At 69.5% G+C, this 115343-nt stretch carries 76 protein-coding genes (2 of these 76 cut by a window edge); 35 read left to right on the top strand and 41 right to left on the bottom strand.

Features of this window, described 5'->3' with window-relative positions:
• The 7 genes in view from LXT21_RS33550 to LXT21_RS33520 are tightly spaced (at most 43 nt apart) and all read left to right on the top strand, a layout consistent with a single transcriptional unit that may run on beyond the window.
• Positions 1 to 2618, top strand: partial view of a type I polyketide synthase gene (locus LXT21_RS33550; RefSeq protein ID WP_254042297.1) — the end only. 9535 nt of this gene lie to the left of the window's left edge; the window shows 2618 of its 12153 coding nt (coding positions 9536-12153); its start codon lies beyond the left edge, outside the window; it ends in the stop codon at positions 2616 to 2618.
• A complete protein-coding gene (locus tag LXT21_RS33545; RefSeq protein ID WP_254042296.1) occupies positions 2615 to 6670 on the top strand; it encodes a non-ribosomal peptide synthetase in 4056 nt (1351 codons plus the stop codon). Before LXT21_RS33550 ends, LXT21_RS33545 begins: the two co-directional genes overlap by 4 nt.
• The gene (locus LXT21_RS33540; RefSeq protein WP_254042295.1) at positions 6667 to 16383 is read left to right on the top strand and encodes a non-ribosomal peptide synthetase/type I polyketide synthase; all 9717 of its coding nucleotides are present in this window, start codon (positions 6667 to 6669) and stop codon (positions 16381 to 16383) included. The genes LXT21_RS33545 and LXT21_RS33540 overlap by 4 nt, the downstream gene beginning before the upstream one ends.
• A 43-nt stretch (positions 16384 to 16426) precedes the next feature.
• Positions 16427 to 22315 carry a type I polyketide synthase gene (locus LXT21_RS33535; RefSeq protein ID WP_254042294.1) on the top strand — a complete coding sequence of 1963 codons (5889 nt, stop codon included), beginning with the start codon at positions 16427 to 16429 and terminating at the stop codon, positions 22313 to 22315.
• Positions 22308 to 26375: a type I polyketide synthase gene (locus LXT21_RS33530; RefSeq protein WP_254042293.1), complete on the top strand. Its 4068-nt coding sequence runs from the start codon at positions 22308 to 22310 to the stop codon at positions 26373 to 26375. Before LXT21_RS33535 ends, LXT21_RS33530 begins: the two co-directional genes overlap by 8 nt.
• Positions 26375 to 31609 carry a MupA/Atu3671 family FMN-dependent luciferase-like monooxygenase gene (locus LXT21_RS33525; protein ID WP_254042292.1) on the top strand — a complete coding sequence of 1745 codons (5235 nt, stop codon included), beginning with the start codon at positions 26375 to 26377 and terminating at the stop codon, positions 31607 to 31609. The genes LXT21_RS33530 and LXT21_RS33525 overlap by 1 nt, the downstream gene beginning before the upstream one ends.
• 14 nt (positions 31610 to 31623) lie before the next feature.
• Entirely contained in the window at positions 31624 to 32646 is a 1023-nt protein-coding gene (locus tag LXT21_RS33520; RefSeq protein ID WP_254042291.1) for a fumarylacetoacetate hydrolase family protein, read from the top strand.
• A gap of 82 nt (positions 32647 to 32728) precedes the next feature.
• On the opposite strand, the gene LXT21_RS33515 is transcribed toward LXT21_RS33520, so the two are convergent.
• The 3 genes from LXT21_RS33515 to LXT21_RS33505 all read right to left on the bottom strand — a co-directional run bounded on the left by LXT21_RS33515 (position 32729) and on the right by LXT21_RS33505 (position 36966).
• Positions 32729 to 34345, bottom strand: coding sequence for a matrixin family metalloprotease (locus tag LXT21_RS33515; RefSeq protein WP_254042290.1), 1617 nt, complete (start codon positions 34343 to 34345; stop codon positions 32729 to 32731).
• Positions 34346 to 34514: 169 nt separating this feature from the next.
• On the bottom strand, positions 34515 to 35117 hold the full coding sequence (locus tag LXT21_RS33510; protein WP_254042289.1) for a response regulator transcription factor: 603 nt from the start codon (positions 35115 to 35117) through the stop codon (positions 34515 to 34517).
• A gap of 508 nt (positions 35118 to 35625) precedes the next feature.
• The gene (locus LXT21_RS33505) at positions 35626 to 36966 is read right to left on the bottom strand and encodes an AlbA family DNA-binding domain-containing protein (protein ID WP_254042288.1); all 1341 of its coding nucleotides are present in this window, start codon (positions 36964 to 36966) and stop codon (positions 35626 to 35628) included.
• 187 nt (positions 36967 to 37153) lie between these two features.
• Here LXT21_RS33505 and LXT21_RS33500 point away from each other — a divergent pair, with 187 nt between their 5' ends.
• Both LXT21_RS33500 and LXT21_RS33495 read left to right on the top strand, forming a co-directional pair.
• Positions 37154 to 37669, top strand: coding sequence for a hypothetical protein (locus LXT21_RS33500; protein ID WP_254042287.1), 516 nt, complete (start codon positions 37154 to 37156; stop codon positions 37667 to 37669).
• Positions 37670 to 37719: 50 nt separating this feature from the next.
• Entirely contained in the window at positions 37720 to 38364 is a 645-nt protein-coding gene (locus LXT21_RS33495) for a glutathione S-transferase family protein (protein WP_254042286.1), read from the top strand.
• A gap of 53 nt (positions 38365 to 38417) precedes the next feature.
• Here the strand turns inward: LXT21_RS33495 and LXT21_RS33490 are convergent, their stop codons facing one another.
• Positions 38418 to 40391 (bottom strand): fibronectin type III domain-containing protein, encoded by a 1974-nt coding sequence (locus LXT21_RS33490; RefSeq protein ID WP_254042285.1) that lies wholly within the window; start codon positions 40389 to 40391, stop codon positions 38418 to 38420.
• A 216-nt stretch (positions 40392 to 40607) separates the two neighbouring features.
• Between LXT21_RS33490 and LXT21_RS33485 the strand changes: the two genes are divergently transcribed.
• On the top strand, positions 40608 to 42254 hold the full coding sequence (locus tag LXT21_RS33485; protein ID WP_254042284.1) for a DUF4082 domain-containing protein: 1647 nt from the start codon (positions 40608 to 40610) through the stop codon (positions 42252 to 42254).
• Between the two features lie 18 nt (positions 42255 to 42272).
• Here LXT21_RS33485 and LXT21_RS33480 read toward each other — a convergent pair whose 3' ends face one another.
• The 4 genes from LXT21_RS33480 to LXT21_RS33465 are packed head-to-tail and all read right to left on the bottom strand — an operon-like array spanning position 42273 to position 46274.
• Positions 42273 to 43553 (bottom strand): right-handed parallel beta-helix repeat-containing protein, encoded by a 1281-nt coding sequence (locus tag LXT21_RS33480; protein ID WP_254042283.1) that lies wholly within the window; start codon positions 43551 to 43553, stop codon positions 42273 to 42275.
• Positions 43553 to 45097 carry a caspase family protein gene (locus tag LXT21_RS33475; protein ID WP_254042282.1) on the bottom strand — a complete coding sequence of 515 codons (1545 nt, stop codon included), beginning with the start codon at positions 45095 to 45097 and terminating at the stop codon, positions 43553 to 43555. The genes LXT21_RS33480 and LXT21_RS33475 overlap by 1 nt, the downstream gene beginning before the upstream one ends.
• Positions 45094 to 45792, bottom strand: coding sequence for a DUF4384 domain-containing protein (locus LXT21_RS33470; protein WP_254042281.1), 699 nt, complete (start codon positions 45790 to 45792; stop codon positions 45094 to 45096). The genes LXT21_RS33475 and LXT21_RS33470 overlap by 4 nt, the downstream gene beginning before the upstream one ends.
• Complete coding sequence (locus LXT21_RS33465; protein WP_254042280.1) at positions 45789 to 46274, bottom strand: RNA polymerase sigma factor; 486 nt, start codon at positions 46272 to 46274, stop codon at positions 45789 to 45791. The genes LXT21_RS33470 and LXT21_RS33465 overlap by 4 nt, the downstream gene beginning before the upstream one ends.
• Positions 46275 to 46581: 307 nt before the next feature.
• Between LXT21_RS33465 and LXT21_RS33460 the strand changes: the two genes are divergently transcribed.
• The 3 genes from LXT21_RS33460 to LXT21_RS33450 all read left to right on the top strand — a co-directional run bounded on the left by LXT21_RS33460 (position 46582) and on the right by LXT21_RS33450 (position 49475).
• A complete protein-coding gene (locus LXT21_RS33460) occupies positions 46582 to 48033 on the top strand; it encodes an Ig-like domain-containing protein (RefSeq protein ID WP_254042279.1) in 1452 nt (483 codons plus the stop codon).
• Positions 48034 to 48171: 138 nt separating this feature from the next.
• On the top strand, positions 48172 to 48657 hold the full coding sequence (locus LXT21_RS33455) for a hypothetical protein (RefSeq protein ID WP_254042278.1): 486 nt from the start codon (positions 48172 to 48174) through the stop codon (positions 48655 to 48657).
• Entirely contained in the window at positions 48654 to 49475 is an 822-nt protein-coding gene (locus tag LXT21_RS33450; RefSeq protein ID WP_254042277.1) for a HEAT repeat domain-containing protein, read from the top strand. Before LXT21_RS33455 ends, LXT21_RS33450 begins: the two co-directional genes overlap by 4 nt.
• Positions 49476 to 49544: 69 nt before the next feature.
• Here the strand turns inward: LXT21_RS33450 and LXT21_RS45010 are convergent, their stop codons facing one another.
• Complete coding sequence (locus LXT21_RS45010; protein ID WP_256572208.1) at positions 49545 to 52643, bottom strand: hypothetical protein; 3099 nt, start codon at positions 52641 to 52643, stop codon at positions 49545 to 49547.
• A 289-nt stretch (positions 52644 to 52932) separates the two neighbouring features.
• Positions 52933 to 54366 (bottom strand): FAD-binding protein, encoded by a 1434-nt coding sequence (locus LXT21_RS33440; protein ID WP_254042276.1) that lies wholly within the window; start codon positions 54364 to 54366, stop codon positions 52933 to 52935.
• A gap of 228 nt (positions 54367 to 54594) precedes the next feature.
• Here LXT21_RS33440 and LXT21_RS33435 point away from each other — a divergent pair, with 228 nt between their 5' ends.
• Complete coding sequence (locus LXT21_RS33435; RefSeq protein WP_254042275.1) at positions 54595 to 55179, top strand: alpha-ketoglutarate-dependent dioxygenase AlkB; 585 nt, start codon at positions 54595 to 54597, stop codon at positions 55177 to 55179.
• Between the two features lie 16 nt (positions 55180 to 55195).
• On the opposite strand, the gene LXT21_RS33430 is transcribed toward LXT21_RS33435, so the two are convergent.
• Entirely contained in the window at positions 55196 to 56290 is a 1095-nt protein-coding gene (locus tag LXT21_RS33430) for a helix-turn-helix domain-containing protein (RefSeq protein ID WP_254042274.1), read from the bottom strand.
• A gap of 185 nt (positions 56291 to 56475) precedes the next feature.
• Here LXT21_RS33430 and LXT21_RS33425 point away from each other — a divergent pair, with 185 nt between their 5' ends.
• Entirely contained in the window at positions 56476 to 57501 is a 1026-nt protein-coding gene (locus LXT21_RS33425; protein ID WP_254042273.1) for a hypothetical protein, read from the top strand.
• A gap of 62 nt (positions 57502 to 57563) precedes the next feature.
• Here LXT21_RS33425 and LXT21_RS33420 read toward each other — a convergent pair whose 3' ends face one another.
• Positions 57564 to 58109 carry a dihydrofolate reductase family protein gene (locus LXT21_RS33420; protein WP_254042272.1) on the bottom strand — a complete coding sequence of 182 codons (546 nt, stop codon included), beginning with the start codon at positions 58107 to 58109 and terminating at the stop codon, positions 57564 to 57566.
• A gap of 96 nt (positions 58110 to 58205) precedes the next feature.
• On the opposite strand from LXT21_RS33420, the gene LXT21_RS33415 reads away from it, so the two are divergent.
• Complete coding sequence (locus tag LXT21_RS33415) at positions 58206 to 58745, top strand: DUF1697 domain-containing protein (RefSeq protein ID WP_254042271.1); 540 nt, start codon at positions 58206 to 58208, stop codon at positions 58743 to 58745.
• A gap of 61 nt (positions 58746 to 58806) precedes the next feature.
• Here LXT21_RS33415 and LXT21_RS33410 read toward each other — a convergent pair whose 3' ends face one another.
• Positions 58807 to 59736 (bottom strand): hypothetical protein, encoded by a 930-nt coding sequence (locus tag LXT21_RS33410; RefSeq protein WP_254042270.1) that lies wholly within the window; start codon positions 59734 to 59736, stop codon positions 58807 to 58809.
• A 267-nt stretch (positions 59737 to 60003) separates the two neighbouring features.
• On the opposite strand from LXT21_RS33410, the gene LXT21_RS33405 reads away from it, so the two are divergent.
• Positions 60004 to 60594: a hypothetical protein gene (locus LXT21_RS33405; RefSeq protein ID WP_254042269.1), complete on the top strand. Its 591-nt coding sequence runs from the start codon at positions 60004 to 60006 to the stop codon at positions 60592 to 60594.
• Here the strand turns inward: LXT21_RS33405 and LXT21_RS33400 are convergent.
• On the bottom strand, positions 60556 to 61512 hold the full coding sequence (locus tag LXT21_RS33400) for a LysR family transcriptional regulator (protein WP_254042268.1): 957 nt from the start codon (positions 61510 to 61512) through the stop codon (positions 60556 to 60558). The two genes, LXT21_RS33405 and LXT21_RS33400, sit on opposite strands and share 39 nt — an antisense overlap.
• A 61-nt stretch (positions 61513 to 61573) precedes the next feature.
• Between LXT21_RS33400 and LXT21_RS33395 the strand changes: the two genes are divergently transcribed.
• Positions 61574 to 62290: an SDR family oxidoreductase gene (locus LXT21_RS33395; protein ID WP_254042267.1), complete on the top strand. Its 717-nt coding sequence runs from the start codon at positions 61574 to 61576 to the stop codon at positions 62288 to 62290.
• Positions 62291 to 62293: 3 nt separating this feature from the next.
• Here LXT21_RS33395 and LXT21_RS33390 read toward each other — a convergent pair whose 3' ends face one another.
• Positions 62294 to 62569: a hypothetical protein gene (locus LXT21_RS33390; RefSeq protein ID WP_254042266.1), complete on the bottom strand. Its 276-nt coding sequence runs from the start codon at positions 62567 to 62569 to the stop codon at positions 62294 to 62296.
• 144 nt (positions 62570 to 62713) lie between these two features.
• Positions 62714 to 63718, bottom strand: a complete 1005-nt coding sequence (locus tag LXT21_RS33385; RefSeq protein ID WP_254042265.1) for a DJ-1/PfpI family protein — start codon at positions 63716 to 63718, stop codon at positions 62714 to 62716.
• Between the two features lie 170 nt (positions 63719 to 63888).
• On the opposite strand from LXT21_RS33385, the gene LXT21_RS33380 reads away from it, so the two are divergent.
• Positions 63889 to 64317, top strand: coding sequence for a DUF3592 domain-containing protein (locus tag LXT21_RS33380; protein WP_254042264.1), 429 nt, complete (start codon positions 63889 to 63891; stop codon positions 64315 to 64317).
• Positions 64318 to 64337: 20 nt separating this feature from the next.
• Here LXT21_RS33380 and LXT21_RS33375 read toward each other — a convergent pair whose 3' ends face one another.
• Positions 64338 to 64802, bottom strand: coding sequence for a hypothetical protein (locus tag LXT21_RS33375; RefSeq protein WP_254042263.1), 465 nt, complete (start codon positions 64800 to 64802; stop codon positions 64338 to 64340).
• Between the two features lie 189 nt (positions 64803 to 64991).
• Between LXT21_RS33375 and LXT21_RS33370 the strand changes: the two genes are divergently transcribed.
• The 4 genes from LXT21_RS33370 to LXT21_RS33355 all read left to right on the top strand — a co-directional run bounded on the left by LXT21_RS33370 (position 64992) and on the right by LXT21_RS33355 (position 70140).
• A complete protein-coding gene (locus LXT21_RS33370) occupies positions 64992 to 65318 on the top strand; it encodes a hypothetical protein (RefSeq protein ID WP_254042262.1) in 327 nt (108 codons plus the stop codon).
• A 532-nt stretch (positions 65319 to 65850) separates the two neighbouring features.
• Positions 65851 to 66060: a hypothetical protein gene (locus LXT21_RS33365; protein WP_254042261.1), complete on the top strand. Its 210-nt coding sequence runs from the start codon at positions 65851 to 65853 to the stop codon at positions 66058 to 66060.
• 11 nt (positions 66061 to 66071) lie between these two features.
• A complete protein-coding gene (locus LXT21_RS33360) occupies positions 66072 to 67139 on the top strand; it encodes a cytochrome-c peroxidase (protein WP_254042260.1) in 1068 nt (355 codons plus the stop codon).
• A gap of 214 nt (positions 67140 to 67353) precedes the next feature.
• The gene (locus LXT21_RS33355; protein ID WP_254042259.1) at positions 67354 to 70140 is read left to right on the top strand and encodes an Ig-like domain-containing protein; all 2787 of its coding nucleotides are present in this window, start codon (positions 67354 to 67356) and stop codon (positions 70138 to 70140) included.
• Between the two features lie 57 nt (positions 70141 to 70197).
• Here LXT21_RS33355 and LXT21_RS33350 read toward each other — a convergent pair whose 3' ends face one another.
• Positions 70198 to 71067: an SDR family oxidoreductase gene (locus tag LXT21_RS33350; protein WP_254042258.1), complete on the bottom strand. Its 870-nt coding sequence runs from the start codon at positions 71065 to 71067 to the stop codon at positions 70198 to 70200.
• A 100-nt stretch (positions 71068 to 71167) separates the two neighbouring features.
• Between LXT21_RS33350 and LXT21_RS33345 the strand changes: the two genes are divergently transcribed.
• The 3 genes from LXT21_RS33345 to LXT21_RS33335 all read left to right on the top strand — a co-directional run bounded on the left by LXT21_RS33345 (position 71168) and on the right by LXT21_RS33335 (position 78407).
• A complete protein-coding gene (locus tag LXT21_RS33345; RefSeq protein WP_254042257.1) occupies positions 71168 to 71992 on the top strand; it encodes a helix-turn-helix transcriptional regulator in 825 nt (274 codons plus the stop codon).
• A 538-nt stretch (positions 71993 to 72530) separates the two neighbouring features.
• Positions 72531 to 76571, top strand: a complete 4041-nt coding sequence (locus LXT21_RS33340; RefSeq protein ID WP_254042256.1) for a M4 family metallopeptidase — start codon at positions 72531 to 72533, stop codon at positions 76569 to 76571.
• An 18-nt stretch (positions 76572 to 76589) separates the two neighbouring features.
• A complete protein-coding gene (locus LXT21_RS33335; RefSeq protein ID WP_254042255.1) occupies positions 76590 to 78407 on the top strand; it encodes a hypothetical protein in 1818 nt (605 codons plus the stop codon).
• Positions 78408 to 78593: 186 nt separating this feature from the next.
• On the opposite strand, the gene LXT21_RS33330 is transcribed toward LXT21_RS33335, so the two are convergent.
• From LXT21_RS33330 to LXT21_RS33320, 3 genes are all read right to left on the bottom strand, one after another.
• Positions 78594 to 79343: a class I SAM-dependent methyltransferase gene (locus LXT21_RS33330; protein ID WP_254042254.1), complete on the bottom strand. Its 750-nt coding sequence runs from the start codon at positions 79341 to 79343 to the stop codon at positions 78594 to 78596.
• Positions 79333 to 79839 (bottom strand): MarR family winged helix-turn-helix transcriptional regulator, encoded by a 507-nt coding sequence (locus tag LXT21_RS33325; RefSeq protein WP_254042253.1) that lies wholly within the window; start codon positions 79837 to 79839, stop codon positions 79333 to 79335. The genes LXT21_RS33330 and LXT21_RS33325 overlap by 11 nt, the downstream gene beginning before the upstream one ends.
• Before the next feature lie 122 nt (positions 79840 to 79961).
• Positions 79962 to 80627 carry an O-methyltransferase gene (locus LXT21_RS33320; RefSeq protein ID WP_254042252.1) on the bottom strand — a complete coding sequence of 222 codons (666 nt, stop codon included), beginning with the start codon at positions 80625 to 80627 and terminating at the stop codon, positions 79962 to 79964.
• A gap of 91 nt (positions 80628 to 80718) precedes the next feature.
• Here LXT21_RS33320 and LXT21_RS33315 point away from each other — a divergent pair, with 91 nt between their 5' ends.
• Positions 80719 to 81405, top strand: coding sequence for a TetR family transcriptional regulator (locus LXT21_RS33315; RefSeq protein WP_254042251.1), 687 nt, complete (start codon positions 80719 to 80721; stop codon positions 81403 to 81405).
• Positions 81406 to 81413: 8 nt separating this feature from the next.
• On the opposite strand, the gene LXT21_RS33310 is transcribed toward LXT21_RS33315, so the two are convergent.
• The 3 genes from LXT21_RS33310 to LXT21_RS45005 form a co-directional block, all read right to left on the bottom strand.
• Complete coding sequence (locus LXT21_RS33310) at positions 81414 to 81878, bottom strand: hypothetical protein (RefSeq protein ID WP_254042250.1); 465 nt, start codon at positions 81876 to 81878, stop codon at positions 81414 to 81416.
• A gap of 104 nt (positions 81879 to 81982) precedes the next feature.
• Positions 81983 to 83056, bottom strand: coding sequence for an outer membrane protein assembly factor BamB family protein (locus tag LXT21_RS33305; protein WP_254042423.1), 1074 nt, complete (start codon positions 83054 to 83056; stop codon positions 81983 to 81985).
• Positions 83057 to 83095: 39 nt separating this feature from the next.
• Positions 83096 to 83218: a hypothetical protein gene (locus LXT21_RS45005; protein WP_256572205.1), complete on the bottom strand. Its 123-nt coding sequence runs from the start codon at positions 83216 to 83218 to the stop codon at positions 83096 to 83098.
• Here LXT21_RS45005 and LXT21_RS33300 point away from each other — a divergent pair.
• The gene (locus tag LXT21_RS33300) at positions 83208 to 83345 is read left to right on the top strand and encodes a hypothetical protein (RefSeq protein ID WP_254042249.1); all 138 of its coding nucleotides are present in this window, start codon (positions 83208 to 83210) and stop codon (positions 83343 to 83345) included. The genes LXT21_RS45005 and LXT21_RS33300 overlap by 11 nt on opposite strands.
• A gap of 20 nt (positions 83346 to 83365) precedes the next feature.
• On the opposite strand, the gene LXT21_RS33295 is transcribed toward LXT21_RS33300, so the two are convergent.
• The 11 genes from LXT21_RS33295 to LXT21_RS33245 all read right to left on the bottom strand — a co-directional run bounded on the left by LXT21_RS33295 (position 83366) and on the right by LXT21_RS33245 (position 95613).
• Positions 83366 to 84139 (bottom strand): PIG-L deacetylase family protein, encoded by a 774-nt coding sequence (locus LXT21_RS33295; protein ID WP_254042248.1) that lies wholly within the window; start codon positions 84137 to 84139, stop codon positions 83366 to 83368.
• Positions 84136 to 85422: a glycosyltransferase family 4 protein gene (locus tag LXT21_RS33290; RefSeq protein ID WP_254042247.1), complete on the bottom strand. Its 1287-nt coding sequence runs from the start codon at positions 85420 to 85422 to the stop codon at positions 84136 to 84138. The genes LXT21_RS33295 and LXT21_RS33290 overlap by 4 nt, the downstream gene beginning before the upstream one ends.
• Positions 85419 to 86285: a sugar phosphate isomerase/epimerase family protein gene (locus LXT21_RS33285; protein ID WP_254042246.1), complete on the bottom strand. Its 867-nt coding sequence runs from the start codon at positions 86283 to 86285 to the stop codon at positions 85419 to 85421. The genes LXT21_RS33290 and LXT21_RS33285 overlap by 4 nt, the downstream gene beginning before the upstream one ends.
• Before the next feature lie 3 nt (positions 86286 to 86288).
• Entirely contained in the window at positions 86289 to 87764 is a 1476-nt protein-coding gene (locus LXT21_RS33280; protein WP_254042245.1) for a YcaO-like family protein, read from the bottom strand.
• The gene (locus LXT21_RS33275; RefSeq protein ID WP_254042244.1) at positions 87761 to 88594 is read right to left on the bottom strand and encodes an MBL fold metallo-hydrolase; all 834 of its coding nucleotides are present in this window, start codon (positions 88592 to 88594) and stop codon (positions 87761 to 87763) included. Before LXT21_RS33275 ends, LXT21_RS33280 begins: the two co-directional genes overlap by 4 nt.
• Positions 88585 to 89619: a Gfo/Idh/MocA family protein gene (locus tag LXT21_RS33270; protein ID WP_254042243.1), complete on the bottom strand. Its 1035-nt coding sequence runs from the start codon at positions 89617 to 89619 to the stop codon at positions 88585 to 88587. Before LXT21_RS33270 ends, LXT21_RS33275 begins: the two co-directional genes overlap by 10 nt.
• 1 nt (position 89620) lies before the next feature.
• A complete protein-coding gene (locus LXT21_RS33265; RefSeq protein ID WP_254042242.1) occupies positions 89621 to 90817 on the bottom strand; it encodes a class I SAM-dependent methyltransferase in 1197 nt (398 codons plus the stop codon).
• Positions 90814 to 91746, bottom strand: coding sequence for an HD domain-containing protein (locus LXT21_RS33260; protein WP_254042241.1), 933 nt, complete (start codon positions 91744 to 91746; stop codon positions 90814 to 90816). Before LXT21_RS33260 ends, LXT21_RS33265 begins: the two co-directional genes overlap by 4 nt.
• Positions 91747 to 91753: 7 nt before the next feature.
• The gene (locus LXT21_RS33255; protein WP_254042240.1) at positions 91754 to 92980 is read right to left on the bottom strand and encodes an inositol-3-phosphate synthase; all 1227 of its coding nucleotides are present in this window, start codon (positions 92978 to 92980) and stop codon (positions 91754 to 91756) included.
• Positions 92981 to 93180: 200 nt separating this feature from the next.
• Positions 93181 to 94623: an MATE family efflux transporter gene (locus LXT21_RS33250; RefSeq protein ID WP_254042239.1), complete on the bottom strand. Its 1443-nt coding sequence runs from the start codon at positions 94621 to 94623 to the stop codon at positions 93181 to 93183.
• 207 nt (positions 94624 to 94830) lie between these two features.
• Positions 94831 to 95613, bottom strand: coding sequence for a helix-turn-helix domain-containing protein (locus LXT21_RS33245; protein WP_254042238.1), 783 nt, complete (start codon positions 95611 to 95613; stop codon positions 94831 to 94833).
• 98 nt (positions 95614 to 95711) lie between these two features.
• On the opposite strand from LXT21_RS33245, the gene LXT21_RS33240 reads away from it, so the two are divergent.
• A complete protein-coding gene (locus tag LXT21_RS33240; protein ID WP_254042237.1) occupies positions 95712 to 96539 on the top strand; it encodes an NAD-dependent epimerase/dehydratase family protein in 828 nt (275 codons plus the stop codon).
• 164 nt (positions 96540 to 96703) lie between these two features.
• On the opposite strand, the gene LXT21_RS33235 is transcribed toward LXT21_RS33240, so the two are convergent.
• From LXT21_RS33235 to LXT21_RS33225, 3 genes are all read right to left on the bottom strand, one after another.
• Positions 96704 to 96979 (bottom strand): hypothetical protein, encoded by a 276-nt coding sequence (locus LXT21_RS33235; RefSeq protein ID WP_254042236.1) that lies wholly within the window; start codon positions 96977 to 96979, stop codon positions 96704 to 96706.
• 181 nt (positions 96980 to 97160) lie between these two features.
• Positions 97161 to 98621 carry a TIGR02996 domain-containing protein gene (locus LXT21_RS33230; RefSeq protein WP_254042235.1) on the bottom strand — a complete coding sequence of 487 codons (1461 nt, stop codon included), beginning with the start codon at positions 98619 to 98621 and terminating at the stop codon, positions 97161 to 97163.
• Positions 98622 to 98688: 67 nt separating this feature from the next.
• Entirely contained in the window at positions 98689 to 99312 is a 624-nt protein-coding gene (locus tag LXT21_RS33225) for a hypothetical protein (RefSeq protein ID WP_254042234.1), read from the bottom strand.
• A 546-nt stretch (positions 99313 to 99858) separates the two neighbouring features.
• On the opposite strand from LXT21_RS33225, the gene LXT21_RS33220 reads away from it, so the two are divergent.
• From LXT21_RS33220 to LXT21_RS33205, 4 genes are all read left to right on the top strand, one after another.
• Positions 99859 to 100404: a DUF1993 family protein gene (locus LXT21_RS33220; RefSeq protein WP_254042233.1), complete on the top strand. Its 546-nt coding sequence runs from the start codon at positions 99859 to 99861 to the stop codon at positions 100402 to 100404.
• Positions 100405 to 100621: 217 nt separating this feature from the next.
• Positions 100622 to 103132, top strand: a complete 2511-nt coding sequence (locus tag LXT21_RS33215) for an eCIS core domain-containing protein (protein WP_254042232.1) — start codon at positions 100622 to 100624, stop codon at positions 103130 to 103132.
• A gap of 10 nt (positions 103133 to 103142) precedes the next feature.
• Complete coding sequence (locus LXT21_RS33210; protein WP_254042231.1) at positions 103143 to 103382, top strand: hypothetical protein; 240 nt, start codon at positions 103143 to 103145, stop codon at positions 103380 to 103382.
• 155 nt (positions 103383 to 103537) lie between these two features.
• Entirely contained in the window at positions 103538 to 104644 is a 1107-nt protein-coding gene (locus tag LXT21_RS33205) for an alpha/beta hydrolase (RefSeq protein ID WP_254042230.1), read from the top strand.
• 13 nt (positions 104645 to 104657) lie between these two features.
• Here LXT21_RS33205 and LXT21_RS45535 read toward each other — a convergent pair whose 3' ends face one another.
• Positions 104658 to 106295, bottom strand: coding sequence for a M57 family metalloprotease (locus LXT21_RS45535; protein WP_323395268.1), 1638 nt, complete (start codon positions 106293 to 106295; stop codon positions 104658 to 104660).
• A gap of 1167 nt (positions 106296 to 107462) precedes the next feature.
• Between LXT21_RS45535 and LXT21_RS33195 the strand changes: the two genes are divergently transcribed.
• Entirely contained in the window at positions 107463 to 108599 is a 1137-nt protein-coding gene (locus LXT21_RS33195; protein WP_254042229.1) for a serine hydrolase domain-containing protein, read from the top strand.
• A 442-nt stretch (positions 108600 to 109041) separates the two neighbouring features.
• Here LXT21_RS33195 and LXT21_RS33190 read toward each other — a convergent pair whose 3' ends face one another.
• Together LXT21_RS33190 and LXT21_RS33185 are read right to left on the bottom strand one after the other, a co-directional pair.
• Complete coding sequence (locus LXT21_RS33190; RefSeq protein ID WP_254042228.1) at positions 109042 to 109566, bottom strand: hypothetical protein; 525 nt, start codon at positions 109564 to 109566, stop codon at positions 109042 to 109044.
• Between the two features lie 155 nt (positions 109567 to 109721).
• Positions 109722 to 110942, bottom strand: coding sequence for a CapA family protein (locus tag LXT21_RS33185; RefSeq protein ID WP_254042227.1), 1221 nt, complete (start codon positions 110940 to 110942; stop codon positions 109722 to 109724).
• Between the two features lie 161 nt (positions 110943 to 111103).
• On the opposite strand from LXT21_RS33185, the gene LXT21_RS33180 reads away from it, so the two are divergent.
• Positions 111104 to 115343, top strand: the 5' portion of a protein-coding gene (locus LXT21_RS33180; protein WP_254042226.1) for a non-ribosomal peptide synthetase. The gene runs 899 nt beyond the window's last position; only the first 4240 of its 5139 coding nucleotides appear in the window; the start codon lies at positions 111104 to 111106; its stop codon lies off the right edge, out of view.

The raw sequence follows: 115343 nt of genomic DNA, 5'->3' as shown, positions 1-115343 counted from the left end.
TGGAGCTGTCGGTGGAGCGGATGCCGCTGCTGCGCGAGCACCTGCTCCACGGCGCGGTGGTGGTGGCGGGCGCCGGCCATGTCTCGATGGTGCTCTCGGCGCTCCAGTCGCTCCATGGCGCCGCGCCGATTCGCCTGGCCGACATCGTCTTCCCTCGCGCGCTCGTCGTGGAGGAGGGGCGCTCGCGTCCCGTCTCGGTGGTGGTGGGGGCGGAGCAGTCGGGGCGAGCGTCCTTCCGCATCCAGAGCCAGGAAGCGGGCGGCGAGGGTGACTGGGTGCTCCACGCGGAGGGCAAGGTGCTGCGCGCCGGCGCGCCGCGAGTCGACGCGGCCGCGTCGCTGGAGCAACTGCGCGCGCGATGTCCGAAGCCCCTCGAGGTGCCGCGGGTCTACGAGACGATGGATGCCGAGGGCATCTCGCTCGGGCGGCGCTTCCGCTGGGTCGAGCAGCTCTGGCAGGGGGAGCGCGAGGCGTTGGGGTGCATGCGCGCGCCGGAGCCTGAGGACCGGCAACCGGCGACGCCGCTGCACCCCGGGTTGATCGACTCCCTCTTCCATGTCCTGCGCGGTGTCCCGGGCATCGTGCGCGATGACGGCGTGCCCCTGATTCCCGTGGGCATCGAAGGCGTGGTCTTCCTGTCGCCACCTCGCGGCACGCTCTGGGCCCACGCGGCGCTGCGGCCCGACGGCGGTCATGGCGGCGAGACGCTGAGCGCCGACTTCCGCCTCTTCGGTGAGGATGGCGCGACAGTCGCGTGGATCGATGGGCTCGTCGTCAAGCGTGCTCCTCGCGAGGCCTTCGCGAGAGACCGCGTGCGTGCGCTCGGCCAGGAGTTGTTCCAGGTCCGCTGGCGGCCATCGCCTCCCGTCGCGACTCCGACGCGGGAGACGGGACCCTGGCTGCTGCTGACGGACCGTGGAGGCGTCGGCGCCGCGGTGGCGGACCGGCTCGCGACCGAAGGCTCGTCGTGCCAGGTGATGGCGTCCCCTGAGCCCACGGAGTCGGAGGCTTCACTGGAGCGCCGATTGGAACAGGCGCTCGGCGCGGGCACCTGTCGCGGGGTGATGTACCTGGCGGCCCTCGATGTCGAAGCCCTGGAGCCCGGGAGCGAGGCGCGGGTCATCACCGAGGTCCTGGTCGGCGCGGTGCGGGTCCTCCAGGCCTTGACGCAGCTGAAGCGCGCCGTGCCTCCCAGGCTGTGGCTCGTCACGCGGGGCGCGCAGGCGACGGACGCGGGGCACGCGCTCCGGCTGGCGCAGGCGCCGCTCTGGGGGCTCGGGGCCACGTTGCGCCACGAGCACCCCGAGCTCCGCTGCACGCTCGTGGACCTGGACCCCGCGCCCGCCGCGGACACGGTGCATTCGCTGTGCACGGAGCTGCGGCTCCTGGATGGCGAGGACCGCATCGCCTGGCGGGACGGCGTGCGGCTCGCGCAGCGGCTCCAATCCCTGGACGTCATCCCCGAGCCCGGCCCCGTGCCCGTCGTCGCGGACGCCACGTACCTCATCACTGGAGGCCTGGGCGGGCTGGGGCTGCGGTGCGCGCGGTGGCTCGCGAAGGAGGGCGCGCGGCACCTGGCGCTCCTGGGGCGCAACGCGCCTTCCGAGGAGGCCCGCGTCGTGCTCCAGGCCCTCGCGGCGGAGGGCGTCACGGTGCGCGTGCTCGCGGCGGACGTGGGCGAGCGGGAGTCCCTCGCGCGTGCGCTGTCGGAGCTGCGCGCGGACCTGCCTCCGCTTCGCGGCGTCATCCACGCGGCGGGGTTGCTCGATGATGCGTTGCTCGTCCGACAGGAGCGCGAGCGCATCGAGCGGGTCCTGCGGCCGAAGGTCGCGGGGGCGCTCCACCTGGACCAGCAGACGCGAGAGGACCCGCTCGACTTCTTCGTGATGTTCTCCTCCATCGCCGCGCTGCTCGGCGGGGTGGGGCAGGCCAACTACAGCGCCGCGAACGCCTTCCTGGATGCGCTGGCCGCCGAGCGGCGGGCGCGTGGACTGCCCGCGTGCTCGCTGGCGTGGGGGCCCTGGGCGGAGGTCGGACTCGCGGCGGCGCGGGCCGACCGGGGCGCCCGGCTCGAGGCCCTCGGCGTGGAGAGCCTCGCGCCGGACGAAGGCGTGGCCATCCTGGGCAGGCTCCTGCGGGGAACGACCGAGACGCACGTGGGCATCGCCCGCATCGACTGGGCGAAGTGGGGACAGGTCTATCCCTCCGCGGACCACGCCTCGCTCCTCACCGACTTCATCCGCGCGCAGCCCCGGGTCTCCCGGACGGCCGCGCCCGAGGGGCTGCCTCCACTCCAGGAGCTGGTCCGGATGACGCCCGAGGCGCGGAGGGCGCGCGTCGAAGGCTCGCTGCGGCGCGAGGTGGTCTCGATGCTGGCCCTCCCAGGAGACCTGGCCGACGGCCGCCTGCCCCTGGTCCGCTTCGGCTTCGACTCGCTGATGGGCATGAAGCTCAAGGCGCGGCTGGAGCTGGCGCTGGGGCTCTCCGTTCCGGCCGTGAAGCTGCTGAGCGGTCTGAGCTTCGACGACCTCGTGACGCTCGTCCTGGAAAGCCTCGATGCCGTGCCGCCTCCGCCGGAGGCGGCCCTTGATGACCCGATGGAGGAGTTCCAATTTTGAATGCCACCGAACTCATTGCCGAGCTGACGCGCCTGGGTGTGGAGCTCAAGGTCGAGGGCGAGCACCTCCGGGTCCGCGCCGCGCGCAACGTCATCACGCCCGAGCTGCAGCAGCACATCGCCGCCCGGAAGGCGGAGGTGCTCGAGCTGCTCCGGCGGCAGGGCGAGGCCCTCCGCTCCGAGCAGGAGCACGCGCCCTTCCCGCTGACCGAAATCCAGGAGGCCTATCTGGTCGGACGCGGCACCGACTTCGGCGTCGGGGGCATCTCCTGTCACCTGTACCATGAGCTCGACGGGCGCGAGCTGGACGTGGAGCGGCTGTCTCGCGCGTGGCGGCGCCTCATCGAACGGCACGCGATGCTGCGCGCCGTGGTGCTCCCGTCGGGAGAGCAGCGCGTGCTGGAGCAGGTGCCCACCTTCTCCATGCCCGTGCTGGACCTGCGTGGCCAGGCCTCGGACGTCGTCGAGTCGAAGCTCGCCGGGATTCGACAGGAGCTCTCCAACCGCTCCGTGCCCCTGGGGCAATGGCCCACCTTCGAGCTGCGCGCGACGCTGCTCGATGGGCACCGCACGCGCATCCACCTGGACATCGACGCCATCACGATGGATGCCGCCGCCGTGCTCGCGCTCCTCGAGGAGTGGCGCGAGCTGTACGTGACGCCGGAGAAGGTGCTGGAGCCGGTGCCGGTGTCCTTCCGGGAGCACGTGCTCGCGGAGGTCTCCGCCCGCGACACGAATGCCTACCGGAGCGCCGAGGCCTACTGGCGCGCGCGCCTGGATGACCTGCCGGAAGCCCCGGTGCTGCCCCTGGCCACGCCTCCCGAGCAGCTGGTGCGCCCCGCGTTCCGGCGGCTGAGCGGGAGCCTGGACGCGCGGCGGTGGGAGCGGCTGAAGGAGCGGTCCGCGCAAGCCGGGCTGACCCGCTCCGGCGTGGTCTGCGCCGCGTTCGCGGAGGTGCTCGCGGCGTGGAGCGAGAGCGCCCGCTTCTGTCTCAACCTCACGCTCTTCAGGCGCCTGCCCATCCACCCGGCCATCGACAAGGTGGTTGGTGACTTCACGACGAACGTGCTGCTCGAGGTCGACGGGAGCGGCACGTCGTTCACCCAGCGCGCGGTCCAACTCCGGGAGCAGCTGGCCCGCGACCTCGAGCACCTGCTCTTCAGCGGCATGCGGGTGATGCGCGAGCGCGCGCGGCGGCGCGAGGGCGCCGCGGGGGCGCTCATGCCCATCGTCTTCACGAGCTTGCTGGGACACCGCCCCGGCAGCGCGGGCGCGGGCTCTCCCTTCGGGTGGCTGGGCGAGACGGTCCACGGCATCACCCAGACGCCGCAGGTGTGGCTCGACCACCAGGTCCGGGAGGAGGACGGGGCGCTGCGCTACTCCTGGGACAGTCCGGAGGGGCTCTTCCCGTCGGGCATGCTCGAGGACGCCTTCGCGGCCTACGAGGCCCTGCTCGGTCGGCTCGCGGAGGATGACGCCGCCTGGGAGGCTCGCTCTCCCGTACGTCTGCCGGCCGCGCAGGCCGCGCGCCGTGAGGCGTTCAACGCCACCACGTCTCCCATCCCCGAGGCGCGCCTGGAGGCGCTCTTCCTGGCCCAGGCGCAGCGAGCACCCGCTCACGCCGCGGTGGTGAGCGCGGGGCGGACGTTGAGCTACGCGGAGCTTCGTGGACACGCGGGCGCGCTGGCGACCCGACTGGCCGAGCTGGACGCGCGGCCCGACGGGTTGGTCGCCGTCATCCTGGAGAAGGGCTGGAGGCAGGTGGTCGCGGTGACGGCCATCCATCTGGCCGGGGCGGCGTATCTCCCCATCGACCCCACGCTGCCGGATGAGCGCCGTCGGCTCCTGCTCCAGGAGGGGAAGGTCCGCATCGTGGTGACGGAGCCGGGGCAGGTGGAGCGGTTCGCGTGGCCGGAGGGCGTCCAGGTGGTGAGCATCCCGGACAGCGCGAACGGCGCGCTTCCGCCCGCGCCCGCGCGTTCGCCGGCGGACCTGGCGTACTGCATCTACACCTCGGGTTCGACGGGGCGCCCCAAGGGGGTGATGGTCGAGCACCGCGCCGCGGCGAACACGCTCCAGGACATCAACGCCCGCTTCGGGGTCGGCCCGGAGGACCGGGTCTTCGGCCTGTCGTCGCTCGGCTTCGACCTGTCGGTCTACGACATCTTCGGGAGCCTGGCGGCGGGCGCGACGCTCGTGCTGCCCGAGCCCGACGCGACGTGGGAGCCCGCGAGCTGGCTGCGGTGGCTGCGCGAGGAGCGCGTGACGGTGTGGAACTCCGTCCCGACGCTGATGGAGATGCTGGTGGACCTGGTGGAGACGCGCGGTGAGCGCCTCCCGGAGTCCCTGCGCCTGGTGTTGATGAGCGGTGACTGGATTCCCGTCACGCTGCCGGACCGCATCCGGAGGCTGTCCCACGACATCCAGGTCATCAGCCTGGGCGGGGCCACCGAGGGCGCGGTCTGGTCGATTCTGCACCCCATCACCCACGTCGAGCCCGGGGCGCGCAGCATCCCCTACGGCCGGCCGATGCTGAACCAGCGCTTCCATGTGCTCGACGAGGCGCTGGCGCCGCGGCCGGAGCATGTGCCGGGGGACCTCTTCATCGGAGGGGTCGGTCTGGCCCGGGGCTACTTCGGTGACGAGGAGATGTCGCGCGCGCGCTTCTTCACGCATCCGGGCACGGGCGAGCGCCTCTACCGCACGGGCGACCTGGGCCGCTTCCTGCCCGGTGGGGTCATCGAGTTCCTGGGCCGCAAGGACTTCCAGGTCAAGGTCGCCGGACACCGCATCGAGCTGGGTGAAATCGAGGCCGCGCTCGCGCGTCATCCCGCCATCCGCGAGGCCGTCGTCGCCGCTCCCGGGGAGCGCACGCAGCGCAAGCTGGTGGGCTACGTCACTCCCGTGGAGGGGCAGCCCGCGCCCACCGACGACGCGCTGCGGGAGTTCCTGGGCAGGACGCTGCCGCACTACATGGTGCCGGGCGTCTTCATGCGGCTGCGGGCGCTGCCGCAATCGTCGAACGGCAAGGTGGACCGCAAGGCCCTGCCCACGCCGGTGGAGGAGCCCGCCCACGGCGCGGTGCCGCTGGATGCGCGCGGCGGAGAGGTCTACACGCGAATCACCCGTCTCGTCGCCGAGGTCCTCAAGCGCCCCAGCGTCGAGCCGGAGGCCTCGCTGCTCCAGCTCGGCGCCACGTCGGTGGAGCTCATCAAGCTGGCGACGTTGTTGGAGCAGGCCTTCGGGAGCCGGCCCCGGATGTCCGAGTTCCTCACGCTGCGCAACACCGCGGACATCGTCGCCTACTACACCCGGCGCCAGTCGACGGAGGTCCCTCCCGCGAGCGCGAAGGTCGAGGAGGGGTTGCTGCTGGACCCCGAGCAGCGCGAGGCCTGGAAGCGCGCGCGTCACGGAGTCCGCACCTTCGACATGGGGGCGCCCGTGGTCCCGATGGCCGGGCTCGCGGAGGGCGAGGCGCGGCGCCGTCAGCTGGAGCGCTCCAGCCACCGGACCTTCTCGTCCGAGCCCGTGGAGGCCCAGGCGCTGGGCCGCCTGCTGTCGTGTCTGCGCTCGCTCGATGTCGCGGGGCGCTTCAAATACCAGTACGGCTCGGCGGGGAGCGCGTACGGCGTCCAGCTGTACCTCCACGTGGCCGCGGGACGGGTCCGGGGGCTGGAGGCGGGCGCGTACTACCACGAGCCGGTGCGCCACGCGCTGGTGCGGCTCGCGGCGGTGGACGCGCTCGACGCGAGCCTCCACGCGCCCACCAACCGGCCCATGTTCGCCAGCTCCGCGTTCTCGCTCTTCCTGGTGTGTGACAGGCGCGCCATCGCGCCGCTCTACGGTGAGAAGTGGCGGGACTTCGCGCTGCTCGAGGCGGGGCTCATCTCGCAGCTGTTGGAGCTGCGCGCCGCGGAGCAGCAGCTCGGGCTCTGCCAGGTGGGGGAGCTGCGCTTCGACGACGTCCGGGACGCGTTCCGGTTGGAGGAACCCCACGTGTACCTGCACGGCCTCGTGGGCGGCTCCATCGCCTGGGAAGAGGGGGCGTTGTGAAGACGGCCGAGTTCATCGTCGAGCTCCAGAAGCAGGGCATCGAGCTGTGGGTGGAGGGCGAGGCGCTGCGGTTCCGCGCGCCCCCGGGCCACGTCACGGACGAGGTGCGCGCGGCGCTGCGGGAGCGCAAGCACCAGCTCGTGGAGCACCTGAGCGCCACCTCCCACGGGGCGGAGGTCCAGGCCGCGGTCGTCGCACCGCCGGAGGACGCGCGCTTCTCGCCGTTCCCGCTCACCGACATCCAGAATGCCTACTGGGTGGGGCGGCAGGACGCGTTCGACGCGGGAGGCGTCGCGGCGCACAGCTACCTGGAGCTCGCGTTCGACGCGCTGGACCCCACCCGGCTCGAGCGGGTGCTCCAGCGGCTCATCGAGCATCACGACATGCTGCGCATGGTGGTGCTGCCCACGGGCGAGCAGGTCGTCCTGGCCTCCGTGCCGCCCTTCCGCGTCACGGCGTATGACCTCCGCGAGGCCTCGGCCGGGCAGGTCGACGCGCACCTGTCCGCGATTCGAGCGGAGCTGTCCCATCAGGTGCTGCCGGCCGACCGCTTCCCGCTCTTCGAGGTCCGCGCCTCCCAGCTCCCGGGGGGACAGGTCCATGTGCACATCAGCCTGGACCTGCTCGTGGCGGATGCCTTCAGCGTGCAGCTCCTCATCGAGCAGTGCGTGGTGCTGTACCAGGACCTGGAGGCGCCGCTCGCGCCGCTGAAGCACACCTTCCGCGAGTACTTCGCCGCCGCCGCGCGACGTCGCGACCAGGGAGCCCAGGCCTACCAGCGCGCGCTGGAGTACTGGCGCGGCCGGCTGGCGACGCTGCCCGGTCCGCCCGAGCTACCGCTCGCCGCCGACCTCGGGAGCAGGGGGCCTCGTCGCTTCTCCCGTCGCAAGGGCGGACTGGAGCCCGCCGCGTGGAAGACCTTCCGCGAGCGCGCCGCCGCGGCCGGTGTGACGGCGTCCATGGCGCTGGCCGCGGCCTATGGCGAGGTGCTGCGCGCGCACGGCCGGAGCCAGCGACTGACGCTCAACCTGACGCTCTTCAACCGGCTGCCGTTGATTCAGGACGTGGAGCGAATCGTCGGCGACTTCACCTCGGGCATCCTGCTGGAGGTGGACGGCTCCCAGCCCGAGTCCTTCGCCCAGCGCGCCCGGCGACTGCAGGGGCAGCTCTTCGACGACCTGGAGCACTCCATCGTGTCGAGCGTGCAGGTCCTGCGCGAGGCGGCCCGGCTCGGTCGTCTGGACACGGGGATGGGCATGCCCTACGTGTTCACGAGCCTGCTGTCGGAGACGGGGCGCTCGCTGCGGATGGGCGAGGGTGTGCGAATCGTGGAGGTCGTCAGCCAGACGCCGCAGGTGTGGCTGGACCACCAGGTCTTCGAGCTCAACGACGCGCTGTATTTCAGCTGGGACTCCGTCGACGCGCAGTTCCCCCAGGGGCTGATGGACGCGCTCTTCGGGGCCTATGTCCGGCTCCTGCGCCGGCTGGTCGAGGACCCGTCCGCCTGGGAGGCCCCCGCGAGGCAGCCGCTCCCGGCCGAGCAGCTCGCGCGCCGCGAGGCCTACAACGCCACGCGGCGGCCCGTCCCGTCGGAGCGGATGGAGACGCTCTTCCTGCGGCAGGCGGCCACGCGGCCCCAGGCGCCCGCCATCATCGCGGGGGAGCGCGTGCTCACCTACGAAGCGCTGGAGCGGCGCTCGGCGCGGCTCGCCTCGTGGCTCGTCGCCCGGGGCGCGCAGCCGGATCGCCTGGTGGCCATCGTCGCGGAGAAGGGGCCGGAGCAGGTGCTCGCCGCGCTCGCCATCCTGCGCGCGGGCGCGGCCTATCTGCCGTTGGACCCGGGCCTGCCCACCGAGCGGCTCCACGAGCTGCTGCGGGACGCGCGCGTCGAGCTCGTGCTCACGCAGGCGCACCTCGATGCGTCACTGACCTGGCCCGACGGGCCCCGACGGCTCGCGGTGGACCTGGACGGCGCGCTCGACGTCGGGGACGCGGAGCCTCCTGTCGTTCGGGGCAATGGCCTCGCGTATGTCATCTACACCTCGGGTTCGACGGGGCGGCCCAAGGGCGTGATGATCGACCACCAGGGCGCGGTGAACACCCTGGTCGACATCAACGAGCGCTTCGGCGTGGGGCCCGAGGACCGGGTGTTCGCCCTCTCGTCGCTCAGCTTCGACCTCTCGGTCTACGACATCTTCGGGACGCTCGCCGCGGGGGCCGCCATCGTGATGCCGGCGCCCGGCACCCCGCGCGACCCGAGCCACTGGCTGTCGGTCCTCGCCCAGGGACGCGTGACGGTGTGGAACTCGGTCCCCGCGCTGATGGAGATGCTCATCGAGTTCGTCGAGGGCGCGGGACAGCGCCTCCCGGACTCGCTGCGTCTGGTGATGATGAGCGGCGACTGGATTCCCGTCACGTTGCCCGAGCGCATCCGGAGCCAGCGCGCGGGCATCGACCTGGTGAGCCTGGGCGGAGCGACCGAGGCGTCCATCTGGTCCATCCTGTATCGGATTGGCGAGGTCGACCGCGCGTGGCGGAGCATTCCCTACGGCCACCCGATGATGAACCAGCGCTTCCACGTGCTGGACGACACACTGGAGCCGTGTCCGGAGTGGGTGGCGGGGCAGCTCTACATCGGCGGCGTGGGGCTCGCGCTGGGCTACTACGGCGACGCGGAGCGCACCGCCGCCCGGTTCATCGTCCACCCTCGAACCGGTGAGCGCCTCTACGCCACCGGTGATTTGGGGCGCTTCCTGCCGGACGGGAACATCGAGTTCCTCGGCCGCGAGGACTTCCAGGTCAAGATTCAGGGGCACCGCATCGAGCTGGGAGAAATCGAGGCCGCGCTCGATACGCACCCGGCCGTGCGAGGGGCCGTGGTCAAGGCGCTCGGGAAGCCGGGCGGGCCGCGTCGGCTGGTGGCCTATGTCGTCCCGGACGCCGCGATTCCGACGAACGTCCTCGCGAAGGAGCCCTCGGACGAGAAGCTGGACGAGGCGCATGAGCCGGAGCCTCAGCTGGGCGTCATCTCCGACCCCATCGCGCGCCTCGAGTTCAAGCTGAAGGGACCTGGGCTGAGAACGGACGTCGACGAGCGTGAGTCCATCGCGCTCGCGAAGCCGGTCCTCGACGCCGCGCGGCTCCAGGCGGTCGTCGACCGGCGCAGTCACAAGTCCTTCCGCTCGGGCCCTGTCCCCCTCGAGCAGCTCACCGAGCTGTTGAGCTGCCTGATGCAGGTCCAGCTCGAGGACTCGCTCCTCCCCAAGTACCGCTATGCGTCGGCGGGAGGGCTCTATCCGGTGCAGGTCTATCTGCACGTCAAGGCCGGGCGGGTCCAGGGGCTCGCGGGAGGGATGTACTACTACCATCCGAAGCAACACGAGCTGGTGCTGCTCTCGCCGGATGTCGTCATGAGCCGTGCCCAGCACGCGCCGGGCAACCGGGCCACCTTCGACGACGCGGCGTTCTCCATGTTCCTCGTCGGGCAGCTGGACGCCATCCAGCCGCTGTACGGAGCGCTCGCGAGGGACTTCTGTCTGCTCGAGGCGGGATACATCGCCCAGCTCCTGATGAGCTCGGCGGTGGGAGGAGCGCTGGGCCTGTGTCCGATTGGTGGCCTGGACTTCGAGCCGTTGCGCCAGCAGCTCGCGCTGGGCGCGGGGCATGTCCTCCTGCACAGCTTCCTGGTGGGTGGGGTCGGCGCCTCGGCGAAGGTGGCCGCGCCCGCGACGCGCTCGGCTCCGACCCTCTCGCTTCCCGAGGAGCTGCGGCGGCACCTGGTCGCGCGGCTCCCCGACTACATGGTCCCCACGTCCTTCGTGCTGATGGACGCGCTGCCGCTGACGTCCAACGGCAAGGTGGACCGCGACGCTCTGCGCGAGCCGAGCGACAGCGCGCAGGTGTCTTCGCCCACGTCGCGTGCGCCGCGCACGGAGGTGGAGCGCTCCCTGGCCACCATCCTCCAGGAGGTGCTCCACCTGGACGAGGTGGACATCCACCGCAACTTCTTCGACCTGGGGGGCACGTCGGTGCAGATCGTCCAGGTCCACCGGAGGATGCGAGAGCGGCTCCAGGTGGACCTGCCCATCGCGCAGATGTTCCGGTTCACCACCGTCAGCGCGTTGGCGGAGTACGTGTCGACGCGGAGCACCGAGTCCCGTCCCGCGGCGCCCCCGTCACCTCGGCGTGAGCCTGTCCGTGAGGAGCCCCGTCCGAAGGCCGCGCCGAGCGCGCGTCCGGACCCCGCGCTGGAGTCGGCCATTGCCATCGTCGGGATGTCGGGCCGGTTCCCCGGCGCGAGGAACCTGGCGGAGTTCTGGCGGAACCTGTGTGACGGGGTCGAGTCGGTCTCGTTCTTCACGGAGGAGGAGCTGCGCGGCTCGGTGTTGGAGCCCTCGCACCTGGATGACCCTCGCTACGTCCGGGCCGGCGCGATGCTGGATGACGTGGAGCACTTCGACGCCGAGCACTTCGGGCTCATGCCGAAGCAGGCCCGGCTCACGGACCCTCAGCACCGCATCTTCATGGAGTGCGTGTGGGAGGCCATCGAGGACGCGGGCTATGATCCGAAGCGCCTCGAGTCACTGGTGGGGGTCTATGCCGGCTCCATCATCAGCAACTACCTCCTGTTCCACCTCGGCTCGTCGGTGGGGCGCGAGGGCGCCGTTCGAGATCTGCAGACGCTGATTGGGAACGACAAGGACTACCTGGCGACGCATGTGTCGTACCGGCTCGGCCTGAAGGGGCCGAGCATCAGTGTCCAGACGGCGTGCTCCTCGTCGCTGGTGGCCGTCCACCTGGCGAGTCAGGCGCTGCGCAGCCGCGAGTGCGACATGGCGCTCGCGGGGGGCGTGGCCGTGCGGTTGCCGCAGAAGTCCGGCTACCTCTACGAGCAGGGCGGCATCCTCTCGCCGGATGGTCACTGCCGTGCGTTCGACGCGGACGCCCAGGGAACGCTCTTCGGGAGCGGCGCGGGCGTGGTGGTGCTCAAGCGCCTCTCCGATGCGCTGGCGGACGGCGATTGCATCCGTGCCGTCATCAGAGGCTCGGCGGTCAACAACGACGGCTCGATGAAGATTGGCTACACGGCGCCGAGCCAGGATGGTCAGGCCGCGGTCATCTCCTCCGCGCTGACGGCCGCGGGCGTGAGCCCTCGCAGCATCGGCTACATCGAGACGCACGGGACGGGCACGCCGCTGGGCGACCAGATTGAGTTCGCCGCGCTCCAGCAGGCCTTCGGCGCCGGCGCCGACGCGGTGGGCGTCTGTCCCATCGGCTCGGTGAAGACCAACGTGGGGCACCTGGAGGTCGCGGCGGGCATCGCGGGCCTCATCAAGACGGTGTTGTCGCTGCAGCACCGACGCCTGCCTCCCAGCCTGAACTTCAAGGCGCCGCATCCGCAGCTCGACTTCGCGCACAGCCCCTTCTTCGTGAACACGCGGCTCGCGGAGTGGCGCGCCGCCTCGACGCCGCGTCGCGCCGGGGTGAGCTCGTTCGGCATCGGCGGGACGAACGCGCACGTGGTGCTGGAAGAGGCGCCGGAGGTGGAGAGGAAGGGAGTGGAGGAGAGGCCGAGGCACGTGCTGGCGCTGTCAGCGAGGAGTGAGAAGGCGCTGAGGGAGCTCGCGGGCCGGTACGCGAAGGGGCTGGGAGAAGAGGTGGGGGACGCGTGCTTCACGGCGAACACGGGCCGAGCGCGCTTCGGGCACCGGGTGGCGGTGGTGGGGAGGACGGGGGAGGAGCTGAAGGAAGAGCTGGCGAGGTACGCGAGCGGCGGGGCGGTGGAGAAGGGCGCGGAAGGCCAGGCGAAGAAGGCGGAGGAAGTGGTGCTGCTCTTCACGGGGCAGGGGGTGCAGCACGAGGGGATGGGGAGGGAGCTGTACGAGACGAGCGAGACGTTCCGGGGAGTGCTGAAGCAGTGCGACGAGGTGGTGAAGGGGGAGTTGGGGGAGTCGCTGGTGGAGGTGCTGTACGGAGGGAAGGGAGTGCTGCTGGAGAAGAGCAGCGTGTCGCAAGCGGCGCTGTTCAGCGTGGAGTACGCGCTGGCGGAGGTGTGGAGGGAGTGGGGAGTGAAGCCGGCGGCGGTGATGGGGCACAGCCTGGGTGAGTACGTGGCGGCGTGCGTGGCGGGGGTGTTCAGCCTGGAGGAGGGGCTGAAGCTGGTGATGGAGCGGGGGAGGTTGATGGAGGGGCTGGAGGGTGAAGGGAAGATGGTGGCGGTGCTGGCGAGTGAGGAGGAGGTGAAGGGGGAAGGTGGAGAGAGGTTGATTGCGGCGGTGAACGGGCCTGGAGAGGTGGTGCTGGCGGGGAGGGTGAAGGAAGTGGAGGAGGTGGAAGGGAGGCTGAAGGCGAGGGGTAAGGAGTGCCGGGCGTTGAAGACGACGCACGCGTTCCACTCGGAGCTGATGGAGCCGATGAAGGAGGGATTCGAGAGGGCGGCGGGGAAGGTGAGGATGGAGAGGGCGAAGTTGGAGTTGGTGTCGAACGTGAGCGGGAGGGAGGTGAAGGGGGAGGAGAGGGAGGCGGGGTACTGGGCGAGGCACTTGAGGGAGCCGGTGAGGTACTGGGAGGGAGTGAAGGGGCTGTACGAGAGGGGGTACCGGGTCTTCGTGGAGGTGGGGCCGAAGCCGACGCTGACGGGGGTGGGGAAGAGGTACCTGGGAGAGGGGGAGGCGCAGTGGGTGGGGAGCCTGAGGCCCGGGAGCAGCGATTGGGAGATGCTGCTGGGGAGCGCGGCGAAGCTGTACGTGAAGGGCGTGGAGGTGGACTGGGAGGGAGTGGACAAGGGGTACGCGCGTCGACGCGTGGCGCTGCCGACGTATCCCTTCCAGCGTGAGCGCTACTGGGTCGAACGTCCTCGTGAGAGCGCTCGCACCGCGATGCCTGTCGCGGGTGACGCGAGGCTGCTGGGACGTCGCCTCCGCTCCCCCGCGCTCACGCAGACGGTCTTCGAGTCGTCCGTGGGAACCGGCGCGATGCCATTCCTCGCCGAGCACCAGGTGCACGGCGTGACGGTGCTGCCAGCCACGGTTTACATGGAGCTGGCGCGAGCCGCGGCCGCCGAGCTCCTGGGCACGGGTGCACACGCGGTGGAAGGACTGCACCTCCACGACGCACTCGTCCTGCGCGACGCCGCGGAGCGCGTCCTCCAGTTCGTCGTCTCGCCGAGCGGTGAGGACACGTACACCTTCCAGCTCTTCAGCGCGGAGGGGGAGGGCACCCGAGGCACGAAGGAGCCGAGCTGGACCCTTCACGCGTCGGGGAGTCTCGCCAGGGTGCGAGCCGAGGTCGTCGCCCCCGAGTCGCGCACGCTCTCGGCGTTGCTGGCGCGGTGTCCCACGGAGGTCCCCGCGGCGACGCTCTACGCGCACTTCGACGGACGCGGCATCCACTACGGCCCGACCTTCAAGGGCATCGAGCACATTCGCCTGGGGCAAGGCGAAGCGCTGGGCCAGGTGGGTCGGCCCGAGACGCTGTCCGCGGAGACGTGGGGCGCGCCACTTCATCCCGCGGTGCTGGATGCGTGTCTCCAGGTCTGTGGCGCTCTCTTCCTGGGCGAAGGCAACGACACTCCCGAGGACGTGCTCGCCCTGCCCGTCGGGTTGGAGCGGCTCGTGGTCTGGCGTGAGCCGGGGACCACGTGTTGGAGCCACGTCTCGATGCGGCCTGACGGCACGTCGACCGGGGATGTCCGCATCCTCGATGAGACGGGGAGCGTGTGCGTCGAGTTGGTGGGGTTGCGCTTCCAGCAGGTGAGCCGCTCCGCGCTGCGGCGGATTCTCGGCACGGGGCGGGACTGGAGCTACGAGCTCACCTGGGAGCCGCGTCCCCTGAATGCGCTCCCCGACGGTTCTCCCTCAGGTGGCACCTGGGTGCTGCTCGTGGATGGGGGCGGTCTGGCGGATGAGCTCGCGAAGTCGTTGGCGGCGCGGGGCTCTCGCTGCGTGCGGGTGCGGGCGGGAAGCACCTACGAGGCTCGCGATGGCGGGGTGTTCACGGTCGACCCTGCCCGGTCCGACGACTTCTCGCGCCTGTTCCAGGACGTCGCCGCGACGGGAGGCGAGCCGTGCCGGGGCATCGTGCACCTGTGGGGACTCGGGGCCGGGCTGGCCGCGCCGTCGACCCAGGACCTGGCCTGCATGGGGGCACTCCACCTGGCACAGGCGTTGAGTCGAAGCGGAGGCACGGTCCCTCCTCGCCTGTGGCTGGTGACGCGCGGCACGCAGCGCACGGGGCACGAGGCGGCGCCTCCGTCGCTGGCCCACGCGGCGCTCTGGGGTTTGGGCCGCACGCTCGCGGTGGAGCATCCGGAGTCCTGGGGTGCGCTCATCGACCTGGATGGGGACTCGCGGGACGACGACCTCCGCGCCCTGCGGGACGAGCTGCTGTGGACTCCCGAGGATGAGCAGGTCGCCTTCAGGAGCGGACGCAGGTACGTGGCCCGGCTCGCGCGCGGCGGGGTGTCCTCGCGTACCGCGTCGTCCGTGTCTCGGCTCCGACAGGATGCGACCTACCTCATCACGGGCGGGCTGGGAGCCCTGGGGCTCCATGTGGCCCGGTGGATGGTGGAGCGTGGCGCACGCCATCTGGTGTTGATGGGGCGCAACGACGCGGGACTCGCGGCGGAGGCGGCGCTGCGGTCGCTTCGAGAGGCCGGGGCACGCATCGAGTGCGCGCGAGGGGATGTCTCGCGGCCCGAGGATGTCGCGCGGGTGCTCGCCACCCTCTCGGGTACTGCCCCACCGCTGCGCGGCGTGATGCACGTCGCCGGCGTGGTGGAGGACGGCACGATTCTCCACCAGGACTGGGCCCGCTTCGAGCGCGTGCTCGCACCGAAGCAGCGCGGAAGCTGGAACCTCCATCAGCAGACGTTGGCGCTGCCGCTCGACTTCTTCGTGATGTTCTCTTCCTCCGCTTCGCTGCTGGGCGCGGCGGGGCAGGGCAACTACGCCGCCGCCAATGCGTTCATGGATGCGCTCGCGCACCACCGTCGCGCGCTCGGGCTGAACGCGGTGAGCATCAACTGGGGCCCCTGGAGTGGCGGCGGAATGGCGGCGGCCCTCGAGGTGCCGGAGGCGCGGCGCTGGTTCGCGTGGATTGAACCGGAGCAGGGGCTGGAGTTGCTGGGACAGGCGATGGACTCGGGACGCGCGCAGGTCGCGGTGCTGCCCATCGAGTGGCCCCGGTACTTGCAACGCTTCGGGGAGGCCGGCGCGCCGAAGGTCCTGACGAACCTGCTCGCCGAGGCTCGGGCGGGGATGCCCCGCGCGACGGCGACGCCGATGCGGGCGCGGCTGAAGGGGCTGTCACGTGGCCGTCAGCAGGAAGTGCTGCTCGAGCACGTGCATCAGCAGGTCGCGCAGGTGCTGGGGTGGGACGCGTCCGCGCCGAGGTCCGGCGCGCTGCGGCTGTTCGACTCGGGCATGGACTCGCTGATGGCGGTCGAGCTGAAGAACCGTCTCCAGGCGAGCCTCGGACTCGAGCGTCCCCTGGCGGCCACGCTGGTGTTCGAGCACCCCAGCATCGAGTCCCTGGCCGAGCACCTGGCCCTCGAGGTCTTCGAGCTGGGCCCCCTCGTCCCCGTCGCGCCGACGGCGCCGGTGGAGGACACGGGCCCGAGGTTGGCGGAGCTGGAGCAGCGTCCCCCGGAGGAGCTGGGGTCGTTGCTCGACGAGAAGCTCGCGGCCCTCGAGAAGCTGATGGGTGAGAGCTAGTCCCCTGGTTGCCTGCCCCGACGTTCATGAGAGAGGCACGACGATGAGCAGCCCCTTGGACCCGCACGAGAACAGTGCACGCCTGGCTCGCGCCCTGGTCGCACTGGAGAAGATGCAAGCGCGGCTGGAGGCGAGCGAACGCGAGAAGCGCGAGCCCATCGCCATCATCGGCATGGCGTGTCGCTTCCCCGGCGGCGCGAACCACCCGGAGGCACTCTGGGCGCTGCTGCGTGAGGGCGGCGACGCCATCGTCGAGGTGCCGGCGGACCGGTGGGCCATCGACGACTACTACGACCCGGACCCCGCGGCGGAAGGGAAGATGTACACGCGCTGGGGCGGCTTCCTGAAGGGGGTGCGGCTCGACGAGCTGGATGCCCGGTTCTACGGCATCGCCCCTCGCGAGGCGGCGAGCATGGACCCCCAGCAGCGGTTGATGCTGGAGGTGACGTGGGAAGCGCTCGCCAACGCGGGGCAGGTGCAGGAGCGCATCGCGAACAGCCTCACCGGGGTGTTCGTCGGGGTGATGCTCAACGACTACGCCCAGCTCCAGGCGCAGCAGGCCGCCCCGGCGCTGATGGATGCGTATCTGGCGTTCGGCAACGACTCCAGCTTCATGGCCGGGCGCATCTCGTACATCCTCGGCGCCCAGGGGCCGAGCATGGCGGTGAACACCGCCTGTTCCTCCTCGCTGGTGACGGTGCAGCTGGCGTGTCAGAGCCTGCGCGCTCGCGAGAGCAACATGGCCATCGCGGGCGGCGTGAGCGTCATCCTGGCGCCGGACGGGCACATCGTCTCGTCGCGGCTCCGCTCCCAGTCGCCGACAGGACGGTGCAGGACCTTCGACGCCGCGGCCGACGGCTACGTGCGCGGCGAGGGCTGCGGTGTCGTGGTGCTCAAGCGGCTCTCCGACGCGCTCGCTGACAAGGACCCGGTGCTGGCCGTCATCCGGGGCGGCGCGGTCAATCACGACGGTCCCAGTGGTGGCCTCACGGTGCCCAGCGGTCCCGCGCAGGAGGCGGTGATTCGCAGGGCGCTGGCCAACGCGGGCGTGGAGCCCTCGCAGGTGGACTACGTCGAGGCGCACGGGACGGGGACTCCGCTCGGCGACCCGATAGAGGTGCGCGCGCTGCAGAAGGTGTTCGCTGCAGGGCGGGAGTCCTCGCGGCCCCTCGGCCTGGGCTCCATCAAGACGAACGTCGGGCACCTGGAGGCGGCGGCCGGAATCGCTGGACTGATGAAGGTGGTGCTGATGCTCCAGCACCGCGAGATTCCGCCGCACCTCCACCTGGAGCGGCCCACCACCGCCATCCCCTGGAGTGAGCTGCCCATCGCCATCCCCACCCGCCTCCGCCCCTGGGACAAGGCGTCCGGCAGGCGCGTGGCGGGTGTCAGCTCCTTCGGCCTGAGCGGCATCAACGCGCACCTGCTCCTCGAAGAGGCGCCGGAGTCGACGAGCGCGCGTCCGCCCCTGTCGCCCGAGCGCTCCGCCCACCTGCTGACGCTGTCCGCTCGCGACGAGAAGGCGCTGCTTCAGCTCGCTCGCGAGTACCAGACCTGGTTGGGCGGCGCGCCGGGACGGCTGGAGGATGTCTGTTACACGGCGAGCGCGCGGCGCAGCCACCATGAGCACCGGCTCGCGGTGGTGGGGCGCACGCGCGAGCAGCTGGTGGAGCACCTGGGCGCCTTCCTTCGGGGCGAGCCGCTCCCCGCGGTCTCCCAGCGAGTGGCCTCGCCCCGGAGGCCGAAGGTGGTGTTCGTGTTCTCCGGGCAGGGCTCCCAGTGGCCCACGATGGCGCGGGAGCTGCTCCGGGTGTCGCCGGTGTTCCGCGCCACGCTGGAGGACTGCGAGCGGGCCATGCGGGCGCATGGGGAATTCGCCCTGTTGTCGCTGCTCGAGAAGACGGATGACACCTCCTGGATGGAGGACATCGGCGTCATCCAGCCGATGCTGTTCGCCATCGCGGTGGCGCTCGCCGCGCAGTGGCGTGCCTGGGCCATCCATCCGGACGCGGTGGTGGGCCACAGCATGGGTGAGGTGGCCGCGGCCCATGTCGCGGGCGTGCTCTCCCTGGAGGACGCCGCGCGGGTCATCTGCCGTCGCAGCGCGCTGCTCCGCCGTGTCCGGGGGCAGGGCGGGATGGCGCTCGTGGGGCTCTCGCTGGAAGAGGCGCGGGCCGTGCTCGCGGGCTTCGAGGACCGGCTGTCCATCGCGGCGAGCAACGGCCCGACGACGACGGTGCTGGCGGGAGACGCCGTGGCCTTGCAGGCGGTCATGGAGCGGCTGAAGACCCGCAACGTCTTCTGCCGGGCCATCAAGGTGGATGTCGCCTCCCACTCTCCGCAGGTGGACCCGCTGCTCCCGGAGCTGCGCGAGGTGCTCGGGAATCTCCAGCCCCGGGCGGCGAGCCTGCCCGTGTACTCGACCGTCACCGGTGGGCTGACGGATGGGACGGACTGGGATGCGCGCTACTGGCAGCGCAACCTGCGCGAGCCGGTGTTGTTCTCCCAGGTCATCGAGCAGCTGCTCGCGAGCCCGCACCACGTCTTCGTGGAGCTGAGCCCTCATCCCATCCTGACGCAGTCCATCGAGCGCATCGTCGGGGCCTCGCGCACGGAGGGGCTCGTGCTGCCCTCGCTGCGCAGGGACGAGGCGGAGCTGGAGGTCCTGTTGCAGTCGCTCGGGGCCCTCCACACGGCGGGGCATCCCATCGACTGGCGCGCGGTGTATCCGGAGGCGGGTGAGTGCACGTCCTTGCCGGGTTACCCCTGGCAGCGCTCGCGTTACTGGCTGGAGCCGCGTCCTGCCGCGCTCCGAAGCGTGGCACGCCCCGTCGACGCCCGTCTGGAGGCGCGGGAGGAGCCCGGGAACACGGTGACGTCCGCGCACGCGGAAGGCACTCCGTCCCGCTTCTACGACGACTCCGTGGAGCGGGAGCGGGTGCTCGCGCCCGACGAGGTCTACCTGACCTTCGGCATCCAGCGTCGACCGGTGCCGGGCTTCTCGTGGCTCCTGAGCGTCTATGGTCTCCCGGAGCGGCCCGAGCACACGGAGTTGTTGTTGGAGGGGCAGCGAGGGCTTCGCTCCGTGCTGTTCCGGGGCGTCCGCTGGTCCTCGGTGCGCAAGGTGCTCGACTTCGGCTGCGGGTACGCCTCCGACCTCATCTCGCTGGCGAGGAAGTTCCCGCACCTGCGCCTGGATGGCTACACCATCTCCGCGGAGCAGGCAGCCATCGACGGGGAGCGGGTGAGGGCGCGTGGGCTCCAGGAGCGCGTCCGGGTCTTCGCGCGCGACAGCGCGAAGGACGCCTTCCCGGACCGCTACGACGTGGCCTTCGGGTTCGAGGTCGCCACTCACGTCGCGGACAAGAGGGCGTTGTTCGCGAATCTCTCCCGGAGCCTCCACAACGGAGGCTTCCTGTTGCTCGCCGACTTCGTCGCCAATGGTGTCTCGGCCATCAACGTGGAGGAGACGGCGTCGTACAACGTCAATGCGGAGGAGTGGGCGGAGTTGCTGGCGCGCCACCGGTTCCGGTTGGTGGAGGGGGTCGACATCAGCCGGGAGGCCGCGTGCTTCCTCGAGGACCCCGGGTTCGACCGTCACCTGGAGGTCGTGGCCACGCGGTTCAAGCTCAGTGATTTGGTGAAGCGGAACTTCGATGCCATGCGCAACTTCGGCAAGGCGCTCGACAAGGGACTGATGAGCTATGCGTTGCTCGTCGCCCAGAAGGACGAGCACGCGGGGGCGCCGTATCTGGCGCGGGTGAATCGCGCGAAGCTCGCGGCGCTGACCCCGTTCACCGCGTTCGAGGACGCGGGGGCCTGGGCGGCGCCCGCGGAGGACTCCGAACTGGAGGGTTTGGCGCCGCTCGCCTCGCGTGAGTGGGTGTACGAGGTGACGTGGCCCCAGAAGCCGCGCGCACCGAAGTCCGAGGCGCAGCGGAAGGGCGAAGCCTCCGGCCGGTGGTTGATTCTCTGCGACCGTACGGGCACGGGGGAGGCGCTGGCCGCGCGGCTGCGAGCCCGGGGCGAGCGCTGCGCGCTGCTGTTCGCGGAGCCCGGTGCGCAGAGACTCGGAGCCGATGAGGCTCACGTCGAATCGACGGACCCGGCCACGAGGCAGCGGACGCTCGGAGCCGACGAGATGCGGGTCGAACCGACGGACTCCTCGGATTGGCAGCGGGTGCTGGAGAAGCTGGCTGCGGAGGGCAGCCCCCTCCGAGGTGTGGTGCATCTGTGGAACCTGGACCTCGGCGGCGTGTCACCGGATGCGACAACGCTGGGGCGCGGCTGCGGAAGCCTGTTGACGCTGGTGCAGCGGCTGGGCGGAGGCATGGGCGCGAACACGCGGCTGTGGCTGGTCACCCGGGGCGCGCAGTCCGTCAGCGAGGGCAGTCCCGTCTCCGTCACGCAGGCGCCCCTGTGGGGCGCGGGGCGAGTGCTCGCGCTGGAGCACCCCGAGCTGTGGGGCGGGCTCGTGGACCTCTCCGCATCGCCGGACGCACAGGAGGTCGACGCGCTCTGCGAGGAGCTGTGGGCACCGGATGGTGAGGACCAGCTCGCCCTCCGTGGGAAGACGCGACATGTGGCGCGGCTCGTGCGCGCCGAGGTGCCTGTCGCGGGCAAGGCTCCTTGGCGAAGCGATGGGGCATACCTCATCACCGGAGGCCTGGGAGGACTGGGGCTCCAGGTCGCGAAGTCGCTGGTGGCCCATGGCGCCCGGCACCTGCTCCTGTCAGGTCGCACCGAGCTTCCCGCCGAGCGCGACTGGGCAGCACTCCCCTCGGACAGTCTGTTCACATCGCAGGTCAAGGCTCTGCGTGAACTCCAGGCGCAAGGAGCATCGGTGCGCTACGTGCGGTGCGACGTCGGCGAACCGGACCAGGCGCGTGCGCTCATCGATGCATGCGAGCAGGACCCCGTTCCGCTCGTGGGCATCTTCCATGCGGCGGGCATCTCGGTGCACCGCGCCCTGAAGGAGACGGGGCCGGAGGACCTCGCGTCCGTCTTCCACCCCAAGGCGATGGGCGCGTGGATGCTCCACGAGCTCACCCGTCACCTGCCGCTCCACTGCTTCGTCCTGTTCTCCTCGGCATCCTCCGTGTGGGGCTCGCAGGGCATGACCGCATACGCGGCGGCGAACCACTTCCTCGACGCCCTCGCGCACCACCGCAAGTCCCAAGGACTGGCGGCCACGTGCATCAACTGGGGCCGTTGGAGCGAAGGCGGAATGGCGGGCTCCGAGCAGGCGCAGCGCTTCTTCTCGCAGGTCGGCCTGGAGGCGATGCCGACCGAGGCGGCGCTCATGCTGCTGGAGCGTCTGGTGGGCGCGGGCGTCACCCAGCGGACCGTGGCGTCGGTGGACTGGAGTCGCTTCAAGCCGCTGCAGGAAGCGCGGAGACACCGGCCCCTGCTCGAGCACATCTCCGTGGGCGCCCCTGCCCCGAAGACCCCCGTGGAGCAGGGCGCCGTCACCTCCGAGCTGCTGCGTCGCCTGGAGGAGGCACCCGAGGGACGGCGCCGCAACGTGTTGCAGGACTTCGTGCGAGGCGAGGCTTCACGCGTCCTGGGCGCGGAGCCCTCGTCGCTGACGCCGGGGCAGGGCTTCTTCCAGATGGGCATGAACTCGCTCATGTCCGTCGAGCTGAAGAACCACCTGGAGCGAAGCCTCCGACACAAGCTCCCGTCCACGCTCGCGTTCGATTATCCGACGGTGGCGGAGCTGACCGACTTCCTGGCGAAGGAGGTCCCCGCGCTCGCGGTGCTCCTCCCCGTTCGGCCAGGGGTGGCGCTCGCCGACGCCGTGGTCGTCGATGTGGACCCGTTGTTGAAGGACGAAGCCATCTTCGAATTGCTGAGTGAAGCAGAGCGGTTGTCGGAGACCGCGTTGCAATCGCTTGCACAGTCTTTCCCTGGTGAGGGCTCAAATGAGTGACGTCATGGAGAAGTTGGTGCGTGGTCTCTCCCCCGAGAAGCGGGTGAACCTCGCCAGGATGCTCCTTCGCTCCGTGGGCGAGAGCGTCGCGGAGAAGAAGACGGCGGAGCCCATCGCCATCATCGGAATCGGCTGCCGGTTCCCAGGTGGCGCGAATGACGCGGACTCCTTCTGGCGGATGTTGCGAGCGGGGACGGACGCCGTGGGCGAGGTGCCGCCCAGCCGCTGGGACATCGACGCGTACTACGACGCCGACCCCTCCAAGCCCGGGAAGATGTACACGCGCAACGGCGCGTTCCTGGAAGGCGTGGACCTGTTCGACCCGTACTTCTTCGGGATTCCTCCGCGCTCGGCGGTGAACATGGACCCCCAGCACCGGCTGCTGCTGGAGGTGGCCTGGGAGGCGCTGGAGCACGCGGGCATCGCTCCCCAGAGCCTCGCGGGCAGCAAGACCGGGGTGTTCATCGGCGGCGCCACCGGCGACTACACCCAGCTCATCCAGGGCAAGGGCGCCGACAGCATCGATGCGAGCTACCTCACGGGCAGCCTGCTCACGTTCGCCACGGGTCGGCTGTCGCACTTCTTCGACCTGCAGGGGCCGAGCCTCGGCGTGGACACCGCCTGTTCCTCGTCACTCGTCGCGGTGCATCTGGCGTGTCAGAGCCTGCGCTCCGGCGAGAGCTCGCTGTCGCTCGTGGGCGGGGTAAATCTCATCCTGACGCCGCAGGGCACCATCACCACCTGCAAGGCGCGCATGCTCGCCGTGGATGGGCGTTGCAAGACGTTCGACGCCGCGGCGGATGGCTACGGCCGGGGCGAGGGCTGCGGCATGGTCGTCCTCAAGCGCCTCTCGGAGGCGCTGGCGGATGGGGACCAGGTCCTGGCCGTCATTCGTGGCTCCGCGGTGAACCAGGACGGGCACAGCAGTGATTTGACGGTGCCCAACGGGCTCGCGCAGCAGGCGGTGATTCGTCAGGCGCTGGCGGATGCGGGCCTGGACCCGAAGCAGGTGGGCTACGTGGAGGCGCACGGCACTGGCACGTCGCTGGGCGACCCCATCGAGCTGCGCGCGCTGGGGGCGGTGTTCGGCGAGAAGCGCGACGGCGACGCGGCCCTCCAGGTCGGCTCGGTGAAGACGAACATCGGTCACCTCGAGTACGCGGCGGGCATCGCGGGGCTCATCAAGCTCGTGCTCTCGTTGAAGCACGGCGAGGTGCCCGCGCATCTGCACTTCAAGCGCGGCAACCCGTACATCCCCTGGAATGAGCTTCCCGTGGCGGTTCCCACCCAGCTCGCACCGTGGGCCGCGCGAGACGGAAAGCGCGTGGGCGGCGTGAGCTCGTTTGGCGCCAGCGGGACGAACGCGCACGTGGTGCTGGAAGAGGCGCCGGAGGTGGAGAGGAAGGGAGGGAAGGAGAGGCCGAGGCACGTGCTGGCGCTGTCAGCGAGGAATGAGAAGGCGCTGAGGGAGCTCGCGGGCCGGTACGCGAAGGGGCTGGGAGAAGAGGTGGGGGACGCGTGCTTCACGGCGAACACAGGCCGAGCGCGCTTCGGGCACCGGGTGGCGGTGGTGGGGAGGACGGGGGAGGAGCTGAAGGAAGAGCTGGCGAGGTACGCGAGCGGCGGGGCGGTGGAGAAGGGCGCGGAAGGCCAGGCGAAGAAGGCGGAGGAAGTGGTGCTGCTCTTCACGGGGCAGGGGGTGCAGCACGAGGGGATGGGGAGGGAGCTGTACGAGACGAGCGAGACGTTTCGGGGAGTGATGAAGCAGTGCGACGAGGTGGTGAAGGGGGAGCTGGGGGAGTCGCTGGTGGAGGTGCTGTACGGAGGGAAGGGAGTGCTGCTGGAGAAGAGCAGCGTGTCGCAGGCGGCGCTGTTCAGCGTGGAGTACGCGCTGGCGGAGGTGTGGAGGGAGTGGGGAGTGAAGCCGGCGGCGGTGATGGGGCACAGCCTGGGTGAGTACGTGGCGGCGTGCGTGGCGGGAGTGTTCAGCCTGGAGGAGGGGCTGAAGCTGGTGATGGAGCGGGGGAGGTTGATGGAGGGGCTGGAGGGTGAAGGGAAGATGGTGGCGGTGCTGGCGAGTGAGGAGGAGGTGAAGGGGGAAGGTGGAGAGAGGTTGATTGCGGCGGTGAACGGGCCTGGAGAGGTGGTGCTGGCGGGGAGGGTGAAGGAGGTGGAGGAGGTGGAGGGGAGGCTGAAGGCGAGGGGGAAGGAGTGCCGGGCGTTGAAGACGACGCACGCGTTCCACTCGGAGCTGATGGAGCCGATGAAGGAGGGATTCGAGAGGGCGGCGGGGAAGGTGGAGATGCAGAGGGCGAAGTTGGAGTTGGTGTCGAACGTGAGCGGGAGGGAGGTGAAGGGGGAGGAGAGGGAGGCGGGGTACTGGGCGAGGCACCTGAGGGAGCCGGTGAGGTACTGGGAGGGAGTGAAGGGGTTGTACGAGAGGGGGTACCGGGTCTTCGTGGAGGTGGGGCCGAAGCCGACGCTGACGGGGGTGGGGAAGAGGTACCTGGGGGAGGGGGAGGCGCAGTGGGTGGGGAGCCTGAGGGTGGGGAGCAGCGACTGGGAGATGCTGCTGGGGAGCGCGGCGAAGCTGTACGTGAAGGGCGTGGAGGTGGACTGGGAGGGAGTGGACAAGGGGTACGCGCGCCGACGCGTGGCGCTGCCGACGTATCCCTTCCAGCGTGAGCGCTACTGGCTCGACTCGCTCATCCCCAACACGGATGTGCTGGTGACCTTCTACCGGACCATCGTCCAACTGGCGGAGGTCAACACGGCGGTGCAGTTCCCCTCGTTGCGCTTCGCGACGCTGCGCGAGCCCGTGCCCGGCTTCTCGTGGATCGCCATGTACCGGCCCGAGGCCGACCCCGCGAAGGAGGCGGTCTACAAGCAGTTCTACGACCTGGCCCTCCAGTCGAACCTCGAGATGGCGAGGACGCTCTACCGGGGGCTCGACTTCTCGTCCTTCACCCGCGTGCTCGACATCGGGTGTGGCCACGCCGCGGACCTCATCGACCTGGGCAAGGCGCACCCCCACCTCGAGCTGCATGGCTGCAACATCTCGCCGGACCAGATCGAGGCGGGGCGGCAGCGCATCCGCGGGCTCGGGCTGGATGGGCGCATCAAGCTCCACTACCAGGACAGCTCGCGGGACGCGTTCCCGTCCACGTACGACCTGGTCATCGCGTTCCAGGTCATCCACCACATCCGGAACAAGGCGGACCTCTTCGCGAACATCAGCCGGAGCCTGCGCAACGGCGGCTACCTGGTGATGGCGGAGACGCTGTCCAACATGGCCAGCGCCATCGAGCACCCGGAGTCCACCACGCTCTTCGTGCCCCAGGCCGAGTGGGCGGAGCTGCTTGCCCGCAACCACCTGCGCATCGTCGAGGCCGTCGAGTCCAGCCAGGAGATCGCCAACTTCCTCCACGACCCGGACTTCGAGCAGAACTTCACGCGGGTGACTCGCGACCTGGACGAGGTGACGCAGAAGCACCTGCACGGCATCCACATGCTCGGTGAGCTGCTCAAGCGCCGACTGGCCGCCTACCTCCTGTTCACGGTGACGAAGGACGAGTCGATGGACGTGGACACCATTCGCCGCATCAACCTCGAGCGGCTGGGCGCGCGTGTCTCGTACGACGCCACCTACAGCGCGGTGACGAAGGGGCCGTACGCGTTGCCGCCGCCTCCCGGGGCGCAGGCGCTCCAGGACGCCGCCTCCGCGGCGAGCACCTTCGCCAAGACGCTGCTCTCCACGGAGCCCGGTCAGCGAGGCCCGCTGCTGGACGGCTATCTGCGGGAGCAGGTGGCGAACCTCTTGAAGATGCCGGTGGCCCGGCTGGACGCGGAGCAGCCCCTGAGCACCCTGGGCCTGGACTCGCTGCTGTCGCTCGAGCTGAAGCACAAGATCCACGCGGAGACGGGCGTGAGCCTCCAGCTCGATGAGCTGTTGCAGGGCGCGAGCATCGCGCACCTGTCGCAGCGCCTCGCCGAGCAGCTCGACGGGCGTGGCGCGGGACGCACCGCCACGACCCAGGACTGGGAGGAAGGCGAGCTGTGATGACCGACGAACTCATCGCCGAGCTGTCCCGGCAGGGCGTCACGCTCTGGGTGGAGGGGGAGCGGTTGAAGTACCGGGCCCCCAAGGGCGCGCTGTCGCCGGAGCACCTGGCGAAGCTGTCCACGAACAAGGCCACGCTGGTGGAGCACCTGCGCCGGCTCGCGGCCGACGGCGAGTCCGTCCATCCGCTCTCCCACGGACAGCAGGCGCTCTGGTTCGTCTCCCAGGTGGCACCCGACAGCGCCGCCTACAACACGGCGCTGTCGATTCGCATCGTCTCCGAGCTGGACGTCGCCGCGCTGCGACGCGCCTGCCAACAGCTCGTGGACCGACACGGCGCGCTGCGGACGACCTTCACGACGCACCAGGGGCAGCCCGTCCAGCGGGTGCGCCAGCAGGTCGAGGTCCAGTTCGAGCAGGTCCAAGTCCCAGGGCTCGATGCCGAGTCCCTGCGGGCGCGGGTGACACAGGCGTACGAGGCACCGTTCGACCTGGAGCGGGGCCCGCTGATGCGCGTGCGGCTCTTCACCCGGGGCCCTCGCGACCACGTGCTGCTCATCGCCATCCACCACATCGTCTACGACGGATGGTCGCTGCTGGTGCTGGGGGAGGAGCTGCTGCGGCACCTCTACGCCGCGGAGAAGGCGGGCGCTCCCGCGACGCTGCCTCCGCCGCAGGCGACCTACGTGGACTACGTGCGCTGGCAGGCCGAGATGCTCGCGGGCGCCACGGGGCAGCGGCTCTGGGACTATTGGTCCCGACAGCTGGGAGGCACGCTGCCGCCGCTGGACCTGCCCATCGCTCAGCCCCGGCCGCAGGTGCAGGGCTACGCGGGCGCCTCGGTCCCCGTGTCGCTGAAGGGGACGCTGCCCCGAAGGTTGAGGGCGCTCTGTGAGCAGGAGGGCGTCACCCTGTACACGCTGCTGCTGGGCGCGTTCATGACGCTCCTGCACCGCTACTCGGGGCAGGAGGACCTGCTGGTGGGAACACCCACGCTGGGGCGGACGCAGCCCCAGTTCGCGAAGGTCGTGGGCAACTTCATGAACATGATGGTCCTGCGGGGAAGTCTCTCCGGGGACCCTTCGTTCCGGACCCTGCTCGGGCAGCTGCGACAGACGGTCGTCGGCGCGCTCGCGCACCAGGACTTCCCCTTCCATCTGCTCGTGGAGAAGCTGAACCCGGAGCGCGACTCCGGCCGCTCGCCCATCTTCCAGGTGGCGTTCATGCTCCAGCCCACGCCCCGGGAGGACATCTACCAGGGGGACGAGGCGCACCCGGCCCTTCCCGGAGGTCTGGTGCTGCGGCCCTTCGACATCCCCCAGCAGGAGGGCCAGTTCGACCTCTCGCTGGAGCTGACGGAGACGGACGCGTCGCTGGGCGGCGTGCTGAAGTACCGCACGGACCTGTTCGACGCGGAGAGCATCGTCCGGATGGTGGGGCATCTGGAGACGCTGCTGGAGGGGCTCGTCGAGGACCCCGAGCGGCGCCTGTCGGAGCTGCCCCTGCTGACGCCCGAGGAGCGCCGCCAGGTGCTCGACACCTGGAACGAGACCCGCTCCGCGCGCACCCCGGCGTCGTGCCTCCACGAGCTGTTCGAGGCGCGAGTGCTCGCGGCCCCGGAGTCCATCGCCCTGGTCTCCGGCGCCGAACGGCTGAGCTACCGCGAGCTGGACACTCGCGCCAATCGACTGGCGCACCGGCTGCGGGCGCTCGGTGTCGGACCCGAGGTGCGGGTGGGCCTCTGCGTCCCGCGGAGCGCGGACATGGTGGCGGGCATGCTCGGCATCCTGAAGGCCGGCGGCGCCTACGTGCCGATGGACCCGACCTATCCCGCGGACAGGCTCGCCTACATGCTCGGCGACTCCCAGGCAAAGGTCGTCCTGGTCGACGCGGGCCACGCGACGCGCCTGCCGGAGACGGCCGCGAAGGTGGTGCTGTTGGAGGCCGGCGGCGAGGAGGCTTCCGATGCCATGGCGCCGCCGAGGAGCGGGGTGGGCGCGGAGAATGTGGCGTACACGCTCTACACCTCGGGCTCCACGGGGCGCCCCAAGGGGTGCATGGTCTGTCACCGCAACGTCGCGCGCTTCTTCGACGCGATGGACGGCGCCATGAGCGCTCACGAGCGCGGCGTGTGGCTCGCCACGACGAGCATGTCGTTCGACATCTCCGTGCTGGAGCTCCTGTACTCGCTCACCCGGGGCTTCCAGGTGGTGCTCCGTGGCGAGCAGGGCGTGTCGAGCCGGCCTGGCGTGTCCAGCAAGCCGCTCGAGTTCAGCCTCTTCTACTTCGCCAGCGACGAGCGGGAGCACACGAAGGCCAAGTATCGGCTGCTGTTGGAGGGCGCCCGGTTCGCGGACACGCATGGCTTCAAGGCGGTCTGGACGCCCGAGCGGCACTTCCACGCCTTCGGTGGGCTCTATCCGAACCCCTCCGTCATCAGCGCGGCGCTGGCGGCGACCACCCGGAACGTCCGGCTGCGCGCGGGCAGCATCGTGCTCCCGCTGCACAGCCCCATCCGGGTCGCCGAGGAGTGGTCCATCGTGGACAACCTCTCCGACGGACGCGTGGACCTCTCGTTCGCCTCGGGGTGGCACCCCAATGACTTCGTGCTCGCGCCGGAGCGCTTCGCCGACGCGCGCAGCGCCTTCTTCGAGCAGATTGCCACCGTCAAGAAGCTCTGGAAGGGCGAGTCGGTGTCCTTCCGGAACGGACAGGGGCAGGACGTCCCCATCCAGTCCCTGCCCAGGCCGGTCCAATCAGAGGTCCAGGTCTGGGTGACGGCGGCGGGCAACCCGGAGACGTTCCGCGCGGCGGGAGCGTCGGGCGCCCATGTGCTCACGCACCTGCTCGGACAGAACCTCACGGAGTTGGCGAAGAAGGTCCGAATCTATCGGGAGGCCTGGGCCGCCGCGGGCCACGGGCCGGGGCCGGGCCACGTCACCCTCATGCTGCACACGTTCATGGGCGAGGACGTCGACGACATCCGCCAGAAGGTGAACGCGCCCCTGCGCCAGTACCTGAAGAGCTCGATTGGGCTGCTGCGTTCGGTCATCGGGCCGCTGCCGCACGGGGGCGAGCTGGAGGCGCTCTCCGAGGCGGACGTCGACCAGCTGCTCGCGAAGGCCATCGACCGGTACTTCAACCAGATGGGCCTGTTCGGCAACGTGGAGAGCTGCCTGCCGTTGATCGACAGGCTGCGCGAGCTGGGCGTGGACGAGGTCGCCTGTCTCATCGACTTCGGGATGGACGTCGACGCGACGCTGGCGGGGCTCGAGACCTTGAACGCCCTGAAGGAACAGTGCACGCGGCCCCAGGCGTCGCCCGAGGACATCCCCTCGCTCATCGCCGCGCACGGTGTTACCCACTTCCAGTGCACGCCGTCGATGTTGCGGATGTTGCTCTTGGAGCCGGGAGGCGTGGAGTCGCTGCGTCCGCTCCGCAAGCTCCTGGTGGGCGGAGAGGCCTTCCCCGTCGCCCTGGCGCGCCAGGTGCTCCCGCGGGTGGAGGGCGAGGTGCTCAACATGTACGGGCCGACCGAGACGACCATCTGGTCCTCGTTCGAGCGGGTGGCGAAGGACGCCTCACTCGTCACCATCGGCGGGCCCATCGCGGACACGCGGATGTACGTGCTGGACGCGGGGCTGCGGCCCGTGCCGGTGGGCGTGCCCGGTGAGCTGTTCATCGGAGGCGAAGGGGTGGCGCGGGGTTATCTCCACCGCCCCGAGCTGACGGCGGAGCGCTTCATCCCGGACCCCTTCGCGGGCGAGGTGGGCGCGCGCATGTACCGCACAGGCGACCGCGTCCGTCATCTGCCGGAGGGACGCATCGAGTTCCTGGGGCGCGAGGACCACCAGGTGAAGGTCCGGGGCGTGCGCATCGAGCCGGGGGAAATCGAGGCGGAGCTGCGCCAGCACCCGGAGGTCCGTCAGGCGGTGGTGGTGGCGCGGGCCGACGCCTCGGGCGAGGTGGCGCTCACGGCCTATGTCGTGGCCGCGAAGACGGTCACCCCCTCGGAGCTGTCGCGCTTCCTTCGGGACAGGCTGCCGCCCGCGATGGTTCCCTCCCTCTTCGTCCGGCTCGACGCGCTGCCGTTGACGCCGAACCAGAAGCTGGATGTCCGCGCCCTCCCGGTGCCCGAGGCGCCGGCACCGGAGCTCTCGGCGTCGTACGTCGCGCCCAGGGACGCGCTGGAGCTGGAGCTGGTGGCGCTCTGGGAGGAGCTGTTCGATTTGCGCCCCATCGGCGTCACCAGCAGCTTCTTCCAACTGGGAGGCCACTCGTTGCTGGCGGTCCGGCTGATGTCCCGGCTGCGCGCCCGCTGGGGGCGACAGCTCCCTGTCTCCCTCTTGTTCCAGGCGGACACCATCCGTCAGCTCGCGGCCCTGCTCGTCCAGCAGGAAGGTGGCGCTCGCGCCCGTGAGCCGCTGGTGCGCATCCAGGAGACGGGCGACAAGCCACCGCTCTTCTTCGTGCACCCGACGGGAGGCGACGTGCTGTGCTACGCGCCGCTGGCGAGACAGCTTGGTCCCCGGCAGCCCTTCTACGCGCTGCAGGCGCTGCCGGAGCAGGACGCGGGCTCCATCGAGGAGATGGCGGCGCGTTACCTGGAAGAGGTGCGCCGCGTCCGGCCGAGCGGGCCGTATCGCCTGGGAGGCTGGTCCACGGGCGGCATCGTCGCGCAGGCGATGGCGCGGCAGTTGGAAGCGCGGTCCGAGCAGGTGGAGCTGCTCCTGTTGTTGGAGACCTGGTCTCCGGAGCTCTACCAGCGAGCGGAGGAGCCCGGCGCGCTCATGGCGTGGTTCGCCACGGACCTGCTGGGAGGCGCGGAGGCGGCGAAGCTCGACGCGACGAAGCTCCAGACGCTCGATGAGGCGGGGCGCCTGGGCTACCTGGTCGAGCACGCGAGGGCCTTGGGCTCGCTGCCCGGCGTGGAGCTGGCGGAGATGGAGCAGCGCTTCCGGGTCTTCTCCCGGAACGCGAGGGCCCTGTCCCGCTACCGGGCCGAGCCCTATCGCGGCAAGGTGCTCTTCCTCCAGGCGGAGCAGCTGGCCTCGCCCTCGTCGGACACGCTGCCCGCGCCGGTGGAGAGCTGGGGGGAGCGGCTGCTCCAGGCCCAGCTGCATCAGGTGCCGGGCAATCACTACACGATGTTGCAGGCGCCGCACGTCCGCGAGGTCGCGGACCGGATGACCTGCTTCCTGGATGCGCTCACGGTGGCCGCCGGGCCACGTTGAAGGAGCCTTGGCTCATGGGAATTCATGTCGCGCGGTTCAGGGCAGGAGGCGAGGTCCGGTGGGGCTGGGTCCGCCAGGAGCAGGTCGTTCCCATCCCGGGGCGGTACGAGTCCCTCGCGGAGTTCCTCGAGAAGGGGGCGGCGAAGGCGCGGTGGATGGCGGCGGGGAACGAGGGCGAGGCCATCGCCCTGACGGGCCTCGAGTTGTTCGCGCCGGTGACGTCGCCGTGCAACGTGGTCTGCCAGGGGCAGAACTACCGCAGCCACATGTTGGAAGTGGGGCAGGACCCGGACGCGAAGGACTTCAACCAGTTCTTCCGCAAGGCCTCTTCGTCGTTGGCCTCGAGCACGGAGGACATCGTCAAGCCGGAGCGAGTCCGGATGCTCGACTACGAAATCGAGCTGGGGCTCGTCATCGGCCGGAGGATTTCGGGGCCGGTGCGCGTGGAGCGGGCGCGGCTGCATGACTTCGTCGCCGGGATTGTGATGGGCAATGACATCTCCGCCCGGGACCTCCAGCTCGCGGAGGGGCAGTGGCACAAGGCGAAGAGCTTCCGGACCTTCTGCCCGGTGGGGCCGTATGTCTATCTGCTCGACGCGGAGGACTGCGCGCGGTTGATGGACCTGCGGCTCGAACTGTCTGTCAATGGCGAGCCGAGGCAGGACGCGAGCACCTCGGAGATGATCTACCCGCCGGAGGAGACTCTCACGGAGTTGTCGGAGGTCATGGACCTGTTCCCCGGAGACCTGGTGCTGACGGGGACGCCGAGCGGCGTGGCGGCGGGGAGGAACATGTCGAAGCTGGCGAGACAGGTGGGCAAGGTCATCAGCGTCTTCCTGTCCGACAAGACGCTCGCGAAGCTCATCCTGAAGCAGGGCAACACGGCGGGCTACCTGAAGGCGGGGGACGTCCTGCGTGCCTCGATTACCAGCCGGGACGGGGTCATCCACCTGGGGACCCAGGAGAACCGCATCGTGACGCGGGCCGCTGGGGAGACCGTGGGCGAGGAGCGCGAGGCTCACGCGAAGGTGGGCTGAGCCTCGAAGCGAGTCGGCGGATGGCGGTGCTGCGGGAACGACGGACCCCGCAGCCCGCCACGGATTCGCGGGCTCCTGGCGACTACGGCGTCGAGAGCACGAGGTCCGTTGCTCCCGAGGTCACCAAGGTCCAGTTGGTGCTGAGGCCCCCTTGCTTGACATAGACGTCCCCGTTGTTGTGCAGGGCCCCGATGCGGTCGCCAGAGAGTGAAAGAACCCGGGTGATGGAGGTCTCCCACACCCAGGCAGCGTCGAGGCCCCCTTCCTTCACATGGACGTTTCCATCGGTGTAGAGGGCCCCGATGCGGTTGCCCGAGAGTGAGATCGCCTGGGTGTTGGCGGCCTGCCACACCCAGTTCGTGCCGAGGTCCCCTTCCTTCACGAAGACGTTCCCGTCGTTGTGCACGACCCCGATGCGGGTGTCTGTCAGCGCAAGGGCCTGGGTATTGGAGGTCTGCCACACCCAGTCGGCGCCGAGGCCTCCTTGCTTCACATGGACCTGCCCATCATTCCCCAGGACTCCGATGCGGTCGCCGGCCAACGCGATGGCTCGAGCGTCCGAACGGACCTGTGCCCAGTTTGCATCGAGACGCCCCTCCTTCACGTAGACGATTCCGTCGTGGTGGAGGACCCCGATGCGGTCACCCGCGAGTGAAAGGGCCTGGGTATTGGAGGTCTGCCACATCCAGGCGGCGCCGAGGCTTCCCTCCTTCACATAGACGTTCCCGTCGGTCTTGATGATTCCGATGCGGTCGCTGCCCAATGCGAGGGCCTGAACGTCCGAAGCCACCAGGGTCCAGGTCGTCCCCCGCCCCTGCTCCTGGATGTAGGCGAGGCCGGAGGGCCGCAGGATGCCAATCCTGTTCGGGAGCTCATACGCGGCGCGCGCGCCCGCGATGTCGAGCGGGCTCAGCGTGAATGACCAGCCCTCCGTGCCGTTGCACGTCGGATAATGCATCACGGAGGCCGCATCGTAGGAGGTGAGGGCCTCCCATCGGGAGTCCTCGAAGCAGGTGCCGGCCTCGGGGCGGGTGTGTTCGTGGCGGAACCCCAGGGTGTGACCGAGCTCGTGACGGAGGATTCCAGTCAGGCTCGGGGACCTCGTCCTTCCGACGGAGGATTCATCGATCAAGACGTTGCTCACCGCGCGCGCATCGCCCGGGAAGAAGGCGCGTGCGAAATAGGCGCCTCCGGACACAGGCCGGACATCGAACACGACGGAGAGCTGACTCGCGGTGCAGTTGCTGTCGAATTCGCTCAGGTGGACGAAGCGGACGTCGGCGGCCGCCTCCCAGGCCCTCGCGGCATCCGACATCGCCTGGACCACGGTGGCATGTCGGGTTCCGAAGGCCGTGCTCACGCAGTAGCTGAGGTGGTGCTTTTCCGCCTCGGTCCAGCGAGCCCTCGCTCCATTGCGGACCATGATGGCCAGCCCGTCCTGTCGCGTCCCGACGTTCGCGGTGTTGACGTGGGCGTCATAGAACGCGCGCAGTTGGGTCACATCGGAGAACGGCTCATCCCCGTTGGCGATGTAGACGCCGCTCCCGGGTTCCTGATGGACCTGTGAGAGGAAATGCTCCCAGGTCGATTCGCGCGACGCCCGAGGGCTCTCCTCGGGAGGGCTTCCCGTGCATGCGGAGACACCAACGCCAACACACAGGAGCTGCGCACACCACCAGGCAATCTGCGACTTCGACATTACAACCCCGTTCTGCGCGAAGTCTGAAGTCAAACCCAGACGAGACCCTGCTGATGGTTCGACTTGACCTCGCTTCGCGCGACGAGGCCGTGAATATTTCTATTCCTGCCCTTTCGGGATTCAAAGGCTTTTCTGCCCGGGCCCCTCGGGCTGAAACTCCCTCGGTGTCTCAGTCGTACTTCTGGGTTTGCCCCGTGACGAGCGCCAGCCACGGCTCTTGTGTCTCCCGGCCGAGCATCCGCGCGATGAGGGACGCGCGTGATTGCACTTGGAAGTGCCGATAGAGGGTCTTCGTGTATTGATTCACGGTGAAGCGGCTGATGCCGAGTCGGTCGGCGATCTGCTTGTCTCCGAGGCCCTGGAGGAGGAGCGCCAAGGTCTGTCGCTCGCGGGGGGACAGCGCTGGGGTGGGGAGGGCTCGCGCCGGGGGGGCGGGTGGTTCGAACATGGCGCCACACTCGGTGTGGAACAGGTGCAGCAGCTCCCGGTCCGCGACATCGAAGGGGCGAGCACTCCGCGCACGATAGATTCCGATGCCCCGCGCCGCTCCCTTCGTCCCCGACCAGCGGCTCGAGTAGAGCGAGTCATCGAGCCCGGTGGGGCGCAGGTAGCGGTCGATATAGGGCGCGCCATACCAGGTGCGGTCTTCCACCAGCTCCCGGCGGGTCGCCGTGACGATGCCCCCGTCATGCGATGCACCGCGCTCCCTCAAGGAGCGGATGGCGGGATTGCAGCCACTCCCCAGCCGCCGGAGCGCATCGAGGGCCGCCACGGCCCGCCCATCCCACCCCTCCAGGACAAGCTCCGCGAACTCCTCTTGGGCTCCCGGTCTGAAATCCCGCTCCAGGACACACGCTCCCGCCTCCGCCTCCAGGATGCGACAGATTCCACGCAGCAGATGCCGGGAGCGCATCTCCACTGTCGGCGGCAATGCGTGGGCTTCATTGAGCAGGCGAACGAGTGCCTGCGCTTGCGAACTTCGAAGGGTGCCACCACGCATGAGGACCTCCGGTTCTCGCCGACCGCATCATCGCTCCTGCCCGCCTTGAATTGCCAAAAGGTCGAAGCCCTGCCTCGACACGGGTGAAGACCTTCTCGCCTCCTCTGCGACATTTCACCCTGTCACCCGAGTGCCGACAGTCGTCGGACCGTGGCGCGGGTGAGATGTGCGATGCGGGAGTCCGCGAGGCGCCAGGTGTCTATCCTCAGGCGAGGAGGGGCGTCCTCGCCTGAGCGGTCAACCTGCCGGAGCGTGCGGGGGCTCCGGTGCAGTGGCGTCCTCAAAGAGTCCATGACACCACGTAGCTGCTCTCTCGGCTCAGAAGGCGCCGTAGCTCATCAGGCTCTGGGCGCATGCTGCTAGAGCCATGGCGAACAAAATACTCGTTCTGGGCCGTGGCGTAAGGAGGGTGGTCACCTCTCTTGACGTTGACGATGATGACAGGACGCCCTTCCTTGTCGTGCACCTCTACGTCATACTGGGGAATGAGTTTGATGTTTGTCCTCAGTAGATGATGGAGGCGATCTATCGCGGACTTTAGATGGATTTCCACGTTGTCCTCCGTTCGCTTGGTCATCTTCTTCAACTCCGATAGCCCCTGCGGGACTCCATTGTCGTCAACGCCGACGTAGAGGCGGCCTCCTTGCGTGTTGGAGAATGCCACGACTGTCTTGACCAGTTCGGCCTCTTTGGTCTGGTCCTTGGCCTCGACGAAAGGTTTGAACTCGACGAACTCGTTCTCTCCTGAGCGCAGCTCTGCTGTGACTCGTTCCTCATTCGAGATACTGACGACGGATGTGGTGAGCTTGGCCTCGGAGCGAGGCAGGTGGTGCTCCACGAGCACTTCACCGAATGTGTCGATGATAAATAGATAGATTGACTCCACCTCGGCAGGGATCTCCAATTGGAGAGAGGGCGCTGCTTTGACGATGTCGTCGCGCTTGGTCTTGCTTCCAGCGTAGAATGCTTGCACTTCGTAGGGCTGCTCGGAAACCTTGATGTCGAGCTCGAGCGTGAGCAGGCTGTCTCGCCAAGTCGCGTTGGTTATGCGGATTCTCGAATCGGGAAGGATTGTGAGGAGATTCCCATTGGCCGGGGGGCTGTCCGCCTTCCACGCATCCCTGTCGTTGATGAGCCATTCTCTCACCGCATGCGCTCCGCTCAGAAAGGGTGGCGCCCCGGCCGTGATGATGGCTTCGCGGGGAGGTTCCGCAGCGTTGTTGATGATAGTTTGCTCCGGGCGCGACTCGATGTGCCATTCTCGCCAGCCAGACTGTCCCTTCCGCCATCCGCCTGTGCTCTCGATGCGTGCGTCGGATTTGATGTCTGAGATGGGGAACGAGGCGACTTTCCCGTGCCCCGTCAGGATCTCAAGGAGGCGCAATACGGCGGACTTCCCATCGGGTACCCATTCCTCGACCAGGGTTATCTTGGGATGCTGAATGGTGGCCCGTGCTTCAAGTTGCTCATCCGAGAATCTGACCTTCCCTCCGATTAGGAGTGTCCCTTCCTTGGTGTGGCGTAGGACCATGGAGAACAGGGCCCCAACGGGCGTCCTGGCACGTTTCAAAAACAAGGCGTCAAAATGCTGCTCGAGTTCTTCATGGAGGAGTCGAGTCATTGGGAGCCCTTGGGCTTTCGATGGGAAATGAGCTTGAGTGATGCCGGTATGGGTGAGCGAGTAGGCTTGGGCATCCTGACACCTTCTTGCGCGAGCCCGGCTACATCTTTGGGAGGAGGCTGTGCTCCTGAACTGCTCGGTCCAATCTCCGGGGGCTACCACGGGTCCTTGGGATTAGACTGGAGGGATGGCGCTTCCTTCCTATCGGTACGCCCGTGTGGCGCTGGATGCGGAACTGCACGTGCAGGTCTCCGTGGACCACGTCGAGCTTCCTCCCTCCATTCCGGGAGAGGCGGTGGTGTCGGGGCGCATCGCCCGGGTGTTCCGAGGCTCACCCTCGCTGTGCTCCACGCCCGTCTCCTTCAAGGTCCCGGTCTGTGACGAGCGCGACCACGGCATGCCTCCCAGCGGAATCCTCTGGACGCATCCGGCGCGGCTGACGAAAGCCCCGGTCATCGAGGTCTTCCTCGATGCGCACGACGGAGGCTTCCGCAACGCCTCCTACGACAACCGCCTGCTCCCGGCGCTGACGGACACCCCCACGAGGGTCTACACGGAGGAGATGGCCCGCGCGCCCGTGCAGCACCGCACGGCGGGGCGGTATGACCCTCGCCAGGAGCGGCGGGAGTTCCTCCTCTACGGCGCCCTGAGCATCCTCGCCCTGGGGGCGCTCTGCTGGGCCCTGGTGCGGTGGTCGTCGTAGCCTGTTACCCGCTCGAATTGAGCGTCCATGGAGCACTCCTGGAGCCGCACATGACCATCACCATCACCGCATTCGAGAACTCGCCGGACCGCGGCAGGGGACTGGCGCGAGACATGCGAGTGCGCTGGGCACTGGAGGAGGTGAGCCAGCCCTACGAAGTCCGCCTGCTGTCGTTCGAGGCGATGAAGCAGCCCGCGCACAAGGCGCTGCATCCGTTCGGTCAGATTCCGACCTATGAGGAGGGCGGGCTCGTCCTGTTCGAGTCCGGCGCCATCCTCATCCACCTCGCGGAGCGCCACGGTGGCCTGTTGCCGGAGGATGGGGATGCACGGGCGCGCGCGATTGCGTGGATGTTCGCGGCGCTCAACACCGTGGAGCCGTCCATCTTCGACCGCAGCCTGGTGACGATTCTCGAGCGCGACCAGCCCTGGTTCGAGCATCGCCTGCGCGCGTTGGATGAGCTCATCCGCAAGCGACTGGACGACCTCTCGGCGCACCTGGGCGACTCCGACTGGCTGGACGGCACCTTCAGCGCGGCCGACATCCTCATGGTGACCGTCCTGCGCAGGCTTCACGGGACCGGCATCCTCGAGGCCTATCCGAACCTCGTCGCCTATGTCGCCCGGGCCGAGGCCCGGCCCGCGTACCAGCGAGCCTTCGCCGCGCAGCGGGCGGTGTTCGACGCGGCCCGCTGAGACGGGGACTGGCGCGCCGGAGGTGCTCCAGCGCGCCAGCCCTCCAACTCACCTCAGGGCGTGCTCACCCGCACGTCATCGAAGGTGGCCACGCCCGTGGCGTAGAGCCCCACCTTGCCCGCGCCCAGGCCCGTGTCCGTCACCCGCAGATGCGCGACACCGTCCACGAGCCCCTGGATGGACGTGCCTCGCACCACCACGGTGAGCGTCTGGAAGGCGGTGGTGCTCGCGGGGAAGGGGACCGTCTGGAGCGTCGTCGTCGTCCCGGCCACCTTCTTGTGCAGCACCAGGTTCCCGTTGTGGAGGAGCAGGAAGTAGAAGTTGTTGTTGTCCACGTAGCGGGCGACGAGACCCGTGCGCGCCGTCGAGCCCGGCTTGACCCTCGCGGAGTACGCGTAGTCGGTCCAGGTCGCGTCGCCCACGGTGACGAGGTACGTGGCGGACGTGGTGGACAGCTGTCGCGCCGCCTTCGTCCCATCCGTGACCAGACCCCAGCTCCCGTTGCGGGTGGCATTCGTCCAGCCGCCTGCGGGGAAGGCCGTGTGCGTGGAGAAGTCGTCGGCCAGCAGCGTCGTCACCGGCGCGGGCGGCGTCGTCACGCTCACCGTGGCGCTGGGGGAGGACGTGTTGCCCGCGGCATCCCGGGCCCTGACGATGTAGCGATAGGTCGTCGCCGGGACGAGCCCGGTGTCCACGCACGACAGGCCCGACGTCACGGTGCACACGCGCGTGCCGTCCCGATGCACCAGGTACGTCGTCACGCCCACGTCGTCGGTGCTCTCGCTCCAGCTCACCGCCACCTCCGTGGAGGACTCCGGCACCGCGAGCACGCCGGAGGGCGCCGTGGGCGCGGTGGTGTCCGCGCACGCCGCCGTGGGCGAGCCCACCGAGTTGCCGAGCAGGACCGCGGGCGAGGACCCGAAGGTGTTGCCGCAGAAGGCGCCCTGGGGCGCGCTGTGGTCGTTGCGGATGAAGGCGCCGACGGCCGCGCTGAAGCGGTTGCCGCGCACGACGTTGGCGCCCTTGTCATAGGCGCCGGAGTCCGACTTGAGCTTGAGGATGTAGCTGCGGCTGCCGCTGAGCGTGTTGTCCTCCAGGACGTTGGCGTGGCCGCGCAGCTCGATGAGGCTGCCCAGGTACTCCAGCGGCTCGTCGTTGTAGCGGCAGTCGTTCCGGCTGAACGTGTTGTGGTGCGCGTTCTCCTTCACGTTGAAGCACTCGGAGCCGAACGTGTGGACGGTGTTGTCGTGGATGCTGTTGTAGGCGCTGGCGTCATTGGCATACATCGGCTGGCTGGTCGACTTGGGGCTGGTTCCGATGTAGACGCCCTCGCCGTTGTGATACTTGTAGCCGTCATCGTCGTCGCCCTTGCCGTACAGGCCGCACCACTGGATGACGGAGTTCGCGACCTCGTTGTTCCGGGCGTTGTTGCGCATGCGGATGCACTCACCGCCCGCGCCGTTGAGGAACATGTCGCGAATCACCACACCGCTGATGTCGCGGGAGTCGTCCGCCGCGCCGATGTAGATGAGCCGGCCGTCGTTGACGAGGGAGGCGTTCTCGTCCTTGAACTGACGCACGGCGGCCAGCGTCGTCGGATAGGTCTTCCCGAGGAGCTTCTCCTGGCCGTCGATGGTGAAGCCCTCCAGCACGTGGTGGCCGTGGTTGATGCTGAAGATGCGGCCCTTGCCGACCAGCACCGCCTTGTAGCGGCCCGAGCGCGCCTTGCCCGTCTCGGGGCCCTTGAGGGTGATAGGCGCGGACGCGGTGCCCGCGCGCACCGTGGAGGGGTTCTCCCGGTACGTGCCCGCCGCCAGGTGGATGGTGGTGCCGGCGGTCGCCTTGTTCAGGGCCGCCTGGAGCGTCTTCAAGGGCGCGGAGGCGGACGTGCCCGCATTCGAGTCGGAGCCCGAGGGGCCGACGTAGAGCGGGGCCGCGTGCACCGCGAGCGGAAGCAGGGCCGTCAGGAGGAGCAGCCGCGCGACGACGCGGCCCGCGCACGAGCGAAGTTGTTCGAGTGGACGCAAGAGGTCTCCGGGTGAGGGGGAACCGACTCGAGCGCGGTGTGCGACAGGGGGCCGCGCTGTCGGTCCTCGAACCCTAGCGGAATTCGAGACGCCGGAGATTTCGTGCACGGAGGGTTCCCAAGAAACACGGCTCGCGCATTAGCCGCCCCGAAGCGACATTTCTCGGAGGCAGTGCGCATGAGATTCCGCGGTCTTGCAGCAGTCCTTTCCCTCGTCGTGTCCGCTTGTTCCCCCGGCCCCGTGGACGCGCCCGCGAGCCAGGAGTCGCTCGCGGGTGAGCACCAATCGCTCGAGCCGGGCGAGGTTTCACTGTTCCTGGATTCGGCCCGCCCCACCATCGCGATGGACAGCGATGCCGCCGCGGTGGAGCTGGGGATGAAGTTCCGTGTGACGGCCCCGGGCACCGTGCGTGGCGTGCGTTTCTTCAAGGGTGGGGCGCAGAATGTCGGCCCCCACCGCGTGAGCCTGTGGAGCCGGACGGGCACGAAGCTCGCGGAGGCGACGTCCACGAGTGAGACGACGTCGGGGTGGCAGACGGTGCGTCTTGCTTCTCCCATCACCGTCACCGTGGGGACCACCTATGTGGTGTCGTACTACGCGTCCGCCGGGCGGTATGGCGCCACCGTGGGAGGCTTCACCGCGGGGAAGTCACGCGGTCCCATCCAGGGGCTGGCCTCGGGCGTGGATGGGGTCAACGGCGTCTATCGTTACGGCGGCGGCTTCCCGACGCAGGGCTACCAGAACACGGACTACGCGGTGGACGTGGTCTTCCTCCCGGACACCACGGAGCCCACGCCGGACACGCAGGCGCCGACTGCTCCCTCGGGGCTCGTCGCGTCCGTGGTGTCCCCGAGCGCCATCAACCTGAGCTGGGGTGCTTCCACGGATGATGTCGGCGTCGTGGCCTACGACGTCTTCAGGGGAGGCGTGCAGCTTGCCTCCACGTCGAGCCGCACCTACGCGGACACGGGCCTCACGGCGGCCACGGCCTACAGCTACCTGGTGAAGGCGCGGGACGCGGCGGGCAATGTCAGCGCCAATTCGAACGCCGTCACGGCGACGACCCAGTCGGCCCCTCCGTCCGGCGGCTTCCCGAACGCGAGCACGACGGGGGTGCCGGCGGGGACGCAGCTGACGCCCTACACCGGGCCGTGCACCATCACCGTGGCCAACACGGTCATCGACGCCAAGACGGTGAACTGTGACCTCAACATCCGCGCGGCGGGCGTCATCATCCGCAACTCGAAGATCAACGGCAGCGTCGCCACGGACGAGAACTCCACGGGCTTCTCCTTCACCCTCACCGACTCCCATGTCGACGCGGGTGACCGCTACGCCACGGGCGTGGGCGCGGTGAACTTCACCGCCATCCGCGTGCACGTCGAGGGTGGCAATCGCTCCATGCACTGCTGGCACGACTGCGAGATTCGCGACTCCTACGTCCATGGCCAGATGACGGACGAGACGGGGACGGCGCACGAGTCCGGCATCCGGATGGGCCGCAACGTCACGCTCCGGCACAACACCATCATCTGCGACGCGCCGGACGTGCCGCCGGACGCGGGCTGCTCGGCGGCGCTCACCGGCTACGGCGACTTCGCGCCGGTGGAGAACAACCTGGTGGAGAACAACTACTTCCCGGGCACGACGGGCGGCTACTGCGCCTATGGCGGCTCGTCCAAGGGCAAGCCGTACTCGGGCGCGACCAACAACATCCGCTTCATCGGCAACGTCTTCGGTCGCGGCCAGAGCGGGCGCTGTGGCTGGTACGGCGCCATCACCAGCTTCGACACCTCGGAGCCGGGGAACGTCTGGTCCAACAACACCTGGGAGGACGGAGCGGTCCTCCCTCCGTCGAACTAGCGCGCCATCCCGGAGGTCTCAATCGTGTCGCTCGATGGGGACCTCCACCCCAGTGGCCTCCCAGACGTTGCCCGTGGCGGACAGCTGCGTCTGGGTGCTCACCAGCACGGCGCAGTCGTAGAACGTCCGCGCGCCGAAGACGTTGTTGCGCACCGCCATGCCTTGGAGGCTCGTGCCGCCCGCGTGCCCCAGGTTCACGATGCAGCTGCCCCGGTCGAGGCGGTTTCGCTCCACCCTCACATCGCGCGTGGGCCCGGCCTGCTGGCTCACGAAGATGGCCGCGCCGACGTCCTCCCCCGGGCCATGCACGTTGCTGTCGTAGATGCCGATGTCGCTGCCCCCGAAGACGCTGATGCCGTACTGGGCGCCCACCGGGTCCAGGGCGTGAATCCACGAGGACTCCACCCGCGCGCCGGAGCGCAGGCTCATCCCCACCACCACCCCGTGGATGTCCAGCCGCCGCGCGGTGAAGCCTCCGCCCACCACCCCCCACTGGAGCGTGGAAGACTCCTCGGCGAAGACCTCCAGGTCCTCCAGGACGACGCCTGTCGCCCCGGTGACGTTGATGATGCCGTCGATTTCACGCGGCACCGGCGCGTGCACCACGCAGCGGCGCACCGTGACGTCGTTCGCGCGGATGATGAGCCGGCCGTGGATGTCCCGGTCCTCGAGCACGGCCCCCGGCGTGTCCAACACGAGGTCTCCCTCATGTCGGACCAGGACTGCCCCTGCGGGCACCCCCGTGTTCCGAGGGCCGGGCAGGCCCGGGTTGGCGCGGCAGGAGACGTTGGCGGGGCATGCCTTGCACGCGCCGTCCTCGCAGCGGAAGCCGTCCGCGCACTCGATGGGTTCGGAGCACGGGGGCTGTGAGAGCCCGAGGTCCTCGAGCGCGGAGAGCTGACCGAAGCTCCGGGTCCCCTCGCTCCACGACCCGGCCATCGGCGCGGGGAGCCCCGCGCGGGTCATCCGGACGAGGGAGGCGGGGCCACGATGTCCGGGCGCTGACTCGGCGCGCATCTCCACGCGCGCGGGGAGGGCGAGCGTCCTCGCGGAGGGCTCCAGGGCGTAAATCACGCCCACCGACCAGTCCCGTGTCCCCGACTCCCGGAGCGAGACGAGCTCCTCGCCATCGATCGCCCCCGGAGGAATCGTCACGCGCACGCGACCATCGCGAGAGGTGACGGTGCCGCCTTCGCTCCCGATGACACGCACGTCGGGACGCCCGCGTGCATCGAAGAGGCCTTCGCCACACGCGCTCGCGAAGAGGCCCAGGGTCGCCACGAGGAGCCGCTTGCGCATCAGAGTCGGAAGCCCAGGCCGGTGACGGCCTCGAACGCAGGCCGCAGGACCCCGCGACCATTCAACCGGAACGAGGCGAGCTGGGCCTCCGCCTCCGAGACCCAGGAGAACCGGCCCCCCAGGGACAGCGAATGCGACAACACCGCCCCCGCGCGTCCCCGGAACGCGGTCCCATCCGACGTGCTCGCCACGGACTGACGGACCGCATCCGCGCCCAGCCTGCCGCCGGCCTCGAGTCCCCGGACAGGCAGCCGCCAGAGCCACGCGACATCCCCACCCATGCTCCGGAGCGCATAGGGCAGCCCCGCATCCTGGCCCCGTCCGTCCTGGTACCTCGCGCGGATGCGCAGCGTCTGCGAGGTGCCCATCGTGACGTCCCCGCCCAGCAGCAGCGCGGGAGTGAGCCCCATGCCCCGCAGCAGCGGCGTGTTCAGTCCAACCGAGGCGAACAGCTCCAGCTCCCGTCCGAGGGCCGCGTCGCCCTTCGTCCCGCGCTCGGCGAAGGGGCGCGGTGTGAGCGTGACGGTCGTCGCCGTGCGCTCCTCTCCGCGCGTGAGCGAGAAGGCGCCAGTCCAGACATCGTCCGCCGTCGTCCGGATGAGCCGGTAGCTCCCGGCACGCAGCGCGAGCCGCTGCGGCTTCACCGGGTCCTCGCGCAGCTCCAGCACCTCACCGAGCCCCGCGTCACGCACGACGAGCCAGCGCCTGTCGGGTTGTGTCCCCGGGGCGAAGACCAGCCGCGCGTCCGCGTGGCGCAGCTCGGCGAGCACGATGTCGCCCTTGCCCTTCAGGTCCAGGGCGTACGTCGGCCGCTGCGCGACGCCGGAGACCTCGGCCGTATGGGAGACCGTCTTCGCGTAAGCATAGCGATACGCCTCCTGGAGCGTGATGCGACTGTCCGCGTCCGCGTCCGCCGCGCCGCGAAGCCCGGCCGTCAGGTGGTGCGTGAAGAAGCTCCCCCGCAGCTCCGCGCTCTCCAGCGCGTTCTCCCCCGGCCCCGAGGACGCGAGGATGGCGGTCCCATCCGGGGACTCATCGCTGGTGACGTCGAGCGCGAAGCCGCCGGGCACGGCCTTCGCCCCCTTCGGGCTGACCAGGCCTCCGGACTTGCACGCATCCACGAAGGCCAGTCGCACGTTCGCCCGCGAGGCTCCGAGCAGCTTCTTCAGCTCCGCGAAGGTGAAAGTCTCGCTGCCCAGCTCCAGGCCCTTCTCCGTGGCATGGCCGGACCAGTAGAGGAGCAACAGGTTTCGCCGCGAGGAGCGACGGGCCGCCTCGGTGATTCGCTGCTCGAGCGCCCGCACCTCCATGAGCAGCCGCGCGCGGGTGGGCTGGTGGAGCACGCGCACGTCCTCGTCCTGGAAGCCTCCGAGCTCCTTCAACGTGTCCGCGAAACGCGAGGCATCCGCCTCCGCGAAGCGCAGCCGCGCGTGGCCCGCCGCGCCCACGTTGCCGCCGACCACCAACGCGAATCTCCGCTCCGGCAGCTGGGCCTGCGCGGACGCCGCGAAGAGGAGCATCACCAGCCACGCGAGCCGGCTCATGGCGCGCCGCGCTCGAGCAACACCGTGGAGGTCCGGGCCCCGGCGATGTGGACCTCCGAGGCGTCCCTCACCGGACTGCCCCGGAGGGCCTGCTCCACGACGCTCCAGTTCAGGGGCTCGGGTGAAATCACCGCCCAGATGCGCTCGGGTCCCTCCGTCGCATCCAGCACCGCGCTCCCTGGAAGCAGCTGGGTCCCGTCGACCGCGAGCGGCGTCGTCCCCTCGGAGGGCACCAGCCGGGAGACGGCGCCCGTCGAGTCGACGGAGGCAATCCAGACGAAGGCCGCCGCGCCCGGCGCCACCTGGAAGCGGAGCGACTCACCCGGCCGCACGCGCTCGCCCTGGATCGCGGCCCGAGGTGTTCCCTGGCCTCCGACGTAGACGGTGAGCTCGTCGCCCTTGGTCGCGTAGCGCGGGAGCTCCGGGGAAGGGGAGTGGAGGAGGAACAGGGCGACGGCGGCGAGCGCGGCCGTGGCAATGAGCGGCGCCCATCGCCTCAGCGGCGAGGGGCGGGTCTTCGCCATCCAGTGGGGATGCTGGTGGGCGAACGCGCGGGAGGCCTCTGCGGCGGCCCGCTCCCAGGACTGGCAATGCTCACACCCGGCGATGTGCTGCGCGGTGGCGGGATTGGCTCGGAGCAGGTGCTCCTCCAGCGCGAGGTCGCTCGGACATTGCGCCGTTCGTGCCGCGTTCATTCGAAGACCCCTCGGCGGGCGTTCGCCAGGAAGAGTTGGATGCGCTTGCCGATGGTCTTGCGTGAGAGGCCGAGCAGCTCGGCGGCCTCCTCCTGGGAGTGGCCGTCGACGAGCACGAGCCACGCGACCATGCGCTCGTGCTCGGTGGCGCGGGAGAGCGCCTCGCGCGCCAGCTGCCGGTCGGCCACCTCCGTGAAGCTGTCCGTGGGCGCTGGCGCGTCGTGGTTCAGCTCCGTCCCGCTCGCCGTCTCCCAGGCGTCGTCGCGCAGCTGGGCGAAGCACACCCGCGTCGCGATGACGTAGACCCAGCGCAGCTGCTCGGGCTCGGGGGGAAGTCGGGCGCGATGACGCACCAGCTGCATGTAGACCTTCTGGCAGGCGTCCGAGGCCTCGTCCGGGTTGCGCAATATCTTCAGGCAACGGCGGTAGATGGCCGGTCCGAGTCTGCGGCAGACCTCACTGAGGGCATCACCGTCGCGCATCAGGGAAACCCGACGAGGAGAGAAGGACATCGACCGCGGCGCCGCCGAGCGTAACCCAGCGTAGAGGTCAAGGCGACCCCATCGAATGCAGGTGAACAGTTTGGCCCGGCGGGGCGCGAGCGCTCGGAGGTCCTCGACATCGTGAGGTGCGCTGTCGAACTCGAGAACCGGGGCGCGCGGAGGCAGCTGTCCCGTGCGTGGACCGTGACAGGGCGTTCGGGTTACTGACGGTCGACGCGGTTCTCGCCCATGAACCGCGCGCACCCTGTCCACGGCGCCCCTGTCGGGCGCCCACCGAGGAAGGTTCATGTCTCATTCGCTTTCGAGAGGGCGCGCGGCACCGTTCGCCGCATTGCGCGTTGCCCTGGTGATGGGGCTGGTCGTCACCACCCTCGGTGCCTGTCGCGACGATGACGAGCCGACGCCCGGCGAACCGCCGGTCGCCCGCGACGTCAGCCTGGAGACGTTGGAGGACACGCCCCTCGAGTTGGAGTTGCCGGCGAGCGGCAACGGGACCCTCACGTTCACCATCGTCGATGCACCGGACCACGGCACGCTGGGGGTGATTCGCGCCAATGGCGCCGTCACCTACACCCCCGCCGCCGACTTCCACGGCGCGGATGCGCTCGTCTTCCGAGTGACTGACAGCAAGGGCGCGAGCGCCCAGGGCACGGTGAGCCTCACCGTCATCCCGGTGAACGACGCGCCCACGCTCACGTCGGTGCCCGACCAGCGCATCACCCGGGACAGCTCGACGGGCGAGCTGCCCTTCACCGTGGACGACGTGGACACCGGCCTCGAGGGGCTCACGGTCAGCGCCACGTCCTCCAACACGGACCTGGTGCCCAACGACTCCACCCACCTCGTCCTCGGCGGCGCGGGCTCCAGCCGCACGCTCGACGTCCTCCCTGTCGCGGGCGCCAGCGGTTCCACCACCATCACCCTCTCGGTGAGTGATGGCTCCGAGACCCGCTCCACCACCTTCACGCTCGAAGTCACCCTCCCGGCGAGCCTCTATTGGATGACGGCCTCCAACTCGCTGTGGCGGGCCGATGTGAACGGCGCGAATGCCGTCGAGCTCAGGACGGGCATCAGCGGAGCGTCTTCAGTCGCCACCGATCCGGTCGACCGCACCATTTTCTACAACCGCGACGCCGCCATCGTTCGGGCGGACAGTGACGGCGCGAACCCGGTCGATGTGGTGGCGAACGGAGGCTTCCCCAGCGGTCTGGCCATCGACTCGACGAACCGCAAGCTGTACTGGTCCGACTTCAATGGCAGCCGGGTCATGCGCGCCGAGCTGGATGGCAGCAATCCCATGCAGGTGGTCGGCGGTATCAACAGCCCGTCCGCCCTCGCGTTCGATGTCCCGAAGGGCAAGGTGTATCTCATCACCTACAACAACACCCGGCTCGTGCGCTTCGACATGGACGGCACGAACGTGGAGACAGTCGCCACGGGCTTGGGCGGACTGGGCGTGGGGTTGGCGGTCGATTCGAGCGGCGGGAAGGTGTACTTCTCGACGCGTGGCCCCGACATCAGCGTCGCGAACCTGGATGGCTCCAACGTCACGCCCCTGGTGACGAACCAGACGACGGTGCATGGGATTGCCATCGATGTCACGGCCGGGCGGCTGTATTGGGCGGATTGGCTGGCGACCCGGCTCCGGAGCGCCAACCTGGCCGACGGTGGGGACATCCAGGACGTGAACGCGGGCAGCGCCAGGAACCTGGGGCTGGCCTGGATGCCAGCGCCGTAGGCTGGCGCTGCGACGCCCCAGGCCGGAGCGCTGTAGGCTCTGGCCATGGGCGTCCAAGACTATCGGTGCAGTGTCTGTGGTCCACCGACGACATACGTGTGCGGGGAGGAGACAGGCGAGGAGTGCGAGGAGGAGGGCATGGGGGACGACCAGGCCGTCCTGGACCTGTTCTTCTTCGCCGCGAAGGATGCGCCCACGGGCGCCCACGACTTCGAACGGGCGCGAGGTCGCGCGCTCCGCACCGAGACGCAGCCGTATGGTTATGACTGGGGTGACTGGGAGTTCGTCCCCAGCCTCAACTATCGCTCGCTCCAGATGGGCGTGGGTGACGACACCGGCATCTGGCGCATCGAGCCGTATGTGGAGGGCTCGAGCGATGGCAGCCCCCCTTCGCTGGAGCTGGGGCCGGACGAGCGCGTCTGGGTGGTCAACTACTGCTCCCTCTGCCATCCGGTGTTCGTGCAGGGCAAGGCTCCCGACGGAGAGCCCTGTCTGGAGCACCTGCGCGCGGTCGCCGAGAACCTCGGCCTGGACTTCCAGCACGTGCGAGGCAGCGCGGACAAGCCCGCCTTCATCGAGGCCGTGCGCGCGAAGGTCGCCCTCCGTCGTCCGGTGTCCAGATGAGTCCTCCTGAGCCCGATGATGCGGGAAGCCTCGAGTCGCTCCTCCAGGTCACCCTGGAGGGGGGCGAAGACGATGAGCGCGCCTGGGAGGCCATCCGGGCCCTGCAGGCTCGGGGGACGCGTGACGTGCTGGACGCGGCCCTCCAACTGCTGGGCGCCTCCTCCGCGAAGGCGCGGAGGCGTGGCGCGGACATCCTGGGCCAGCTCGGCGCCGGAACCGCCGCCTTCCGAACGGAGCGTGGGGACGCGCTGGTCGACCTGCTTGGACGGGAGCGGGAGCCCGCGGTCCTCCTCTCCGCGGGGGTGGCCCTGAGTCACCTGGTGGAGCCCCGCGCCCTGGCCGCGCTCATCGCCCAGGCACGGCATCCTTCGGCCGAGGCGCGATATGGCGCCGCGCACGGACTGGCGGTCCTGGATGCGCCAGAAGCAGTGGAGGCGCTCATCCAGCTCTCGTCCGACGAGGACCGCGATGTGCGGGACTGGGCGACCTTCGGGCTGGGGACGCTCATGGAGGCACGCGACACGCCGAGGCTGAGGGATGCGCTCGTGGCGCGCCTCGGCGATGAGGACCCGGAGATTGTCGGAGAGGCCCTGGTGGGGCTGGCGACTCGCAAGGACCCTCGCGCGGTGGAGCCCGTGCGCGCCGCGCTGATGGGGGAGACGGTGATGGTGTACGCGCTCGAGGCCGCCGCATCCCTGGGAGACCCTGGCTTCCATCCGTTGCTGCTCGCCCTCCGCGACGCCACAGGCCCTGGGGATGACTACTTCCGGAGTGTCCTCGAGGACGTCATCTCCCAGTTCGAGCAGACATCGGCTTGAGGTGACCTGTTCTCAGGACGGAGACGGACCGGCGCCCTTCGCGGCTCCGGTCCGCTCCGTGCGCTGCCATTACTTGGACAGGACGCGAAGCTCCTTGCCCTGCCCGACGTCTGGGTCTCCGAAGACGGAATCCGACGCCGTGATGGAACCCGTCAGCCCTCCGACGACGTTCCACTGGGTGCCGAGTCCGAACGCCACCGTCTTCGGCGTGTCTCCCAACTGCCACGACTGCCCCTCACTGCAGACCCGGGTGAAGTCCTGGGGGACGTTGTACGCCGCGCGGTTGGGATAGCCGACCTGCCGGTAGTAGCCGTGGTTCGTGGCGCCCGAGCCCGGGTTGCCGAAGGTGGCCTGGTTGAAGGTGATGGTGCCCGTCACGCCCGGGAGGAAGCGGAAGTGGCCATTGGCGCCGTAGGCCACGTCGCAGGGCCCGGGCAGATGGAAGGTGGCTCCATCCGAGATGCCGGAGTTGAAGGTGGCGATGTCATAGCCACCGGGCAGGTCCTTGGGCACGTTGGTGGGCGTGTACGCCTCCGGCCCCTGGTCCCAGCCCGTGACGACGAACATGAAGCGCGTGGGCAGCGACTGCTCGTAGAGCAGGAGGTTGTCCGCCGACGTGGTGCCGGCGAGCATATCCAGGTTGGGCGTGTCCAGCGGCGAGCTGAACTCCCCTTGCGCCTTGGCGTTCGCCAGGGCCTGGATGTACCAATCCCGCGCGATGGTCGGGAAGTACTTCAGCTCGAGCGCCCAGAGGTACGCCTCCTTGAGGATGTACAGCCGCGCGGACAGGGACTGGGTCGGCGCCAGCGTGTTCAGGTAGGTGTAGACGCCGACGCCGTTCGTGGCGGCGCTCGTCGAGTCGCTCCGGTACGCGAAGGAGAAGTCGAAGGAGCCTCCCACGTACGTCTCCTGGGAGCCGGAGAAGCCCACCCGGCTTCCGACCTCCACGTTGGAGGCGAAGCCCGCGTACGCGTTGATATCCAGGCGGACTCCGAAGCCCGTCGTCTCGCTGTTCGACACGCGGTACTCGCCGTCGCAGACCGAGCCGCCGCTCATGGCGAACTTGAGGTACTTCTGGCCGTTGAGGTTGGTCTCCGTGCCATACGCCGCGACGACGGACGCGACGTAGTTGTTGCCCGTGTAGAAGCGGCTGAGGTCGGTTCCATCCGGCGCCGTGAAGATCTTCTGGATGTCCGCCTGGGACTTGCCGGCGGTCGTCAGCCGGTTCACGCACTCGTTGTACAAGGCGAACATCCGGGCGTTGATGGCCACCTCGGTGTAGGAGTCCACCACGCCGGGGGTGCACGCGTAGGTGAAGAAGTCGCCCGCCGCGGTTTCATCCGCGTCCTTCGAGACGACGGGCCAGTGGGCCATGGTGAGCGGCCCTGGACTGAAGGAGCTGTTCTGGTTGAAGGCGAGGTTCGCCGCCGTCCCGTATTGCGAGCGCAGCCAGAACAAGGAGCGTCCGAAGTAGCAGCCATACGGGCGCACCAGGTAGGGAGACGCGTCGTCGAGCGGGAAGTATGGATGACGGTAGGCCTTCGTCTGCACCTTGATGCTCTGGGCGGAGAACATGCTGTCCTGCCACGCGAAGTGCCCCGAGCCTCCGACCTTGACGGAGACACCACCGCTGATGCCGCTCTTGGCGCCGTTGAATCCACCCATGGTGCGCCGGGAGTACTGGATGCCCAGGGTCGCGGAGAAGTCGATCTGGTTGAGGACCACGTCCTCCTGCGACGTGTTCATCTCGTAGTCGAACATGTTCCAGTCGGCCATGCCGTCGGGGCTGGAGTTGCCCCAGACCTCCGGCGCCGGGATGGGCAGGGGGAACGGGTCGCAGATGGACGTGAGCAATCGCCGGCCCGTGTAGTCCTGCTTCGGCGGGTGGAGGGCGGTCTGCAGGTTGAAGTCGCCGTACCGCAGGGAGGACATCTGGACGGGCGAGCCGGGGGAGTTCGAACTGCGGACCCAGGCCATCCCGAGGATGATGGGGAGGGTGGTGGCGTCCTGGCTCGCCGTGACGGGGATGGTGCCGAACGAGAAGCACATCGACAGCGGCCCTTCCGTGTCCTCGCTGTCGTTCGGGAAGACCTTGCCGTACTCCAGCCAGACGGGCGCCGCGGTCGAATCGAGCTGGCGCAGGGGCAGGATGTTCTGGATGACGGCGACGCAGATGGCGTTGGCCTTGTTGTTGTCGGCGAACAGGGCGACGAGTCGCCCCGCGGGGTCCACGGCCAGGCTCGTCCCCAACGCCTTGCGGCTCCGCGCCGAGTTGGGCCAGGCGAGCAGCATCGGCGGATGCGCCGGGCTGGGGTTGGCGTGGCAGGCGGCGTCGAGCGTCCAGGAGAAGGTGGTGGTGGAGGAGTGGCCCTCATCCCACAGCGCCGCGATGACGCAGTTGTCGGGAGCGTCGGTGGGGGCGTTGCCCGGCTGGGTGACGAGGATGGTGCGGATGTCGACCCTCGGAAGGTTCGCGGCGGACTGGGAGGGGCTGGTGGCCGGCGCCGTCACGAACCAGGCGGGAGTGCTGGAGACCCAGTCATTGGTGAGGGGGTTGTAGTCCTCCGTGTTCAGGACGAAATGCCAGACCTGCAAGGCGTTGTGGGCGGAATCCCAGGCGACGTAGTTGAGGAGGATCTCCGTCTCGCCCTTGCCAGCGCACGCTGACACGCCGTTGGCGGAGATCCTCACCGGGCTCGGTGTGCCTCCCGTGGTCGTGGCCGGAAGCGCGACCTGACACCAGTCTGTCTCCGAGCGCTCGGCATCGGGAGAGACCCGCGTCGCGCACAGGAGGTTGTTCGTGGTGTCGATCCAGAAGATGTAGACGAAGCCTCGGACGGTGACCACGCCGAGGCGCTTCTCGGTCTGGAAGACGAGGGAGGACTGGGTGGAGTCCGGCTGGATGCTGAAGGGCGTCCAGGGGCCCAGTCGTTTCGGATTCCCCTGGGGACGACTGAGGTATTTGGTGGTCGCCGCGCTGAAGTAGCCCTGGATTTCATTGTCGTCGTTGACGCCCACCAGGGCCATGGACGAGCCCGTCTGGACGAGACGGAACTCGCCATTGTCACCATCGACGTCGAAAGGCTCGGCGACGGGGATGCCGGTGACGCTGGTGGTGGGAGGCGGGGCTGGGAGCGGGGGCGTCGAGGAGGAGGTGGCGGTGGTCATGGATGTTCCGGTCCTGGGGGAGACGGCAGGGGCCAGGCGACGTCTGGAATTGACGTCGGTGTGACATCCATTCGATGTGAGACATGTCGACGGTGGCGTGTCGCCGGAACCCAGGAGGGTTGCATAAGCAATCCAGGTGCCAGTGACCCCGCGGGTCTCCTCCGAGCGAACGTTCGGGAGGCTTCGCGCGAGGGCCCGTCACCTGCGTTCATCGCGGACGCAGGTGCGTCCCACGGCGTGTGGACCTCCGTGACATCGATTCAGGCGACGGAGGGCTTGCCTCGCTCGCTCAGAAGATGCCTTGTCCCGGGGTGAGGAGGTGGTCCGGGTCATAGCGCCGCTTGGCGTGCTCGAACCGCTCCCAGTGGGGATGGAAGTGGCGACGCCAGTCCGCGGGACTCAAGGGCACGGCATCCACGGGGTAGATCTTCCCGCCGAGGGCCGTGAGCCGGTCGACGATGGCGCGGTTCTTCTGCACGAGGGCCGCGGCGTTCTCGGGCGTCGGGGGGATGGCGGTGCGCAGCAGCGAGAAGAGGAAGATGTGTCTGTCGTTGGGCGTGCGCAGGAAGGGCGTGGTCAGCGCCGAGGCTCGGAAGGGGTAGAGCAGGATGGGCCCCTGGCCCATGTCGGCGTCGGTGGTCTGTGAGAGGACCTCCTGGACGAAGTCCTCGGCGCACCGGGCGGGGACGAACATGTCCAGCCAGGGGTGGGGGAAATTCCAGACGCCGAGCTGCTTGAGCAGCTCGATCAGGGGCGCGAGGCGGTTGGCGAAGTCGAAGTAGCTGCCGTCGGTCACCTGGAGCGTCCCCGGCTGGAAGCGCAGGCCCGCGAGCAGCCTGGAGTCCCGTGGCTCCGAGCCCGGGGTGAAGTACTTCACCACCTCGAGCTGATACGCCCGGCCTCCGTTGGAGGTGACGACGGAGCCCTCGACGTAGTCGAAGCGGCCCTCGTCGATGAGCCGCCGCTGGTCCTCCAGGAAGCGGTGGAGGTCGTCGTACAGCGCGAGGTAGGTCCGGGCGCGGGGCTGCACGTCGACCAGCCGCACCCGGGCTCGCACGATGATGCCGAACTGGCCCAGGCCCGAGCGCACCGCGTCGAACAGGGGCCGCTCGCGCCAGCGTGAGCACCGCACGAGCTCGCCCCGGCCCGTGACGACGTCCATCTCCAGGACGTTGTCGACCTGGAGGCCCCAGCGGAACGCCTGTCCGCCGATGCCTCCCGCCGACAGCGTCCCGCCGATGCTCAGCTCGATGTAGTCGGTCAGCACCGGGGGGCTCTTGCCGCTGGGGAGCGAGGCCTGGAGCAGCTCGTGCCAGCGGACGCCCGCATCCACCCAGGCGCTGTCCGCGTCCAGCTCATGAATGGTGGCCAGCGCGGACATGTCGATGACGATGCCCGCCGGCACCTGGGACTGGCCGAAGGTGCTGTGGCTCTCACCCAGGCCCCGCGCGGCGGCGATCTTCAATCCCTGGCGGCGCGCGAAGCGGACCATGCCCACGATGTCCTGCACCGAGCCGGGGACGAGCACGGCCCACGGCGTGTGGTGGCGGATGTGGCCGAAGTCGTCCGAGGCCGCGGTCCGTGACGCGTCGTCCAACAGCAGCGCGCCATCGAGTGGGGGTAGGGGGACCGCGCCGGCCTCCAGCGTGGAAGCCCAGCTCCGGCTCATGGGATTGAAGGCGACCGCCACCAACGCACCTTGGAGCAACGTTCTCCGGGACACCGTTCGACTCGACATTCACGCCCCCTTCAAGGTTGAAGACTTCTAGCCTGGGGTTGTCCTGCTCAACAATTGCCCTCGCTTCTCGGGCTCCATCGCATGGGAAGCACTGCGCCCATCCCATTCGACCACCCCGTCGATGGCGGACGGGCACTCGTGCGCCTCATGGGTGGGGGCGCATGGCGCTCGGGGACCTTGCCCGGACATGGGCGCTGGACATAGGTTCAGTCCATGGCAGAGCTGCGCTCCATTCCCCTGGGGGAGGGCTACGAGGTCCTGGTGGGGCAGTTGCCTCGCGAGCTCGTGCCCTTGGACCAGGCCTTCGAGGACCTCTGGACGCTCCACCCCGAGGAGTTCCATGAGATACAGATTCATGGGCGGCGGGTCCGCACGCCACGGTGGCAGCAAGCCTATGGCGCGGACTACCACTACACGGGGCGCGTCAACCGCGCCTTGCCCCTGACTCCGTCGATGGAGACCTGGCTGCGGTGGGCGCGCTCCGAATTCGACGCACGCCTCAATGGCCTGCTGTTGAACTGGTACGAAGGCACGGAGGACCACTACATCGGCAAACATCGCGACAGCGATGTCCAGCGCATCGAGGGCTCCCCCATCATCACGCTCTCCTTCGGGGAACAGCGCGCGTTCCGCATGCGGCCCTGGAAGGGGGAGGGCTTCATCGACATCCCCGCGGTGAACGGTGGCGTCATCGTGATTCCGTGGTCGACGAACCGCGCCTTCACGCACGAGGTCCCTCCCTCCGCGCAGGCGCGCGGGCGGCGCATCTCGGTGACGATTCGCGCCTTCAGCGCGTGAGTCCCCAGGCGGGGCGTCACGTGTCCGAAGAGAGGCTCCCCTCCTGCGCCAGCAGGATGAGCTTGGCCCGGCTGGGCACGGCCAGCTTGACGTAGACGCGCTTCAGGTGCGTCTTCAAGGTGTTCAGCGAGCTGCCCAGGTCGTCCGCGATGGTCTGGTTGTCCCAGCCATTCAAGACACGCTCCACCACGTCCATCTCACGAGGCGTGAGCCGCTTGCGCCACTCCGCGGGAGCCTGCGCCCCGTGCTGCACCTCCTGGAAGATGAGCGCCCAGGGCATCCTCCCGGAGTGTCCTGGCAACCGCATGAAGGTCACCTTCAAGCTCCTCCCCGGGCGCCGGAAGGTCAGGACGTCCTGCCCGGAGACAGCGCGCCGGAGCCCCTCCAGCGCGTCCAGGAGCACCTGGGGCAGGCCGAAGCGGCCACAGGGTGCATCCGGGAACCAGCGATGCAGCAGCGCCGTGGAGCGGGGCGTGCGCATCAGCTCGGTGGTGGGCGGGCTCAGCACGATGCTCTCGAGCCCCGTGTGCCGGAAGAGTTGCTCCAGCAGGTCTCCCTGTCGCGCCAGGTCTTCCAGCATGCGGCAGTTGCGCACCGTCCTCGCCAGGATGGGCGTCAGGCGCTGGAGGAAGGTCCGCTCCTTCTCCGTGAAGGCCTTCCGGGTCTCCCGGTAGAGCGTGAACCCGCTGTGCCAGCCGAGCCCCATGTCCAGCAAGACGGAGAGCACCCGCTCCACCGGCATGTGCATCTCCTTGCAGAACGCATACATGGCGCTGTCGTGCATCTGCTGGCGCGACAGCATCTCGGTGTCCCGCAGCACGATGTTGGGCCGCTGAATCACCGCGGAGCTCACGAAACACTCGTCTGAAATCTCCGGGTAGCGGTCGAAGAAGACCTGGGGCATGTCCTGGACCATCGGCCAGTCGTATTGGCCGGGCGCCCCTGGATTGGACACACACAGCCCACCGAAGTCCGCCGCCAGCACGCGTGACAGGATCCGGTGGGACTCCGAGAAGGCCTCCTTCAGGTCGAGCGAGCTGCTCAACGCCGTCGTGACCTCCAGGAGGACCCGCTCTCCTTGCATGGAACCCGGCTGACTCTTCACGCGCATGACCTGCCTCCCGGTGGGATTCGAGTGTCGGCACGACGTCCGAGGCATGTCTATCACGCGCGGCAACGACAGTTTTCTCCAGGCGGCCTGGGTGCGGGGGGCTTCACCCCTATGGGTGATGCCGGCTCTCCATGGGTTTCCCGTACGTTCCCGTGCGCCGTGTCTGTCCATTCGCTGGAGGTCCCATGTCCCCGCAGCTGTGCTTGATTCGTCTCACGTCGAGGATGTCATTGCTCGCGCTCCTGGCCGCCCTGAGCGTCGTCACCTGGAGCGCGCCGGCCCAGGCGCGGACGCCCGGAGGCATCATCGGCGTCGGGTATTACGGCCAGCATGGCCCTCCGCCGTGGGTCGAGGCGGCGTGCCGGTTCACGGCGGTGTACGAGCCTTGTCATTGCGAGCCTCCCGCCCATTCCCCCTTCGACAAGACCCTGGGGTGCTCCAACACGAGCCAGGATTGGGCCGACCGGGACGCCAAGAACTCCTGCACCCAACTTTGTACGACTCCGGCGGACAACCCTCCCGGCAACGGCGGCACCGTGGGTCGCCCGGGGGGCGCGACGAAGGGCGATGTCCTGTTCAGGGGCGGCGGCACCGTGAGGCGCCGGCAGACGGGCGGCTATGTGGGGTTCGTCCCGTACAGCGAGGCGCCCCTCGGGTACGGCCTGGACGTGGCGTGGGTGGCGTCGGCACTCGTGGAGGCCACCACCGTGCCGTGGGTCTTCCTGGAGGACCTGGGCCCGGCCATCGAGTGGGATGACTCGAAGGGGACCGCCGCGTTCGTGCAGGCCTACTCGAGCGAGCTCGGCGCGCCGCAGCCCATCGGGACCTGCCGCCACGTGCTGCAAGTGGCCTGTCCGCTGAGGGACGTGAAGCTCGGAGATCGCCTCCAGGTCTGCTCGGGTGAGAGCGAGGAGGACGCCAGGCTCATCGCGCAGACGAGCTGCGCGCCGCTGCGCTACGAAGCGCTGAGCCGCTCCTGGAGCCCCTGGGCCCTCTATGGCGCCCACTCGGAGCAGCTGCACCGCGCGCCCTCCGCGACCGTCGTCGCCGTGGGCCCCCGGCAGTTCGTGGGCTACCTCCCCTCCAGCCTGCAGGTCGTGGGACTCCACGATGACTGGGTCAAGCTGGCCGAGGCGCTGCTGGAGCGCACCGACGGCACCACCGTGTGGCTCGCCGGCCCGGCGGAGTTCTACGCCCCGACGGGGGAGTGACGCACGGGCCAGCTCGTGTGTGTGATTCGGGGGCTCGTGGACCGGGCGAGCCCCCGCGCGGTTCATCTCGGCTCGTACCGCAGCGCCACCACCCCCGCGCCGAACTCCTTGCGGCCCACGAGCTTCAGCGCGACGTGCTTCGACAGCCCCGAGAACAACGTCGGCCCATGCCCGGCCAGCCAGGGATGCACCACGAATTCGTACTCGTCGATCAACCCCAGCTCCGCCAACGCCAGGGGAAGCTTCACGCCTCCGACGAAGATGCCCTTGCCCGGCCCTTGCTTGAGCTGCTGGATGGCCTGCTTCAAGTCCCCACGCACCAGCTCCGCGTTCCAGTCGACCTGGGTCAGGGTGGTGGACACGACGTACTTCTTCGCCGCGTCGATGGTCCGGGCGAAGGCGTCCATCTGGTCGAGCGCCGCCTGCGTTCGCTGGGGCGGTCGGAAGGCCGACTCCATCATCTCGTAGGTCACCCGCCCGAAGAGGAGGGCATCGGCCTGGGCGAGGTTGTCGGCGTGGTGCTGATGCAGCGCTTCGTCCGCGGGGACGGCCTGATGGTCGCAGCAGCCGTCCAACGTGATGTTGATGGAGTACCGGAGGGGTCGCATCGCGTGAGCGTCTCAACCCATGATGTCGGACGCAACCTGATCGAACGCCCGCTCGGGTGAGCACCTCTCCTTGGCGCCGCGTGGCACAATCGGGCCATGACTCGTTATGCGCTCCTGCTCCGCGGCGTGAATGTGGGCACGAAGAACAGCCTGCCGATGGCGGAGCTCCGCGAGATGCTGTCGAAGCTCGGGTGCGTCGACGTGAAGACCTATGTCCAGAGCGGCAACGCGGTGTTCACGACGAAGCTCGGCGCGGCGGCGCTCACGAAGGCCATCGAGGACGCGCTCGCGCGGTTCATGGGACGGCCCATCGCCACGACGCTCCGGACGCTGAAGCAGCTGCAGGCCGTCGTCGACGGCAACCCGTTCGCGGACGTGGCGACGAATCCCTCGTACCTGTGCGTGACGTTCCTCTCGCATGCGCCGACGAAGGCGGAGCTCTCGTCCCTCCATGACCAGGACTGGACGCCGGAGCTGTTCGAGGTCGCGGGCAAGGAGATCTACACGTGGTATCCCAACGGCCAGGGGCGCAGTCCGTTGGCGGTCGCGCTCGGGAAGCTGTCCTTGCGCGGCACGGCCACGACGCGCAACTGGAACACGGTGCTGAAAGTCCTGGCGCTGCTCGGCGAGGGTTGAGGCCCTCCACTCCGAGCCCGCCGGGTCGCTCCACGCCGACCCGGCGGGTGGGCGCCTGGACCTAGCGCACCTTTCCGTCTGGACCCGAGATGCCCCCCTGGCGCAGGGCGCTCGCCTGGGAGGAGTCGGGTGCGACCTGGACGACGGGAACCCGCTGGGTGCCGACGTTGACGTAGCCCAGTCCCTGGAGGCCATTGGGTCCGCTGGGCAGCGGCAGCCCGCTGCGCCAGGCGCTGGGCTGCTGCATCACGGTGTCGAAGGAGTTCTGTGACGTCGTGACCATCCCCCGGAGGTTGTTCTGCAAGGGGATGTGCTGCCAGTGCAGTTGCTCGTTGTTGTAGGAGGGGTTCGGCCCGTTCACGGTCCGGTTGAAGTCGTTATTGCGCGCGGCTTCGTTCTGCTTCGACCAGAGCGACGCGCGGTGGAGGGGATTTCCCGGGGGCAGGCCGTTCTGGTCTGCCGGGATGGACCCGGGCACCCGGCCATCATTGTCCGTGGTGGAGGCGCGCCACCGGTTGTTGTTCTGGAGCAACGTGGGGTTGAGCACCATCTGCACGGTGTTCGGGTTGCTGCCGACACCGTAGCCCTGGGCCTGCCATGAGTCCTGCTGCGTGCCCTGCGCGCGGGTGTAGACGCCCAGGGCGCCTCCGCCTCGCATGTCGGATTGGCGGGAGTAGCGCCCGTTGGGCCCCTCACGATGATAGGCGGAGCTGAGCCGGCCGTTGGCGAGGGCGGTCCCCACGTGTGACGAGGGGATTCCGTGCGTGAGGGCCGCGGTGTTGTCCAGCCGGAGCGGTGGGGCCGCGTTCCCCTGGGCCATGGGCGGTACGGGGCCCTGCGGGAACCGGGGGGCGGGGCCGGGGGCCTGGGGCGGCTGACGCTGGGGAGCCACGGTGTTCGTGGGATGTGTGCCGCGAGGCGCGTTGGGGTTGGGCGGGCGGTAGCTGGGCGAGGTGGGCGGATTGCTCAATTTGGGAATGCGGCTGGGCATGGGGGAACTCCCGGACGGAAGATGCGGTGGGACACAGGCCTTGGGGGCCTGCACGAAAGGAATTGTCGGCCGGCCTCGCTCCGCGTCCTCATGCACCGAGGTGCAGCAGGCCGATGCGCGCACGACAGTGTCTCGCCCCACGAGGGCCCTCCACCGCTCCCCGTCATGCGTGGTGGCGGCTCCTGTCTGCGGGCGAGGCGCGGCCCCGCAGGTGGAGGTTCCAGGTGTTGTCCTCCGCGCGACTGACGCTGCTAGTGTCAGGCATCCATGGCCATCGACTTCATGGTGCTGCCCCTCAGTCGCTACATCGTCGGGGACTTCATCACCCCGGCGATGCGCTCCGCCTGGGCGAGCGGTGTCCCGTACTCCATCCTCGGACCGGAAGGCGCGCGTCAGCTCCCGGAAGGTCTGCCATTTGGCGGACCCGAGGCACCTGCACGTCGCGTCAGCGTCATGTCCATGTTGGTGGAGGACCTCCGGAAGCTGCCGGGCGGCGTCCCGAGCCAATTGTGGGACGAGCGCTCTGCCGCCGAGCCGTGCTTCCACCGCGTGGACCCCGCCTCGTACGAGGCGCTCGTGGAAGAGGCGCGCAAGCCCGTCAGGTCGTTCCTCGGGTTCCGCAAGAGGGGCGAGGCCGACCGCGCGCATGTCTCCTCCACGCTCTTCCTCCCCTGCGACTTCGACGAGACCTTCGAGATGGCGACGCCGCTTCGGGGTCTCACCGGGTCGACGTTCCGGGCGCTGGAGGCGTTGGAGCGGATGCCGTGGCCCGTCGACGCGAAGGCCGCGGCCGAGGACCTCCGCGCGGCCCTGGTGGACTCACGGGAGCGCCAGGTCCCGATGATCGTGGATTGGTGAGGACCGGGGCCGCCGAGGGGACTGCGGAGCGCCGTGCTCCATCACCCAGTCGAGCGCCCGGCGCGCCCGCGTGGAGAGCTGCCTGCGTGAGGGATAGACGGCGAAGAGCTCTCGCGGCTCCGGGGTGCGCCCCTTCACGGTGAGCGGCACCAGCTTCTTGCCATGCGGGTCGACCAGCTCCCGGGCCGCGCTGACCACGCCCAGGCCCGCCAGGGCAGCCGCCACCGCCACCTGGGTGTCGTTCACCGCGACGCGAACCTCCATCGGTCGGACCTCCTCCACGCCGCCGTCACGGCGGCGCAGGCGCCACACCCCTCGAGGCATCGCCATCACCGCCGGCACCTTGGCGAGCGCCTCCCGGGTCAGCTGCGTCTGTCCCTTCAAGGTGTCCCGCACGAAGCGCGGGGAGGCCGCGAACACGGACTCGATGCTCCACAGTCGCCGCGCCACCAGCTCCGCGTCCCGGATGGGACCCACCCGGAAGGCGAGGTCGAACCCCTCTTCCACCAGGTCCACCACGGCGTTGGTGAGCGTCAGCTCCAAGGCCACGCGCGGATGCTGGGCCGCGAAGGAGAACAGCAAGGGGGCGATGCGCTGGGCTCCCGAGGTCACGGGCGCCGTCACCCGCAGCCTCCCGGCGGGCGCCTCCTCCCGGTCCACGGACTGGTCGAGCACCGCGCCGAGCTGGTCCCAGAGCGGCCCTGCTCGCTCCAGCAGCCGGGTGCCTTCCAGCGTCAAGCCCACGTGCCGCGAGGTGCGTTGGAGGAGCCGCGTCCCCAGCGTCTCCTCCAGGAGGGCGATACGGCGGCTGACCGTGCTGGTGGACATCCCCAGTTGCTTCGCGGCCTCCACGAAGCTCAGGTGTCGGGCCACGGCTACGAAGAGGCCCAGGTTCTCGTCGACCCTCGTTGCATTCATGGGATGAAGCATTCCACATCATCCCATGGTTGCAATCCGGGCCGCGCGGTAGTCCTGGGGCATGACCCTCGAACAACAACATGTCGTGGTGGTGGGCGGCTCCTCGGGCATCGGGCTCGGCGTGGCGCGGGCCGCGCTGGCGCAAGGCGCCTCGGTGACGCTCGCGAGCCGTTCCTCCGAGAAGCTGGCGCGAGCCGCGGACCTGCTCGGGAGCCCGGAGCAGGTGCGGACCTGTCCGGTGGATGCCACGAGCGAGGACTCGGTGCGCCAGCTCTTCGGGGCGCTCGGGCCCGTGAACCACGTCGTCGTGACGGCGGTGGAGGCGCGCTACCTCGGCATCCGGGAGATGGACTTCGCCGCCGCGCGCCGCATCTTCGACTCCAAGCTCATGGCGGCGTTCCATGTCGCCAGCCATGCCCGAATCCAGCCCGGCGGCTCGCTCGTCTTCACCACGGGGATTGCCTCCCTCCGCCCCAAGCCGAACGGCTCGGTCATCGCGGCGGTGAATGGTGCGATCGAGGCCGCGGTGCGCGCCTGGGCCCTGGAGCTGGCGCCGGTGCGCGTGAATGCCCTGTCACCGGGATGGATCGACACCCCCGTCTGGGATGCCATCGTGGGGGAGTCCAAGGGCCAGGTGTTCGAGCAGCACGCGCGCCGGCTCCCCGTGGGACGCATCGGCACGACCCTCGACGTGGGTCATGCCGCGCTGTTCCTCATGGGGAATGGATTCACCACCGGCGAGGTGCTGCGCGTCGATGGGGGCCATCCCCTGGTCTGACGGTCAGCCGTCCTGCTCGGCGACCTGGGTGTGGCTGTCCGTCGCGGACGGTGCGATGTCCTCGTGGCCGGTGCTCTCGCTGGCCGCCAGCGGCACGCCGCGGCACGTGTCGTACGCCTGGATGCATTCGAGCTCGGCGTAATAGCGGTCCCACTCATCCAGCCGCTTCTGCGCGTCGGTCATGCACACGTAGTAGTTGTGGTCACAGATGGGGTCGTAGGCCAGCGCGGGCGCAGTCCCCAAGACGGCGCCGACCACGGCGATGGCAAATATTCGCATCCGACTCGATGACATGTGGCCTCCAGTGGAAGTCCTGCGTTACAGGGACCTCAACTGTAGTTGCGAACGAGACAGGCTGGAAAGCACCGCTCTGTCGGTTGTCGTCGCGTGCAGGGGGTGTCACGACAATGTGACGTCGCCGGCTCAGGGCGCGGCAGGGCGGGCGAAGCGCGCCACCACCTGTTGGTTGAAGGCGGGCAGGTCCGCCGGCCGGCGACTGGTGACGAGCTGTCCATCCACCACCACCTCTTCATCCACCCAGGTGGCCCCCGCGTTCTGCAGGTCACGCCGGAGGGAAGGGAAGGACGTCACCCGGCGGCCCTTCACGCCTCCCGCGTCGGCGAGCAGCCAGAGCCCGTGACAGATGGCGGCCACCGGCTTCTTCGCCCGGAGGAATCCCTGCACGAACTCCGTGGCGCCCGTGGCGAGCCGCAGGCTGTCCGCGCTGTGCGTGCCTCCCGGAAGATAGAGCGCATGGTAGGCGTCCGGCCGAGCCTCCGTGAGCGCGCGGTCCACCCGGAACTCGCTCACCTGTCCTCCGGCGGTGTCCGCGCGCACGGTGCCCGGCTTCGGAGCCACCAGCTCCACCCGGGCGCCGGCCTCCTCCAGGGCGCGCCGCGTCTCCACCATCTCTGGCAGGTTGAAGCCGTGGGTGACGAGCAGCGCCACGGTGCGTCCGGCGAGCGGCCCCGACGGGACGGGTTGCGGGGCTGGGGGCGAGGTGGGCGACGGGGCCTCGGCCCGGGGCTCGCGGTGGTACACCTTGGTCACGATGCGCCACCTGCCCTCCAACTTGAGCAGGGAGATGTAGTCGGTGAAGTCCCACTTCGCCGTGCGCACGGACACCTTGGCGACCGCCGCGCTGCCGACGACGTCCACCTGGAGCACTGCGTTCTCGCGCCCGGTGAAGGGGCTCTTCACCGCGGTCTGGACGTAGTCGTTGCCCGGCCAGGTGGCGAGCGCGCCGTCGGGCCCCACGGAGAGGAGCTTCGAGTCGGGATGGAACGTGCGTTGGAGTCGTGCCAGGTCGCCGGACATCACCCCCTCGGTGTAATCCGCGACGGCCGCGCGGATGGCCGCCACGTCGTCGTTGGGAGCGGCGGACAACCAGACGGCGAGCAGCGTCGAGGCGAAGGGAGAGAGCGGCATGGGGTCCTCCGAGACGGGGTGGTGTCACTCTCGTCCCCCGTTGGCGTGTCTGGAGAAGTCTTCCGTGAGTGGTGGTGGCGCTCGGTGAGCGGTAGCGAGGCTCGGTGAGCGGTGGCCCCAGCGGCTGGAGTAGGCTGGTCCGACACGCGACAGTCGGGACAGGAGCCGCGGTGACTTGGTTGGGAACAGGGGTGTTCGGGGTGGCCGGGGCGCTGCTGCTCGTCCTCAGCGCGTCCCTGGCGCGGTCGGCCCATGACTTCGACACGCACGCGGTGGATGTCGCGGGTGTCATCAGCGGCCATCAAAAGCAGGAGTGCACCCGGACGGACAACAAGAACCGCTCACGCACCTATACCTGCTACCAGTACCGGGTCCGGTACGAGACCGACGGCGTCGCGCACGAGTCCCCGGTGGAGATGGACCGGACGGACGTCGAGGACCGGCTGGGGGAGTCGGTGAAGCTGCGAGTGGACCCTCGCACGCAGAAGGTCCACTTCGCCGGGACGGGCCCGTGGGTCGGGCCCATCGCCACCGGGGTTTTCGGCCTGCTGTGCCTGGGCGCCGCGGTGCTGATTCGCGTGGTCTTCAAGAACGGCTGAGCACCGGAGCGCGGTCCGCCTCAGCAGTAGGTCACGCAGAGGTGCGTCACGCAGACGTGCGACGCACAGACGTGCGACGTGCAGAACCCGTTGGGGCAGTTGGAGTCAAAGGTGCAGGCCTGGCCCGCGGCGGCTCCACCCGAGCACGTCTTTCCACAGTTGGCGTTGGTGGTACAGGCCTGTCCCGCGGCGAGGCCGCTCGAGCACGTCTGTCCACAGTTGGCGTTGGAGGTACAGGCCTGGCCCGCGGCGAGACCGCTCGCGCAGGTCTTGCCACAGTTGGAGTCAGCCGTGCAGGACTGCCCTCCCGCGAGGCCGCCCGAGCAACGCTTGACGCAGGCCTGCGCGGACACCTCCGTGGACTCCTCTGGGGTCCACGTCTCCTCGGGCGAGGCCGTCTCCGTGGGGTCCTGCCGCTGAACAGCCTCTGGCGCGCCGCACGCCATCAGGGAGAGCGTCAGGCAGACGAAAGGAATGAGCTTCATGTGGGACTCCTGCTTGGGGTGATGGGGTTGTGTGGCTTTAGTGGCCGGTGTCGTGTGATGGCAAATCCGTGGTGTCGCCTATCCGACAGGTCGTGAAGAGGAGGCCGCGTCTGTCTGGGGCGCGGCGTGCTTCGCGAGGCGCGCCTGATGGGACATGATTCCGCTTCCCCCTGTCGTGAAGGAGTCGCCATGCAAGCCAAGCGTCTCGTCGTTTCCCTGTTCGCGATGTGCAGCCTTTCCCTGGCGGCCTGCGGTGGTGCGGCCGAGTCCGAGGTCGACGCGCCGGAGGGCGACGCGATGGCGAGCACGGAGCAGGGCATCGGCATCCCGCCCCACTGCCCGAACAACGACCTCATCTACTGGTTCGAGAACATCCGCGCCTGTGTCGTGAAGTGCGGCGCCTCGCGCATCCAGGCCACCCCCGCCACGCAGTACGCCGGCTGTCAGTCGAACCTGGCCGCCTCGCGCACGCTCATCAACGTGAATTACTGCATCCCCGGCTGCGACCTGCAGTAGACGGCAGGTCTGTCGCGAGGAGGGTCGCGGTCGACGGTTCGTCCGAACGCGCCCCCTGCTCGTCCGAAGCGGGGAACGGCTGGTCGGAGATGGATGGCCATGGGCTGCTCGCCATGAGAGCCCAGGGCGCATGGGGTTCGCGTACAGGCAGAAGCTCGGCGGCGCTCTCGTGTCGGTTCCGTTGGTGTGGTCCCTCCTGGGCGCGCGTCTCGCGCACGCTGGGGCCGGACACGACGGAGTCGAGGAGTCGTCCGCCCTCGAGGTGACACTGCGGGGCGGGGTCGCTTTCCCGATGTTCCTCATCTACGAGCTCCCCGGACCGCTCGTGGGAGTGACGGTGGGCTGGCCGCTCGGACGCCATTTCCAAGGGGTCGCCCGGGGTGAGGTCGGCGCGCTCTTCTTCGAGGGCGCACAGCGATATCTCGTGAAGGTCGGCGCGGGGGTTCGCGCCTCGCCCTGGCCGAGCGCTCCGGTGTCCCCATGGCTTCAGCTCGGGGTCGGAACGACGGGACACGTCGAACATGTCCGCCTCGTGTTGCTCCAACGAACCGCGAGCGCCACCGACTTCGGCGCGGTGCTGTCCGCCGACGCCGCCATCGGCGTTCGAATCCTCCAGCGGTTCGAGTTCGGCGTGGGTTGGGACCACATCGTCCTGCCGACCTCGTACTACAAGGTCTACACCGGCTCGGAGTCCGTCCCGAATCGTGGGTATGCCAGCGCATGGCTCGGGGTGGCGCTGTGACGTTTCGACCCGTGTTGTGTCTTTCCGCGCTGCTCGTCGGCTGCACCCTGACGCCCGCGCCGAGCGAGACCCTCTCGTCGCTCCCGCTCGTCGTCCCCGCGCCCGCCGACAATCCGACCCGCCCGGAGGTCGTCGAACTCGGGAGGGCCTTGTTCTGGGACCCTCTACTCTCGGGCAATCGCGACGTCGCCTGTGCCAGTTGCCACCACCCGGACTTCGGATACAGCGATGGGCTCGCTGTCTCGGTCGGCGTCGGTGGCCGGGGTGTGGGACGGGCGCGCGCGGATGGGCCTGGCGCGCGTGTCGGTCGCAACTCCCTGTCGGTGCTCTTCACCGCCTTCAATGGACTGACCACGGAGGGCAGTGTCCTGCCCGAGGACGCGCCGATGTTCTGGGACCATCGGACAGCCTCGCTCGAAGCGCAGGTGCTCGGGCCGCTCAAGAACGCGCTCGAGATGCGAGGCCCGGCTTTCGCCGAGGACGAAATCCTCGAGGAGCTCGTGAGGCGCCTGTCCGGCATCCCGGAGTACGTCGACATGTTCGACGCGGCGTTCGGCCCTCGGGGAATCAGCGAGACGACGCTGGCCAGGGCCATCGCCGCATTCGAGCGGACCCTGGTGCCGACCCCCACGTCGTTCGACCGCTATCTGGCGGGCGACGACAACGCGATGACTCCGTCCCAGATTCGAGGCATGCACGGATTCGTCGCGCAAGGGTGCTCGCGCTGCCACTCGGGTCCGATGCTGTCTGACTTCAAGCTGCACCGCCTGCCGGTGGCGCCCGGTGCGTCCCAGGCGCCCGACCTCGGAGACGGAGCGGGGCAGTTCCGCACGCCCACGCTTCGCATGGTCACCCTCACCGCGCCGTACATGCACAACGGCTCCGTGAAGACGCTCGATGAGTCGATCGACTTCTATCACAACCTGGAGGTCACCGACCCGCTGCTCGAGGGGGACGTCGAGCCACCGCTCGGGGGCGGAGACGACCTGCGCGCCTTCTTCGAAGCGCTCTCCGACGGCGCCTTCGACCGAACCGTCCCGGAACGTGTCCCCAGCGGGCTGCGGCCTGGCGGAGGGTGAGGCGAACCTGCGCCGTGAGGCCGAGGCGTCGCTCGACGTGGCCTCCCGCGCCTGGATGTCGAGTGAAGCGATTGTCGGTGCGACCTGCGATGTCGGGCTCCGTTATGGGGACAGCACCCCTCCGGTTTTCTCCGGACCCGGGGTGCTTCTTCCTGTGAGGGGGCTTGTGAAGCACCAACGCGTTCGTTCGTACCTGAGACTTTCGTCCGTTGCCTTGTCGCGGAATTGGGACCGCACCCCGGGGTTCCTCCCCGGCCTTCGGAGCTCCATCCTGCTGCTCTCCGTGGCCCTCGCCGCGTGCGGAGGAAAAGAGGATGAGAAACCACCACCTCCTCCTACCGCCAACAGGGCCCCGTCCGCGCAGGACGACCTGCTGACGACCGACGAGGACACCGCCCTGGTGATTCCCGGCGCGTCGCTCGTCTCCAACGACGCCGACGCGGACGGCGATGCGCTGACGGTGACCGCCGTCGGCAAGGCGACCCACGGTGGTGTGACGCTGGTGGGCGGCACCGTCACCTTCACCCCGGAGACGGACTTCTTCGGGACCGCGACGTTCGAGTACACGGTGGGGGATGGCCGCCTGACGGACACCGCGGTGGCCACCGTCACGGTCAACGCCGTGAACGATGCCCCCGTCGCGGTGGGGGACAGCGCCAGTACGGATGAGGATGTCGCGGTGGTCATCCCGACGGCCACGCTCCTCGCCAACGACACGGATGTCGACGGTGATGTCCTCCTGGTGTCGGGCGTCGGCGCCGCGACGCATGGCACGGTGACGCTGGCGGGTGGCAACGTCACCTTCACCCCGGAGGCGAACTTCTTCGGGGCCGCGAGCTTCGAGTACACCGTCAGCGACGGGCTCTTGACGCACACCGCGACGGTGGCCGTCACGGTCAACTCCGTGGAGGACGCGCCAGTCGCCGTCGCCGACACCGTGTACGCGCGGAGGAACACCCCGCGGTACATCAAGCAGGACGAACTCACCGCGAACGACCACATGGGCGACGGCTTCCTGTTCAGGCTCGCTGGCGTGGGGTCGGCGGTGCACTGCACCGTGGAGATCGACGGCGGAGAGATCGACTTCACCCCTGAGGCGGACTTCACCGGGTCGGCGACCTTCCAGTACACCGTCAGGAATGGGGCCGGCACCACCAGCGCCACGGTGACGATCATCGTGGGCGAGGCCCCCCAGGCCGTCGACGATACCGTGAGCACGGACGAGGACACCGTGCTGGTCATCCCGGTCGCCACGCTCGTCGCGAACGACATCGACGTCGACACCGACGACCTCCTGGTGGAAGGCGCCTTCTCGGACACGCATGGCAGCGTGACGCTGGACGGACAGAACGTCACCTTCACGCCGGAGGCGAACTTCTTCGGGACGGCGACATTCCAGTACCGGGTCACCGACAGGGCCAGTTTCAGCACCGCGACAGTGCGCGTCACCGTCAACCCGGTGAATGACGCTCCCGTGGCCGTCGCGGATTCAGTCCTGGCGAGCGTGGATGTCGCGCAGCGCATCCCCGCGGCGACGCTCCTCTTCAATGACGGGGATGTGGAGGGGGATGCGTTGGCGTTGACGGGCGTCTCGAATGCGCGCAACGGCACGGTCGAGCTCGTCGGTGACGCCGTGCGGTTCACGCCCGCGTCGGGGTTCGTCGGCGCCGCCCGCTTCGACTACCAGGTGGCGGACACCCACGGCGCGACCGGGACCGGCTCGGTCGACGTGCGTGTGCGTGGCTATGCGGTGAGGTCAATCTTCGCCGGCGCGGGGACCACCTGCGCCGTCTTCACGGATGGACGCCTCAAGTGCTGGGGAAAGAACGGCATGGGGCAGCTCGGGCTCGAGCACGCCGACGACCGAGGAGACGGTCGCGCCTCCAACCTGATGAGCAACCTCCCCTTCGTCCGCGTGGGCACGGACGTGCGGGTGGCGATGATGGGCCTGGGTGACGGCTTCAGCTGCGCGCTCCTGGAAGGAGGCGCGGTCAAGTGCTGGGGTGACAGTGAGCAGGGGCAGCTGGGGCTCGGCGACACGCAGCGTCGCGGAGATGGCCCGGGTGAGATGGGCGACGCGTTGCCCCGGGTGGACCTCGGCACGGGGCGGACCGCGAAGACGCTCGTCAGCGGTCTGAAGCACCTGTGCGCCATCCTCGACGACGGCGCGGTCAAGTGCTGGGGCGACAACTGGGATGGGAGGCTCGGGCTCGGTGATACGCAGCCTCGCGGAGATGGCCCTGGTGAGATGGGCAACGCGCTGCCTGCCGTGAACCTCGGCACGGGGCGCACCGCGAAGGCGCTCGCCGCGGGAGGCCGTCACACGTGCGCGCTCCTGGATGACGATTCCGTCAAGTGCTGGGGCGAGAACGCATGGGGACAGCTGGGGCTCGGCGACAAGGTGGTCCGCGGAGATGGCCCGGGTGAGATGGGCGACGCACTGCCTCGGGTGAACCTGGGCACGGGGCGGACCGCGAAGGCCATCGCCGCCCGTGAGCACTCCACGTGCGCGCTGCTCGATGACGGTTCCATCAAGTGCTGGGGCGGCAACCCGTACGGCGCGCTCGGCCTTGGTGACAAGGTGCACCGGGGAGATGACGCGGGTGAGATGGGAGATGGATTGCCGCGAGTCGACCTGGGGACGGGGCGGACCGCGAAGACGCTCACCGTCGGCAGCATCTACGCATGCGCGCTGCTGGATGATGGCTCCGTCAAGTGCTGGGGCGGCGGCTACGCGGGTCAGCTCGGGCTCGGTGATTGGAACAACCGCGGCGGTGAACCGGGCGAAATGGGCGACGCGCTGCCTCGGGTCAATCTGGGGGCGGGTCGTGCCGTGACGTCCCTCGCGGCGGGAGCCCACCACACGTGCGCCACCTTCGATGAGGGCAGCGTCAAGTGCTGGGGCGCCAATCACAGCGGGCAGCTCGGGCTCAATCATTCAGACCACCGTGGAGACAATCCGGGCGAGATGGGAGAGGCCCTCCCGCCCATCGAGCTGTAGTCGCGCGAGGACGGCGCGGACGGGCGAGGCTGGCCCGTCCGCGCTTCCTCAATCCTGTCAGTAGTCGGGATGCTCGATGTCCGCGAGCAACGCCGGTCCGGAGGGGTGCCATCCCAGCACGCTCCGGGTGCGTTCGCTCGATGCGGGCATGTCGGCCAAGGAGAAGTTCGCGAGCCAGCCGAAGTGCTCGCGGCCACGCGGCTCGACGGGCACGCCCAGGCGGCGGCCGATGACGCGCGCGATGTCGCGCAGGGCGACGCCTTCCTCCGCGATGGCGTGATAGGTGCGCTCGCTCACGCCGTGCTCCAGCGCCAGTCGATACAGCCGACCGGCATCCGACACGTGCACGGCGGACCAGCGATTGGTGCCCTCTCCGAGGTACGCCGAGACGCCCTTCTCGCGCGCCAGCTGAATCAGGAAGGGCACGAAGCCGTGGTCCCCCACGCCATGGACCGAGGGAGGCAGCCGCACCGTGGCCGCGCGGACGCCGCGCTCGGCCAGCAGCATGGCCGCGCTCTCCGAGCGGCGCGGATAGTCGGGGTGGTCGACAGGCATGTCGGCCTCGGTGGGGACGCGGCCGGGCGTCAGCCGTGCCACGCCGGAGGTCACCAGCAGCGGCTTGTCCGTGCCCGTCAGCGCTTCGCCCAGCACCTCGATGGCGCGCTGGTCCTGTCTGGCATTGTCGGCGAACCGCGAGAAGTCGTGATTGAAGGCCAGGTGGATGACCGCATCGGACTGCCTGGCCGCGTCGGCCAACGCCCCCAGGTCGTCCAGGGTGGCGAGCAGCACCCGGGCGCCAGTCCGAGCCAGGCCGGCCGCCTTGTCCTCCGAGCGGGCGAGCCCCAGCACCTGGTGCCCGGCCGTGAGCAGCTCCTGGACCACGCGCGAGCCGACCCAACCGGTGGCTCCCGTAACGAACACCTTCATGTGCACCTCCTGTTTCGTGACAGGCGGGCACTGTGAGCGGGTTCTTCATCCTGTTAAAGTCGAGAGGTTATCCAGGTATAGCGACCAACAGGATGGGCTCATGGCGAACGAGACTCCACTGGGTGCCTATTTGAAGGAGCGGCGGACCCGGCTCGACCCCGTCGCCCTGGGCTATCCGGCCGGCCGTCGGCGCACGGCCGGGCTGCGGCGCGAGGAGGTGGCGCAGCGGGCCAGCATCAGCCCCACCTGGTACAGCTGGCTGGAGCAGGGCCGGGGCGGCGCGCCCTCGGCGCAGGTGTTGGACCGCCTCTCCCAGGCGCTGATGCTGACCGACGTCGAGCGCGAGCACCTGTTCCTGTTGGGATTGGGGCGGCCGCCGGAGGTGAGATACCGGCCCGTGGAAGGCGTCACACCGCGCCTGCAGCGCGTGCTGGATTCGATGGGCGTCTGCCCGGCGATGGTGCGCACCGCGACCTGGGACATCGTGGCCTGGAATCGCGCCGCGGCGGTCGTGTTGACGGACTACGGCACGCTGCCGCCGGACCGTCGCAATGTGTTGCGGCAGATATTCCTGAACCCGAAGGCGCGCGAGCTCAACTTCGATTGGGAGTCGGTGGCGCGGTTCGTGGTCGGCGTGTTTCGCGGCGACGCGGCGCGCGCGGGGGCAGCCGAGACGGTGCAGCCGATGGTGGACGAGCTGTGCCAGGCCAGTCCGGAGTTCGCGGCGATGTGGCGCGACAACGATGTGAGGAGCTTCGGCGAGGGCGTGAAGCGGCTGCGCCATCCCGTGCTGGGCTCCCTCTCGCTGGAGTACTCGTCCTTCGCCGTGGACGGCCGGCCCGACCTGGCCATGCTGGTCTACAACCCGCTGGAAGAGGCGGACGCGGTGAAGATTCGCGGGCTGATGGAGGGCAGGGCCGCGTAGACGCGTGCCCGTGCTCCACGCTCAGCCGAGGAAGGGGTTGCCTCGGCTCGCCCATACGCTGTGTCTGTGATGAAGGCGGGGCCGCTGGACGACGAAGCCGCACGCGCCCCTCGATGAAATCCTGTTCATCGATAGGAGGCAGCCAGGCGAGCGGACTGTGAAACTGGCGCAACTCCCGTTTCACATCGTGTGGCCCGTGAAAAACAAACAACTCTCACGGGTTTGACAGGGGATTCTGCGGTCCGTGGGGCCCCACTTGTTATTCCCGCGTTTCAATACGGTATGCTGTTGGACAATCACGCCGCCCCCGGGCTGACGGCGGGAGCCCCCTCGTACGCAGTGTGGAGTCAACCCAATGTCCAAGCCGTGGCCTCGTTGGCCTCTGCTCCTCGCGAGTCTTGTCTCGGCGAGCTCATCCCTCGCGGCTGAGAAGCTCACCCCCGTCTCACAACCCGCGCTGACACAACTCAAGGTCCGCGAATCCGCTCGTGTGGCGGAATCCCTGACAAGTCTCAAATCACGAAGTCTCGAGCTCGGATTGAGTTCTCGGGATGACTTCCGGCTATCCAGCTCCAGCACGGATGTCTTTGGTCAGACGCACGCGCGCTTTGCTCAGACCTACCAGGGAATCCCCGTATGGGGCGCGGCGGCCATCACGCATCAGGGAGCGTCCGCCAAGGACCTCCGCATCACCACCGACGGCCTGCGCAAGGGCATCCGCCTGGACGTGACGCCCAGGCTGGACGCGCGCTCCGCGGTGACGAAGGCCACGCAGGAGCTGGCGCCCAAGGGCCCGTTCAGCGTCACGCCGAAGGGCGAGCTCATCGTCTATCCCCAGACGCGGCTGGTGAACCGCTACCCCGGCAAGCCCGTCGCGCAGCAGAACGCGGCGGACTTCGACACGGAGGTCGTGGCCTACCGGCTCGCGTACCACGTGCACACCGAGCTGGAGAACACGAAGGACGGCGTCAAGCACACGGACTTCATCATCGACGCGCAGTCGGGCGACGTGCTGAAGAAGTGGAACTCGCTCCAGACCGCCGCCGCCAGGGGCCTCGGCCGCTCGCAGTACAGCGGGGACGTCTCGCTGGACGTCTTCCAGAACGCCCAGGGCCTCTTCGAGCTGCGCGACGTCACGCGCGCCGGTGGCGAGGGCATCCGCACCTATGACGTGAACCACGCCGACGTGCAGAACGGCGTCGTCCCCACGCTGACCCTCTACACCGACGCCGACAACGTCTGGGGCGACGGGCAGAACTACATCGTCGGCGCGAACAACACCCTGAGCACCAACGGGCAGACGGCCGCCGTCGACGCGCACTTCGGCCTGCTGGCGACGTGGGACTTCTACAAGCGCATCTTCGGCCGCGACGGCGTGGACGGCTTCGGCTCGCCCACCTACAACCGCGTGCACGCCAGCACCCTCTACGACAACGCCTTCTGGAGCGACGGCTGCTTCTGCATGAGCTACGGCGACGGCTCGTTCCCGGCCGCCGGTGGCATGAAGTCCATGGCCGTGCTCGACGTGACGGGCCATGAGATGTCCCACGGCGTCACCTCGCAGACGGCCGGCCTCATCTACGACGGCGAGTCCGGCGGCCTCAACGAGGCCAACTCGGACATCTTCGGGACGCTGACGGAGTTCTGGGTGGCCAACGGCCGCGGCAACGTCATTGGTGATGTCGGTGGCAACTGGCTCATCGCCGAGCAGCTCAGCGCCCGCCCGATGCGCGTCATGTTCCGCCCGTCGCTGGACGGCGTGAGCGTGGACGCCTGGTACCCGGGCCTGCGCAACATCGACGTGCACTTCAGCAGCGGCCCGATGAACCGCGCCTTCTACTTCCTGTCGCAGGGCGCCCAGCCGCTGTCCGTCGGCACCGACTACTCCAGCACCTATCTGCCCTCGGGCATGCGGGGCATCGGCAACGACAAGGCGGCGGCCATCTGGTACCGCGCGCTCACCGTCTACCTGTTCCCGTCGTCCAACTACCTGTCGGCCCGCACCAGCAGCCTCCAGGCCGCGGCGGACCTCTTCGGCTCCCAGTCGAACGAGTACCGGGCGGTGCAGAACGCCTTCGCGGCCATCAACGTGGGCTACACCGCCGGGACGTACGACGACCGCACGGCCCCCACCGTCTTCGCGAGCGTCTCCGGCAGCGCGCCGGACTTCCAGCTGCAGGCGTTCGCCGACGACAACGTCGGCGTGGCGCGCGTGGAGTTCTTCGTCGACGGCGCACTGGCGGGGAATGTCTCCGCCCAGCCGTACCAGCTCCCGCTGGACTCGAGCCCGCTGTCCAACGGCCCGCACCAGCTGGTGGCGGTGGCCTACGACGCGGCCGGCAACTCCACGGCGTCCGCGCCGGCGAGCTTCTCCGTCGCCAACAGCTTCGAGCAGCTCCTGAGCGACCCGGGCTTCGAGCTGGGCGGCCAGGGCTGGCTGGCGGACCCGCCGGAGAACATCAACTTCCCGGTCTCCTCCGGCCCGCGCTCCGGCCAGGGCTTCGTGTGGCTCAACGGCTGGGGCACGACGCACGTCGACCGGCTGTGGCAGGACGTCACCATCCCCTCCGGCGTCACCCACGCCGCGCTGACCTTCTTCCTCAACCTCACCACCTCCGAGACGACCACCACCGCGGTCCGCGACACGCTGACGCTGCAGGTGCGCGACACCTCCGGCACGGTGCTGGGGACGGTGGCGACGTGGTCCAACCTGGACGCGACGCTGGGCTGGGTGCAGCAGAGCGTGGACCTGACGGCCTACGCGGGCCAGACGGTGCGCCTCTTCGTGGAGGGCAGCGAGAACGCCTCGCTCCCCACCAACTTCCAGCTGGATGACTTCTCGCTGCGAATCCTCCGCGCCGCGGACGCCGAGGCGCCCCGGGTCAATGCCCGCGTGGTCTTCTCCGGCACGCGCGTGGGCTACCTCGCGGAGGTGTCCGACAACGGCTTCGTCAACGCGGTGGAGTTCCTGGTCGACGGTGTGTCCCTGGGCAACTCGGTCAAGTCGTTCTCCCGGGTCGTCAACCTCTCCACGCTGACGGCGGGCGCGCACACGCTCGTCGCCCGCGCCACCGATGCGGGCGGCAACCCGGCGGAGTCCGCCGCGGTGACGTTCTACGTGGACACCACCTCCACCCAGCGCGTGCTCAACCCCAGCTTCGAGACCTCCGGGAGCTGGACAGGGGTGACGACCTTGTCGGGCTCGGCGGGCATCCTCAGCAACGCGTCCTTCTCGCATACGGGCAGCCGTATGTATGTCTTCTGGACCAACCCGGGGCCGGCGCGGCACTCCGTGCGGCAGTCCGTGGCCATTCCGGCGACGGCGACCTCGGCCATCTTCAGCTTCTGGCTGCGCATCTACAACGGCGCGTTCACGGAGGCGGTGCCCCACCACACCTTCAGCCCGAAGGTCCGGGACTCCGCGGGCACGGAGCTGGCGACGCTGAAGGTGATCTCCGACGTGGATGACACCGACGGCGAATACCGTCAGCACCGCTTCGATTTGACGGCGTACCGCGGGCAGACGGTGCAGCTGTTCTTCGACGTGGACCAGACGGCGGCCCCGCAGATGGCGGGCGAGGTCACCCAGTTCTTCCTGGACGACGTGAACCTGGTCACCTCGACCCAGCCGGACATCCAGCGCCCCACGCTGGTGGCCGCGGTCGAGGGCAGCTACGGGACGGTGCAGCTCACGGCGACCGTGAGCGACAACGTCTGGACGTCCTCGCTCGCGTTCGAGGTGGACGGCACCCCGGTGAGCGCGTTCACGGACGTCGACGGCGTCTACGCGACGGCGTTCGACACGCGGACCCTGTCCAACGGAACGCACCAGTTCAAGGCGACGGCCACGGACAAGGCGGGCAACGCGACGGAGCGCACGGTGAGCTTCGACGTGCGCAACTCCACCGTCCAGGACCTGGGCGCGCCGAGCATCACCGCCAGCGTGGAGGGCCTGTACGAGAACTACACGATGCGGGCCGAGGCCACCGACGACACGGGGGTGACGCACGTGGAGTTCTACGTGGACGGCGCGCTGAAGGGCACGAGCACGGCCGCGCCGTACACGCTGCCGCTGTTCCCGATTCCGCTGGCGCCGGGGGAGCATGTCCTGGAGGCGGTGGCGTACGACGCCTATGGCCACTCGTCGAAGGCGACCACGCCCTTCACGCTGCATCCGGTGGTGGTGGAGCTGGCGGAGGCGCAGCACGTGGTGCCGGTGGGCGAGTCCGTCACCCTGCGGGCGAACGTGTCGTACGCGGTGGACACGGCGGTGACCTGGTCGGTGTCCGAGGGCCGCGTCTGCGGCACCGTGAGTGAGGACGGCGTCTACGCCGCGCCGACGGTCCGGGGCCTGTGCCACGTGTCCGCCGCGAGCGTCGTGGTGCCGACGGCGAAGGCCGTGGCGAGCGTCCGGGTCTACACGGGCGACATCAATGGCGACAACGTCGTGGACGGAGAGGACATGGGCCTGCTCGCGCAGGACTACGGCACCTCCGGCTCCGAGGCGACGAACCTCGACGGCGTCGGCTCCGTGAGCGACAGCGACATCACCCTCTTCGTCAATCAGTTCGGACGGTAATCCCCCATGAAAACGTGGATGAAGCTCATTGTTCCGCTCCTGATGGGGGCGCTGGTGGCCTGCTCCGACTCCGATTCGGGGCCGGTGACGGTGACGCCGAAGAGCGTCACGGTGAAGGCCGGTGAGAAGACGACCTTCAGCGCTTCGGTGAAGGACTCGAAGGCCGCGCGCATCCTCTGGTCGGTGGAGGGCGGCGACTCCCACGGCTCCATCAGCAGCGCGGGCGTCTACACCGCGCCGGCCGAGGCAGGCACGTACACGGTGGTGGCCACCAACGCGGTGGACACCTCGAAGAAGGACTCGGCCACCGTCACGGTGGAGGCGGTCCAGACGCCGACGGTCCTGGTGAAGGTGACGCCGGAGGTGGCGACGCTCGGGCAGGGGACGTCCGTGAATCTCACGGCGGAGGTCTCCGGCTCCTCCATCACCGCGGTGCAGTGGGCCGTGGAGGGTGGCGACGAGAACGGCACCGTCAGCAGCACGGGCCGCTACACCGCGCCGGACAAGGCGGGCACGTACACCGTGACGGCGACCAGCGTGGCGGACCCGACGAAGCAGGGCTCCGCCTCCATCACCGTGGAGCCCGTCGTCGTCGGGGAGGTGAACGTGACGGTGAGCCCCGCGACGGCCAGCACCCCCTGGGAGGGCACCGTGCAGCTGACGGCGGAGGTCTCCGGGACGAACAACCTGGCGGTGCAGTGGACCGTGGAGGGTGGCGATGAGAACGGTTACGTCAGCAGCACGGGCGTGTACCGGGCGCCGAAGAAGGCGGGCACGTTCACGGTGACGGCGACCAGCGTGGCGGACCCGACGAAGAAGGGCTCGGCCTCCATCACGGTGGAGCCCATCATCGTCGAGACGGTGGCGGTGGCGGTCTCCCCGAAGACGGGCACGGTGGCGCAGGATGCCGCCTTCTCCCTGTCCGCGCAGGTCACCGGGACCAACGTCCTGGCGGTGCAGTGGTCCGTGGAGGGCGGTGACGACAACGGCACCGTGAGCAGCACGGGCGTGTACCGGGCGCCGCGCCGCGCGGGCACGTTCACGGTGACGGCGACCAGCGTGGCGGACCCGACGAAGTCCGACTCGGCCACCCTCACCGTCGAGCCCCTCGTGGCCCGGCCGGTGACGGTGACGGTCTCTCCGAAGACGGCCACGGTGGGGCAGGGGGCTCGCGTGGAGCTCTCAGCCGAAGTGACGAACACCACCGTCGTCGCGGTGACCTGGGCCGTCGAGGGGGGTTCGGCCAACGGCACCGTCACCAGCTCCGGCGTGTACACCGCGCCGAGCCGGGCGGGGACGTACACCGTGACGGCGACCAGCGTGGCGGACCCGACGAAGTCCGACTCGGCCGTCGTCACGGTGCCCGTCGCTGGCACGGTGAGCTACGTGGACCCGACGGGGACGGGGTGGCGCCTGGTTCGCAACGCGAGCCAGTCCTCGGGCAACACGTTGGTGCTGGACCTGGTGGGGCCCGCGGGCCAGTCCGGCCGTGGCGTGGACCTGACGCTGGGCCTGGACGCGGCCACCGCGTCCTGGACCCCCGTGGAGGGCTCCGAGTACGTGGCCAACCGGGGCTACGCGCTCGGCGCCGCGCCCTGGTTGCTCAAGTCGGGTGTGAAGGGCGGCACGTTGAGCGTGGGCGTGTACCAGAAGGGCGCTCCGGCGCACCCGTACGACGGCGCGCTGCTGTCCGTGGCGCTGACCGTGGATGCCACCGGCGAGAGGCCGGCGGGCACGGTGGTGCCGCTGAGTGTCCGCAAGGCGCACGCGCTGCCGGCCTCCGGAACGTTGCAGTCCATCGACGTGGCGGTGGGGACCCTCACCACCGCGCAGTAGTCCGAAGCTCGAGGCAGTGAGAGCGGCGGCCTTCCTCCGGGAGGGCCGCCGTTTTCATTGGGCGGAGGGTGTTCGCGGCGCGGAGGCGGGCCATGCCGATGATGGGGGCCTTCGCCGGCGACTCCCGCCTCGGCCACCTCTCACGGTGTCGCAGGCCGGCCTCCAGTGCCGTGTGGGGCGCGTGCCTCAGACTTCTCCGAGGCGGATGTTGATGGGCCAGAGGATGGTTCGCGCGCGGTTGGGGTCACCCCAGGAGGCCAGGAGGTCGCGCGAGAAGGCCGCGAGCATCTCCTCCTTGCCCGCCGCGCGGGCGCGCTGGGTGGCCGACCAGGTGGAGACGTAGCCCAGGAAGGCGTGCGCATCCCATTCACGGCGGAGTTGCTGGCGAGGGGGCGAAAGCTCCCGGAAGGGGAAGGCCAGCTGGGCGTAGCCACTGTCGACGAGCTTCCGCTCGGGAGGCCAGTAGGGGCCAATCTCCTCTCGATAGAACTCGAGGAAGCGCTCGTTCAGCCCGGCTTCGAGCTGGGCGACGCCATAGCTGATGAGCGCGAGTTTCGCGCCCGGCACGCAGACGCGTCGTACCTCTTCGTAGAACCGGGGCAGGTCGAACCAGTGTGCGGCCTGGGCGGCCGTGACGAGGCTGGCGCTGTGGTCCGCGACGTCGAGGTTCTCGGCGGAGCCCACGCGGTATCGGACACGCGCATGAGGCACGGCGTGCGCGAGCTGGTCGGCGCTCGGGTCGAGGCCGAGGACCGCGTCGAAGTGGTCTCCGAGCTGGCAGCTGAACTGGCCATTGCCGCAACCGACGTCGAGCGCCATCCGGGTGTCGGGAGACACCTGGGCAAGGTGTCGGGCCAGCTCATCGGGGTAGGTGGGGCGGTAGCGGGCATAGGCCTCGCCACCTTGCTCGAACCAGTTGTGCGCCTCACGTGTCATGGGTGCCCGTCCTCTTCTTGCGGTCTTGTTTGGAGCGCATCCGCAGCCGGTCGGCGAACCCGCGCCGCTCGAGTGCCTCGGCCGTGTCACTCAACACCTGGCGCAAGGGGTGGCCAATCTCCTGCTCCAGTTCATCCAGTGCGGAGAAGATGGCTCCCCACTGCTCTGAGACCCTGGCCAACAGGGCCTTCCCGCGGGTCGTCAGCCGGAGCTCGGACTTGCGCCCGTCGGACATCGGAGCGCGGGTGAGGAGGCCCTCTTCAATCAGCAGCCCCGTCGTCTGGCTGACCGCGCCCTGCGTGAGCCGGGTCAGCTCCGTGATTTCGGTGACGGTGACGGCGCCGGCGGCGATTGCCCGCAGCACGGGGGTGTAGCGAGCGCGATAGTTGATGCCGAGGTCGGCGTAGCGCTCCTCCGAGCCGCCATCCAGCAGCTCGGTGACGTAGCGGAGGAGCTCACCCAGGCCTGGCGCGAGCGGGCTCTTTGTCGTCGTCATTGCATGAGTGCTAATGGACGTGGAGCCGTGAGGCAAGCCGATCCACCGCCCCGCACGGGTCGCGGCAGGGCGGTCGGCGGGCAACCTGGGGCGCTCGCCCTTGTCACGTCTGTACGCACACCTCAGCCGACCCGGAGGGACAGCTCGACGTCCTCGGCGAAGGGTGTCGAGAGATAGCCATTCCTCGGGTCTCGGACCCGTGCGAGGTACTCCGGGCTGTCGTCGGCGTTGTCCGCGACGATGAGGGCCCCAGGGCGGAGCCGGCCCTCGATGAGCCGCAGGATGTCCGGGTAGAGCGCCTTCGCCCCGTCGAGCAGGAGCAGGTCGACCTGGGCGGGGAGCTCGCTCGCGAGCGTCTTCAGGGCATCGCCTTCGCGAACCTCCACCAGGTCCGCGAGCCCTCCCGTTTCGAGATTCCTCCGCGCGCGAGCCACCTTCGACGGCTCGAACTCACTCGTGATGACGCGGCCTCCGCCATTGTCGCGGAGCGCGGCGGCCAGGTGCAGCGTCGAGATGCCGAACGACGTCCCGAACTCGACGACGGTCCGCGCGCCCGAGCTGCGCGCCAGCATGTAGAGCAGGAGGCCCGTCTCGCGCGAGACGGCCAGCGCGGCGTCCTTCAGCCTCCCGTAGAAGTCGAGGTACTCCGTCTTGCTGCGCATCAGGCGCTCCCGCTCCTCGCGCGAGAGCGCCGCCACCTCCGGGAGGGCGAGAGGCGACAGCGCCTCGGCCTCCTGGAACAGGCGCTCGAGCAGCGGTGCGAGGGGGCTTTCTGTCAGCGTGGTCATGGTGTTCTCCGTGGCGTGTGCCAGCCGGTGTGACGCTGGACAAAATGCGACGAATCATTCAGGTTCACAATTCGCATTGCCTGGAGCGCGCATGAGCCCGCGACGAAGTCCTCGAATCTCCTCGAGAAAAGAGCCTCAGCAGGCACGCTCGAATGGCCTCGTCGACGCGGTCCTCCGCGCGGCTGTTCAGGTTCTGGCGAAGGAGGGTGCGCCGCGCTTCACGATGGCGCGCGTGGCCGAGAAGGCGGGCGTCAGCGTCGGGTCGCTGTACCAGTACTTCCCGAACAAGGCGGCCGTCCTCTTCCGACTCCAGACCGACGAGTGGCGACAGACGACAGCGCTCACCCGGGCGCTGCTCGAGGACACGACGCGTCCGCCACTCGCACGGCTCCGCGCGCTCGTGCACACCTTCGTCCAGTCCGAGTGCGACGAGGCCGCGGTCCGTGTCGCGCTGAGTGACGCCGCGCCCCTTTACCGCGATGCGCCCGAAGCCCGCGCGGTGCGGGCCTCGAGCAAGGTCACGTTCGAGGACTTCATGCGCGAGCTGCTACCGGCGACGCCCAAGCCGGCGCGCATGCTCGCGGGAGACCTCGTCAGGACGACGCTGAGCGCGGTGGGGAAGGCCTTCTCGGAGAGCCCTCGAACCCCCGAGGAGGTCGCCACCTACTCCGAGGCGTTGGCCGACATGCTCTGCGCGTACCTGGAGACGCTCTCGGGGCAGGCCGTCGCGACCTCACGGCCGCCTGCTCCCCGACGCTCGGCGGCGAAGCGGCGGTGAGGTCTGCTTCACGAAGCCTTGGACGCGGTGGTGGCGGCTTTCGCTTCCGCATCTCGCCTCGAGAGGAGGGAGGCGCTGATGGGGACCAGCGCGATGCTGCCCATCCAGAAGAAGAAGCCGAAGGTCGGATGGGACAGCTCGAGTCGGCGGCTCCGGCTCCCGCCGCCAGTCACCGGGACGGGGTTCGCGTACCAGGTGAAGGTGGTCAGCGCGACGAAGACCGCGACGGCGCCTCCCCTGAAGGCGCCCATGTAGCGGCCCTTCGCCAGCATCCACAGGCTCAACAGCAGCAGGGGATTGGCGAACCATCCCCACAGGTAGGCGATGGGGCCCACCCAGCCGTTGATGAGCATGGAGTGGCCCCACATCGGCTCCAGCTCCCGGGACCCCGTGTTGTACGAGACGACGGCGGGCAGCGCGCAGGCCACGGCGAAGAGGACCCCCGATGCGACGACGGCTCTGCGTCGCGTCAACCAGGGAGAGGGACGAGGAGTGCGGGGAGCGGCGGACGCCATGTCCCGTCGACTCTAGCCCAGAGTCCGCGCACTCGCGGAGCGCCCGCCCTTGTGGGTCGCCATCAGGCCAGCGCGATGACCGCGCGGTCACAGCCCACGTAGACGGTGCCATCGGCGATGAGCGGCGCCGTCGTCACGCGGTGGGGTGCCTTCCACCGCCAGCGCTCTGTTCCGTCCTGAAGCGTCCAGGCGTACACGGTGTTGCCGGCTCCCATGTAGACGATGCCCCCCGCGATGGCCGGTGAGACCGTGGCGGCCGGCGACTTGTCGAGTGTGACGGACCAGCGCTCCTTGCCGGTCTTTTCGTCCAGGGCGTGGAGAATCGAGTGGTCGCCGGTGAAGCACACGACACCGTCCGCGACGGCGGGCGTTCCCCAGAGCGCGCCGCGCGTCTCGTAGGTCCAACGCTGTTTGCCGCTGGCGAGATGGAGCGCGCGAAGGCGCTTGCCCATGCCGGACAGGGCGTAGACCGTGCTGCCGTTGATGGCGGGTGCTCCGGAATGGCTCATCGCGCCGGCCTTCACCGACCAGTGCTCGGTGCCCGTGGCGCGGTCGAGCGCGACCAGGTGGCCCTCGGTGAAGTCCTGGCGGGTCCCGACGATGACGTGCTCTCGCGTCACGCTGACCGCGGACTGCACGCTCCCGCCACATCGGAGCTGCACGCGCCAGCGCTCGGTTCCCGTGCGTGCGTCGATGGCGACGACTCCCCCGAGCCGTGTTCCCACGTAGACGTCGTCGTCGACAACGATGGGTGAGGAGGTCGCCTCGGAGTCACAGGAGACGCTCCAGCGGAGGGCGTGCGTGTCCAGGTCGACGGCGTGGCAGTGCCCGCCACCGACGACGAAGAGCAGTCCCTGCGCGACCATCGGATTCGAGAGGCTCTCGGGAGCGGTGCCGCCGACCCGCACGCTCCAGAGCTCCTTCCCCTTCGCGAGGTCGAGGGCGTAGAGGTTGTCGTTGTCGAAGTTCGCGAACAGCACGCCGTCGTGGATGGCAGGCGTGTTGCGCGTCGTCGCGGGCGTGCTCGGCGCGAACTTCCAGCGGGCTCGCTTGACCGCGAGCGGCCCCGTTGCCTCGAAGTGTCCGGTCCGCGCGGCATTGGCGCCGAAGAAGCTGGAGCGAGATGAGTCCGACAGTGGAGCTCTCCGGTGTGGGTGGTCAGTGAGGCTGCGGTGTCACTTCAGGAGCGTGGCGATGTGGCTCTCGCCGATGATGCAGGAGACCGTGCCGTCGTCCAGTGCGGCGCCGTGGCAGAAGTAAAAAGGGTGGACGCGGTCCACGCTGGACGTGAATGGCAAGCTCGACTCCTTCGGCTCGGATGTCCGCGGGCTGTTCGTCGGCCTGGAGGTGAACGCCTCACGCAACCGCTACACGCTGGAGTTGGCGGGCCAGCTCCCCACGGTGCACCTGGGCTGGCGGTCCTGATGAAAGACCGCGATGGCGCCTCAGGCCGGGCCTGCCGTCGGGAGTGGTTGGCTCAGGAAGACCTCCGCGGCTCCTGAACATCCATGGGTCTGCGCCTCCTGGTGGTGGAAGGCCTCGAGCATCCGGGCCACGCCCGCCTCGCCTCCGAACTGGAAGCCCAGCTGGGTGCCGTAGCAGAGACAGCCCTCCACCTTCCTCGCCAGGTGCGCCGTGATGTCCACCGGCTGGGGCCGCAGCTTTCTCGGGAGCGCCGGGTCAGGCTTCGCGTCCGGCTGGCGCACGGCGTAGGGCGTGTCGCGGTAATACCAGACGCGGTTGGACGGAATGCCCAACCCCCGCACCGCGCGCACCACCTGCACGTGGTCCACGTGGCTTCCCAGCGCCTGCGGCACGAAGACCCGGCTCGGCGTCATCTCCCACAACACCGGCTTCAGACGCCGCGCCACCTCCGCCGTGATGGCGTCATCCGCTCGCGGGGGCTGGAACAGCGCCTCCGCGCTCGCGTAGCCCCGGTGCGGCGCCTCCTCCAGGTCCGCCCAGGTCAGGACGTCCACGCCCAGCCGCTTCGCGAACGCCCGGTCCTCCTCGCGTCGCAGGGCCATGTAGTCCGCCTCCGGCGCCAACCCCTTCGCTGTCTGGCAGTGCAGCGCGAAGCCCTGGGGCTCCGGCACCGAGCGCGTGAAGACGGTGATGAGCGCCACCGTCCACCCCTTCGCCTTCAACGCCGCCAGCGTCCCCCCGCACGAGAAGGCCACGTCGTCCAGGTGCGGCGACACGAAGAGGGCGGTGCTCATAACAGATGCGGCGCCGCCCGGAACCTGCACGAGGGGTCCGCGCTCTGCTGCGTCGTCGCCGGGTCATACAGGTGGGTCCACCGCGTGTCCGGCCGCGTGCCCGTCAGCTGCGTATACACCCCCTGAATCTGTCGCCCCACCGTCCGCCACGAGTACAGCTCCCGCACCTCGCGCAGCGCCGTCGTCGCCAACCGCCTTCGCAGCGGCGCGTCGTCCATCAGCCGCCCCATGGCCTCCGCCAGCGCGCCGCTGTCCTTCGGCGGCACCAACAGCCCGTCCCGCCCGTCCTCCAGGCAGTCCACCACCCCCACCGCCTTCGTCGACACGATGGGCAGCCCGGACGCCATCGCCTCCAGCAGCGTGTTGGAGAACCCCTCTGAATACGTGGGCGAGACGAACAAATCTCCACTCCGGTACAGGTCCGGCGCCTCCGCGTAGGTGGACACCCCCGTCAGCTCCACCGTGCCTCGAAGCCCCTCGGCCTCCACGCGCGCGCGCACCGCCTCCACGTCCGGCCCGATGCCCGACACGCGCAGCCGGAACCGACGCCCCTCCGCCACCAGCTGCTTCACCGCGTCCAGCAGCTCCATCACGCCTTTTCGAGCGTCCACCCGGCCGTGGTACAGCCACACCGGCACGTCCTGTGGCTCCCCCAGCCTCGACTCGTTGCGCGGATGGAAGCGCTGCGTGTCCGTGGCGCCCGGCACGATGGTGAACCGCTCCAGCGGCGTCCCGTGGTGTCCCCGCACCTCCTCCGCGAAGGACCGGCTGCCAATCAACAGCGCCCCCGAGTGGCCCAGCACCGCGAGCATCGCCTGCTTGTGCGTCCCACAGCACGTCCCCACCCAGTGCCCGTCACCACCCTGGATGGAGACGACGTTGGGCAATCCCAGACGCCGCGAGGCCTCCAGCGCCGCCAGGCCACAGGGATAACCATACTGCGCGTGGATGAAGTCGAAGGGCCGGCGCCGGTGCTCGCGAACCACCATCTCCACCAGGTCCTCCACGTCCTGCTCGAAGCTGGCGGGCTGCCCCTGGTTGATGCGCTGCTCGCCCCGGGATTCGCACCCCAGCACGTGCGCGCCCGGAATCCCCGGAGGAGGCCCGCCCCCATACACCGCCATGCCCGCGGCGTCGTTGCGGTACTGGCTCACCATCGTCACGTCATGCCCGCACGCGACCAGCTCCCGCACCAGGTTGAGCGCATAGACACTCATCCCCGAGATGGCCGGGAAGAAGCGCCGGGAGATGAAGCAGACCCGCCGTGGGCTCAGGGTGTTCACGCCGCCACCTCCGCGTCGGTCGGCAGGTGCGCCCTCAGCCACTCCAGCGCATCGGGCACCATCTGGTGCGCCCGGTGCGCATCCCGGGACAGCTCCACGCACACCAGTTGCTCGTAGCGCGCGCGCGTCAGCTCCCTCAGCACCGACGGCACGTCCACGTCCCCCTCGCCGAACGGCAGGTGCTCGTGCACGCCGCGCTTCATGTCCTCCAGCGCCACCGTGCCCAGCACCGGCGCGAACTCACGCACCGCCTCCGCGGGCACCCGCTCGCCGGTCACCAGCAGGTGCCCCACGTCCAGGGCCAGCCGCACGGCAGGCGCGCCCGTCGCCTCCACCCGCGCCTGCAGCAGGCCCCAGCCGTCCACGGTGTCCACCAGCATCCCGGGCTCCGGCTCCACCGCCAGCACCACCCCGCGCGCCGCCGCGTACTCCGACAGCCGGGCCACTCCGTCCACCAGCCAGGGCCAGGCCGCCTCGTGCGTCACCTCGGCGCGGGGCACCCCCGACCAGAACGACACCGCTTCGCCCCGACACGTCGCGCACACGTCCACCGCGCGCTTCAGGAACTCCAGGCGCCTCGTCCGACTCGCGGCGTCCGGCGTGATGAGCGTGGGCTCGTGCTTGCGCCGAGGGTCCAGCAGGAAGCGCGCCCCCGTCTCCACCACCAGCCCCAGCCCCAGCCGCTCCAACAGCGTGGCCAGCTGGGCGCTGCGCTGTTCGAAGTCCGGCGCGAACGGGTCGAAGTGGTGGTGGTCCAGCGTCAGCGCGACGCCGTCGTAGCCGCTGTCCGCGATGAGGCGCAGCGCATCCTCGAAGCGGTGATTGGACACGCCGTTGGTGTTGTACGCGAAGCGCAGCGCCATGGCTCACTGCCCCCCGAAGCGGCGGCTCGAGAGCATCGCATGCACCGCGTGGCGGTCCGGCTCCCGGTAGAGGGGATACAGGCGTCCCACGCGCGCCTCGGCCAGCCGCGCGTCGAACCAGGCGGGACCGCCCAGCCGCTCCTCGGCCTCGGGGGTGAGCCGCACCGGCTGGGCTCCCGGCGGCGGCGCGCCCAGGCCCACCAGCGGCTCCCGGCGCTCGAGCAGCCGCGCCACGTTGCGCTCGCCCAACCGGCCATAGGTCATCGTCTCCACCTCCAGCCCCGGCACCACCACCTTCACCACGTGCACCGGGTGACCCGGAGGGGACAGGTCCGCGACGAGGATGTCGAAGCCCGCCGCTTCCAGCTGCCGCACCACGTGGTCGCACCGCCGCGCGGGGTCCTCCATCCCCGGCACCCGGGGCAGGTCCTCGAAGCGCCGGGTGCGCCGGCGCAGCAGCGTGCACGCGGTGAGCTCGCGCAGGGCCGAGGCCGGCAACTGGGACCACTCCGCCATGGCCTGCAGCGCGCGGGGCTCCTCGGAGGCGACGTCCACCAGGGGGACGAACTGCTCCATGTATTCCCGGGGCGCGACGCGGGCCACTTCGCTCATCGGGCCGTGCGAGACGGCCTTGCGCGCCCGCGAGCCCGCGAACTCCAGCAGCGCCTTGCGCAGCGCCCGGTCCCGGTCCGGGTCGGTCGCCTCGCCGCAGCCCGTCACCAGCAGCGGCTGGTTGCCCACGGACAGGTCGTGGCCCACCACGTAGACATTCACGAGGCCGAAGTCGGTGCTCGCCAGCTTCGCCAGCACCTCCACGCCCGCGCGCTGGTAGCGCCCCAAGAGCTCCCGCACGTCCGGAGCCAGCGCCGCGCCCTCCAGGTCCAGCACCACGCCCTGGTCCATGGCGCGGAACTGGAGCCCGTTGCCGTCGCGTTGCAGCAGCTCCAGCAGGGCGTGCGCCAGCGCCTGCTGCCGCGTGCGGCCCGCGCCCCGCCCGTTGGTCAGGGGCCTCGCGAGCGGTGTCCTCCCCTTCAGGTTTCCGGGCCGGACGGCGATGAACTCCTCTGGCACCAGCACCCGCTCGCCGGTGGACAGCCGCTTCATCTCCCCCCAGACCAGCGGCATGTCGGGCCGGTAGGGACTGCCCGCGGGCAGGCTCAGGGTGAGGGGATTGACCACCGCCGCGGCGCCGAAGGTCCCCACCAGCTCCGCGTAGGTGCCGTGCACGCGGGGCATGCGCAGCAGGGCCTGGTCGGCGCAGACGTCCTCGGCGAGCTCTCCCAGGGCCCCGACGCGCGCCTCCTCCTCGGTGGCGCCGTAGCCGTTGGCGTGGAGGATGTCGCCGACCTGGTCGCCCATCCGCAGGCTCGCGGAGACCACCGGGACCCCCAGCCGGTCCAGCGGGTCGATGCGGAAGATCGGGAACGCTCCCGGAGGCATGACGCGGAAATAGGCATCCAGGGCTTCGGTCAGGCTCATGACAGCTCCTCCAACGCAATGGGACGGGTGTGCGGCATGCCCGTGAGCAGCCGGTCGAACAGCGCCAGGGCGTGCTCGCGGGTGACGCCGCGCGCGAACTCGAACGGGGTGAAGACGTTCTCGAACGGGAGCTGCTCGAGCACCCGGCGGTAGCGGCGCAGCTCCGCGTGGCTCAGCGGAATCGCGTAGTGGAAGCCCTTGTGACACGACAGCGCCGTGGGGCGGCCGCGCGCGTCCAGCTCCACCTTCAGCGCGTCGCCGCAGAACAGCGAGCGGGTGCGCGCGTCGTACAGCACCGTCTGGCCTTCGTAGTGCCCCGCCACGCAGTGCAGCGTCAGGCCCGGCGCCAGGGTGTGCTCGTCATCCACCGGCCAGCGCACCTGGAAGGCCTTGCTGTATTGAACCGCGTCCCGGTGCAGGACGAGCAGCGGGTCGAAGCGCTCCTGCAGCTGCCACAGCGCCCCGAAGCCGTGCGGGTGCGACGCGGACAGCACCTGGATGCCGCCCATCGACTCCAGGATCTCCAGCGCCGGCCGCGAGTACCAGGGCGCGCCCTCGAACGCGACGTTGCCCTCGGGGCCGCGCAGGAGCCACCCCGTGGAGCCCAGGCCGAAGCCCGGCGCGCAGCGGAAGCCCCAGATGCCGGGCAGCGCCTCCTCCCAGCGCGTGCTCAGGCGCTCCGCCACCTGGCCCGTCGTCTGGAACTCCCAACCGTCTGGCGGCAGGGCGTTGCGCACGTCCAGGCAGGTGGGGCAGCTCGCGGGCGGCTGGCGAGCAAACCCCGGCTGCCAGGTGCCGCAGTGGGTGCAGGCGTAGCGCGTCAGTGACATGGGGGAAACGCCTTCCCGGCGTGGAGCGCCTGCGACAGGAGCCCCACGAGGCGCACGTCGCGCTCCGGGGCGAAGGGCTGCGGCCGGCCTTCCAGCACGCACTCGGAGAAGGCCTCCACCTGGTTGCGGAAGGGGCTCTGGTCCTCGTCCGGAGACAGGGGGAGCCGCGTCTCCGCGCCCGTCGTCGCGTCGGTGAGCGACAGCGTCCCGCCGGGCGTCTGCCCCATCGTCTTGTACGCCAGCGCGCGCGCGCGGGTGCCGATGAGCTCCAGCGTGCGCCGGGGGTAGGCGTCCGGGCAGTTGTAGGCCACCTGCAGGAGCCCCAGCGTGCCACCGCGGAACTGACCCATCAGCACCGCGCCGTCGTCCACCGGGTAGTCATGCACGCGCCGCTGCGTCATCGCGGTGAGCGACTGCCACTCATCCCCCAGGACGACCTCCAGCAGGTCCAGCCCGTGGGGCGCCAGGTCAATCATCGCGCCGCCGCCGGCCTGCTCCGGGTCGATGCGCCAGTTGTTCGCAGCCCAGTCCGCGGGCAGCCAGCAGGCGTAGTGGATGCGCGCCTGGGTGATGGTGCCCAGCGCGCCCTCCTTCACCAGCGTGCGCAGCTTGCGGTGCGCGGCGTGGTGGCGCTGGTCGAAGGCGGTGGCGTAGTGCACGCCCGCGCGCCGACACGCGGACAGCATGCGCAGCCCGTCCTGCGGGGTGATGGCCATGGGCTTCTCGCACAGCACGTGCTTGCCCGCCGCAGCGCACGCCTCCGTCATCGCGGCGTGCAGGTGGTTGGGCGTGGCGATGTAGACGGCCTCCACGCTCCGGTCCGCCAGCGCCGCGTCCAGCGCGGTGTGCCGGACGACGTCGTCCGCCTGGACGCGCATCAGCGCCTCCGCGTCTGAATCACACAGCGCCACCAGCCGCGCGTTGCGCGCGCCCTGGAGCGCCGGGATGACGTAGTCCCGCGCCACCAGACCGCATCCCACCACCGCCCAGCCCAGCGTGTGGGCCCCCGGCTTCGCCCCGGACATGTCACCACCTCCCAGGAAGGTTCAGGAGCCACCGCCGCCTGACGAGCGCGGCCTGCTGCTCGGCCGTCGCGCCGGTGGCGGACCGCCGCAGCAGGGCCACGTCCTCGGGCGCGTCCGAGCGCAGGTAGTGGGCGCTCGCGTACTCGGCGGCCAGGCCCGGCGTGGGCCAGGCGGGGCGCACGCGGCCGTCATGCTCCTCCAGCAGCGGATTGGGGCTCAGCCTCGCGCCCGGCACGGCCACGCCGAAGTCGATGGCCCCCTGGCCCGGCGCCGAGGGCCAGGCGAAGCTCAACGCCTCCGCGCGCTCCAGCTCCGCCAGCGGGGTGTCGGGCACGGCGCCGCCTTCGAGGAAGCGGGTGACGAAGGCGGCGTCGTCGTAGCAGGCGGCCCCGGGCATCAGCGCCGCGTACTCGGAGGGGCTCAGCGGCGTGCCGCCCACGCCCCGTTGGTCCACGTGCCGGTTGTGGGCGTGGCCCACGAGCACGCGGCCGGAGGACCCCGCCACGCGGCGCAGCTCCGCCAGCACGCGCGCCTTGTCCGTCAGGAAGTAGAGCGCGTCGTGACACAGCACGGTGGCGCCCTCGAGCGGCGGGATGGGCACGTCCGCGGCCGCGTCCGCGCAGAGGAGCACGGCCTCCGGGACGATGAAGTGCCGCGCCAGCCACAGCTTGGCGAACACCACGTCCACCCCCACGACGGGGGTGCCCCGCAGGGACACCTCGCGCAGCACCTGGCCGAGCCCACACGCCAGCTCCACCACGCACGGCGGCGCGTCCCAGTGCTGCGCCAGCAGGCCCAGCGCGCTCAGGAAGGTGGGCGCGGACTGCCGGTGCGCGAAGTAGGGCGCCACCGGCCCGAAGCCCAGCTGCTCCAGCGCGTCGCGCAGCCCCAGCGTCCCCGCCTCGACGCCCGCCACGACGGAGGCGGTGGCGGCGAGGGACGGAGGCGGGACGCGCGCGTGGTCGTCCTGGTCCCGCAGCAGCAGGGCCCGCGCGTGAGGTCCTTCGCCCCGCTCCAGCGCGGCCACCACGGCTTCGCGCAGGGCCTCCCGACCGGTGCGCAGGAAGGGGATGCCGTCCACGACGGGCCAGCGGGTGGCGCCATCCGACCAGAGCTCGGGCGACACCCGCGTCAAGGGCAGGCCCGTGAGGGGATGGCGCGGATGCAGCGGCAGGGCGGTGTCCCACGCGAGCCTCATGGCCACACCGCGGCTTCGCGAAGGATGTCGTTGCCGAAGGCCTGCAGCGGGCCGGGGTGGAGCAGCTCCAGGTCCTCCAACGCCTGGCGCAGCGTGAAGGCCGCCGCGCGGGCGTGGGCCTCCAGCTCCAGCACCCGGTCCAGCGTGTCCGCGGCGTTGAAGGCGCGCGCCTCCGCCGAGTCCACGTTGCCGGTGAGCGTCAGCGCCTGGCGCACGGCCTCGGACAGCCGCGGCGGGAGCTGTGTCAGGGCCGCCTCGGTCAGGCGCTTCATCAGGGGCGCCAGGAAATCTCCCAGCAGCGCTTCGCCGCTGTAGCCCGCGTCCGGCAGCGCCGCGTTGAAGAGGTGATGCGACAATCCCGCCAGGAAGGGCAGGGCCGGGGCCGCGCCGAAGTGGGGGGACACGAGCACCGCCCCCACCGCCACCGCGTAGCAGTGGTCGGCGTGGCTCTCCTGCGGTGACACGACGAGGCGGGCCCGACCGGGGAACGTGGCCCCGGCGCGGGGTTGGCGCACCAGCCGCTCCACGAACGCGGGCGGCGGGCCGTGGGCGGCCTCGGAGGAGGGCATCAGCGCCAGGGACAGCTGCTCGCGCAGGCTGGCGTCCAGCGGCCCCGCCACCGCGTCCAGGCCCCGGCGCAGCACCCGCGTCGCGTCCAGCGGGGACAGCCCCGCCCGCTGGAGGAGGTCCGCGTCCAGACCGCACAGCCGCACCGCCGCCACCGCGCGCGCCGTCTCCTGGAGCGCCACGGCGCCAGGCTCCATGCCCGCCGCCAGGGCCGCCCACGCCCGGCGGAAGCCGTGGGCCGCCAGCCCCTCTGGATGGTCCGGGGTGCGGGTGCGCTTGAGGTCCATCAACTCCGACAGGAGCGGACGCAGCTTCGCCAGGCGGCCCGGGGCCGCCGCCGTGTCACGCGCGGGTGTGGTCATGGTGGCCTCAGCCCCGGATGCGTTCCGGCGGGCGCTCCGCGCGCGGCACGCGGCCCTTGTTCAGCCACGCCATCAGGTGGCGCTGCTGTTCGGCCATGGCGTGCTCCACGGGCTGGCCGTCCGGCGACATGGGGGCCTTGAAGAAGCACCCCAGCGCGCAGATGACGCCCCCTTCGCCGCGGCGCTTGGCCAAATCCAGCGTGCGCGCCAGCTCCACCACGAGCGGCGCGGCGAGGATGGAGTCCTTGCAGAGGAAGTTGAGCTTGAGCTGCATGGGCTGCCCGAGGAAGCCGGTGACGTCGATGTTGTCCCAGGCCTCCTTGTTGTCCCCGCGCGGGCGGTAGTACTGAATCTGGACGATGTGGTCCTGGACCTTGTAGCCGAGGATGCTGTCCAGGGCCGCGCCCTTGGTGTCGAGCTTGTTCTGCTTCGACGCCGGGTCGTTGAGCGCCTCGCCGTCGCGGTTGCCCAGGATGTTGGTGGAGTACCAGCCGTCCACGTGCAGCGCGCGATCCCTCAGCGCGGGGGCGAGCACCGTCTTGAGCAGCGTCTGCCCCGTCTTGCCGTCCTTGCCGGCCACCGGCGCCCCCGTGCGCTTCGCCAGCGCGAGCAGCGCGGGCACGTCCGCGGCGACGCTGGGCGTGAAGTTGGCGAACGGCACGCCGTCCACGATGGCCGCGTACGCGTAGAGCATCGCGGGGCCGATGTCCGAGTCGTTCGCGTCCAGGGCCTTCTCGAAGGCCTCCGGCGTGGCGAACTCCAGCCGCGCGAGGTCCACGCTCTTCTCCGTGGAGGCCAGGTTCACCACCACCACGCGGTCCAGCTTCTCGTCCCGCTTGAAGCGGGTGAGGTCCTCGCGGATGGCCTGCACCTGCTCACGCAGGGAGCGGGCCTTCTTCGCCGTCGTGTCGACGACGTTCTTGCAGAACCTCGGGTTGGAGGCCGCGGCCCAGGGGCGCATGCGCTCCAGCGTGGGGGCCACGGCCGCCAGCTGGGCCTCCGTCAGCACGCCGTGGTTGCGCGCCGCCTTGGCCAGGTCCTCGTCGAACAGGTCCCAACCGCCGAACGTCAGCGCGTCGTACTCCACCAGCCCCGTGCCCTTCACGTCCGCCAGCGGCAGTCCTCGCGTGTCCACGCTCCCCCGGCGCAGCAGCTCCATGCCCGCCACCGCCGTGGTGGCCACCGCCCCGCCCAACCCCACAATCGCCACGCCCAGCCGCTCGTTGCCCGCCATGTCTGACGCCCCCACCAACCGATGCACCCTGGGACTCGCGGCGGTGTGTCCGAGGGCGCTCCGGGGTGTCGGGCGCCTCCGGTGTCCCTCGCGCTCCGGGGACCCACACGCTGCGAGAGTCCCGGGAAAGTCGGCACCTGGGCGGGCGCTTTCAACTCAGCCCCCGGGGAGTGCCGATTGTTGGATGCCGGGGGCCGGCATCAAACGTGCCGCAGCTTCCAGCCACCCCTGCGGAAGAGGGCGGCGCTCGTCAGGCCCAGCGCGCCGTAGGTGACGGCGATGGCGACGAACGCGCCCGTGGGCCCCCAGCCCAACGGATGGCAGAGGACGTACGCCAGGGGCAGCTGGAGGCCCCAGGAGAACAGGGCGTTCACCACGGTGGGCGTGGTGGTGTCCCCCGCGCCGTTGAAGGCGTGGGGCAGCACGGTGACGAAGGCGTAGAGGGCGAGGCTGCAGCTGACGATGCGCAGGCAGCGCACCGCGTGCAGGGCCACCTCCGGCTCGGAGGTGAAGCGGTGGATGAGGGGCTCGGCGAACACCAGGAAGCCCACCGCCACCACGCCCAGGAAGCCGAGCGTGTAGAAGCTGGCGCGCCACGCGGCGCGCTCGGCCCGCTCGGTGTCGCCCGCCCCCAGGCTCTGACCCACCAGCGTGCCCGCCGCGTGGGACAGGCCCCAGGAGGGCTGCTGCGCGAAGAGCAGGATGCGCATGGCCAGCGTGTAGCCCGCGAGCGCGGTGCTGCCGAAGGTGGCCACGATTCGCATCAGCACGAGCCAGCTGGACATGCCCAGCAGCGACTGGAGGATGGCGCCGCCGGACAGCTTGAGCATCGAGCGCAGCGTGGACGGCTCCACGCGCAGGTGACGGCGGCGCAGCTCCAGCCGTCCGCTGCCCTGGAGCAGGCGGTACACCTGGTACAGCACGCCGGTGCCGCGGCCCACGGTGGTGGCCACCGCGGCGCCGGTGACGCCCAGGGCGGGGATGGGCCCCAGGCCGAAGATGAACAGGGGCGCGAGCACGATGTTCACGGAGTTGGCCAGCCACAGCGCGCGCATGGAGGTGGCCGCGTCCCCCGCGCCGCGCAGGATGGCGCTGATGAGGAACAGCAGCATGATGATGGGGAAGCCGCCCAGCATCAGCCGCGCGTACCCCAGGCCGTGCGTCACCACGCCAGGGGCCGCGCCCATCGCAATGAGGATGGGGCGCGCGAAGAGGCAGCCGGCCAGCGCCAGCGGCACGGACAGGACGAGCCCCAGCCCCAGGGCTTGAACGGCGGTGCGCGCGGCGCGCTCCGGGTCCTTCTGGCCGATGCGGCGGGAGACGAGCGCGGTCGCGGCCACGGCCAGCCCCAGCGGCACGGTCCGGAACAGCGTGAGCACGGCCTCGGTGAGGCCCACGGTGGCGATGGCGTCCGCGCCCAGGCGGGACACGAAGAGCACGTCCACCAGGGCGAAGATGGACTCCATCACCATCTCCAGCACCATGGGGACGGACAGCAGGAGGAAGGCGCGGTCCACGGGCCCGGTGGCCAGGTCCTCGGTGGAGCCGCGCACGGCCAGCCAGCAGGAGGCGAGCAGGCCCTTGAGCCCCGAGGCGGCGGGGGTCGCGCCAGGGGACAGGGCGTCGGGTGGGGGTTGCGTCATGGATTGGGCGTTGCAACGAGACGCCCCGCGGCTTTCATCCCGCGCGGCTCCCCGCCTGCCGGTGTCGTGGCCCCGGTGCCGCGAGCAGGCGCCCCATGACGGCCCGGCCTGGAAGGGGCCTGCCCGGGAGTCTGGTCGGCCGACGTCCGCCGGGAGGTCCTGCTCCTGAGTACGGGACTGTCGAGGGTGCGCGGAGGCGCCGCCCGGTCAGCTGATCAACGGTGTCGCTCGGAGTTCGCCGAGAAACCCCTGGGGCGTCATGCCCGTGAACGCACGGAAGTCGGCGATGAGGTGCGCCTGGTCGTAGTAGCCGGCGTCGGCGGCGATGTCCGCCCAGTGGGCGTGTTCGTCCTCGAGCGCGGCGCGCAGCGCGCGATGGAAGCGGACGACCCTGGCGAAGGCCTTGGGTCCCACGCCGATGGTTTCGCGGAACACGCGGCGCAGGTGTCGCTCGCTCACCCCGATGTCGCCCGCGACATCGTTCACCGTGCCGCGCGCGAGCCTCTCGGCGGCCTTGAGGGCGAGCCGGGGTTGGGCGTGGCGCCCGCCCGCGCGCGCGAGGCGTTCGGCGATGGCGCTCTCGAGGATGGCCGCCGCCTGGGCCGTGTCGTCGGTGTCGCCGAGCCGCTCGAAGAGCCGCCGGGCCGCGACATCGCCCCACAGGTCCTCGAGCGCGACGATGCCTCCGACGAGGGCGGAGGCCGGTACGCCGAGCACCGCCTCATGCGCGCCCAGGTGAAGACGCGCCGTCACGGTCCGTTGTCCGCTGTGGATGTGCTTTCGACGTACCCGCTGGGTTCCGCCCATCGCGTGTGCATCGAGGCCCCTTCGCGCCGCTGGCCCGAACCGGACGACGAGGTGGACCTCGGGGCGCGGAATCAGGACGCCCCGCACGTCGTGGTCCCGCTCGTCGACAATCAACGCCGCGACCGCGGACGCGACCGAGGCGCTCGGCGTGATGTGACCGCGATGAACACGTTCCGCGTGCATGCGCTGACTCTGGCCCGCGCGCGAGGGTGGCGCAAGCGGGGGGGCGCGTGTCCGTTTTCTCCAATCTTGGACGCGACTTGGCGGGCAACGTGCGGCCCATGAAAATCCTTGTCACCGGAGCGACCGGAAAGGTCGGAAGCCGACTCACCCAGCGACTTGCCGAGCGTGGCCATGAAGTGCGCGCCCTCGTCCGTGAGCCGACGCGCGCGGCCCGCCTGAGGGAGGCGCGTGTGGAGCTCGTCCAGGGCGACCTGCTCGACGCGGGCTCGCTCGTGCCCGCCGTGCACGGCGTCGACGCCGTGGTCCACTGCGCCGCGTTCTTCCGGGGCGCGACGCCCGAGCAGGCGCACGCGGTCAATGACCTGGGCACGCAGCACCTGGCGACCGCGTCACGTGCCGCCTCCGTGAAGCGCTTCATCTTCACGAGCACGGGTCTGGTGTACGGCTCGACGGGAGGGCTCCTCACCCAAGAGGACGCTCCCTGCGCCCCGAGCGCGGCCTATCCGGTGAGCAAGCTCGCCGCGGAGCGCTTCCTCCTGGGCGTCGAGGGACTCGACGTGCGGGTGCTGCGCCTGCCGTTCGTGTACGGCGATGGGGACCCGCATATCGAGGAGGTGGTACCGATGATGCGCGGCTTTCCGGCGGCCCAGCGCATGTCGATTGGCCACCACGCGGACATCGCGCAGGCCGTCGCGCGGTTGCTCGAGGCGCCTTCGCCCGCGCACCGCATCTACAACGTCGTCGACGACGAGGCGCCCGACCTCGCCACGCTCTTCGCATCCGTGGGGGCGCCGCCGCCTGATGGCTCGAATGCCGAATTCGCGCGCGCCTTCGACGTGCTGCTCGATGGGCGCCGCATCCGCGAAGACCTCGGCTTCAAGCCAGCGTTTCCCCACCTCGCCGACGCGCTCGCGGCGGGTGCATAGAACAGACGTGCTCGGGGGCCGACAGAAGGGGTGTCGACGCGAGGCCGCGCAGGCCGAGGGGAGGCCGAATCCCGCCGGGCGCGCTGGGGACCTTCGCCTGACGCCGTGCCGGACAGCGCGCTCCCGTCCGTCCGTGGCGCGGACGGGAGCGCAGGGGCTTCTGACTACTTCCGGGAGATCTTCCCGTCCTTGATGATGATGTTCGCGTCACCGTCGAAGGTGATGGTGGTGCCCTTCAGCGTCACCTTGCAGGGCGACGAGCCCTGGATGGACACCGAGGACGTGGTGCTCGCGGAGAACTTCACGGGGTCCTGCTTGCTCCCGCTGCACACGGCGTCGGCGGCGTACGCCTTGGAGTCCTTGTTCTCGTAGCGGAGGGTCAGGGATGCCGCGGCGGAGGTGGACACGAGCAGGGTGAGGGCTGCGATGGCGGTCTTCATGGTCGAGGGCTCCTTGTGGTGTCGAACTGGGAGCATCTTCACCTGAGACTCTGACATTTCGAGCACTCGGGAAGTGATGCAAGCATCGCCATGCTGCTGTGTCAGTCATTCGATTGTGATTGCCCGCGCATCCAAGGCGACCTCTGGATCCGCCCTCGATGAGGGCCTTCGTCACAAGGTGTCACCAGAAGCCGCGAGGCAGGTTCCACTCGACGTGCGCATAGCCGGCGGTCGCTGCCTCCAGCAGGGCACGGTTTCGTGCTCCGAGTCGGTGCCGGGAGTGGAGGTGGAGCGTGTGCACACCGAAGCCCGTCGAGGCACGGAGGGTTTCCGCCAGGGCCGCGCAGTGGGACTCATGCTCCAGCGTGGCCTCGGCGGGTACTCCCGCCGTGGGCGATACCGTGAGGGCCCACGCGCGAGGGCTGGACGCCTTGAAGCGCTCCAGTCGCCGGGCCAAAGGAGCGCTCGCACACAGGAGTACGTCCCGAGGCTCGGCCTCCTGGACCTCCACCCGGGACAGCTGGGGCAGGGAGGCCAGCCCCATGAACACGTTGGGGCCGTCGTGGGTGAGCTGCCCCTTCAGTTCGAGCTGTCGCACGGGGAGGGGATGCGCGCCCAGCCGCCGGGCGACTCTGGCGTTCACCTGCCGCAGCACCGTCACCTGGCGCAGGTGCGGGTGTGCGAGCCAGTCCGCCTGCGCGGCGTAGCCCGTCCCGCTCCAGTCGATCTCCCGGACGGTGCTCCAGAACGGCCCGGGAGGCGGCAGCAGGCGCCAACCGGGGCCCATCGCGACCGTGACGGCCACCGGAAAGGCTCGCTCCAGGCGCACGAGCTGGTGCACGACGCAGGGCCCGAGCGCCGCGGTCCACCGGTTCCCATGCACATCGAGCAGCCGCGTGACGCGGGCCTCGTCCCGCTGCGGCATGCATTGCAGCGTGATGAGCTCCCCCAGCGGGTCTCCCTGCTCCAGCAGGTGGTCGGCCAGGACCCGCCGCGGGCTGTCATCGTCAGGATGGGCGGCGACGCGGGCCAGGAGCGCCTCGCGCAAGGGGGCGCTCCGGGCCGTGGCTTCCTCGCGCCGGCAGAGGGCGTGCTCAAGTGCATCGCTCAGGGTGGAGGTCCTCGTGTCGGGCCTGGAGAACTGCTGCGAGGCGAGGCGTTGGAGGGTGACGTCGAGCCTGTTCGCGTACCGGCTGTCGGGAGGAAGGGCGGCGCGAAGGGTGTGAAGTGGCCCGAGGCCGCGCGGGTCCCTCACGACGTCGAGCAGGTCACAGACGTGGTCGAAGACCCTGCCTGGGCCTTGCTGGGCCACGGGCATGGGCGCGAGGGCGAGCAACACGGGCGTGAGGCGGGGATCCGCGGGCCACTTCGCGGGGTCGATGAGCTCGCTGCTCAGCACGCGAGGGTACTTGTGGTTCGCGAGCAGCAGCAGGTCCTCGACCAGCATCGGCAGGTCGAGGGGACCCGTGAGCGGCGCGAGCCAGCCGGGGAGCATCACCGACAGTCGCTCAATGAGCTGGGCGAGGCGCTCGGAGCGCGACTCGCGCCAGGCCGACAGCAACTGCTGGAGGGCTTCTTCGTCCTCGTGCCGGTCGAAGGCCGCCAGCGCGCGGTCGAGGAACCCGGACTGGGAATCGCTCACGGAGGGAGTCTACCCCTCCCACGGCCACGAGCTGGTTGCTGTTTCCGGGCTCCGCGCCTGGCCATCCTCACTTCGTCGTGGATGGGTCGAAGTGGATGCTGTTCATGCAGCACGAGCTCCCGCTGAACGGGGGGCGCTCGCTGCTGTTCCCACCGACACAGCCGCGGCACGTCTTGGCGTGGCCGTCGGAACAGCAGCGGACCGTCGCCTGCGGGTCGAAGTTCTCCTTGTCCGGGGGCTCGACGAGCACCGTCCCGATGTTCAGGCGCACCTTCACGAATCCCGACGTGTCGTACACCAGCGGGGAGAACTGAGGTTGCACCAGGGTCCCCGTCGGGAGCCCGAGCTCGTTCGTGACCTGCTCATCCAGCAGGATGGCTGTCTTCACGGCCAGACCTCCCCGGGCCAGGAGGAGTTCGGGCTTCGTCAGGTAGGTGAGCTCGACCTGGTTCGCTCCCACCACGGTGAGGAGCTCCGTGGGCTGGGTCGTGCCGAACCCGAAGCTGCAGACGTTCGTCCCCTGGTCACCGCATGCTCCGTCCGGGGCGAGGTAGCGGGTCCGGGTGCCGACCCCGACGCTGGTTGCGGCGCTCTCCGCCTGGCCCAGCGGATCGGCGACGTCCGCGGAATTACATCCGAACAAGGACAGTGCAGTCAGGAACGATACGGCGAACGCGGTCGTCTGGGTCATCGCTGGCTCCTGCGGGGTGAGGGCGATGATGCTGGCATGCCATTGTTGGTAAAAACAAGACGTGCAGCGAATGGCTTTTGGGTTTGAGCTGCAAGGACAGTGTGTTCAACGGCTTGCGGTCCCCCGCGCCCGCGCCCCGGCTCGAGTGTCGTCGGGGCGCGGTGGCCCTGTGCGTCAGGGCGTGTTCATTCGCGCGATGTCGCAGGCGGTGGGCTCGCGGCTGTAGGTCCGGACATCATCGAGCGTCGCCGGGATGCTGTAGACGTTGCCCAGGCAGGGGCGCCGGCGGCGGATGCGGAACGAACTGGCGCCCGCTCCGTTGGTGCCCCCTGCGTTCTGGTACAGCTCGAGCGACGTCCGCAGGTGGGCTCGATACCACCGCGTCCGCAGACGGGGCCCAGGTCAACGCGGCTCGCGACACCGCGCATGGAATGAACGGCCCCTCTTCCTGGCGGCCTCCTGCGCGGCGCACACGATGGGGATGGCCAACGTCCTCCGTCCATCAAGTGACAAGCACTCGAGGGTCGACATGTGAGAGAATGGGGCATGTCTTTGGATGCCAATGAATTGACCACTGGCGTGTTCGTCCGCGGGCTCGCCAATCTCAAAACGCAGCTGACGAAAGCGGAGGAGCATGCCGCCGCAAGGGGTTGTGGTGACCAGTCGTTGCTGGACGCGCGACTCTCCGGAGCAGGCGCGGCTGACTCGCCAGCGGACCTGCACCAGTACACCCTCGCCGCTCACGTCCACTGGGCCGCGGAGGGCGCCAGGTTGGCGATGGCGCGATTACTGGGAGAGTCACGGGTGCCGGCCGCGAGCGATGCGAGGAGTTTCGCGGAGCTCCATCACCGGCTCGATGCGACGATGGCGTATCTGCGCGAACTCTCTTCGAGCGACCTCGAAGCGGGCCTCGAACGGGAGGTCGTCATCGAGCACCGCCGGGGCTCGGTGCGCGCCAGGGGTCGACAGTTCCTGATGGCCTTTGCGATTCCCCACTTCTTCTATCACCTGACCACGGCCTACGGCATCCTGCGCAACCAAGGCGTGCGACTCACCATGGGCGACTTCCTGGGCAACTGGGGGGAGCGTTGAGTGGGGCTTCGCCCACGCCAGGTGACGCCCGTGCCCCCATCTCCCCTATACTTGGCGACTGACGCCGTGCGGCGCCATCGTTGTCGTCCAGGGGGAGGACTGCTCCATGTTCGCGTTCGACCAGAAGCCGCGTCCGTCGTCGGCGCATGCTCCTGCCCCGAAGCGTGAATCGCAGCGCCCAGCCGTCAGGCGCGACGCCGCGGAATCGGGAGGCGAGGTGTCGCCGCCGGTCGCGCCCGGGTCCTCGTTCGATTTCGCCCGCATCGCCATCACACCGCCCCAGGCTCAGCGGGAGCTGACCCTCGGCTCCCCTGAGGACCCGTGCGAGCGCGAGGCAGACGCCGTGGCCGACAAGGCCATGGGGACGTCGAACTCCGCGCCTCTCGGCTCGGGGCTGCACTGGGGGAATGGGGGCGTGGGGGCCTCGCGCGCGCTCGCGCCGCCGGTCGTCCACGAGGTGCTCGCTCGACCCGGGCGCCCGCTGGAGCCGGCCGCGCGAGACGCGATGGAAGCGCGCTTCGGAGGCGCTGATTTCTCCTCCGTGCGTGTGCACGACGACTCGCGAGCCGCGCAGAGCGCCCTGGCGGTGGGCGCGCACGCCTACTCCGTGGGCAGTGACGTGGTCTTCGCTCCCGGGCGCTACGGGCCGGGGACGGCCACCGGAGACCGGCTGCTGGCGCACGAGCTGTCGCACACCCTCCAGGGCGGTACGAGCACGCTCCGCCGGCAGCCTCTGGGCACGCCGCTGCTGGGGGCAGACACGGACGAGCCACAGTCCCTGAAGAACAGCGTCAGTACAGCAAACCCGCAGTCCGCGCGGCTGGAGATCGCCAGGATTCTCCGCTGGCTGGCGCGGCAGCCCCCTGGGGCCGACAACGCGACCATCCGGCATCTGCGGGCCGAGGTCACCCGCCTGGAAGCGCTCGTCGGTCCGGCGTCGCCCCAGACGTCGTCGGACGCGTTCACCTCCCTCTTCAACGATGAGTTCGCGGACGTGCTGATTGGGTTCGGCGTGCCGGCGGCCCCGCTGACCTCCGCGAGGCTCCAGGTGCTCTTCACGAGCACCCAGCGCCAGAAGCTGCGCGACTTCATCCTCACCAGGCGCATCCCCGAGCGCCTGTTCAACGGCTCTGACCGGGGGGCGACCACGGCGCAGCAGCGCCTGCTCCTCGCTGCCCACATCCTCGCGAAGGGCATCTATCAGCCCGGCTCGTTCGACCAGCGGGTGCATGCGCAGTTTTGCTTCCACTGGGTGCAGATCGTCCACCACTACGCCGGCGCCACCCCGCCCGGGTCTGGTTTCGCCGGAGGGGTGATGGGGTCCTTCGACCCGTTGGGCGCCGCGATGCTCAACACGGGGAGGTCGATTGACGTCACGAAGCAGGACCGGGTCTCGGAAGACAAGCTTCCCCTCGACGAGGCCGAGGGCGCCGAGATGCCCCCGTCCTGCGGCGCGGGACACCAGGGGCCGGCGCCGAGCACCGTGAAGCCGAACGACGAGGGCCTGGGGCCGCTGCACGAGGGCACGAAGCAGGCGGAGGCGGCGGAGAAGGCGGCGGCGGAGAACCCTGGCAAGGGGTCGAAATACTACCGGCAACGGCATCTCCCCTTGGCGAAGCTCGACGACATCCAGACGGGAGATTGGCTGTACCTCTACAACGCCAACGCCTCGGAAGGCGGTGGGCACAGCGTCATCTTCTCCCACTGGGAGAAGAAGGATCTCATCCAGACGCCATCCGGAGTCCGCTACCACGTGGCCATCGTCTGGAGTCAGCCGACCCCGGCCAGAGGCGGCGTGCAGCACAAGGCGAGGCTGGGCGGCCGCTTCGTGCCCAATCCCAGCAACAACCTGGACCCGTACGTCACGCCCGTCACGCACATCTCACGGGTGACTCCCGACACGGGGCCCGCGCTCACCGCGGCGCAGATGCTGCCGGGCCGCTCGGGCGCGGCAGCGACGAAGCTGGTGAAGGAGAACGCGGACTTCATCCAGGGCAAGAAGCTCAAGGGACCGGTGAACCGGAAGAAGCTCGTGACGTGGCTCCAGGCAAAGAACGAGTCCTTCCTGGGCTCGCTGGGCAAGCACCTGGACCCGGGACAGCTCGCCGAGCTCCGCGGCGTGAATCGGGGCGACGACCTGGAGGCGCTGGTCCGTCTCTTCCAGCGGCTGCGCACCCTGAGCGCCAACGCCAGGGTGCTCGACGCGAACATCCGCGCCTACAACGCGAAGCTGGACCCGAAGCACCAGGCGGCCAAGGAGGGCAAGGAGGCCGAGGTGGCGGCCGCGACCCGGAAGCTGCGCGCGGTCGACGTCGAGATTGAAGCGGTGGAGAGCGACCCCCGGGTGAACGACCCGACGCTCGTCCGCGAGCTCGAGGCCGCGGCGGCAGACCTTCAGCGGCAGCTCTCGAAGCTGGGGGCAGGGCCGGAGCGCGACGAGCTGAAGATGCAGCGGGAGCGTTATCTGGCCAAGGCCGCCGCGGCGCGTGAGGTGCAGCGCAGGAGAGGGGAGCTGCGCGTCGGCCGCGACAAGGCGGTCAAGGCGCGTGACGCGGCGCAGGACCTCAAGCTGCCCTACGGTGTCGTGCACCCGGGCGACCTTGGGAAGGAAGACCGACGACAGCAGACCACCGGGCGGCTGGCGGACATCAACGCGGACATCGACTGGAGCGCGGTGGTGGACCCCGCTCCGGCCACACCGCCGACCACGACGCCCAAGAAGCCGTGAGCCGCCCTGTGTGGAGACACGTGAGCTCTCGCACGAGCTCCTCAGTCTGGCGTGGTACGGCGGCCGGCTGTACGCGTGTTCGGCGCAGGCGCTCTACGTCTGGGATGGCGCACGGTTCCAGGTGCACGCGTTCGAGGGGGATGGCCCGCGAACCTTGCAGTCCCTGAGCGTGGGCGAGAGCGGCCTGTGCGCCGTCGGCCCGAAGGACCTGTTCCTCTACGACGGCACGGCCTGGACGCGAATCGACTGAGACAGGTCCAGGCACGGCGCCGCGTCCAGTCGGAGTGGGAGAGGTGCGCGGCGGGGGCGCCGGCCAGACACCCGTTGGAACCACTCCCGCGGGCCTCCGGACCGCTCGGCCCCGTGGGCTCCGTGGGCGCCTCCAGGTTCGTCATGGTGCGTGGCATGGCTCATTCCCTCTCCGCGCCCATGGCGGTTCCCGCAGGCGTTCCACGTGCCCCCTCGAAGGTGGGCTCACGGCCCCGCACGTGGCCTGGGGTCCTGTTGGGGGTGTTCCTGACGCCGGTTGCGGGGCTGATGCTGGCGACGGCGGCCCGCATCGGCGCCTCGCCTTCGGGATGGAGTTACGCCGGGGGGCTCGTGCTGGTGGCCATCGGCCTGATGTTGCGCGCGCGGGGGCTGTGGCGAGTGGGGCTCGGCCTCATCGCGCTCGTGGCCGGCTCACGTCTGCTCTTCGCGGATGGCACGCTCCTGGAGACCGTTCACCTCCCGGATGGGGGGCACCGGTGGGTGAATCGGCTCGTCGACGAGCGGGACGGGACGCTGTTCGCGGCGCACGCCCTGGTTCGGCTGGGGAAGTTGCCGCGCACGGACGCGAGCGGGTTCATCCCGGCGCTGGAGGCGGCCTTCGACCGGATGGAGTCCGCGGAGGGTTCGGTGGCCACGCCCGCGATTGCCACCTACCTGGGGCTTCAGTCGGCGGAATCCTTCGATGCGCTGGTCATCCCGCCGGCGCGGGGGGTGATGCCGGAGACGGCCGTGGTTTTCCTGCATGGGTATGCGGGCAACTTCGCCGTGTACTGCTGGGAGATGGCGCGGGCGTCCTGGTCCATCTCCGCGTTGACGGTGTGCCCTTCGGTGGGCCCCGCCGGAGATTGGTGGTCGCCCCAGGGGGCGGCCACCTTGAAGGCGACCCTCGAATGGCTTTCGGCCCGAGGGGTTCGTCACTTCTACCTGGGAGGGCTCTCCAACGGCGGCGTGGGGGCGAGCATGCTCGTCAATCGCGTCTCACACCCAGGGCTCGAGCTGCGGGGATTGGTGCTCGTGTCCGGCGCGAAGTCCTCGGCCCCCGTGCCGGAGGTGCCCACGCTGGTGATACAGGGGCGCCATGATTCCATGATGGACACCCCCTCCATGCGCTCCTACGTCGAGCGCCTGGGGGGGCGAGCCACCTATGTGGAGCTGGACAGCGGGCACTTCGCGTTCCTCGACCGCCATCTCGAGTCAGGGATGGCGATCTCCCAGTGGCTCCGCCAGCGCGAGGGGAAATGAATGGGAGGAGGGGCTACCTCGCGCTCCAGTTCAGGTGCCAACCGAACGCATGGGCCTGGGGAACAGTGATGCCTGGGGAGAAGACAAAGACGCGGAAGCCCGTGGGCGACGGGATGTAGATGGATGTGGCGCCCGCGCTCGTCCAGTGGGTGCTGTTGCCACCCAGGGAGGTGAAGTACTGCGGCGTCGTGCCAAGGGCGCAGTCCGCCGAGTTCACGTCCAGGTAGATGCCGTTGGCATCGTATTGCTGCCACGCCGTGTTTCCCTGGGGCGTCTGGCCTGTGCAGAACGACGGGTGGCGCAAATCGGTGGGGGAGGCCTGCCAGTTCAGATGCCAGCCCCACGAATTGGCCTGGGTGGTGGTGACGCCTGGGAGAAAGACATAGACACGGAAGCCCGTGGCCGTTGGACTGTAGATGGAGGTGGCGCCAGTGGTCGTCCAGTGGCTGCTGTTGCCACCCAGGGAGGTGAAGTACAGCGGCGTCGAGCCGAAGCCGCATCCAGATGTGTTCACGTCCAGGTAGATGCCGTTGGCATCATACTGCTGCCAGGATGTCGTCCCCTGCGGCGTCTGGCCCGTGCAGAGTGAGGGCTGGCGCAGGCTGTTGGGAGTGGCCTGCCAATTCAGATGCCAGCCCCACGAGTTGGCCTGGGTCGTGGTGAGGCCCGGGAGGTAGATGAAGACACGGAAACCCGTGGCCGTCGGATTGTAGATGGACGTGGCGCCTAGCGCCTGCCAGTGGCTGCTGTTGCCGCCCAGGGAGGTGAAGTACAAGGGCGTCGAGCCGAAGCCGCAGCTCGACGTGTTCACATCCAGGTAGATGCCGTTGGTGTCATACTGCTGCCAGGCCGTCGCTCCCTGCGGCGTCTGGCCCTTGCAGACGGATGCGGGCGCATACAAGGCGTTCAGCGCGGTGAGGTCGCTGGAGGTGAACTCACCTGTCTCCACGGAGCGGAAGCAGGAGTTCATGATGGAGCCGCCGACGGTCGCCGTGGTGGGCGTGCCCGGGATGTGGATCGCGCCGACGCCGGCGTCTCCCTCGTTGCCGCCGGAGCCGCAGCTGATGGCGCGGTTGTAGTAGTCCGAGTGGCGGAACCCGAGGGTGTGGCCGAGCTCATGCGTGATGACGTGCTCGATGACATCGACGCCGTACTGACTGAGCAGGCCACCGATGGTCATCTGCCCATAGGGGACTCCATTCGACGGGAACCCGGCCACGCCGCCGTTCATGTTTGGATCGATGAACGCATTGATGGTGAAGCCACAGCCCGTGCTCGGGGCCCGTGCCAGGGTGAAGGTGAGCGACAACGCGTTGTAGTTCGCGAGGGCCATGTCCAGGGCGGTGCTGAAGACGCCCGTGAACGCCGGAGCGTTGACGCATATCTTCGAGAGCGACGCGCTGATGAGGTTGGTCGTGCGATATTGCTCTCGGCGGCTGTCTCCGGGCTCGAGCATCTCGCGTGACGCGGACAGGGTCACCTCGGCGTCCCGCCCCGCATAGACCTTCCCTTCGACGACCATGATGTCGTCAGCGGGGAACCCGGCCTTGAGCAGGTTGCCGACGATCTCCTGCGATTCCTGGGGTGCTCCGTCGCAGCCGAGCAACAACACGGCGCATCCCATCGCAATGACAAGACTCTTCGCGGACATCGTCATTCCTTTCGTGGGCCCTGAAGCTCCGGTGTCGCCGCGTCGCGACAGGCCCCGGAGGCACGTGCTCTTCAGTGCTCGGTGAGTGCTGCCTGCACGGCGGCGCTGGACTCTATCCAATCCCTGGCGCAGCGGCGCTGGGTCATCTTCACGCCATCGCTGTCGGTGGCGACCGCGTTCACGTCCGTGGCGATAACGTCGAGCCGAGAAGGAAGAGGAGCTCCATTGGGCGACTGGGGAAGCCGAGCGTGGGAAACCGACGAGGCCGCCGACTGGTTCGGCAGGTTCTGGACCGCTCCTGATATCGGAGGTCAAGAACTTCAATCCTGTCGGTTGGCCTGAACCCACGTCGCTCGTGGTTTGGAGGGCACTCAGGCGTGGTGGGGTCGATTCCACTCATCTTCCTCGTGTCATCCAGTTGAGATTGTAATGGGTCACACATTCTCACTGGAGAGTCCACGCATGAAGCTCCACGTCGCCCTGGGTGTCCTCGTTCTCGGAATCATGACCGCTTGTGGCGCTGCTCCTGAAGGAGGAGAGGTGGAGGAAACGTTGCCTCCGGAGTCCTCCGAACAGCCAGGGGATGTCGAGGCTTTCGAGACCCGGATCAGTTGCACGGCCTGGGGTAATTCCGGGTGCTGTAGTCCTATCGAAATCAAGCAGGTGCGGTATTGCTCCCAGCTCTCCTGTCAATATCCAGGAGTCTGTCATTACGTCACGCAGTGGACTGAATGGGGGTGTGTCCCGACGGCCGCTGGCCTGCCCACCTGTCGGTGAGCCGCCATACCCAGGGGCCGCACGATCAGCGGCGGCTCCGGGTTCTGGACCGAGTGGACCTGGGCCTCTCCACTGCGAATGCCTCCCAAGGAGGTCTGGGGGACGCCGTCACGATCGATGAACACGGAGTAGGTTGACGGCTCCCCGTCCCGGAAGAAGGCGGCCGAATAACCCACGTCCCCATTCGCCTGCTCCAGGGTCGCCATGCTCGTGGTGCCCTCCTTCGAAGTGGAGGAGGAGACTGAGCGAGGTGTGGAGTCAGGCGGCGGGTCATGGCGTACGTGAAGGGGGCTCGACTCCGCCCGTGCGACCACAAGGCGCCCCCGGGTGCATGGCTCCGGTCTGGGGGTTGTGCGAGAAATGTCCACCCCACCCTGGAAGATGCGCCTGATGAATCAACTCTCCGTAGCCATTGCTGGAATGACGCTGGTGCTGGCCGCGTGCAAGACGGCTGGCTCTGTGCCCGCACGCGATATTCCCACGGCAATGAACCAGGCCGCGACAGCCCTGCTTCAGGAAAGGCTGCTGCACTCGACCTCGATCGCGGTGGTCTATCGCGGCGAGGAGTTCATCCTGCATCGAGGTGAGCTGGAGACCGGCAAGTCCAATCCGCCCGACGATGCGACGCTCTATGAAATCGGTTCGGTCAGCAAGACCTTCGCCGGCCTGCTGTTGGCAAACGCCGTGCTCGAAGGCAAGGCGACTCTCGACGACCCGATACAAAAGTATCTACCGTCCGCGTATCCGAACTTGCAGTCGAACGGCGAGCCTGTCCGTCTGCGCCATCTGCTCACGCACACCAGCGGCTTGCCGGGGATGTTGCCACTGCAAGTCAATGAGGTGTTGAAGGACTTCACCGAGCATGCCACCCCTGCAAAGCTCAATGCCGCCTATGCAGGCTACGGGCAGCAGCAATTCTGGCAGGACCTGCACGCCGTCAGCATCCAGGGCCCGCTCGGCAAGGACTATGCGTATTCGAGCGCGGGCACCGAGTTGGTCGCGCACACGCTCGAGAGAATCTACGGAGCCCCCTACGAATCGTTGCTCGCGGAGTTCTTGTCCCGGGAAGCCGGCATGCGCGATACATGGCTTCGCCTGTCTGCCCAGGACATCAGCCGGCTGGCGCCCGGCTACCACAGCGACAACCCGGTCATCACCACGCCGATGCCACTGCTGCCCTGGGGCGCCGCGGGAAACTTGAAGGCGACGATGCCGGAGATGCTCAAGTACCTGCGCTTGCAGTTGAGCGCCCATCCAGCGGTGGCCGAGTCGCACAAGTCGCTGGTGCGCTTCGAAGAGGACTTCCGCATCGGCTATTTCTGGAACATCGGCCAGAACAGCCAGTTGGGCACCCACTACGTGCATCACGGCGGCGTGCCGCGCGCGCAAAGCTATGCCTTCATCGTGCCGAAGTACCAGCTGGGGGTGTTCATCATCACCAACCAGAGCGGCGATGCCACCGCGAAGGCCATGGAGGGCGCGTTGGCGCACATCTTCGACGTGGTTGAGTCCATGCAGCGCCGCTGAGTCGGTGGCCCGAAGTTCCGAGACACATTCCGGCCGCATGCGCAGCTTCCGGGGCATGCGACCGGCAAGGAGCCCTGCCGAGCTGGGGCTGACAGCGTACGACAGGCGGAAGTTGGAGCGGGCGCTGCGGCAGGCATGCGATGCCCGCCACTGCACACCCACCCGGCGAACAGGACCAGCAATCGCGGGAACGAGGGCTCGGTGAACGCCGGCCGAACCAACTGCAGGACTCGAAGCAATGCATACACATGGGAAGCGGCCAGCGCAGACCTCGAAGGTGCTGGAAGAGGCGTGTCTTGCCGGACACCTCCTCAGCCGGTCTCGATGGCCGCTCTTTCCCTACCCTCAGCCCTCTCTCCTCTCGTCCCACTGCTTGGGCAGCCCACCCCACAAGGGCGAAAGTCGAGTCTGAACACGGTGGGGGCGACCGCCCGGGTTGGCTTCAGCGGGAATCGACTCTCAGCACATCCCCGAGGACCACCCAGGTGTCCTCCGTCACGCCCTTGTCACCCTTGTGGATCTGGTACGTGAGCCAGCCCTTCGAGAACGAGACGTTGTGCGAGCTGGCTTCGTGGGCGACGGCCTTCTTGTCGTCGGGATGTTCAGGTGCGGCGGCGGCGTAGAGCGCGAGCTGCGAGATGTCCCACGTGAACAGGCACGCCAGGCCGGTGACCTTCTTCGCGAGGGCCTTCTTTCGCTCGGGGGTCTCGCACATGCTCGCGAGGCCGAGAATCATCTCCTTGCAGGAGTCCTCGTAGCCGCGGCCCTCCCAGTCCTTGAGGTCGAACCAATTGAAGTTGGTCTTGACCTTGAGCCGGGTGCCGCACGCGGTGTTGGCGGTCTTCAGGGCGCTGGAGATCGCCTTCTCGAAAGAGGCCTTGGCCTCCTTCTGAAACGGCTTGAGCGCTTCGGCACGCGCGGACGCGGACAACAGGACGATGGCGACGAAGATGTGCTGCGAACGCATGACGGGCTTCCTCCCGAAGGTGTCCCGCGAAGATACCGTGCCATACCCACATCAGCCCAGGCCGCCAGGAGCAGGGACCTGGCGCCGGAACGTCTGGCGTCCGCTCCGCGGTCGCGCGAGTGACTCCACTCGACAGCGACAGCCTCTGAACCTGCTCAGTCGGTCGCGGTCGAGACGAACTCGATGCACGAGGCGGGCAGTCCGGAGTCGGGCCGAGGGGCGACGAGCTTCGTGGGGAGCTGCTCGGCCGCGCAGCAGCGTTCGAGATAGGCGACCACCCGCCTGCCTTCGTCGCTGTCCGCGGACACGTGGATCGGCTCGTTGGCGGGATTGATGACCGCGGGCAGGAAGCCGGCGCGGATGCGCCCGTCCGGCGCGAGGTGAATCACCGCCGCGCCCGTCATCCTCGAATCCGGGTGGAATGGCAGCAATGGGTAGCCTTCCCGTGGGCGAATCATGTACTCGCCGAACCTGCGAGCCCAGGCCGCCATCTCCTCGGGCCGTCCCACGCCCAGGTACCCGTCCTTCGCGAGTCGCTCGGGCAGGTTCGGCAGGTCGAACACATAGTGTCCCAGGCCGTAGAAGATGGGTTTGCCGGCATGGAACTCGACACCGCGGAGCATGTGGTGATGGTGACCCACGACGACGTCGGCCCCGTGGTCGATGGCGAGCCTGGCCGTCCGTCGTTCATGGTCGGTCAGCGAGAACGGAACGGTGGCGTCACCCCAGTGGAAGCTGACGAAGACGATGTCTGCTTTCGCGCGGGCTTCGGCCAGGCTGCGGAGGAACACCTTCTGGTCCTCGACCAGCGGCTCGGTGCTCACCACGGGGGCCATGCCCGGACTCCAGGAGGTCAACTCCACGGGCGTGTAGCGGGTATGTGCACGGAAGGGCGCGAGCCCCGGGATGGCCGGGCGCGCCTCATAGCCGTAGGGGAACACGGAGCTGAAGGCCAGGAAGGCGAGCCGTCTCCCATCGCGCTCCAGATACACGGGCGCGGTGGCCTCCGCGAGGTTCGCGCCCGCGCCCACCGTGGCGATGTCCAGGTCGGCCAGGGTCCGGCGCATGGACAGGAGCGCGGCGTGTCCCCCGTCGAGACTGTGATTGTTGGCCAGGGACATGATGTCGAAGCCCGCCTTCGCCAAGGGGGCGGCGTTCGCCGCGGGCGCGGTGACGGCCGAGCCGGCGCTGGGGGCACGGTGGATGTCGTCGCTGAAGACGCCCTCGCAGTTGCCGAAGACGACGTCACCTGCGCGCAGGACGTCGCCGGCCGAGGAGAAGGCCGTCCCCGGGTCGTCGCGGTCCACGAAGACATCGCCCACGGCGAATATCGACAGCCCAGGTCCACCCGGATGCGTGCTGTTGTTCGAGGCCACGGTGCACTCCTACATCCTGCGCGTATGCGTTCCTCGCGCCTTCTATCAGACGAAGGTGTCGCATTGGATTTTCGCGTGTTAAAGGTTCGTGGACGCAAGCCGTGTCGGACGGCCTCTCCGCGCGGCGGTCGCGATGTCTGTCATTGCTTCCAGGAGCCCCCTTGCCCCCGACGCCCCCGTCCGCCCTGGTGACAGGAACCGAGTATGAACGCCTGCTCGCGAGCCTCCGGCTGAAGCGTCCCTGGGCGCTGGAGGGACACACCCCGGAGGAGGTCCGCGGGGCGCTGGATGGCGCGGCGCAGGCGGCCCGCGCGCAAGGTGGACGGGTCGACCATGGTCCGTGGCGCTCGGTCGTGGACGTCATCGCCGAGCAGTGCCGGCGCCATGCCGACCGCGTCGCGCTCTGCGATGGTGCCTCTGAAATCTCCTATGCGCGGCTGGAGGAGCGGACGGGAGCCCTGGCCGCGAGCCTGCGAGCCCGGGGCATCGGACGCGGAGACGTGGTCGCGGTGGTGCTGGAGCGAGGCGCGGCCTTCATCGAGCTCGCCATCGCCATCTGGCGCGTGGGCGCGGCCTACCTGCCCCTGGCGCCGTCACATCCCCAGGCATGGCGCGAGGACATCGTCCGCAGGGTCGGCGCGGCGCTCGTGGTGGGCGCGCCCGCGAGCCAGGTGCCGGGAGTGCCCTTCCTGGAGTCGGGGGCCGACGTGGGCGAGGGGCGCGTGGAGGACACGGCGCTCGTTCCCGAGGACCTCGCCTACATCATCTGCACCTCGGGTTCGACGGGCGAGCCCAAGCTGGTGATGACCGAGCATCGCGGCGTCGCCAACCTCGTGCATGCGCAGCGGGACTTCCTGGGCGCGTTGGGGCCGGACACCCGGGTGCTGCAGTTCTTCCACCCGTCGTTCGATGCCTCGCTGTTCGACCTGCTGATGGCGCTGCCCAACGGAGGCCGACTGGAGACGCTGGATGCATCGCCGCTCTCCGGCGCGCCGCTGGCCCAGGTGCTGGTGGACCGGCGCATCACCCACGCGGTGCTGCCCGCAACGGTCCTTCGCACGCTGCAGCCGGGCGGCTTCTCCGACCTCCAGGTGGTGATGAGCACCGGGGACGTGTGCCTCCCGGAGACGGCCCGGCAGTGGTGCGCGCACCACCGCTTCGTCAACGGCTACGGCCCGACGGAGGTCACGGTGGCCAGCACGCTCCATGCGGTGCAAGCCGTGGAGGCGGAGCGCGTGCCCATCGGCCGCCCCCTCTCCAACGACCACGTGGTCATCCTCGATGAGCACCTGCGCCTCGTGCCCGATGGGGTGGCGGGTGAGCTGTGCATCGGCGGGGAGGGGGTGGGGCGCGGGTATCTGGGGCGGCCCGAGCTGACGGCCGAGCGGTTCATCCCGGATGCGTTCGGTCCGGTGCCGGGAGGGCGGCTGTACCGCAGCGGCGATTGGGGCCGGTGGTTGCCGGACGGCACGCTGGAGTTCCTGGGCCGGCGCGACGACCAGGTGAAGGTTCGCGGCGCGCGCATCGAGCTGGGCCAGGTGGAGGCGGCGCTGGCCGCGCTGCCGGACGTGCGTGACGCGGTCGCCCTCATCGACGACACGCGGGAGCGCCTGCTGGGCTACGTGATGCCCGTCCCCGGAGCGTCGCTGTCCGGCGACGCGGTGCGCGCGGAGCTTCGACGCCGGCTGCCCGGCTACCTGGTGCCGGATGTCGTGGTCGTGGTGGAGGCCTGGCCGCTGAACACCAGCGGCAAGGTGGACCGGGCGCGGCTGCCTCGGCCCCCTCGCGAGGAGCGGACGGACTACGTGCCGCCGGAGTCGCCCGGTGAAGTGGCGCTGGCGACCATCGCCGCGGCGCTGCTCGGGATGGAGCGGGTGGGACGCGATGACAACCTGTTCGAGCTGGGAGGGCACTCGCTGTTCGCCACCCAGCTCGTGGCCCGGGTGCGCCGCGTGCTGGGCGCGCAGCTGGAGTTGAGCGAGGTGCTCCAGACGCCCACGGTGGCCCGCCTCGCGGCGCGCTTGCAGGGAGCGCGGGGTGGGGTGGACCTGGGCCCTCGACGTGGCGCCGCGGGAATGGCGCTCACGCCGTCGTTCGGCCAGGAGCGGGTGTGGCTGATGCACAAGCTCAACCCGGATGCGCGGGCCTATCACACGCAGGCGGTGTTCCGTCTCGAGGGCGCGCTGGACCTCGCCGCGCTGCAAGCGAGCCTCACCGACATCGTGCGTCGCCACGACGTGATGCGCTCGCGCTTCCCCGAGGTGGATGGCGAGCTGCGGTGTGAGCTGGAGGCCCCGTGGGAGGTGGAGCTCCCCCTCCAGGACCTCAGCGGCGTGGACGAAGCGCTGTTGGACAACCGCGTGGCGGAGGCGGTCAGGGACGCGGTGCAGGCTCCGTTCGCGCTCGCCGAGGGCCGGCCCTTCCGCTGGCGACTGCTGCGACTGAGTGCACGGGAGCACCTGTTCGTGCACGTCGAGCACCACATCGTGCACGACGGCTGGTCCTTCAACGTCTTCGTGCGAGAGCTGCTCAACGGCTACGCCGAGCACGTCCGCCATGGCCAGGTGCGGCGCCCGGCGCTGGCGGTGCAGTACTCCGATTACGCGCGCTGGCAGCGCGAGTGGGTGGGGACCGAGGCCGCCGAGGCGCAGCGCCGCTTCTGGCGTCAGGAGTTGGAGGGCGCACAGACGCTGCTCCAGCTCCCCCGCCGCGTGGCTCCGCATGGAAGACGGTTTCGTGGGGTGGCGCCCCGGGTGGAGCTGGACGGTGAACTCGCGCGTCGCCTCCAGGCCCTGGCGGACCGCAACAACACGTCCCTCTTCACCACGCTCCTCTGCGCGTTCTTCGTCCTGTTGCACCGGTACACCGGCTCCCAGGATGTGCTCGTCGGCTCCTCGGTCGCCAACCGGCGCTGGCAGGACACCGAGGGCATGCTGGGCATGTTCATCAACACCGTCGTCCTGCGGGGCCGGCTGGAGGGGGACCCCTCGTTCGAGGCGTTCCTGGCGCGGATGCGGCGCACCACGCTGGAGGTCTATGACCACCAGGAGCTGCCCTACGAGCAGATCTTCGCGCAGTCGCCCGCGCGGCATCAGGGGGGCTTCAATCCGTTGATACAGACGATGTTCAACTTCCACGACTCGTCGCTGGGCACGCTCGAGGCGTCACCGCTCGACGTCTCCTTCGTGGAGGGGCTGGGCAACGGCTCGGCCAAGTTCGAGCTGTCCGTCGTCGCGGTGCCGCTCTACGCCGAGCCGGGGCACATCCAACGGCTGGCAGGGGACGTGGTGAGCATCCCGCGCTCGGAGGCCCCCGTGCGCTCCAGTCCTCGCGCTTGCCTGAGCGGCATCCTGCTCTCGTGGGAGTTCGACTCCGACCTCTTCGAGGACTTCTTCATCACCGGCATGCTGTCCGCGTATCAGCAGGTATTGCGCTCCATCGTCGACGCGCCGGACACCCGCGTGTCCAGGCTGTCGCTGCTGAGCGACGCGGACCGGCGCGCGCTCGTCAGCGTGGGGGCTCGCCAGGAGGCTCCGTCGTATCGGGTGCACGACGTGTTCGCCCAGTGGGCCCGACACGCGCCCGACGCTCCCGCGGTGAGGTCCGGCGACCACGTGCTGACCTATGCCGGGCTGGCGCGCCGGGCGGAGCACCTGGCGCACCACCTGCGCGACCTGGGCGTCGGCCAGGAGGCGCTCGTGGCGGTGTGCATCCCCCGCTCGGAAGAGCTGGTCGTGGCCCAGCTGGGAGTCCTCATGGCGGGGGCGGCCTTCCTGTCGCTGGACCCAGGTGCTCCCGCGGCCTGGCTGGAGCCGCTCATGCAGGAGGCTGGGGCCCGCGCCCTCGTCACCACGGCGGCGTTGGAGGGGCGACTCGAGGGGCTGCCCACCGTCGTGCTGGGAGCGCTGCCGCCAGCGTCGTCCGGGCGGCTGCCGGAGGGGAGTCCATCGGACCTCGCCTACGTGCTCTACACGTCCGGGTCGACGGGCAGGGCCAAGGGCGTTCAAATCGAGCATCACTCGGTCGTGTCACTGCTGCACCGGACAGCCCTGGCCGAGGACCTGGGCCCCGGCAAGACGATGCTGGCGATGGCCTCGGTGACCTTCGACATCTCGGTGCTGGAGGTCTGGGGCGCGCTGCTCAACGGCGCGGCTGTCCACTTCCTCCCGGCGGGCTGGGACGTGCCGGGGCTGGCGCGCTGTCTCGTTGAGCAGCGCATCACGCATGCGGTGATTGCGCCCGTGGTGCTGCCCCGGCTGGCGGCCGACGCACCGGAGGCCTTCGCGGCCCTGGACCGCGTGGTGGTGGGCGGGGATGTGTTCCCCGTGGAGGCGTTCCGCGCGCTCCAGCGCGAGGGCTTCACGAAGGTCACGAACGGCTACGGCCCCACGGAGGCCACCG

It is taken from the genome of Myxococcus guangdongensis, from assembly GCF_024198255.1.
Taxonomy (GTDB): domain Bacteria; phylum Myxococcota; class Myxococcia; order Myxococcales; family Myxococcaceae; genus Myxococcus; species Myxococcus guangdongensis.
Note: the sequence above shows the minus strand (reverse complement) of the source record. Positions and strands in the feature narration are given on the sequence as shown.

Bases quoted from the DNA above. Each gene is read 5' to 3' on its own strand.
- LXT21_RS33535 (WP_254042294.1), top strand. From the start codon at position 16,427: ATGAGCAGCCCCTTGGACCCGCACGAGAACAGTGCACGCCTGGCTCGC.
- LXT21_RS33530 (WP_254042293.1), top strand. From the start codon at position 22,308: ATGAGTGACGTCATGGAGAAGTTGGTGCGTGGTCTCTCCCCCGAGAAG.
- LXT21_RS33525 (WP_254042292.1), top strand. From the start codon at position 26,375: ATGACCGACGAACTCATCGCCGAGCTGTCCCGGCAGGGCGTCACGCTC.
- LXT21_RS33520 (WP_254042291.1), top strand. From the start codon at position 31,624: ATGGGAATTCATGTCGCGCGGTTCAGGGCAGGAGGCGAGGTCCGGTGG.
- LXT21_RS33515 (WP_254042290.1), bottom strand. From the start codon at position 34,345: ATGTCGAAGTCGCAGATTGCCTGGTGGTGTGCGCAGCTCCTGTGTGTT.
- LXT21_RS33505 (WP_254042288.1), bottom strand. From the start codon at position 36,966: ATGACTCGACTCCTCCATGAAGAACTCGAGCAGCATTTTGACGCCTTG.
- LXT21_RS33500 (WP_254042287.1), top strand. From the start codon at position 37,154: ATGGCGCTTCCTTCCTATCGGTACGCCCGTGTGGCGCTGGATGCGGAA.
- LXT21_RS33495 (WP_254042286.1), top strand. From the start codon at position 37,720: ATGACCATCACCATCACCGCATTCGAGAACTCGCCGGACCGCGGCAGG.
- LXT21_RS33480 (WP_254042283.1), bottom strand. From the start codon at position 43,553: ATGCGCAAGCGGCTCCTCGTGGCGACCCTGGGCCTCTTCGCGAGCGCG.
- LXT21_RS33475 (WP_254042282.1), bottom strand. From the start codon at position 45,097: ATGAGCCGGCTCGCGTGGCTGGTGATGCTCCTCTTCGCGGCGTCCGCG.
- LXT21_RS33470 (WP_254042281.1), bottom strand. From the start codon at position 45,792: ATGAACGCGGCACGAACGGCGCAATGTCCGAGCGACCTCGCGCTGGAG.
- LXT21_RS33465 (WP_254042280.1), bottom strand. From the start codon at position 46,274: ATGCGCGACGGTGATGCCCTCAGTGAGGTCTGCCGCAGACTCGGACCG.
- LXT21_RS33460 (WP_254042279.1), top strand. From the start codon at position 46,582: ATGTCTCATTCGCTTTCGAGAGGGCGCGCGGCACCGTTCGCCGCATTG.
- LXT21_RS33455 (WP_254042278.1), top strand. From the start codon at position 48,172: ATGGGGGACGACCAGGCCGTCCTGGACCTGTTCTTCTTCGCCGCGAAG.
- LXT21_RS33450 (WP_254042277.1), top strand. From the start codon at position 48,654: ATGAGTCCTCCTGAGCCCGATGATGCGGGAAGCCTCGAGTCGCTCCTC.
- LXT21_RS45010 (WP_256572208.1), bottom strand. From the start codon at position 52,643: ATGACCACCGCCACCTCCTCCTCGACGCCCCCGCTCCCAGCCCCGCCT.
- LXT21_RS33435 (WP_254042275.1), top strand. From the start codon at position 54,595: ATGGCAGAGCTGCGCTCCATTCCCCTGGGGGAGGGCTACGAGGTCCTG.
- LXT21_RS33430 (WP_254042274.1), bottom strand. From the start codon at position 56,290: ATGCGCGTGAAGAGTCAGCCGGGTTCCATGCAAGGAGAGCGGGTCCTC.
- LXT21_RS33425 (WP_254042273.1), top strand. From the start codon at position 56,476: ATGTCCCCGCAGCTGTGCTTGATTCGTCTCACGTCGAGGATGTCATTG.
- LXT21_RS33420 (WP_254042272.1), bottom strand. From the start codon at position 58,109: ATGCGACCCCTCCGGTACTCCATCAACATCACGTTGGACGGCTGCTGC.
- LXT21_RS33415 (WP_254042271.1), top strand. From the start codon at position 58,206: ATGACTCGTTATGCGCTCCTGCTCCGCGGCGTGAATGTGGGCACGAAG.
- LXT21_RS33410 (WP_254042270.1), bottom strand. From the start codon at position 59,736: ATGCCCAGCCGCATTCCCAAATTGAGCAATCCGCCCACCTCGCCCAGC.
- LXT21_RS33405 (WP_254042269.1), top strand. From the start codon at position 60,004: ATGGCCATCGACTTCATGGTGCTGCCCCTCAGTCGCTACATCGTCGGG.
- LXT21_RS33400 (WP_254042268.1), bottom strand. From the start codon at position 61,512: ATGAATGCAACGAGGGTCGACGAGAACCTGGGCCTCTTCGTAGCCGTG.
- LXT21_RS33395 (WP_254042267.1), top strand. From the start codon at position 61,574: ATGACCCTCGAACAACAACATGTCGTGGTGGTGGGCGGCTCCTCGGGC.
- LXT21_RS33390 (WP_254042266.1), bottom strand. From the start codon at position 62,569: ATGCGAATATTTGCCATCGCCGTGGTCGGCGCCGTCTTGGGGACTGCG.
- LXT21_RS33385 (WP_254042265.1), bottom strand. From the start codon at position 63,718: ATGCCGCTCTCTCCCTTCGCCTCGACGCTGCTCGCCGTCTGGTTGTCC.
- LXT21_RS33375 (WP_254042263.1), bottom strand. From the start codon at position 64,802: ATGAAGCTCATTCCTTTCGTCTGCCTGACGCTCTCCCTGATGGCGTGC.
- LXT21_RS33370 (WP_254042262.1), top strand. From the start codon at position 64,992: ATGCAAGCCAAGCGTCTCGTCGTTTCCCTGTTCGCGATGTGCAGCCTT.
- LXT21_RS33350 (WP_254042258.1), bottom strand. From the start codon at position 71,067: ATGAAGGTGTTCGTTACGGGAGCCACCGGTTGGGTCGGCTCGCGCGTG.
- LXT21_RS33345 (WP_254042257.1), top strand. From the start codon at position 71,168: ATGGCGAACGAGACTCCACTGGGTGCCTATTTGAAGGAGCGGCGGACC.
- LXT21_RS33335 (WP_254042255.1), top strand. From the start codon at position 76,590: ATGAAGCTCATTGTTCCGCTCCTGATGGGGGCGCTGGTGGCCTGCTCC.
- LXT21_RS33330 (WP_254042254.1), bottom strand. From the start codon at position 79,343: ATGACACGTGAGGCGCACAACTGGTTCGAGCAAGGTGGCGAGGCCTAT.
- LXT21_RS33325 (WP_254042253.1), bottom strand. From the start codon at position 79,839: ATGACGACGACAAAGAGCCCGCTCGCGCCAGGCCTGGGTGAGCTCCTC.
- LXT21_RS33320 (WP_254042252.1), bottom strand. From the start codon at position 80,627: ATGACCACGCTGACAGAAAGCCCCCTCGCACCGCTGCTCGAGCGCCTG.
- LXT21_RS33315 (WP_254042251.1), top strand. From the start codon at position 80,719: ATGAGCCCGCGACGAAGTCCTCGAATCTCCTCGAGAAAAGAGCCTCAG.
- LXT21_RS33295 (WP_254042248.1), bottom strand. From the start codon at position 84,139: ATGAGCACCGCCCTCTTCGTGTCGCCGCACCTGGACGACGTGGCCTTC.
- LXT21_RS33285 (WP_254042246.1), bottom strand. From the start codon at position 86,285: ATGGCGCTGCGCTTCGCGTACAACACCAACGGCGTGTCCAATCACCGC.
- LXT21_RS33280 (WP_254042245.1), bottom strand. From the start codon at position 87,764: ATGAGCCTGACCGAAGCCCTGGATGCCTATTTCCGCGTCATGCCTCCG.
- LXT21_RS33275 (WP_254042244.1), bottom strand. From the start codon at position 88,594: ATGTCACTGACGCGCTACGCCTGCACCCACTGCGGCACCTGGCAGCCG.
- LXT21_RS33270 (WP_254042243.1), bottom strand. From the start codon at position 89,619: ATGTCCGGGGCGAAGCCGGGGGCCCACACGCTGGGCTGGGCGGTGGTG.
- LXT21_RS33265 (WP_254042242.1), bottom strand. From the start codon at position 90,817: ATGAGGCTCGCGTGGGACACCGCCCTGCCGCTGCATCCGCGCCATCCC.
- LXT21_RS33260 (WP_254042241.1), bottom strand. From the start codon at position 91,746: ATGACCACACCCGCGCGTGACACGGCGGCGGCCCCGGGCCGCCTGGCG.
- LXT21_RS33255 (WP_254042240.1), bottom strand. From the start codon at position 92,980: ATGGCGGGCAACGAGCGGCTGGGCGTGGCGATTGTGGGGTTGGGCGGG.
- LXT21_RS33250 (WP_254042239.1), bottom strand. From the start codon at position 94,623: ATGACGCAACCCCCACCCGACGCCCTGTCCCCTGGCGCGACCCCCGCC.
- LXT21_RS33245 (WP_254042238.1), bottom strand. From the start codon at position 95,613: ATGCACGCGGAACGTGTTCATCGCGGTCACATCACGCCGAGCGCCTCG.
- LXT21_RS33240 (WP_254042237.1), top strand. From the start codon at position 95,712: ATGAAAATCCTTGTCACCGGAGCGACCGGAAAGGTCGGAAGCCGACTC.
- LXT21_RS33235 (WP_254042236.1), bottom strand. From the start codon at position 96,979: ATGAAGACCGCCATCGCAGCCCTCACCCTGCTCGTGTCCACCTCCGCC.
- LXT21_RS33225 (WP_254042234.1), bottom strand. From the start codon at position 99,312: ATGACCCAGACGACCGCGTTCGCCGTATCGTTCCTGACTGCACTGTCC.
- LXT21_RS33220 (WP_254042233.1), top strand. From the start codon at position 99,859: ATGTCTTTGGATGCCAATGAATTGACCACTGGCGTGTTCGTCCGCGGG.
- LXT21_RS33205 (WP_254042230.1), top strand. From the start codon at position 103,538: ATGGCTCATTCCCTCTCCGCGCCCATGGCGGTTCCCGCAGGCGTTCCA.
- LXT21_RS45535 (WP_323395268.1), bottom strand. From the start codon at position 106,295: ATGTCCGCGAAGAGTCTTGTCATTGCGATGGGATGCGCCGTGTTGTTG.
- LXT21_RS33195 (WP_254042229.1), top strand. From the start codon at position 107,463: ATGAATCAACTCTCCGTAGCCATTGCTGGAATGACGCTGGTGCTGGCC.
- LXT21_RS33190 (WP_254042228.1), bottom strand. From the start codon at position 109,566: ATGCGTTCGCAGCACATCTTCGTCGCCATCGTCCTGTTGTCCGCGTCC.